The organism is Streptomyces sp. NPDC088707 (assembly GCF_044752725.1).
In the GTDB taxonomy this organism is placed as follows: domain Bacteria; phylum Actinomycetota; class Actinomycetes; order Streptomycetales; family Streptomycetaceae; genus Streptomyces.
Genome location: NZ_JBIVLV010000001.1, coordinates 1,203,174 through 1,317,726 on the forward strand (window position 1 = coordinate 1,203,174; position 114,553 = coordinate 1,317,726).

The window sequence follows — 114,553 nt, forward strand, 5'->3', positions numbered from 1 at the left end:
CGATCTGGAGCTCCGAGCAGCCGTCGAGCTTGGCCGCCTCGTACACCTCGGCGGGCAGCGAGCGCAGCGCGGTGTAGATGACGATCATGTTGAAGCCGGTGCCGCCCCAGATCGCGATGTTCGACATCGCCAGGTAGAGCGGTCCGCCGTCCATGAGGTCGGGCTGGGGCAGGCCGAGCTTGTCGAGGGCGAAGTGGAGGGGGCTGACGTCCGGGAGGTAGAGGAAGCCCCAGAGGACGGCGGCGATGACACCGGGGACGGCGTACGGCAGGAAGATCGCGAGCCGGGCGAAGGAGCGGGCGCGGACGCGCGGGGAGTCGAGCAGGAGCGCGAAGAAGAGGGCCAGGCCGAGCATCACGGGGACGACGAGGGCGCCGTAGCCGAGGACGCGCAGGGCGCTGGCGGCGAGTTCGGGGTCGGTGAGGGCCGAGGTGTAGTTCTCCAGGCCGGCCCAGACCTCGGACTTGGCGCCCTTGCCGAGGCCGAGGCCCTTGATCTCGACCTTGTGGAGGCTGAGCCAGAGGGCGTAGCCGATGGGGAGGGCGAAGAAGAGGGCGAAGAGGACGGCGGCGGGGAGAAGGAAGAAGTAGGGGGCGCTTCGCGCTCGCTTGGGGGTGGTGGCGGGCGACGGGAAGAAGTGCAGGGCGCTTCGCGCTCGCTTGCGGGTGGTGGTGGGCGACGGGTGGGCGTACGGGGCCGGCTTGACCCCGTACGACCGGCGCGCGCCCGTGGGGGGCTGCGTCACTTGGCGACCTCGAAGCCCTGCTTCTTCAGGTCCGTCACGGTGGCGGACTGGACGGCGGTCAGGGCGGTGTCGAAGCCGGACTTCGCCTTGGCGGCCTTGCCGAACTCGTCCTTGAAGGCGGTGTAGGCGACGTTCACGTTGGGGCCCCAGGCGGCCGGTGCGGTGGTCTTCGCTATCTCGGCGGCGCGGGTGTAGAAGTCGGGCTGGTTCGCGAAGTAGTCGGGGGCCTTGGCGAGGGCGCCGCTGGTCTGGGCGGCGGTGGCCGCCGGGTAGATGCCGCTCTCCTTGACGAGGGCGGCGAGGGCGACCGGGTCGGTGTTCAGCCAGGTGGCGAACTGCGCGGCGGCCTTCCTGTGCTTCGAGTCGGTGGTGACGGCGGTGGAGGAGCCGCCCCAGCTGCCGGTGGACGCGCCGCCCTCGGTCCACTGCGGGAGGGGGGCCATGGCCCACTTGCCCTTGGTGTCGGGGGCGGCGGTGGTCAGGGTGCCGGGGGCCCAGACGGCGGAGACCCAGGCGAGCTGCTCGCCGGTGTTCATGGCCTTGTTCCAGGAAGGGGTGTACATCGGCTGGTTGTCGATGGCGCCCTCGGCGACCAGGCCGCCCCAGAAGTCGGAGACCTTCCTGGTGGCGGCGTCGTCGATGCCGACCTTCCAGGTGTCGCCCTCGAAGGTCCACCACGTGGCGCCGGCCTGCTGGGCGAGTCCGGCGAAGAGGCCGGAGTCGTTGGCGGAGAAGGTGGTCAGCGACTGCTTCGGGGCCTTCTTCTTCAGGTCGCGCGCGGTGGCGGCGAACTCGTCCCAGGTGGTGGGGACGGAGAGGCCGTACTTCTTGAAGAGGTCCTGGCGGTAGAAGAACATGAGGGGCCCGGAGTCCTGCGGCAGGGCGTAGACGGCCTCGCCGCCGAAGGTGGTCTGCTGCCAGATTCCGGGAGCGAACTTGTCCTGGACGCCCGCGACTTCGGGGGCGATGTCGGCGAGGGCGTCGTTGGAGACGAGGGTCGGCAGGGCCTGGTACTCGGCCTGGACCAGGTCGGGGGCCTTGTGTGCCTTGGCGGCGGTGATGATCTTGGTGACGAGGTCGTCGCCGGAGGCCTGCTTCTGCACGGTCACCTGGATGTCGGGGTGTTCGGCGTTCCAGAGGGCCACGACCTTGTCCATACCGGGCGCCCAGGCCCAGTAGGTGAGCGAGACGGGACCGGAGCCGGCCGCCGCCTCGTCCCCGGGGTCGGAGGATCCACAGGCGGTGAGCGCCGTGGCGCCGAGCAGGACGGCGGTGGCGGTGGCGAGGCTGCGGCGCATCGTGTGGGGCATGGGGTGCTTCTCCCTGACCGAAAGGGCCTCTCCCTGGGGCGGGGAGGCCGACCATGCATCTGTGAGCGTTCACAGTAGAGAAACGTTCCAGACACTTGTCAATGGTTGTTCGTGTGCGGTTATGTTGCGTCGTCACATCGAGATCGAATGTGTGCACGTTCACAACGAACCAAAGCTTTCAGCGCCCGAGGCTTCAGGAGAGACCCATGCCGCAGACCACTCCCAAGGGCCTGCACCGGCTCGCGTTCGGCGGGGACTACAACCCCGAGCAGTGGCCGGAAAGCGTCTGGCACGAGGATGTCCGGCTCATGCGGGAGGCCGGCGTCACCATGGTGAGCGTGGGGATCTTCTCCTGGGCCCTCCTCGAACCGGAGCCGGGCCGGTACGACTTCGGCTGGCTCGACCGGCTCCTCGACCTGCTCCACGAGCACGGCGTCCGCGTCGACCTGGGCACACCGACCGTGGCACCGCCCGCCTGGTTCTACCGGGCGCACCCCGAGGCGCTGCCCGTCACCGCCGAGGGGATGCGCTACTCGTACGGCTCACGCGGGGCGATCTGCCACAGTTCCGCCGCCTACCGGACGGCCGCCGCGAGCATCACCACCGAGCTGGCCCGCCGCTACGGCGGCCACCCGGCGCTCGCGCTCTGGCACGTCCACAACGAGTACGGCGTCCCCGTCAGCGCCTGCTACTGCGACGGCTGCGCCGCGCGCTTCCGCCGCTGGCTCGACGACACGTACGGCTCCGTGGAGGCGGTGAACGAGGCCTGGGGCACCGCGTTCTGGGGGCAGCGCTACTCCTCGTACGAGGAGATCGACCCGCCCCGGGCCACCCCCACGGCCGGCAACCCCGCCCAACAGCTCGACTACCGTCGCTTCGCCGACGTCACCATCCGGGAGAACTTCCGGACGGAGCGGGACATCCTGCACGCCCTCGCGCCCGGTGTCCCCGTCACCACCAACTTCATGACCGCGCTCAGCCAGTGCGACTCCATCGACTACTGGGCCTGGGGCCGCGAGGTCGACCTCGTCACCAACGACCACTACCTGATCACCGACGGCCGCCGCACCCACGTCAACCTGGCCATGGCCGCCGACCTCACCCGTTCCGTCGCCGGCGGCGCACCCTGGCTGCTCCTGGAGCACTCCACGTCCGGCGTGAACTGGCAGCCCCGCAACCCGGCCAAGCGCCCCGGCGAGATGGCCCGCAACTCCCTGGCCCATGTGGCCCGCGGCTCCGAGGGCGCCCTGTTCTTCCAGTGGCGCCAGTCCCGGCGCGGCGCCGAGAAGTTCCACTCCGCGATGGTCCCGCACGGCGGAACCGACACCCGGATCTGGAGCGAGGTCGTCGCCCTCGGCGCCGGCCTGGAGGCCCTGGAGGAGGTACGCGGCAGCCGGACCGTCCCGGACGTCGCCATGCTCTGGGACTGGCACTCGTGGTGGGCGCAGAACCTGGAGTGGCGGCCGAGCGCCGCCCACGACGCCCGCGAGCGCGCCGACAGCTTCTACGAGACCCTCTACGACCGGCACCTCACCGTCGACTTCGCCCACCCCGAGGCCGACCTCTCCGCCCACCCGCTGGTCGTCGTCCCCGCGCTCTACCTCATGACCGAGGCCGCCGGGCGGAACCTCCGGGAGTACGTCGAGAACGGCGGCACGCTCGTGGTCTCGTACTTCTCCGGCATCGTCGACGAGCACGACGCCGTGCACCCCGGCGCCCACCCGGGCGCCCTGCGGGACGTCCTCGGCCTCACCGTGGACGAGTGGTCGCCGCTCCTTGACGACCAGCGGGTGACCGTCACCGGGCCGGACGGCACCACGCTCACCGGCGACGTGTGGACGGAGTTCGTCCGGCCCCGCGGCGCCGAGACCGTGTGGACGTACGCCGACGGGCCGGCCGCGGGCGGCCCCGCCGTGACCCGGCACAGGCTCGGACGGGGCACCGCCTGGTACGTATCCACCCGACTGGACGCGGCCTCGCTCGACTCGATCGTCGGCGCGGCCTGCGCGGACGCGGGGGTCGCGGCACGCGCCTCGCTGCCGCGTGACGTGGAGGTCGTGCGCCGCGCGGGCGACGGCGGGCAGTACCTGTTCGTCGTCAACCACTCCGCCGAGGACGCCGAGGTGCCGCTCGACGGCTCCGGGACCGAGCTGCTCGCCGGCGGCGCGGAGGGCACGCCGGCCGACGGGAAGGCCGACGGGAAGGTCGACGGGAAGGTCGACGGGAAGATCACCGTCCCGGCCGGCGCCGTGCGGGTCGTCCGCCTCGACGCCTGACCGCCCCTCCCCTCCCCCGGCCCGGCCGGGGCCCCGCATCTCCCCCGGGGCGGCAGCGCCCGCTGCGCCGTCCCCGGGTGGACCGCACCACCCGTAAGGAACCATCCGCACCACACTTCTCATCGGCCACCGTCGAAGGGACTCGACGATGCACCTCACCCCTGTCAGAAGCCGCATACGGCTGCGCGCCGCGGCCGTCGCCGCCGCGCTCGGCGCCCTGCTCCTCGCTCCGCTGCCCGCCGCACCGCGGGCCGAGGCCGCCGCCACCCTCACGAACGCCGGGTTCGAGAGCGACGCCACCGGAACCGCGACCCCGGCCGGCTGGTCGACCTACTCGGCCGCCGGCCAGAACGCCGCCTCGTTCACCGAGGCGGGGGGCCACGGCGGCGGTTACCGCCTGAGCCACTGGTCGGCGTCCGCGTACAAGGTCGAGACGTACCAGTACCTCTCCGGGCTCGCCGACGGCACGTACACGCTCAGCGCCTGGGTCCGCTCAGGCGGCGGCCAGAACTCCGCCCACCTCGCCCTGCGGAACTGCGGCTCGGCCGAGCAGCGCACCGACCTGCCGGTGACGACCTCCTGGATACGGATCGTCACGTCCGTCACCGTGACGGGCGGCGCCTGCACCATCAGCATCGACTCCGATGCCCATGCGGGCAATTGGCTGAACGTCGACGACCTGACGTTCACCTCCGGCACGACCGGCCTTCCGGTCAGGGGCGTCGACGTCTCCTCGCTCAGGAAGAGCGAGGATCTCGGCGGGACGTACAAGTCGAGTTCCGGCGCCACGGGTGACGCGGTCGGGCTCCTCAAGAACGCGGGTGCCAACTACGGCCGCCTCAAGGTGTGGGTGAACCCGGCCGACGGCTACAACGACAAGGCCCGTGTCCTCGCCACCGCGCGGCGGATCAAGGCCCAGGGCATGAAGCTGCTCGTGGACTTCCACTACTCCGACATCTGGGCCGACCCGGGCGCCCAGACGAAGCCCGCCGCCTGGCGGGGACACTCGTACACGCAGCTGAGGACGGACGTCCACAACCACACGTACGACGTCCTCAACGCCCTCAAGGCGCAGGGCACCACGGCCGACATGGTGCAGATCGGCAACGAGATCAACACCGGCATGCTGTGGCCCGAGGGCTCGACGAGCAACTGGTCACAGCTTGCCGGGCTGCTCGACTCCGGCATATCCGCGGCCAAGGCCGTCTCGCCGAGCACCCAGATCGCACTGCACCTCGCGAACGGCGGCGACAACGCCCTGTACCGCACGTGGTTCGACAACGCGACCGCGCAGGGCGTCCGTTACGACGTGATCGCGTTCTCCTTCTACGGCTACTGGCACGGCGCGCTGTCCTCGCTCCAGGCCAACCTCGACGACATCTCCGCCCGTTACGGCAAGAAGGTGATGGTCGCCGAGACCGCCTACCCGTTCCGGCTCGACAGCGAGGACGCCCACGAGAACATCATCGACCTGTCCTCGGAGCTGGTCCCCGGCTACCCGGCGAGCGCGGCCGGCCAGTCGGCCTGGCTGCGGGACGTCATGAACGTCGTCGAGGCGGTCCCGAACGGCCGCGGTCTCGGCGTCTTCTACTGGGAGCCGACCTGGACGGCCGTCACGGGCAACGGCTGGGACCCGGCCGATCCCTCGTCCGGCAACGGCTGGGAGAACCAGGCCCTCTTCGACTACGACGGCAGGCTGCTTCCGGCGGCGAGCCGACTGGGGGGTTGACGTCCCCCCGGAGGCGGCGGGTCGCGACCGGCGCGGCGCTCCCGCTCCCCCGAGGGCGGTGCCGCGACCGGCGCGGCGCTTCCCGCCCCCGGCGGCGGTCAGCGGTCGGCGTACGGAACGCTCGGCAGTCCCCTCGCACCCGGGCGGCAGACGAACAGCCGCCCCGCGTCCGATCGTCCCCGGCCACGAGTGGTCCGGCACGGTGGACGCGCTCGGCGCCGGGGTCGATCCCGCGCTCCTGGGCAGGCCGTGCGTGGCCGAGTGCTTCCGTGCCTGCGGCCACTGCGAGCGCTGCCGGTACGGGGAGACCATCCTCTGCACCGCCGGATACGCCGAGCCCGGCACGCCGAACTCGCCGTCGTGGACCCGCCGACGGACCGGGCGGCTCGGGCCTCGGACTTCGGCGCCGACCGCGCCCTCACCCCGGCCGAGGCGGACGGGCCGTCCGGCCGCCCGCCCGCGCTCACGGGCGCGGGCCGCGCTTCGACCTCGTCGTGGGGACCGTGGGCGCGCCGACCACCCCCGCCTCCTCCTGTCTGCTCGCCCGCCGGAGCGGCCGGGTCGTCCTGACCGGCATGTTCACGGCCGGGCCGCCGGGATCGACCCGGTCCCTCTGTCCGTCAGCCGGCTGAGATCCGCAGCGCCTTCGGCGCCTCCTCCGCGGCCTGGTCCGACGCCGTCCGCGCGTTCTCCTGGGGCTGCTCGACCCGGCCCCGCTGATCACCCACGCGTTCCCCCTCGACCGGTTCGGCCAGGCCCTGGCCCTGGTGGGCGGCGGCGTCCCGGACGCGGGCGAGGTCCTCCTGCGGACCTGAACCGGTGCGCTCAGACCGCCCAGACGCCGTCCCGCATCAGGTGGCGTCCGGCCAGTTCGGGCTCCTCCAGCCAGGCCTCCACGGCGGTGGGCCGGACCCGGAACCAGCCGTAGGCGGGCCCCGAGTTCCTCGGGTCCCAGCCGCACTTCGCGGCGAAGCCCTCGATCGCCTCCGTCGGCACGTCGTCGACGCCGAGGGTCGTCACGTCGCCGTCGATCAGGACGACGTCCCGGGTGTGCCCGAGCGCCAGCCTGGTCCGCCCGCCGACGGCGAGGTTGCGGCCGGTGGGATTCGTCAGCCGGGTGCACAGCCAGACGTCGGCGCCGTCCCAGTGGAAGGCCAGCGGCACGAGGTACGGCCGGGCGTCGGCGCTCGCCGAGGCCACCCAGATGTCCACCTCCTCCGCCAGGCGCGCGAGGACGTCCTTCTTGCGCTGGTCGGGGTCTCGTACCGTGGAATGCGTCGTCATGGCCCCGACCCTACGCCGTCGCGACCACGCCCCCTCCCAGGACACGGGCCGTGCAAGGGCGTTCGGCGCCCTCACCGCGTCGACGCCTCCCGGGGACGCCGACAGCGTCAGGCCGTCCGGTCTCTCGCCATCCGGCCCGCGCGACCGGACCCCCGCGCACAGAAAGCGCTTGCGCGAAGCATTGACGAAACACGAACGCCCCTTTAGCTTCATGCCCGTTGCACTTCGTACGTCATATATGAGACGCGATACACGAGATCTGAGAGTGCTCCATGGCCTTCGCCCCCAGCCCCATCCCCTCCCGCACCCAGTACGTGCTCGAAGCGATCAAGCACGACATCCTCACCGGCGGGCTCAGACCCGGCCAGGCGCTGGTCGAGGCCGAACTCGCCGCGCGTTTCGGGGTGTCGAAGACCCCGGTCCGTGAGGCGCTCAAGACCCTCGCGGGCAGCGGGCTCGTGGTGATGAACCAGTACAAGGGCGTCACGGTCCGGATGGTCGACGCCGACATGGCGCGCGCCGTCTACGACGTACGCCTGCTCCTGGAACCCGAGGCGGTCCGCCGCGCCGTGGCGTCCGGCGCCCCGCTCGACGAGGCGCGGGAGGCCCTGCGCCGGGCGGCCGGAGCCGAGGACCCGGCCGAACGGTCCCTGGCCAACCGGGCGTTCCACCGGGCGCTCTACCTGCCCTGCGGCAATCCGCTGCTCGGCCGGATGCTCGACGAGGTCCGCGACCAGGCCGCCCTGGTCTCCACCGTCGCCTGGGCGGCCGTCCCCTCCTGGGAGCGGGAGGCCGCCGAGCACGAGGAGATCCTGCGGCTCGCGGCCGCCGGCGACGTGGACGGGGTGGGCCGGGCGGTCCACGACCACATCGCGTCCTTCGTCGAGCGGGCCTTCCCCCGGCACCCCGAGGAGCAGCACCCCCAGAGGCACCGCCCCGAGAAGCGGTACCCCGCGAACCCGTCCCCCCTGAACGGCGAGTGAGCATGGAATTCGAGACGATGAGGGCCGCCCTCGCCGACGTCGTGGCCATCCCGGTCACCCCCTTCGCCGAGGACGGCTCCGTGGACACCGTCACCCACCGCGCGCTGCTGCGCCGGCTCCTGGACGGCGGGGTCCGCACCCTCACCCCCAACGGCAACACCGGCGAGTTCTACGCCCTCACGCCCGAGGAGCGCCGCTCCCTCACCGAGATCACCGTCGACGAGGCCGGCGACCGTGCCGCGATCCTCGTCGGCGTCGGCCACGACGTGCCGACCGCGGTCGAGGCGGCCCGGCACGCCCGCGCCACGGGCGCCCACATGGTGATGGTCCATCAACCGGTGCACCCGTACGTCTCCGAGAGCGGCTGGGTCGACTACCACCGGGCCATCGCCGAGGCCGTCCCCGAGCTCGGGATCGTCCCCTACATCCGCAATCCGCTGCTCGGTGGGGCCCGGCTCGCCGAGCTCGGCGCCGCCTGCCCCAACGTCGTGGGGGTGAAGTACGCGGTCCCCGACGCGGCCCGGTTCGCCGGCTTCGCCCGGGACGCGGGCCTCGACCGCTTCGTCTGGGTGGCGGGCCTGGCCGAGCCGTACGCCCCCGCCTACTTCGCGAGCGGCGCCACCGGCTTCACGTCCGGCCTGGTCAACGTCTCCCCCGCGCTCTCCCTGGAGATGCTGGACGCGCTGCGGTCCGGCGACTACCCGACCGCGATGAAGGTCTGGGAGCGGATCCGCCGCTTCGAGGAGCTGCGCGCGGCCAACGGCAGCGCCGACAACGTGACGGTGGTCAAGGAGGCCCTCGCCTCCCTCGGCCTCTGCCGCCGGTCGGTCCGCCCGCCGAGCCGTGAACTCCCCGGGAGCGAGCGGCCCGAGGTCGCCACGATCGCGGCCGGGTGGCCGATATGAGCGGCGCGGGGCCCGTCGACGCGGACCGGCGGCCCGGCGGCGAAGGCGGGTGGCCCGTCGACGCGGACCGGCGGCCCGGCGGCGAAGGCGGGTGGCCCACCGGAGGCGGTCGGCGCCCCGAGGAGCTGCGCAGTCACCAGTGGTACGGCACCGACGGCCTCCGCTCCTTCAGTCATCGCGCCCGCACCCGGCAGCTCGGCTACCTCCCCGAGGAGCACCTCGGGAAGCCGGTGATCGCCATCCTCAACACCTGGTCCGACATCAACCCCTGCCACGTGCACCTCCGCGACCGCGCGCAGGCGGTGAAGCGCGGGGTGTGGCAGGCCGGCGGCTTCCCGCTGGAGTTCCCGGTCTCCACCCTCTCGGAGACGTTCCAGAAGCCGACCCCGATGCTCTACCGCAACCTCCTCGCGCTGGAGACGGAGGAGCTGCTGCGCTCGTACCCGGTGGACGGGGCGGTGCTGATGGGCGGCTGCGACAAGACCACCCCGGCGCTCCTGATGGGCGCGGCCTCGGTCGACCTGCCGACGGTGTTCGTTCCGGCGGGGCCGATGCTGCCGGGGCACTGGCGGGGCGAGACCCTCGGCTCCGGTACGGACATGTGGAAGTACTGGGACGAGAAGCGGGCCGGTCGGATCGGCGACTGCGAGATGGCGGAGCTGGAGAGCGGCCTCGCCCGCTCCCCCGGGCACTGCATGACGATGGGGACGGCGTCCACCCTGACCGCCGCGGCGGAGACCCTCGGCGTGACCGTGCCGGGTGCCTCCTCGGTGCCGGCGGTCGACTCGGGGCACGACCGGATGGCGGCGGCCTCGGGGCTGCGGATCGTGGAGCTCGTACGGCAGGACCTGCGGCTGTCGCGGATCCTGACGCAGGAGGCGTACGAGGACGCGGTCGCCGCCGTCCTGGCGCTCGGCGGCTCGACCAACGCGGTGATCCATCTGATCGCGATGGCGGGGCGCTCGGGGGTGAAGCTGACGCTCGACGACTTCGACCGGATCGCGCGGACGGTGCCGGTGCTCGCGAACCTTCGGCCGGGCGGGCGGTTCCTGATGGAGGACTTCCACTTCGCGGGCGGGATGCCGGGCTTCCTGTCCCGGCTCACCGACGTCCTGCACCTGGACCGCCCCACGGTCTCGCACACCACGCTGCGGGAGCAGCTCGACGGCGCGCTCGTGCACGACGAGGAGGTGATCCGGGACCGTTCGAGGCCGCTGACCGCCGAGGGCGGGGTCGCGGTGCTGCGGGGCAACCTCTGCCCCGACGGGGCTGTGATCAAGCACATCGCGGCCGAGCCGCGGCTGCTCGGGCACACCGGTCCCGCGGTCGTCTTCGACGACTACCGGTCGATGCAGCGGACCATCGACGATCCGGCGCTGGGCATCACGCCCGAGCATGTGCTGGTGCTGCGGGGCGCGGGCCCGAAGGGCGGTCCGGGGATGCCGGAGTACGGCATGCTGCCCATCCCCCGGTACCTGCTCGAACAGGGGGTGCGGGACATGGTGCGGATCTCCGACGCCCGGATGAGTGGTACGAGTTACGGGGCGTGTGTGCTGCATGTGGCGCCCGAGTCCCATGTCGGCGGACCCCTGGCCCTTGTCCGTACGGGCGACACGATCACCCTGGACGTCGCCGCGCGCTCCCTCCACCTGCACGTCACGGACGAGGAGCTGGACGCCCGCCGGGCCGCCTGGGCCCCGCCGCCGGCCCGGTACGAGCGCGGCTACGGCGCGCTCTACATGGAGCAGATCTCCCAGGCCGACACCGGCTGCGACTTCGCCTTCCTGGCGCGTCCGGGCACCACCCCCGATCCGTACGCGGGCTGAGAACCCGCCTTCCAGCGGTGCCGGGGTCGCCGGCCCGTCCCACCGAACCGCCCGACCCCACCCCGTCCAGCAGCGCCATCAGCTCCGCCCGCTCCACCCTGTCCGAAATCTCGAACGTCGTTCGCGAAGCGCTTCACGCTTCACCGAGAACGGAGCCGCCGTCATGGCCTCAGCTGTGACCCCACCGCCCCGAGCCGTCACGGCACGGCGCCGCAGTCGCACGGGAGCGACGCCCCGCCGACTGCCGTACCTCCTGATCGCCCCCGCCGGCCTGCTGATGCTGGGCTTCATCGCCTACCCGGTGATCAGCGTCTTCTCCTACAGCCTCCAGCACTACAACCCCACCAAGCCCTGGCGAAACGGCTTCGCGGGTCTCGACAACTTCACCCGGATCTTCGCGGAGGACCCGCGGTTCTGGGGAACGCTGACCTTCAGCCTCAAGTGGGTCGTCGTCGAGGTGACGCTCCAGCTCCTCTTCGGACTCGCGCTCGCGCTCATCGTGAACCAGACCTTCGTGGGCCGCGCCCTGGGCCGGGCCCTGGTCTTCTCCCCCTGGGCCGTCTCGGGCGTACTCACCTCCGCGATCTGGGTGCTGCTCTACAACTCCCAGACCGGGATCAGTCGTTACCTCGCGGACCTGGGCCTCGGCACATACGGCACGTCCTGGCTCTCCGACACCTCGACCGTGTTCCCGGCCGCGATCGTCGCCGATCTCTGGCGCGGGGTGCCCTTCTTCGCCATCCTCATCCTGGCCGACCTGCAGTCCGTGCCGAAGGACCTGTACGAGGCGGCCGAGGTCGACGGGGCGGGCCGGGTACGGCAGTTCGTCCACATCACCCTGCCGCACATCCGGGACGCGATCGTCCTCTCCACGCTGCTGCGCGCGGTCTGGGAGTTCAACAACGTCGACCTGCTGTACACGCTGACCGGCGGCGGCCCCGCGGGCGAGACGACCACGCTGCCGCTGTACATCGCCCACACCAGCGTCGACGCCCACGACTTCGGATACGCCTCCGCCCTCACCACGGTGGCGTTCGTGATCCTTCTCTTCTGCTCGATGGTCTATCTGCGCCTGAGCAAGTTCGGAGGCGACGCCACATGACAACCGAGTCCATCCTGACCGCCGCTCCCTCCCCCGGAACCGCGCAGGTCCCGCCACCCCCCGACCGGACGCCGCCCGCCACCGCCCGCGCCAGGCACAGGGCGTGGGACGAGGTGCCCCGCTGGCAGATCTATCTGCCCCTCGGGATCTACCTCGTCTTCACCCTCGTCCCCTTCTACTGGATCCTGCTCTTCGCCGTGCGCCCGGCCGGCTCCACCTCGCTGCTGCCCTGGCCGATGACGACCGCGCACTTCGAGAAGGTCTGGAACGACCGCAGTTTCGGCGTCTTCTTCCAGAACAGCCTGTTCATCGGGGTCGCGGTGCTCATCAGCACCACCGTGGTCGCCCTCGCCGGCGGTTACGCGCTGGCCCGCTTCGACTTCAGGATCAAGAAGGGCTTCATGCTGGCCCTGCTCTGCTCGCAGTTCGTGCCGGGCGCCCTGCTCCTCGTCCCGCTGTTCCAGATCTTCGCCGAGCTGAAGATGATCAACTCCCTGGGCAGTGTGATCATCGCCGAGACCGTCTTCCAGCTCCCGCTGTCGATGATCCTGATCAGCGGCTTCATCAGGAACGTGCCGTACTCCCTGGAGGAGGCAGCCTGGGTGGACGGCTGCAACCGGTTCTCCGCCTTCCGGATCGTCGTCCTCCCGCTGCTCAGGCCCGGTCTGGTCGCCGTCGGCTCCTTCGCGTTCGTGCACGCCTGGAACCACTTCCTCTTCGCCCTGATGTTTCTCAGCAGCCAGGACAAGCAGACGATCCCGGTCGGCCTGAACACCCTCATGGGCGCCGACAGCGTCGACCTCGGAGCGCTCGCCGCGGGCGGCGTCATCGCCGCCGTACCCGTCGTCATCGTCTTCGCCTTCATCCAGAAGTGGCTGGTCACCGGGTTCAGCGCCGGGGCGGTGAAGGGATGAACGGCACCCCCGTGCACAGGGAGGACATGGACACCCCGCGCACACCCCTGCCGGTCGTCCTCGCCGGTGCCCGCGGCCACGGCCGCAGCCACCTCCTCAACATCCGCCGGCTCGAAGGACGCGGACTCGTCCGTCTCGCCGGGATCTGCGAGCTGCGCCCGCTCGACGCCGCCGAACTCGACGGCATCGGGGCCCCGGAGCAGTCCGCCGACCTGGAGGCGCTGCTCGCCTCCACCGGCGCCCGGATCGCCGTGCTCAGCACCCCCATCCAGACCCACACCGACATGGCGCTCACCGCCGCCCGGCACGGGGCGCACATCCTCCTGGAGAAGCCGCCTGCCCCGTCGTACGCGGAGTACCGCCGGATGGCCGACGGCGTCGAGGCGGCCGGGGTGGCCTGCCAGATCGGGTTCCAGTCGCTGGGGTCGCACGCCGTGCCCGCGATCCGCCGGATGGTCGCGGAGGGCGCGATCGGCGAACTCCTCGGCGTCGGCGCGGCCGGGGCCTGGGTCCGAGACGAGGCCTACTTCCGGCGCGCGCCCTGGGCGGGCCACCGCCGGCTCGGCGGGGCCGACGTCGTCGACGGAGCGCTCACCAACCCCCTCGCGCACGCCGTCGCCACGGCGCTCGCGCTGTCCGGCGCCACCCGCGCCGAGGACGTCGAGCACATCGAGACCGAGCTGCTGCGCGCCCATGCCATCGAGTCCGACGACACCTCCGCGGTACGGATCGTCACCTCGGCCGGCACCCGGATCACCGTCGCGGCGACGCTCTGCGCCGAACGGTCCTCGGAGCCGTACGTCGTCGTCCACGGCACCCGGGGCCGGATCACCTTCTGGTACCGGCAGGACCGGGTGCTCGTGCAGCGCGCCGGGCACGGACCGGTGGAGACCGAGTACGCCCGTACCGACCTCCTGGAGAACCTCGTCGCGCACCTCACCGACGGCGAGCAGCTGCGGGTGCCGCCTGCGGCGACCGGCGCGTTCATGCGGGTCGTCGAGGCGGTGCGGACGGCCCCCGACCCGCTGGCGATACCCACCGCGCACTGGCACACCGAGCCCGGCGAGAGCGGGCCGCGCCGGGTCGTCGACGGCGTCGACGCCCTGGTCGACGCCAGTGCCGACGGACTGAGGCTGTTCTCCGAACTCGGTGCCTCCTGGGCCCCGTCGCCCCGGGCGGTGGCCCGGTGATCCCCGAGTCCCCGACGGTCCTGCGCTGCGCGGGCCGGACCGTCGCCCGGTACACGACCCGGCCCGCGCCGGCCCCCGACCGCTCCCCGCGGCCGTACCTCCACCCGGTCACGACCCTCGCCGGCCGGCCCGTGACCGAGACGGCGCCCGAGGACCATCCGCACCACCTCGGCGCCGGCGTCGCCATACCCGACGTCGCCGGCCACAACTTCTGGGGCGGCCGCACCTTCGTCCGCGACCGCGGGCCGGTCGCTCTCGACAACCACGGGGTGCAGCGGCACGACGGGTTCAAGCTGTGCGACCCGGACGGCTTCGTGGCGGAGCTGACCTGGACGGCCGGGGGCGAGCGGCTGCTCCGCGAGCACCGGACGGTGGCGGCCACCGCGCTCACGGAGACGGCCTGGGCGCTCGACCTCGCCTTCTCGCTCACCAACGTGTCCGGGCGGGACCTGTCGCTCGGCAGCCCCGCGACGAACGGCCGGCCGGGCGCCGCGTACGGCGGCTTCTTCTGGCGCGCGCCGAAGGAGGCGGCGGCTCCCGTGGTGTTCGGTGCCGGGGTCGTGGGCGACGGTCCGGGCCCGGACGGCGAGGAGGCGGTGCACGGGGCCCGCGCGGACTGGGTGGCCCTCGCGGGCGAGGGCTGGACCCTGGTGTTCGCCGGGGCGACAGCCCGGACCCGTGAGGACCCGTGGTTCGTCCGGGCCGCCGAGTACCCGGGAGTCGGTTCCTCGCTCGCCCACGACGAACGGCTTCCGGTGGCCGCCGGAGAGACGTTCGTTCGGCGGGTGGTGACCCTCGTCGCCGACGGGCGCCTCGACCGGAACGGGGCCGCGGCCCTGGTACGCAAGGCGGTGACGTCGTGACGGGGGCCGGTGCCGTCCTTCCGACGGGGGCCGGTGCCGTCCTTCCGACCGGTGACCTCGGTGACGGCACGTACCGCAACCCCGTACTCGCCGCCGACTGGTCCGACCCCGACGTGGTCCGGGTCGGCGAGGACTACCACCTGACCGCGTCCAGCTTCGGCCGCGCCCCCGGGCTGCCGCTCCTGCACTCCCGGGACCTGGTCAACTGGACGCTCGTCGGACACGCCCTGGAGCGGCTCGAACCGGCCGCCGCGTTCACGGAACCCCGGCACGACCGCGGGGTCTGGGCGCCCTCGTTCCGCTACCACGACGGCCGCTTCTGGATCTTCTGGGGCGACCCCGACCACGGGATCCAGCAGGTCAACGCCCCTTCCGTACGCGGCCCGTGGACGACCCCGCACCTGGTGAAGGCGGGCCGGGGCCTGATCGACGCCTGCCCGCTGTGGGACGAGGAGTCGGGCGAGGCCTACCTCGTGCACGCCTGGGCCAAGTCCCGCGCCGGCTTCAACAACCGGCTCACCGGCCACCGGATGAGCCCGGACGGGACGAGGCTCCTCGACGCGGGCCGGGTTCTCGTGGACGCCGACCGGCTCCCCGGCTGGTTCACCCTGGAGGGCCCGAAGCTGTACCGGCACGACGGCTGGTTCTGGATCTTCGCCCCGGCCGGGGGCGTGGCCACCGGCTGGCAGGGCGCGTTCCGGTCGCGGTCGTTCTTCGGCCCGTACGAGGAGCGGATCGTCCTCGCGCAGGGCGACACCGACGTCAACGGCCCGCACCAGGGCGGCTGGGTGCGCACGGGGCCGGGCGAGGACTGGTTCCTGCACTTCCAGCAGTCGGGCGCGCACGGCCGGCTCGTCCATCTCCAGCCCATGCGCTGGGACCCGGACGGCTGGCCCGTGCTCGGCCACCAGGGCGCCCCGGTCCGGGTGCACCGCAAGCCGGCCCTGCCGGAACAGCCGCCGGCGCGGCCGGCCGTGGACGACACGTTTCCCGGCGGCCGGTTCGGCCGGCAGTGGCAGTGGACCGCCAACCCGGGCGAGGGCTGGGCCAGTCGGCACACGGGCGACGGGCTGCGGCTCGACTGTGTGCGGTCGCACCGGACGGCCGATCTCCGCGGCGTGCCACACGTCCTCACCCAGCGGCTGCCCGCCGGGGCCGTGGTCGTCGAGGTCGGGCTGCGGCTCGACTCGGTGGCGCCCGGAGCCCGCGCGGGTCTCGTCGTCCTGGGGGACGCGTACGCGTGGATCGGCCTGGAACGGGCGCCGGACGGCACGGCCCGGCTCGTCCACCGCTTCGCCCCGGCGAACGCGGACCGCGAACGCGACGCGGCCCGCTCCCGGCCGCTGACCGGGAACCGGGCCCTGCTCCGCGTCGAGGTCACGACGGACGCGCGCTGCCGGTTCTCGTACGACACCGGTCCAGGCGCCGATACAGGTCCCGGCGCCGGCGTCGATGCCGACCCATGGCCCGGTCCCGGCGTCGGCGTCGGCGTCGGCGTCGATGCCGGGTCCGCGCCGGGGCCCGCGCCCGGGGCCGGCCCCGACAGCGGTTCCGGTGGCGGTCCGGTCCGGCTCGGGCCGGAGTTCGCCGCCACGCCCTGGCGCTGGGTCGGCGCGCTGCTCGGCCTGTTCGCCGGGGCGCCGGAAGGCGCGGGACACGCCGGGACGGCCGTGTTCTCCGACTTCCGCGTCACCGCCGCCCGAACGGCACCACCCGGGGCCGCCCCACCGGCGCCCCGCCCCGAACTCCCCCACACCCCCTCCCCGTAGTCCCCGCAACACCCCGAGAGAAGAGAGCCGACGATGACCATCTTCCCCGGCGGACGGCGCAGAGCCGCCCTCGCCCTCGCCCTGACCGGCGTCCTCGCCCTGACCGCCACCGCCTGCGGTGACGACGGCAGCGGCGGGGGCGGCGACAAGGGAACCGAGGGATCGGGCAAGGGCAAGATCACCTTCTGGGACAACAACGGCGGTGTCCGCACCGACGTCTGGAAGGAGATCATCGCGGACTTCGAGAAGGCGAACCCCGACATCGACGTCGAGTACGTCGGGATCGCCTCCAAGGAGGTCCAGTCGAAGTACGACACCGCGATCCAGGGCGACGGACTGCCGGACGTCGGCGGCGTCGGCGCCGCGATGCTCGCCGGGATCGCCGCGCAGAACGCCCTGGAGCCCCTGGACGCGCGGATCGAGGGCAGCACGCTCAAGGGCAGGCTGAACGCCGGCATGGTCGCGAGCGTGAAGGCGGCGGGCGGACAGGGCAGACTGTTCACCGTCCCCACCTCCGCGAGCAACGGCGTGCTGTACTACCGCACCGATCTGTTCAGGGCGGCCGGCCTGCAGGAGCCCACCACCTGGTCGAAGTTCTACACGGCGGCCGAGAAGCTGACGGACATCGACAAGAACCGCTTCGGCTACACGATCCGCGGCGGCGCGGGCTCGATCGCCCAGGCGCTGGACGCCATGTACGGCCAGAGCGGCATCAAGAGCTTCTGGAACGGTGACAGGACCACCGTCAACGACCCGAAGAACGTGGCCGCGCTCGAGAGGTACGCAGGCCTGTTCAAGAAGACCACGCCGGCCGCCGACGTCAACAACGACTTCACCAAGATGGTCGCGCAGTGGGACAGCGGCCAGATCGGCATGCTCAACCACAACCTCGGCTCGTACCAGGACCATGTGAAGGCCCTCGGCACGGAGAGGTTCCGGGGCATCCCCAACCCGACCCTCGACGACGGCACCCGGGTGCAGGTCTCCAACCCGGTGGACGGCCTCGGCCTCTTCTCCTCCAGCAAGAACAAGGCCGCCGCCTGGAAGTTCATCGAGTTCGCCGCCTCGCACGCCTCCAACAGCAAGTGGAACAGGTCGGCCGGCGCCATCCCGGCCAACACGGAGGCCGCGCAGGACCCCTGGCTCCAGGAGGCGGAGCCGACGAAGCTCGGCGCCGAGGTCCTCTTCAGCGGCAAGGCCACGATCGTGGAGCTGCCCTACTACCTGCCGGACTGGAACACGATCTCCAAGGCCGAGAACGAGCCGGGCTTCCAGAAGGTCCTGCTCGGGACGTCCACCGCCAAGGAGTTCCTCGACCACCTGGCCGAGCAGCTGAACACGGCTCAGGCCGAGTGGAAGCAGCAGAACCCGTGAGCGTCGGCCGCCGCGCGGTGGTCTCGGCCGGGGCGGGCCTCGCGCTCGCCCTGGCCGGGGCTCCCCCGGCCCGTTCCCAAGGACACCGCCCTATGCGCACCCTCTTCATCGCCGGCGACTCCACCGCCGCCCAGAAGTACGCCGACGCCGCGCCCGAGACCGGCTGGGGCATGGCCCTCCCCTTCTTCCTGCACCGGGGGGTACGGGTCGCCAACCACGCCGTCGACGGGCGCAGCACCAAGAGCTTCCTCGACGAGGGACGGCTCGAGGCGATCCTGGCCGCGTTGTGCCCCGGCGACCTGCTCCTGATCCAGTTCGGCCACAACGACCAGAAGGTCGCCGACCCCACCCGCTACACCGAGCCGTGGACCGGCTACCAGGACAACCTGCGGGTCTTCGTCGAGGGCGCGCGGTCCCGGGGCGCCCTCCCGGTGTTCGCCACCTCCGTCGAGCGGCGCAGGTTCGACGTGGACGGCACCGCGCTGCGGACGCTCGGCGCGTATCCGGCGGCGATGCGGGAGACCGCACGCGAGTCGGACGTCCCCCTCCTCGACATCGAGGCGCTGTCGCTCGCCCTGTGGCAGCGGCTCGGCCCCGAGGCCACCACGACGTACTTCAACTGGACCGCGACCGAGCAGGACAACACCCACTTCAACCCGCCGGGGGCGATCGAGGTGGCCCGGCTGGTCATCGCCGAGCTGCTCCGCACCCATGCCCTCGCCCCGCGCGAGACGCGCCGCGTGGACGACCACGTTCCCGCCGGGCTCATCACCTGGCCCGAACCTGCCCCTGCCGTTTCCGAGTTCGAGGAGAGCCGATCGTGAACCGACGCATGCGACGCGGAGTGGTGGCCGCCACCGCCCTCACCCTGGCGGTGACCGCCCCCGTGGCCGGCGCCCAGGCCGCCCCGCGCCCCGGTGCCGACCCCGTCCGCGCCACGCTGCCGGCCGGTGACGGCTGGGCGTCCGAGGGGACCGGCACGACCGGCGGGGCGGCGGCCGTGGCCTCCCGGGTGCTCACCGTCACCACCTGGGAGGAGTTCCGGGCCGCGCTGGCCGTGCCCGGCACCGAGGCCCGGATCGTCAAGGTCGTGGGCACGCTGAACGCCACCGCCGCCGGCTGCGCCGCCTTCGAGGCCCCCGGCTACGACTTCGCCCGCTACCTCGCCGACTACGACCCCGCCGTCTGGGGGTACGAGAACGTGGTCAGCGGCCCCCAGGAGGATCTGCGGGCGGCGTCCGCGACCGCCCAGGGCAAGGCGATCAAGGTCGGCGTGCCCGCGAACACCACCATCGTCGGGGTCGGCAGGCACGCCGGGATCACCGGCGGCAGCCTCCAGGTGCAGGGCGTCGACAACGTCGTGATCCGCAACCTGACGATGGAGAGCCCGCTCGACTGCTTCCCGCAGTGGGACCCGACGGACGGCGCGACCGGGGCGTGGAACTCCGAGTACGACAGCCTCGTCGTGTACGGCTCCACCCATGTCTGGATCGACCACAACACGTTCACCGACGGGGCCCACCCGGACAGTTCGCTGCCCTCGTACTACGGCGAGGTCTACCAGCAGCACGACGGCGAGCTGGACATCGTGCGGGGCGCGGACCTCGTCACGGTCTCGTGGAACGTGTTCACCGACCACGACAAGACCCTGATGATCGGCAACAGCGACAGCGCGGGCGCCACCGACCGGGGCAGGCTGCGGGTCACCCTGCACCACAACCTCTTCAAGAACGTGGTCGAGCGGGCGCCGCGGGTCCGGTTCGGGCAGGTCGACGCGTACAACAACCATTTCGTGGTGCCGAGTTCGACGTACGCGTACAGCCTCGGCATCGGGCAGGAGTCCCAACTGTTCGCGGAGAGGAACGCGTTCACGCTCGCCGGGGACGTCCCGGCGGGCAAGATCCTCAAGAAGTGGAAGGACGCGCCCGTCACCACCGTGGGCAACTACGTGAACGGCAGGCCGGTCGACCTCCTCGCCGTCCACAACGCCCGGTTCCCGGAGGAGCTGCTGCGTGCCGACGCGGGCTGGACCCCCGCCCTGCGCACCCGGGTCGACCACCCGCGCGCCGTACCCGCCCTCGTCGACCACCAGGCGGGCGCCGGTCGCTCCTGCTGAGCCCACCCCCTTGTAGGAGGAGCCGCATGCCCTCACATCCCACCGAAGCGTCCCCGGGGCGCCGTTCACCGCACGGCTTCCGCCACGGGGCCCGGCGGGTAGGAGCAGGCGCAACGCACCTGGAGCCGGAACGCCCTGACCGTCGACGCCTGGGACCGTGACGACTTCGACTGGAGCGATCGCGCGACCTGGCGGTGGATGTGGCAGTCACGCCCCGGCCCCTCGTCCCGCACGGCCACCGGCTCCGTCATCCCAGGAACGACAGGCGGACCTGGCGGTCGGGGTTGTCCTTGTTGGTGTCCACCAGGCACACCGACTGCCAGGTGCCGAGCGCCAGTTCACCGTCGATCACCGGGAGTGTCGCGTGCGGGGCGACGAGGGCCGGCAGGACGTGGTCACGGCCGTGGCCCCGGCTTCCGTGGCGGTGCTGCCAGCGTTCGTCGGCGGGAAGCAGGTGGTGCAGGGCCGTCAGCAGGTCGTGGTCGCTGCCCGCGCCCGTCTCGATCAGCGCCACGCCCGCCGTCGCGTGCGGGGTGAAGACGTTGAGGAGGCCTCCCCGCCCCTCTGCCACCTCCGCCAGGAAGGCGGCGCACTCCCCGGTCAGGTCGTACACCGTCTCCGACCCTCCGGTGGTGACGTCCAGGACGCGTGTGGTGAAACCGTTGCTCATCCCCTCATCGTGACGGAGCGGGCGGTCATCTCCAACGTCCCACGCAGACGCCCCGGGGAGGTACGCCCGGGTGCTCCCGCGCGACGTCCGGCGTCAGCCGGGCTCCGGCGCCCGGAGGACCGGCAGCCGCGCGCAGCGGCGGCAGGCGCGGGCGGAGGTCGCCACGACGGCGTGGGAGGCGGCGGCGAGCGCGCCCGCGAAGGCGAGCAGCGGCCAGTTCGTCGCGAGCGCGGCGGCGGTGACGAGGGCGAGTGTCGTCACCGCCATGGCGGCTCCCGCGGTCGTGCCGGTCCAGGCGACCACGGCCGGCAGCCGGGCCGGCGGGGAGAGCCGGCGGGCGAGGGTTCCGGTGACGGCCAGCGCCGCGGCGGCGAGCAGGGTGGCGGCGATCGCGACTCCGGACAGGTGGGCGGCCAGGAGTCGTGAGGTGTGGAGAACCGGTCCCGCGGGTTCCTGGGCGGGGACGCCGGTGAGGTACCAGCAGGCGATCAGGAAGGGTGCGGTGAGCGCCACGACGCGGGCGGTGTGCCGGGCCTGGGCGAGGGTCAGCTCCCGCTGGCAGCTCGGTACGAGCTCGTCGACGGTGCCGAACTCGCGGACCGCCGCACGGATCGCCTCGTGCCGTGGGACGCCCCGCTCGATCCGGGCGTCCGCCGTGTCCTCGAGTCCGCCGCGGATCTCCTCGATCATCCGGTCCTTGGTCCGGGCGGGCCCGTCCAGGGCGGCGGTGAGGTCGGCGACGTACGCGGCGAGGGGGTCGCCGGCGGGATCGGTACCGGCGGGGGTGTCGGCGCTCTTGTCCGCGGCGGTCATGTGGCGAGCCCCCGCGGTGGGGTGGGGTTGAGGACCGAACCGATCGCCGCGGTGAACTCGTTCCACGCCGTGCGTTCGCCGGCGAGCGTCCGCCGGCCCTCGTCGGTCAGCTCGTAGCAGCGGCGGCGCCGCTCCCCTGAGGACTGCCAGCTGCTGCTCAGCAGGCCGGTGCGCTCCAGCCGGTTCAGGGCCGGATAGATGGTGCCCGTGCGCAGTTCGAGCGCGCCTCCGCTGCGCTGCTGCACCGCGGCGATGATCGCGTACCCGTGCAGCGGGCCCGGTTCGAGCACCGCGAGCAGCAGTCCGTCCAGGTGCCCTCGCACCGCATCCGCCTTCATAGGTAGGCAGCCTACACAAGAGGGCGCAGACAGTGTATGTATTGGTAGCCAACCTATTGGCAGCCAGAACATCCCGCTCTCGTCCGGAGGCATGCGCCGTGACCGAATTCCTGCTGTCCGTCCACGTCCTGGTGGCGATCGTCACGGTCGGATCGATCACCGTGGCCGCCTCGATGTTCCCGCGCACCGCGCTCCGGGCCTGCGGCGGCGAGGAGCCGGACGGCCGGTCCGAGGGGACGGGAACGGCCGTGCTCCTCCATCGGGTCTGCACCGGGTACGCGGTCGCCGGGGTCGTCGTGCCGGTGTTCGGCATCGCCACCGGGGCCCAGCTCGGTGTGCTGACCGACGCGTGGCTGATCGTCTCGCTGGTGCTCACCGTCGCCGCCGCGGCCCTGCTCGGCCTGGCCGTCCTGCCGGGCCAGCGGCGTCTGCTCGCCCTCGCCGAGGGCGCGGCCACGGAGGAGGCGGCGCGGCCCACCGCGTCCCGGCTGTCCATGACGACCGGGATGTTCAACGTCCTCTGGGCCGTGGTCGTCGTCCTGATGATCGTCCGTCCCGGCTCCACGACGGGCGCCTGAACCAGGCTGCCGCCGGGGTGGCCGCCCGGGCGGCCACCCGCTTCGGCCCGGTCGTCACCCCGACCCCGTCGTCACTGCGACCCCCGTCGTCACTCCGACCCCCGTCGTCACTCCGACCCCGTTGTCACTTCGGTCCGGTCGTCACTTCGGTCCGGTCGTCCCGAAGTCGCCACGCAGGGTCGACCGGCCGCCGTCGGCGCCCGTCAGGACGACGGCGTACGTGTCGGCCGAGGCGTCCCGGACCCCTTCGGCGTGGTTGTACTGTCCGGCGAAGACATGGGGCCCCGGCGGGACAGGCCGGCCCGGCTTGAGCGTCCAGCGGTAGACCAGATCCCGGCCCTCCTCGGTCACCGTCACCGTGAAGTCCTCGGCGGGACGCGTGCGCCAGTGGCCCGTGCTCACGACGCCGGGGGTGCGGACGATCCTCAGTTCGACGGTGAGGCCGCTGACGGGGGTGTCCGTCGTCAGGCGGAGATCGCTCTGCGCCCACCAGCGGTTGCTGCCGGGGTCGATCGCGGCGGTCGCCCGGGCGCTCGGACCGGGCCCGGGGAGCGTGGTGGCGGGCGGGGCGGGCCGGTCGTTCAGCGTGGTCGCCGCGAGACCGCCGAGGCCGACGACTCCCGCGACGGCCGCGGCGACGGCCACGACGGCCGTCCAGCGGCGACCGGCCCAGCGGGCGGCGGGCCGGGGCGGCCGGGCCGCGGGGGCGTGCGCGGGGGTGGTCATACCGCGTTCCACCCGGGCGAGCATGCGGGCGCGGTCCGGCCGGTGCGTGAGCGCCGCCTCCCGCAGCTCGCGGCGCAGCCGTGTCTCGTCCATCAGCGCCTCCCCGCGGCGAGTTCGGTGGCCGCCCGGGGACCGAGCAGCCGCTGGAGCTCGGCCATGCCCTTGGCGGTCTGGCTCTTGACCGTACCGACGGAGACGCCGAGCGCGAGAGCGGTGTCGCGTTCGGAGAGGTCGAAGGCGTGCCGGAGCACGACGCAGGCGCGCTTGCGGAACGGCAGGGCGCGCAGCGCCGTCCGCACGTCGACGACGGCGGGCACGTCCGGGTCCTCGGTGTGGTCGGGGCGGCGGTCCCAGAAGGCGGCGATCCGGCGCCGTTCCCGGACGGTGCCGCGGATACGGGTGCGGACGAGGTTGGCGACGACGCCGCGGGCGTAGGCGGCGGGGTGGTCGGCGGCGCGCACCCGGTCCCAGCGGTGCCAGAGCGCGAGCATGGCATCGGCGGCGAGGTCGTCGGCGGCGTCGGTCTCACCCGTCAACAGGTGTGCGAGGCGGGCGAGTTCGGCGTAGTGGCGCTCGAAGAACTCCCGGAACTCGGCCGCGCTGTCCGCCGCTTCAGCGTCCGCCGCGACCACGACGCTCCTCGGTGGGAACGGAGCCGGACGGGGCCGGGCCGCTGCTCGCTCGCGCGGTCAGCAGCGGCGGGATGAGCTCCGTGCCCCGGGGCGTCTCACCGGCGAGGCGCCGGACGAGCCGTTCGACGGCGAGGCGGCCCATCTCCTGAGCGGGCACGGAGACGGCGGTGAGCGGTACGGAGGCGTGGACGGCGACCTGGTCGGGGCAGACGGCGACCACGGAGACGTCCTCGGGCACGGCGCGGCCCTGGTGGCGCAGGAGTGCGAGCAGCGGCTCGACGGCGGCCTCGTTCTGGACGACGAGGGCCGTGGTGCCGGGGCGTTCCTCGAAGACGCGGGTGACGGCGGCGGCGACGGCCGCGTAGGTGCCGTCGACGGGCCGGTGGAGCAGGCCGACGCCATGGGTTCCGGCGGCGGCGCGCAGTCCGGCGAGGGTGCGGGCGGCGAAGCCCGTACCCCGCTCGTGGACGGCGGACGGCTCGCCGAGGACGGCGGACGGCTCGCCGAGGACGGCGGACGGCTCGCCGAGGACGGCGACGCGGGTGTGGCCGAGTCCGGCGAGGTGCTCGACGCAGCGTGCTCCGGCGGCCTCGAAGTCGAGGTCGACGCAGTCGAGTCCGGCGGTGTCGGCGGCTTCCGCGGATACGGTGGGGAGTCCGATGAGGACGGCGGGCCGCTCGGCCTCCCGGAGGCAGGGGAGCCGGGGGTCGTCGCGTCCGACGTCCATGACGATCATGGCGTCGGCGATGGCGCTGCCCTCGACACGGCGGACGGCCTCGGGGCCCTCCTCGCCGGTGAGCAGCAGGACGTCGTAGCCGTGGGAGCGGGCCGTGGTGGTGACGGCCATCGCGATCTCCGTCGTGACCGGCACGTGGAGGCCGGTGCGGAGCGGCATCATGAGGGCGAGGATGCCGGTGCGGCTGCTGGCGAGCGCGCGGGCGCCGGCGTGCGGCCGGTAGCCGAGGGTGTCGATGCTGTGCTGGATCCGCTCGCGGGTGGGGGCGGATATGGAGCGCTTGCCGCTGAGCACGTAGCTGACGGTGCTGGCCGACACCCCGGCGTGGCGGGCGACATCGGCGAGGGTGACCACGTGCGAGCTCCTCGGCTGTTCCCGGTGTTCCGGGCGAACGGCCCGTCGATGATTCGGAACCCGACCCTAAGCGGCCGCTCGCCGAGCTGTCCAGGCGGGCCGTGAAGACTCCAAGCGCCGGGCCGCCGGGCGGGGTTGTGCGGGGGCGTCGCGCGCGAGGGGACGGACGCCAGACGCCAGCGCTTTCCTACTGGGCCTGGGTGCTCCAGGGCACGGCGTACGGCGGGCCGGCGGGCGGTACGGCGACCCCCCGCCGGCGCGTACGGCGGCCTCGTCCGCACCGACGTCCGCCGTCCCTTCCCCGTCGACGCGCCGGTCCCCCGGCGCGGGGCCCGGGGCTCAGGTCATGTTGAAGTACGGCAGGGGGCCGGCCGGTTGGGCCGCGGTCACCCGGCGGATGACCGCGATCGCGAGGATCGCGCACAGGATGCCGAGGCTCTGGTCGACCGGGTCGCGGTAGCCGAACGGGTCGACGACCGGGGCGTGGAAGGCGACGGAGAGCGGGCCGTCGAGGAGCCAGACGAACCACCAGGCGTTGATCAGCCAGGCGTCGCGGGGCGGGCCGCCGGCCCGGTGGATGTCGAGGGTGATACGGCGCGGCAGCCACCACATGGCGAGCGGAATGGCCCAGGCGCCGATGGCGAAGCCCACCGGGTACCTGTGGCTGCCGGGGGCGAGGACCTCGGCGTTGCTGCGGACGCGGAAGAACCAGACGATGAACGCGATCCAGCACGACACCTGGAGGACGGCCGGGAACGGGACCATGTCCTCGGCGAGCCAGGGCGAGTCCTTGCCGCCGGTCGCCATGACGGAGACGTCGGCGAGGGCCTGGGCGGCGATCAGCGCCTGGCAGACGAGCGCCGGACCGATCGGGTTGCGGAATCTGAAGCGCGGGCCCCGCACGGCTGCCGGTCCGACCGGCACGTTGTAGGCGTCCATGGAATCCCCCCGGGATACGGTGACGCCGCCGCGGAGCGCCACGGCGGCGGTGATCACCGGCATCGTAGGTACGTCCCGACCAGGGCGTCCAAGGGTGGCGCCGTGCCGGGTCCCGGCTCCTCGACCGAGCGGACCACCGGAGCCGGGCAGCCGGCGACCGGCGTCCCTGGCGTGGGCGCCCCGCCTGACCATCGACTCGCACAGGTCCCCGAGCGGGCCGCCGACCGCGACGAGCCGTACTCGGCGCGGTGCGTGGGGAAGACCGGGCGGTCCCTTGTCGGGGTCCGCCCGGTCTCGTCGTCCGCGGAGCCGCTCCGTGCGGGGCGGCTGCTAGGTGAGCAGCTCCGCGTACGAGCCCATGGCCAGGGCGATGTCCGCCTGGGCCCAGAACCGGTGGTACGTGAAGACGGGCGCGGCGCCGCCCGCCAGATAGGCCTCGATCTTCGGCCAGGCCGGGTCGTCCTGGTAGAAGGTGCGGATCGAGGCGAAGGTGGAGGAGGCGTTCACCGGGTCGCCGTTGGGCATGGTGCCGGCCCAGCCGTCCGGTACGTACACGGGGTCGTCGAAGCGGTGGTAGTCGGCGCGGGTCTCGGGGACGGCGATGCCCAGCGGGTCCTGGTGGTGGTCCCACATGCCGTCGAGGAGGGCCTTGGCGACGCGCTTGGCCTCGGCGTGGCCGGACCTGGCCGCGTAGTAGGTGAGGGTCTTGGCGTAGGCGGCGGCCACGCCGACGTCGTCGGTGTAGTCGGCGACGGTGACGTGCAGGCCGGCGTTGGCGCCGGGGCTCGCCGCGTTCCAGGTGTCGGGCGCGCCGGACCACTGGAGGGTGGAGGGGATGCGGTAGGTGCCGTCCGGGTTGATCGTGGTCTTGGACAGGGCCCAGGAGACCCACTTGTCGAGGACGGACTTCGCCTGGGCGTCGCCGGTCTGCCGGTAGTACTCGGCGACCCGCTCCATGGACCAGGCCTGGAAGCCGAACCACTGGTTCGACGCGGGGTCGTGGTAGACGGGCTTCTCGTCGTAGAAGAGGCCGTGGAAGGTCGGGGTGCCGGCCGGCGGGGTGGCGTAGCGGCCCTGCCAGCTGTTGGTGGCGCCGCCCGCGATGGCGCCCTCGTCGGACTGGAGCCAGCGGTAGAACTCCAGCTGCCGGTCGAGGCTGGTCGCCCAGTCGGCCGCGCCCGTCGTCGACTTGGGCCTGAGCGGGGCGTACTCGCTGAGCGCGTAGGCGGCGAGCGGGTTCTGGTAGCCGCCGTGGGCGTGGCTGGAGCCGATGCGCCAGGACCATCCTGCGGAGGTGTCGGTGGCGCCGCCCCAGGCGTAGTACCAGGACATCAGGTAGTGCGCGCTGTCCTTGCCGGTGCCGGCGGGGCAGGTGGTGGGGCCGACGCAGTTCCCGGCCTTCTTGAAGTACTTGTCGAACATGGCGTACCGCAGGTAGTCGCCCATCTTGGCGGCCTTGCCGACGGTCGTGGAGACCTGGTCGCCCTTGCCCTGCTCCTTGGCCCAGAGGTCGGCCCAGTAGGCGGCCTGGACGGCGCGGGCGTCGGCGTCGGGGGCGTTGGTGAACTTCCACTGCTTGGCGTAGGAGGCGTCACCGGTGAAGAGGTCGAGGTAGCCGTTCCGCCCGCCGTAGCTGAAGTTGTCGCAGGTGGGGTGGGTGACGGTCTCCCAGACGGACTCCTGCGGGCCGCGCTGGAAGGTGTTGATGTAGGAGGGGCCGGTCGCCGTCGGACCGGCGGAGCACTTCCCCGGCTCGTTGCCGAAGCCGTAGACGTTGTCGACGTCCTGGATCCAGTGCATGCCGTAGATGTCGTCGGTGCCGTACGCGCTCTTGAGTTCCGCGGCGATCGGGTCGGAGCCCGAGGTCACTCCCGAGTCGAGCCGCGCCGGGTACTGGGAGGGCAGGTCCCACTCGGGGGCGTACGTGGCCGGTTTGGAGGGGTTGTACGTGGAGGTGGTGGGCGTGTCGGCATGGGTGGGGATCATGAACTTCTCCATGGTCGCCCAGGCGCCGTTGAACTTGGTCCAGTCGCCGGTGATCCTGCCGTACATGGCCTGGAGCCAGATGAGGTAGCTGTACGCCTCCGAGGTCGTCTCGTGCCCGTGGTCGGGGGCCTCGACGATCAGCGTCTCGACCGAGTGGTACGGGATGCCCTCGGGCGAGAAGTAGCCGTTGGCCGGGTCGGTGATCTTCCCGTGGAGGTCGAGGAAGCGGGCGTCGTACGGGGAGTTCGCGGCGAGCTGGGCGACGGTGACCTCGGCCTTGGCGTGGCCGGGTGCGGTCGCGGTGAAGACGGCGGATCCGGTGCCGGTGGCCGCGGCGGCGACGGTCACCTTCTGCGCGGTGTTCCAGTTCGCCGGGGTGAAGGTGAGCGAGGCCGGGGTCGCGGTGAGCTGGGTGTTGCCGGAGGTACGGGCGATGCTGACCGTGACGTCGGCGGTGGGGGCGGTGGAGAGCTTCAGGTCGAAGGTGCCGGTGCCGCCCTGGCGTACCCCGAGCCGGCTGGGGGCCGCGACGAGCGCGGGGCCGGCGACGACGGTGATGCCGACGGGCGCGGACTCGGCGGAGGCGCCGAGGCTGTCGTAGGCCTTGGCGTAGAGGGAGTGGGCGCCGGTGGCGAGCCCGGTCGCGCTGACGGCGAAGGGCGCCGTGGTGTCGGTGCCGAGGAGCGCGGTGTCGCTGTAGAACTCCACCTTGCTCACGGTGGCGCCGTCGGCCGCGGCGGCGGTGGCGGCGAGCGGCACCGCGTCGCCCGAGGTGTGGACGGCGCCCGGTGCGGGGCTGGTGAGGACGGCGACGGGCGGCTGATGGGCGCCCGTGCAGGGGGTGCCGTCGACCGCGAAGGAGGTGGGGGCGGTGTTGGTGCCGGTGTAGGTGAACTGGGCGCCGGTGGTGGTGGCGGCCCCGGGGGCGAGGGTGCCGTTCCAGGACGCGTTGGTCACCGTGACGTTCCTGCCGGCCTGGGACCAGACGCCGCTCCAGCCGTTGGTGAGCTTCTGGTCGCCGGCGTGGGCGTAGGTGAGGGTCCAGCCGTTGAGCGCGGTGGTGGAACGGTTGGTGAGGGTGAGCTCGGCGGTGAAGCCCGAACCCCAGTCGTTCGTCCTGTAGTCGACGCTGCACCGCACGTCGGCGGCCTGGGCGGTGGTGGCACCGACGGCCGTGAGACCGAGGGGGAGGGAGAGCGCGGCGACCAGCGCGGTCAGCTGCCGGCGTGGTCGCGTTCGTGGTCGGAGGCGTGGCATGCGGTGGTTCTCCTCGCGGCTCGGAAGGTCGGGGGAGCGAAGAGCGAAACGTGCATGGAGACAAGCTCTGAACCAGTGGGAGCGCTCCCACTGTGCAGTTGGGACGCATCGGCGTCAAGGTGCGTGAAGAGTCGAAGGCAATTGGCGAGGGAATTTACCCAACCCCTCTTTTCCTTGGCGGTAGTTGCCGCTACGGTCTGCCCGACCAGTGGGAGCGAATCCGTCCGGTCGGCACACCGTCAGGGGTGTGCCCTCGCTGCGAGGACTCGCTCATGCGACATCCCCCACGCCTGTCCGCGCTGCTCTCCGGAGTGGCGCTCACGACGGCGAGCACCGCGTTCGCCCTCATGGGTACGGCCTCAGGAGCCGCGGCCGCACCCGCCTGCACGGTGGAGTACTCGGTCGTCGGCCAATGGGCCGGCGGCTACCAGGGTGCCGTCACCGTCACCAACAACAGTGCCGCGCTGAGCGGCTGGAGCCTCGGCTTCGCCTTCCCGGCCGGCCAGGTCGTCAGCCAGGGATGGGGCGGCACATGGTCCCAGTCCGGGACCGGCGTCACCGTGGTGAACGAGAGTTGGAACGCCGCGCTCGCCACGGGCGCGAAGGTCACGGGCGGCTTCATCGCCTCGTGGTCGGGCGCCAACACGGCGCCCACCGCGTTCACGCTCAACGGCACACCGTGCTCCTCGGGCACGCCCCCGACGCCGACTCCCACACCCACACCCACCGATCCGACGACACCGCCCACGACTCCCCCGACCACGCCACCCACCACCCCGCCCCCCACTCCCCCGACCACGCCGACCCCGGTCACCGGCGCGCCCGAACTCGGCGTGTCCGGGAACAGGTTCATCGATCAGAACGGCGCGACCCGACGCCTGCTCGGCGTCAACCGCTCCGGCGGCGAGTTCATGTGCGTCCAGGGCCACGGCATCTGGGACGGTCCCGTCGACGACGCCTCCGTCAAGGCCATCGCCGACTGGAAGGCCGACACGGTCCGCATCCCACTCAACGAGGAGTGCTGGCTCGGCCTGGACAACATCAAACCCGAGTACCGGGGCACGCACTACATCGGCGCCGTGAAGGACCTGGTCACCAAGGTCATCGCGCACGGCATGACCCCGGTGGTCGAACTCCACTGGACGCACGGCCAGTACACGGGCAACTCCTCGGGCTGCGCCGACGTCCACGCCTCCTGTCAGAAGCCGATGCCCGGCGCCCGGTACACACCGGCGTTCTGGACCTCGGTGGCGAACACCTTCAAGAACGACAGGCGGGTCGTCTTCGACCTGTTCAACGAGCCCTATCCGGACCGGGCGACCTCCACCGCGACCCAGGCCTGGTCCTGCTGGCGCGACGGCGGCACCTGCCCCGGCATCGGCTACGAGGTCGCCGGGATGCAGGACCTGCTGGACGCGGTGCGGGCCACGGGGTCGAGGAACCTCGTCCTCGTCCCGGGCATCGCGTACTCCAACGACCTCAGCCAGTGGCTCGCGTACCGCCCCACGGACCCGGCGGGCAATCTGGCCGCCGCCTGGCACGTCTACAACTTCAACACCTGCGCGGACGAGACGTGCTGGAACACCAGCCTCGCCCCGGTGGCCGCCGAGGTTCCCCTCCTCGCGGGCGAGATCGGTGAGAACACCTGCGGACACGCGTTCATCGACCGCGTCATGAGGTGGTTCGACGACCGCGGCCTCTCGTACCTGGGCTGGACCTGGAACACCTGGAACTGCAACTCAGGTCCCTCGCTGATCAGTTCGTACGACGGCACGCCCACCGCATTCGGCATCGGACTGCGCGACCACCTGCGCGGTCTCACCTCCTGAGATCCCCTGAACACCCCCTGAAAGGAATCCCACCCGCATGAGCCGCACCAGCCGCACCGCCCTCCTCGCCGCCCTCGGCCTCATCACGGCCACCGGCGCCACCGCCACCGTCCTCGGCACCGCCACCGCCGGCGCCGCCACCCCCGGCTGCAAGGTCGACTACCAGATCACCAACCAGTGGAACACCGGATTCGGCACCAACGTGACCGTCACCAACACCGGTGACCCGGTGGCCTCCTGGACCCTCGAGTGGACCTACGCCGGCAACCAGCAGGTCACCCAGGGCTGGAACGCCACCCTCACCCAGTCCGGCGCCGCCGTCACCGCCAGGAGCCTCTCCTACAACGGGACCCTGACCACCGGCGGTTCGACCTCCTTCGGATTCAACGGCTCGTACAGCGGCACCAACGCCGTGCCCGCGACCTTCAAGCTCAACGGGGTCGTCTGCAACGGCGCCACCGAGCCGACGACACCCCCGACCACCCCGCCGACCACACCGCCGACGACCCCTCCGACCACACCGCCCGCCGGCACCAAGGCCGACAACCCGTACGCCGGCGCCAAGGTGTACGTGAACCCCGAATGGTCCGCGAAGGCGGCGGCCGAGCCGGGCGGCACCAAGATCTCCCAGCAGCCCACCGCTGTCTGGCTGGACCGGATCGCCGCCGTCAACGGCTCCGCCACCTCCATGGGTCTGCGCGCCCACCTCGACGAGGCCCTGCGGCAGAAGGGCTCCGGCGAGCTCGTCGTCCAGCTGGTCGTCTACAACCTGCCCGGCCGCGACTGCGCCGCACTCGCGTCCAACGGCGAGCTCGGCCCGACCGAGATCGGCCGCTACAAGACCGAGTACATCGACCCGATCGCCGCGATCCTCGCCGACTCGAAGTACGCGGGCCTGCGGATCGTCACCACGGTCGAGATCGACTCGCTGCCGAACCTGGTCACCAACGTCTCGGGACGCCCGACCGCCACGGCCAACTGCGACGTCATGAAGGCCAACGGCAACTACATCACCGGCGTCGGCTACGCGCTCAGGAAGCTGGGCGCGATCGGCAACGTCTACAACTACGTGGACGCCGGCCACCACGGCTGGCTGGGCTGGGACGACAACTTCGGAGCCTCCGCCGAACTCTTCAAGCAGGCCGCCACGGCCGAGGGCTCCACGGTCGCCAACGTCCACGGCTTCATCGTCAACACCGCCAACTACAGCGCCCTGAAGGAGGACCACTTCACGATCAACGACAGCGTGAACGGCGTCTCCGTGCGCCAGTCGAAGTGGGTCGACTGGAACCGGTACACCGACGAGCTGTCGTACGCCCAGGCGATGCGCACCAAGCTGGTCTCGCTCGGCTTCGACAGCAACCTCGGCATGCTGATCGACACCTCCCGCAACGGCTGGGGCGGCACCGCCCGGCCCACCGCGGCGGGCCCGACGACGACCGTCGACTCGTACGTCAACGGCGGCAAGTACGACCGGCGCATCCACCTCGGCAACTGGTGCAACCAGTCCGGTGCCGGCCTCGGCGAGCGGCCCCAGGCCGCGCCCGCCGCGGGCATCGACGCGTACGTCTGGGTCAAGCCCCCGGGCGAGTCCGACGGCGCCAGCAAGGAGATCCCGAACAACGAGGGCAAGGGCTTCGACCGGATGTGCGACCCGACGTACACGGGCAACGCCCGTAACGGGAACAGCATGTCGGGCGCGCTGCCGGACGCCCCGATCTCGGGCCAGTGGTTCTCGGCCCAGTTCCAGGAGCTCCTGAAGAACGCCCACCCGGCGCTGTAACACCCCGCACGGGCCCCGCGGCCGGCCGGACCTCCGGGCTCCCCGGCCGGCCGCGGGAGTGCCTTCGTACGCCCGGATCCCCACGCCCGTTCCCGGGAGTCAGCACGACTCCCGCACGATCAGCTCCGTCGGCAGCACCCGCCGGCGGGGCTCCTCCGGCGCCTCCGCGATCTCCTCGAGCAGCATCCGGGCCATCGTGCGGCCCATCACCTCGATGGGCTGCCGCACGCTCGTCAGCGGCGGGTCCATCAGCCGTGCCACCGGCGAGTCGTCGACGCCGACGAGGGCCACGTCCTCGGGGACCCGGCGGCCCGCCTCCCGCAGCGCGCCCCGTGCACCGGCCGCCATGACGTCGGAGGCGGCGAAGACAGCGTCCAGGTCCGGGCTGCGGTCGAGCAGCCGGCGCATCGCCCGCCGGCCGCCCTCCTCGGTGAAGTCGCCCGCCGCGACCAGCTCCTCGTCGGGCGCGAGTCCGGCCTCCGCGAGTCCCGCCCGGTAGCCGCCGAGCCGGGCGCGGGCCACGTACATGTCGAGCGGCCCGGTGACGGTCGCGATCCGGCTCCGCCCGCGGCCGACGAGGTGGGCGACGGCCGCCCGGCCGGCCCCGATGTTGTCGGAGTCGACGTACGCCACGGGCTCGGCCTCGGAACGGCGCCCGTTCATGACGACCGGCAGGCCCAGTTCCCTGATCCGGTCGGGCAGCGGGTCGTCGCCGTGGACGGAGGCGAGCAGGACGCCGTCGACGCGCTGGGCGGCCAGATACTGCTCGAAGCGCTGCCGCTCCTGCTCGCTGCGGACCAGGGTGAGCAGCAACTGCTTGTCGGCCTCCGCGAGTTCGGCGCTGACCCCGCGGATCAGGTCGAGGAAGTACGGCTCAGCGAAGAGCCGGGCCTCGACCTCGGGGATGACGAGCGCGATCGCGTCCGTACGGCTGCCGGCGAGCGCGCGGGCGGCCTGGTTGGGTACGTAGCCGAGTTCGGCGACGGCTCTGGCGACGGCCGTTCTGGTCCGCTCGCTCACCCGGGGGGAGCCGTTGATCACCCGGGAGACCGTGCCCCGGCCGACCCCGGCCCTGGCAGCGACCTGCTCCAGGGTGGGTCTGCCGCTCTGCCGTCCATTCACAACTCCCGAACTCCCCTCGTAGGACAACGCGCTGCTCACCACGGTCCCGGCTGGAAACCATCCCGGGATGGGAGCGCTCCCACCGTAGTCCACACCACTGCCCTCGCGCCACGAGTGTGTTCAGGAGATGACCGGACCGTCCACGCCCAGGCCCGCGAAACCCCCGGAAAACCTTCCGGTAACGAATCCGCGTTCATGTCTTGACACCCGTGCCCGCCAGAGAGCAACCTTCCGGCAACGACGTGGGAGCGCTCCCATCCGGGAAGCGCACAGCCTTGCATCAGGTCTGGCAGGCGCCGCCGAGCCGCGATCAGCCGGCCGGGCCTCTTGGCGCACAACGAGCACCACCTTGGGACGAGGAGAGTGGAATGCGCACTTCCAGCAGCAGACGCGGACGCCGTGCGGCGATCGCGGCGGTCGCCGTCGTCGTGACCGGCACGACCCTGCTCACCGGTTGCGGCAGCGACGACGACAACGGCGGCAAGGGCGGCGGAGGCGGTCAGAGCAACGAGAAGATCACGCTGCGGATCGGGACCTTCGGTTCCTTCGGCTACGACAACAAGACCGGCGCGAAGCTCTACGCCGAGTACGAGCGGCTCCACCCGAACATCAGGATCGAGGAGTCGAACGTCTCCGACGGCCAGAAGTACTGGGACACCCTGAAGCTGCGCCTCGCCCAGAACAGCGGCGTCGCCGACATCCAGGCCGTCGAGGTCGGCTACATCGCCGAGGCGACCGGCCCGGCGATGGCGAACAAGTGGGTCGACCTGAGCAAGGAGGGCGGCGCGAAGATCGACGCCTTCCTCGACTGGAAGGTCAAGCAGGCGACGACCGGCGACGGCAAGGTCATCGGCCTCGGCACCGACATCGGCCCCATGGCCATCTGCTACAACAAGGACCTCTTCGCCAAGGCCAAGCTGCCCACCGACCGCGACGCCGTCGGCAAGCTGTGGTCCGGCGACTGGGCCAAGTTCCTCGCGACCGGCGAGAAGTACAAGGCCGCCGCGCCCGCCGGCACCTCCTTCCACGACTCGGCGAGCGGTCTCTTCAACGCCGTCGTCTCCAGCGACCCGGTGCAGTACGCCAACACCAGCGGCGAACTCGACTGGGAGAACAGCCCCGGCGTGAAGAACGCCTGGGACACCGCGGTCAAGGCCGCCCAGGGCGGACTGACGGCCAAGCTGCGCCAGTTCGACGAGAAGGGCACCTGGAACGCCGCCTTCAAGAACTCGAAGTTCGCCACCGTCGCCTGCCCCAGCTGGATGACCGGCATCATCAAGGACCAGGCGGGCCCCGCCAACCAGGGCAAGTGGGACATCGCCGCGCCGCCGGTCGCCGGCAACTGGGGCGGCTCCTTCCTCGCCGTGCCCAAGGCGGGCAAGCACACCAAGGAGGCCGCCGAGCTGGCCGCCTGGCTGACCGCCCCGGCGCAGCACGCCAAGGTCTTCGCGGTCAACGGCAACATCCCCTCGTCCAAGGACACGCTCACCTCCTCGGCGGTCCAGGAGGCGAAGCTGCCGTACTTCGGTGACACGCCCGTCGGCAAGATCTTCTCCAGCGCGGCGTCCGGGATCACCCCCGCCGAGATCAGCCGCTACGACGGCCAGGTCAAGACCTTCCTCACCGACAACGGCATCCTCGACATCGAGCAGCGCGGCACCGACCCGGCCAAGGCCTGGGAGAACGTCAAGAAGCTGGTCGACGACAAGATCGACCAGTAGCGGGGACACCCGCCGGTCCGCCGCCCGCAAGCGGCGGACCGGCACCGTCCGCACCACCGCACGCATCGACCCTGGAAGGACGCCCCCGTGGCCACCTCCGTTCGGGCGAGGCCCGACGGCTCCCCGCCGCCCGCCGCACCGCCCTCCTCCCCCGGCCCGCGCGGCCGCCGCTTCCCCGGCGGCCTGCGCAGCACGCTCTACCGCTGGGACATCAAGGCGATCCCGTACGTCTTCGTCACCCCCTTCTTCCTCACCTTCGCCGCCTTCGGCCTCTTCCCGCTGATCTACACCGGCTGGCTCTCGCTCCACCGGGTCGAACTCGGCGGGGATCCGACGTGGAAGGGGCTTGAGAACTACACCGACCTGGCGACCAGCGAGTTCTTCTGGAACGCGCTCTTCAACACCTTCACCATCGGGGTGATCGCGACCGTCCCCCAGCTGCTCATGGCACTCGGCCTGGCGCATCTGCTCAACTACAAGCTCCGCGGCCGGGGCTTCTTCCGGGTCGCGATCCTCGCCCCGTACGCCACCTCGATCGCGGCGGCGACCCTGGTCTTCGCCCAGCTGTTCAACACCGACTACGGGATGATCAACGGCGTCCTGGGCTGGATCGGCATCGACCCGGTGAACTGGGAGTCGTCCAAGTGGCCGGCGCAGATCGCCATCTCGGTGATCGTCACCTGGCGCTGGACCGGCTACAACGCGCTGATCTACCTGGCCGCCATGCAGGCCGTGCCGCAGGACCTGTACGAGGCGGCCTCGCTCGACGGGGCCTCGCGCTGGCGCCAGTTCCTCAGCGTCACGATCCCGTCGATCCGGCCGACCATCCTCTTCACCATCGTCGTCTCCACCATCGGTGCCACCCAGCTGTTCGGCGAGCCGATGCTCTTCGGCGGCAGCGTCGGGATCAGCGGCGGCAGCGGCAACCAGTTCCAGACGCTGAGCCTGCTGATGTACGAGAAGGGCTGGGTGACCGGCGCACTGGGCCAGGCCTCGGCGATCGCGTGGGTCATGCTGCTGCTCCTGCTGCTCGTCGGCGGCGTCCAGGCGCTCGTCTCCCGCCACAACCGCACGAAGCTGGGGGGCTGACCTCATGGCGCACACTCTCGACAGGAGCCCGGCCGAGTCCGGAGTCCCGGCCGCCGCCCCGGCGGCGGCCCGCCCCGGCCGCCGCTTCGGGCAGACCGCCGGCCGACAGCACCACGCGGGACCGCTCACCTATGTCCTGCTCATCGCGGCCGCGTTCGTCTCGCTCTTCCCGCTGTACTGGAACGTGGTCGCCGCCTCGCACAGCGGCGAGCGGGTCGTGGAGGCTCCGGCTCCGCTGCTTCCCGGCAACCGCCTCCTGGACAACCTCAGCTTCGCCTGGAACCAGGTCGACATGGGCGAGGCGCTGGTCAACACCACGATCGTGGCGAGCCTGGTGGCGCTGTCCACCGTGCTGTTCTCCACGCTCGCCGGTTTCGCGTTCGCCAAGCTGCCGTTCCGGGGCCGGGGCATGCTGCTCTCCCTGGTGGTCGCCACCATGACGATTCCGCCGCAGCTCAGCGTCATCCCGCTGTACCAGATCATCACCGACCTCGGCTGGTTCGACCAGCTCCAGTCGGTCGTCCTGCCCTCGCTCGTCGCCGCGTTCGGCGTGTTCTTCATGCGCCAGTTCCTGGTGGAGGCACTGCCGATGGAGCTGGTGGAGGCGGCCCGGATGGACGGCGCGCACAGCCTCCGGATCATCTGGCACGTGGTCTTCCCGGTGGCGAGGCCCGCCATGGCCGTGCTCGGCATGCTGGTCTTCGTGCAGGCCTGGAACGACTTCTTCTGGCCCTTCATCGCGCTCACCCCGGACGGCAACCCCACCCTTCAGGTGGCACTCGCCGGGCTCGGCGCGGGCAACCACACCGTGGACCACGCCGTCGTACTGACCGGCGCCCTCATCTCCACCGTGCCGCTCCTCCTGGTCTTCGCCTTCCTGGGCAAGCACATCGTGGGCGGCATCACGGCCGGCGCCGTCAAGAGCTGACCGGCCGCCTGCCTTCCGTCCGCACGTCTCGAACGTACCGACCCCGTACCCGCGTTGGGAGCCCCCTCCTATGACCGCGTCCGAAACCCGGCCGCTCACCGCCACCCGCTCGTTCCCGTCCGACTTCCTCTGGGGCGCGGCCACCGCCGCGTACCAGATCGAGGGAGCGGCGGCCGAGGACGGCCGTACCCCGTCCATCTGGGACACCTTCTCGCACACCCCCGGCAAGGTCTTCGAGGGGCACACCGGTGACGTGGCCGTGGACCACTACCACCGGTTCCGCGAGGACGTCGGGATCATGTCCGAACTCGGCCTGAACGCCTACCGGTTCTCCGTCTCCTGGTCCCGGGTGCAGCCCACCGGGCGCGGGCCGGCCGTGCAGAAGGGCCTGGACTTCTACCGGGCGCTCGTCGACGAGCTGCTCGCCGCCGGGATCGAGCCGGCGCTCACGCTCTACCACTGGGACCTGCCGCAGGAGCTGGAGGACGCGGGCGGCTGGCCCGAGCGGTCCACCGCCGAGCGGTTCGCCGAGTACGCCGGGATCGTCGCCGACGCCCTCGGCGACCGGGTGAGCCGCTGGACCACCCTCAACGAGCCCTGGTGCAGCGCCTTCCTGGGGTACGGCTCCGGGGTGCACGCCCCGGGCCGCACGGATCCGGTGGCCTCGCTGCGGGCCGCCCACCATCTGAACCTCGGGCACGGTCTCGCGGTCCAGGCCCTGCGGTCCTCACTGCCCGCCGACCGGCAGATCTCGGTCTCGCTCAACCTGCACGAGGTGCGGCCGCTGACGGGTTCGGCCGAGGACCTGGACGCGGCCCGCCGGATCGACGCCGTCGGCAACCGGATCTGGCTGGGGCCGATGCTGGAGGGCGCCTACCCCGAGGACCTGATCCTCGACACGGCGCGGGTCACCGACTGGTCCTTCGTCAGGGACGGCGACACCGCGACCGCACGGCAGCCGCTGGACCTGCTGGCGATCAACTACTACACCCCGACGCTCGTCTCGCAGGTGCCGGAGGGTGCGGAGAAGCCACAGGACGACGGTCACGGCAACAGCGACCACTCGCCGTGGCCGGGCGCGGACTCGGTGGCCTTCCACCGGGCGCCGGGCGAGCCGACGGCGATGGGCTGGGCGGTCGACCCGAGCGCGCTGTACGACCTGCTGACCCGGGTGTCGGAGGCGTACCCCCGGCTCCCGCTGGTCATCAGCGAGAACGGGGCGGCGTACGAGGACGTGGTGTCCCCGGACGGTTCGGTGCACGACCCGGAGCGCGCCGCCTATGTGCACACGCACCTGGAGGCGGTGCACCGGGCGATCGAGGACGGTGTGGACGTCCGCGGCTACTTCCTCTGGTCGCTCCTCGACAACTTCGAGTGGGGCTACGGCTACGCGAAGCGGTTCGGCGCGGTGCGGGTGGACTACGACACCCTGGAGCGGACGCCGAAGTCCAGCGCCCGCTGGTACGCGAAGGTGGCGCGGACGGGTGAACTGGTGGCGCCCGACGGCGACTGATCGCGGCGGAGGCGAGGAGGGCCGTGCCGGTGATCCGGCACGGCCCTCCTCCGTGAGCTTCGGGACGGTGGGCGACGGTCAGATGTCGATCACGCGGTAGCCGATGACGTAGACGCCGCCGGAGCCCTCGACCGAGCGCCACTGGGTCTCGGCGCCGACCTCGCTGCCGGTGACGAGCGTGGCGCCGAGCTTGTCGTCGCCGCTGGTCGAGTCGTAGTCCCAGAGGGTCAGGGTGCGGGCCTGCTGCTTGCCGAGGATGAGGGCCGCGTTGCCGTTGCCGTCGGCCATCGACCGGACGTAACCGGTGCCCATGGTCTGGTACTTGACGCCGTTGCCGGGCCAGACCTTGACGGCGTTGCCGTTGGCGTCGGTGATCTTGAGGTACGCCTCGTCGTGGTCGCCCTCGCTGTTCTTCTGGCAGTGCAGCTCGACCAGTTCGATCCGGACGTAGTCGATCGGCTCGGCCTGGGCGGTGCCGGCGAACGCGGCGACGCTGCCGAGCCCGAGCAGGGCGGTGGCGGCCGTTCGGGCGATTCGGTTCTTGCGCATGTGGTCCCCCCACACGTCGGGTCACTGACGTGACGGTGATGTCGGCTCGCCGCGGTTCGGCGGCCGGTGTGCCGTTCCCCTCGGCACGACACCTACTGTGCCCGCCGCTCCCTCCCGGTTCTACGCGCGTTCCACTGGACGGAACGGCGCCGTTGGGAAGCCGTTCAGGGCACGAGTGCGGCCGTCGGCAAGGCCCGTCTCCGCGGTCCGCCCCGGGCGAGCGCGCGGTTGACGGCGGCCCCCGCCTCGGCGACGCCCCGGGCGAGCGTGTCGAGCGGCCGGCCGGCCGGCGCCAGCGCGGCGAGCGCCGCGACCGTGCGCCCGTCCGGGGTGCGGATCGGCAGGGCGGCACAGCACACCCCGTCCATCACGTCCTCCCGGTCGAGGACGGCGCCGCCGCGGAGCGGCCCCCGCAGGGCCTTTCCGGCGGCGGTGTCGAGGTGGAAGGCGATGCCCTCCCGTACGGGGTGGAACGGTTCGAGTTCCCCGGGGACCGAGCCGACGGTGATCGCCATGTCCTCGCGCAGCACGGTGAGGACCACGCTCGCGCCGGTGGCGGCCCGGAGCCGCTGGAGCGGCAGCCGGGCGGCGGGCAGCAGTCCCGGGTGCGGCTCCCAGGCCTGGCCGATCCGGTAGAGCTGGGGGCCGACCCGGTAGCGGTTGCCCTTCCGTTCGACCGCGCCGAGCGTGACCAGCTGGTCGAGCAGACGGTGGACGGTGCCTTTGGGCACCCCGCAGACGAGCGCCAGTTCCGTCACCCCGGCCTCTTCACCGCTCCGGCGCAGGGCGTCGAGCAGTGCGAAAGCCCCTTCGAGCACGCTCCGGCCCCGTACCGGGCCGGGCGTGCCGCCCCGCTCCCCCCGGAGCCCGGCTCTGTGCGGTTCGCATACCTCGTTGGTGTCCATGAGTCCCCCGACTCCGCGGGCCCGGCCGAGGTCCCCCGATGGCACGGCTCCGGGCATGTCTCCCACCATGCCGCAGACCGGTGAATTCCGGCGAAGGGCTCGCGTTGTCCGTCGTGTCGCGGCGCGGCCCGGGGCTGGGGCGACCGCCCCGGCCGTACGTGCTCGGCACGGCCGGCGGGGACGCCGCGGCTCCGCTACGGCTGGCCGTCGAGCCAGCTCAGCTTGTGCCCGTAGAGCACCCGCTGGCAGTAGTCCGTGCCGGCCGGGTCGCCGGTGGCACGGTTCGCCCCGCAGTCCGACGCCTGCCCCGGGCGGTGTTCGGAGAGGGACCACAGCCGGCCCGTGCCGCGCTCGACGTAGAGGTCCTCGGCGCCCCGGGCGGTCTTGACGGGCTGTCCGGACTGGACGAGCCGGCCGCCGTCCCAGGTGTAGCGCCAGAGGTTGCCGGGCTCGTCGGTGCCCTTCGACTCGTTCACGTAGAGGGTTCCCTCGTGCGCGGCCGCGCCCTGCGCACCGCCGTTGGCCAGGGGCAGGTAGTTCGACCAGCCTTCGGCGGTGACGTCGGCCGAGCGGCCCTCCAGGGCCGCGACCGGGTAGGAGGCGATGCGCCCGGTGGACGGGTAGCCGCTCTCGGGACGGCAGTACTCGCCCATGAGCAGCCGGTCCGGGGTGGTGCTGCGGTCCAGCGAGATGTAGGAGGCCTTCGGTGCTCCGGTGGAGACGCAGGCGTACGAGCCCTGCGGGTTGCTCTGCGTGGCCTTGAACTTCCAGGCGGCCACCTGGGGCATCACGTAGCGGTAGCCGAAGCTGTACCAGACGTTGTCGTGCCGGCCGACCTTGGTCTTGTCCTCGACGTTGGCGGTGGTCTTCACGCCGTCGGTGTCGGAGCCCATCGCGTCGTGCGTCTTGGGGTCGCCGTCCGGGTCGAGGTCCATGATGGTGCGCATGTCGAAGACGCGCAGGCCGTTGCGGGTGTCCGCGACGTAGAGGTAGTTGCCGTACCAGACGATCCCGCCGGCGTGGACGCCCTTCTGGATCGGGTACTCGGCGGCGTGCAGACCGTCGAAGGAGACGTGGTCGGCCGAGTTCACATAGGTCCAGCCCAGCAGGACGTGCCGGTACTTGACCTCGGGGCTGCCCGTGGCCGGGTTGGTCCGGCTCTGGACGAAGGTGATGCGGACGCCCTTCTGGTTGCAGGCGTCGTTCGCCTCCAGTTCGGCCGTGGTGCAGTCGCCGGCCGTCGGGAGCGGGTCGTTCTCGCGGCCCGGGTCCCAGCCGTCGTAGGAGGCGAAGAGCTGGATGTCGCCCGCCGAGCCCCACAGCTCGTCGGCCTTGGCGTCGGAGACGCCGGTCATGCCCTGGGGGACCCATTCCTGCGAGACGGAGTCGTCGTTCTGCAGGCAGTACTTGATGTCGGGGTCGGGGGCCGTGCCGAACGGGTCCCGGGAGCATCCCGGCTGGATGGTGCGGTTCGCGCCGGCCAGCAGGTTCTGGACGCCGGACTTGGGCAGCACCGCGTCGAGGCGGTTCACCCGGGTGGTGGTCTCGGCGTTCAGGGCGCCGGGCGACATCGTGAAGTCACCGGGTGAGGCCGCGCCGCCGGGCTCGGTCCAGGCGCGGGTGGTGAACGGCGAGGCGGTCGCCTCGGTCGTACGGGGCTCCTGGATCCAGCTCTGCGGGGCGGCGGGCGGAAGGTCCTCCGCCTGGGCCGGCGCGGCGAGGCCGGTGAACGCCAGCGAGGCCGTGGCGGCGGCCGTGAGCCACGTGCGACGTATGCGCCTTGTGGGCATGTGTGGTTGTCTCCGTTGCTGCTGTGTCAGTAAGTCGAACGGAGAGTTCCAGAACGCCCGAGCGAAACGCAAACGCGTCGGCTTCGCCGGCAAGGGTGCGGCGAGCGGGGCCCCGTGGGGGAGGATCGGGCCAAGTCGGCACCGACCGGGCGGCCTGACGGCCGATCGGTGAGGGCGGGGTGAAGGTCGGCGTCGGTTCCGGTGCGCACGCCCGACGGAGATCTCCGGAACTCCCGCAGGTCTCCCCGGCTCCGCCGCCTCCGCGGCACGACGCGAGCGCCGCTCCGTGCTGCGGCCCGATCAGCCCGTCCGCCCCTTAGGGTGGGCGGTCATGAGAGACCCTCACCCGCTCGCCTCCCGTCCCCGCGGGCGCCGCGCGAGCACCGGCCCGGTCGTCCTGGTCACCGCCGTCGCCGGTTTCGCGGCCGTGCTCGTCGCCGCCGCCCCGCCGTCACTGGCGGCGCTGCGCCCCGCAGGGCGCGACACCGTGGCGGCGAGCCCCTGGCTGCGCCCGGCGGGGACGCCGGTGACCGTGATCGCCCACCGGGGGGCCTCCTCGGCCGCCCCCGAGAACACCCTGATCGCCGGCGAGGTGGCCCGGCGGGGCGGGGCCGTCTGGATCGAGAACGACGTCCAGCCCAGCGAGGACGGCGTGCCGTACGTCCTCCACGACACGACCGTCGACCGGACGACGGACGGCACGGGGCCGATCCGCTCGCTGACCTCCGGCGAGCTGGACTCCCTCGACGCCGGTTCCTGGTTCGCCCCGGCGTTCGCCGGGGCGCATGTGCCCACGCTGGAGGCCCAGCTGGCGGACCTGCGGCTGCGGGGCGGGAGACTGCTGCTCGAGGTGAAGGGCCAGCACACCTACGACCAGGTGCGCCGGATCGTCGAGCTGGTGCGGGAACAGGGCATGAGCGACCGGGTCTTCGTCCAGAGTTTCGAGGTCACGCACCTGCGGTACGTCCACGAACTGGCTCCCGAACTGCCGTTGGGGCTGCTGCGGGACACCCTGGACGCCGACCCCGTCGCGCTCGCCGAGGACCTGCACCTCGCCTCGTACAACCCCTCGGACCGGGCCCTGTCCACCCGCCCGGAGGTCGTCGGCGACCTCCATGCGGCGGGGGTCGCCGTGAACGTCTGGACGGTCGACACCCCGGCCCGGTGGAAGGCCCTGGACGCGCTCGGGGTGGACGGGATCATCACCAACCGCCCGACGGAGCTGGGCGGTTGGTCGTCCGGACGGGTGTCCTGAGGCCTACGGCACGACCTTGATGTCGTCCACGAAGGCCCGGACCATGATCGCGTGGGTGAAGACCACGGTCCCGGGCTTGATCAGGCCGCCCTCGCCGCCGTCGCCTTTCACCTGCACGGTGCGCTCGCCCAGGAAGGTGAACGTCTTGCTGTCGAAGATCCACTCGGTGCGCTGCCCGCTGGTCTCGTCGAGCCGCGCGACGGCGACGCCCTTGCGGCCGGCGGCGTCGGTGGCGCTGTCCACCATGACGACACCGGGGATCTCCGCGGCGGCCCGGTAGAGGGCCGCCGTCAGCTTCGGGGTCGGCCAGCTCTCCACGAGCAGGTCCCCGATGGTGGTGAAGGCCTGCTGGTCCTTGCCGTTGCCCTGCCCCTCGGTCTCCTTGTAGATCTTCCGGAGCAGCGCGTCGGGGTCGGTGGGGAGGCTCGCGAGGTAGTCGTGGGACGGCGCGCCGAGGTGGGGCGTCGGCACGTTGCCCTGCTCGTCGCGGCCTTCCAGGGTGATGCCCTCGGGGCCGGTGTTGCCGGGCTCGATCAGCCAGCCCCTGAGGCCGTCGGGCGACCGCCAGGACTGCCGGGTGTGCAGGGGGTCGCTGACGAGGCTGCTCTTGTCGCCGACGGTCTTCACATGGGTGTTCGCGGAGCGTGTCTCGATGTAGATGTACTGGCCGGCGCGGGCGTCGGGGGCCTCGGCTCCGGCGGCGGCGAGCGAGATGCGGTCGAGGAGGCGGGGCGCGCCCTTGGCGTCGACGGCGCCGATGGTGGTGGTGAGCGCGGGGCCGGTGGCGCGGTCGAGGGGGGCCCGGGACTCGCCGGGGGTGAGGACGAGGACGCCGACGGCGAGCGCCCCGGCGAGTGCGGTCGCGGCGGGCAGCAGGATCGCCTTCCGCAGGAAGGGGTTGCGCGGAGTACGCGCGGCGGCGCGGTCGTCGTGGATCTGGCTCATCAGGCGCTCCTTGTGGAACTGGTGGCGGCCCTGAGGGAGGTCGTGCTCCTCGATCGCCGGGAGGCCTCCGGTCTCGTGCCGGTTCGCCGTACGGGTCTTGTCCGGGTCGGGGTTCATCGGATTCCTTCCTGCGCGGGCCGGACCGCGTTCACGCGATCACCTGTTGTCTGTCGGGTGCGGGAGGCGGGTTCCCGGTTCTCCGGTGCGAGTTCGCTTCTTTCCCGGGCGAGTTCCTCTTCGGCGCCGATACGGAGCTTGGCGCGGGCGCGGGAGAGGCGGGAGCGGACGGTGCCGACGGGCACGCGGAGGGCCCGGGCCACCTCGGTGTAGGCGAGGCCTTCCCAGAGGCAGAGGACGAGGACCTCCCGTTCGGGGCGGCGGAGGGTGCCGAGCGCCCGCAGGGTGGCGGCGATGCGGCGGCGGTCGTCGATCCGGCCCGCGACCTCGGAGGCGTGGTCGGGTACCGAGGCCTCGGCCTGTCCGGCGGCGGCGTACGCGTCGGCGGCGGCCCGGTAGCGGCGGTTGCCGCGGCAGTGGTTGCGGGAGACGTTGGTGGCGACGCCGAGCAGCCAGGGTCGGAGCGATCCCCCCTCCGGGTCCACCTTCCGCCGGAGCCGCCAGGCCTCCAGGAAGGTCGCCGCCATCACGTCCTCGGCGACCGACCAGTCGCCGGTGAGCCGGAAGGCGTGGTTGTAGACGCTCCGGGCGTAGGAGTCGAAGAGTTCGGCGAAGGCCGAGGGGTCTCCGTCCCGGACGCGTGCGCGCATGTCGTTGTTCACGTCTCTCGTCTGTCCGGCCCCCGGAGCGGGTTCCCGTGACCCGCGTCACAGTGGGTGGCGAGTTCCGTCAGGAGTCCGGGGTTGACGATGCGCAGGATGGTCGCGATGTGCTCGGGGTCGGCCGCCGCCCACAGGGTCTCCCGGGCGGCGCGGTACTTGGCGGCGAGCCGTGCCCGCTGTTCGGGCGGCAGGGCGGCGGCCCGGTCCGAGCGGCTGTTGTGGGCGTTGTCGGCGATCTTCACGAGGGTGGCGTCGGGGTCCTCGGTGATCCGGCGGATCTTCTCCTCGTACGCCGTGCCGGGGGTGTTGGTCACCGCCTCGACGACGGCGACGACGCGGTCCGGGATCCCGGCGGCCCGGAGCCCCTCCGCCGTCCACGGGGTGTCCTCGATGACGTCGTGGAGCAGCCCGGCCATGGCCAGGTGCGGGCCGAGCGGTGCCAGTCCCGCGGCGACCGCCCTGACGTGTTCGACGTACGGGACACCGGTCTTGTCGGTCTGTCCGGCGTGCGCGCGGCCGGCGAGCGCGTCCACCTCGGCGAGAGTCGTCATCGCCCCATCATCGCGGGGTGCTCCCGGCCGCCCCTCGCCTCCCCCGCGCCGGCTTCCCCGCGGCCGCTCTCCGCCGTGCAACACACTCTTCACACATCGGCGGGAATCCCCTTCGCGGGCCGGCCCGTTGGCGCTGGTATGACTCTCGGAGTAACGCTCGGCTCGACCTCCGTCCAGCGCACGATCGACAGCACGGTGCGGCTCGCGCGGGAGGCGCGCGACGCGGGCCTGCACTCGGCGTGGTTCGGCCAGACCTTCGCGTACGACTCGCCCTCCCTGGCCGCGATCGTCGGGCGCGAGGTGCCCGGTCTCCAGGTCGGGACCTCCGCCATCCCCGTCTTCGGCCGCCATCCGCTGCTCGTCTCCAGCCAGGCGCAGACCGCCCAGGCGGCCACCGGCGGCCGCTACCACCTGGGGCTCGCCCTCGGCACCCGACATCTGACCGAGACCGGTTTCGGCATCCCGTACCGGCGGCCCATCGGCCTGCTCAGGGAGTTCCTCACGGTGCTCCGTCCGCTGCTCGAAACGGGGAGTGCCGACTTCCACGGCGAACTGCTGACCGCGACGACGCCGTACTCGGCGGCGGTGCCGGGCGCCCGGCCGACCGTGCCGGTCCTGGTCGCCGCGATGGGTCCGCAGGCCCTGCGCGTCAGCGGTGAACTGGCCGACGGGATCCTGCCGTTCCTGGCGGGGCCGCGCGCGCTCGCCGAGCACATCGTCCCCGCCGTCACAGCCGCCGCGGCGGCGGCCGGCCGCCCCGCGCCCCGGATCGTGGCCCTCGTCCCGGGCGTGGTCACCGCGAACGCCGAGGTGGAGGCCGTACGGGAGAAGGCGGCCGAGGCGCTCGCGCTGTACGAGCGGATTCCGTCCTACCGGCGCGCGATCGAGGCGTCCGGCGCGGCCCGGGCTGCCGAGGTCGCGGTGATCGGCGACGAGGAGACGGTCGCCGCCGAGGTACGGCGCTATCGCGACGCGGGGGCGACCGAGGTGGTGTTCACGGCGACGGAGCTGAACGGGGAGGAGGACCGCGTCCGCACCTGGAAGCTGCTCGGCGAACTGTCACGCGGCTGAGTCTCAGGCCTTCTTCGCGCCGGCCGCCGCCGGTTCCCTCTCTCCCTCGCCCTCGGTGTCCAGGTGCGGCAGGATCCGGTCCAGCCAGCGCGGGGTCCACCAGGCGTGCTTGCCGAGAAGCGTCATCACCGCGGGTACCAGCAGCAGGCGCACCACGGTGGCGTCGATGAGGACGCTGGCCGCCAGGCCGAGGCCGAGCATCTTGACCACGATGTTGTCCGAGACGATGAAGGCCGCGAAGACGCTCACCATGATCAGCGCGGCACAGGTGATCACCCTGGCGGTGATCTCGAGGGCGTGGGCCACGCTGGCCTTCGGATCGCCGGTGCGCAGCCATGCCTCGCGTACACGGGACAGCAGGAAGATCTCGTAGTCCATGCTCAGTCCGAAGACGATGGCGAACATCATCATCGGCACATAGCTCTCGATGGGCACCTTGCCGGAGACCCCGAGCGCGGGCCCGCCCCAGCCCCACTGGAAGACGGCCACGACCACACCGTACGAGGCCGCGATGGAGAGCACGTTGAGGACGGCGGCCTTCACCGCGACGAGGAGTCCGCGGAAGACGATGAGGATGACGAGGAAGGCGAGCCCCACCACCACGGCGATGATCAGCGGGAGCCGGCTGGAGACGAGGTCGAGGAAGTCCACCTGGGATGCCGTCGTGCCGGTGACGTAGGTCTTCGCGTCGGTGCCGGCCGCGGCCTGCGGCAGTACGTCGTCGACGAGGTGGTTGGTCAGCTGGGTGGTCTTCTCGTCCTGCGGGGAGGCCACCGAGTAGGCGGAGCCGACCAGGACGTCCCCGTCGGGGGTGGCCTGGAGCGGGGTGATGTAGGCCGCGTCGGGGACTCCGGTCAGTGCCTGCTTGAGCTTGTCGGCGAGGTCCGCGCGGTCCGCCGAGGGCACGGCCGTCTGGTCGACGACCACGGTCAGCGGGCCGTTCGCGCCGGGCCCGAAGGCGGTGGAGATGAGGTCGTAGGCGCGCCGGTCCGTGAAGGACTTGGGGTCGGCGCCGTCGCCGATGTGGCCGAGCTGGATGAAGAGCAGCGGGAAGGCCAGGACGAGCAGCACCAGGACGCCGCCGGTCAGGAACCACCAGGGGCGCTTCTCCACCCGCTGCGCGTACCGGTGCCAGGTGCCGTGCGCGGGCGCTCCGGGCTCGGCGTCGGTCTCCGCCACGGGCTTGCGCACGTGGTAGCGGTCGATGCGCTTGCCGACGAGCCCGAGCATGGCCGGGACCAGGGTGAGCGCGGCCAGGACCGCGGTGACGACCGTGAAGGCGGCCGCCAGGCCGAGTTTGCCGATGAAGCTGACGCCGGAGACCCACAGGCCCGAGAGGGCGATGATGACCGTACAGCCGGAGACCAGGACGGCGCGGCCGCTGGTGGTGGTCGCGAGGCCGGCGGATTCGGCCGGATCGTGGCCGTTCATGAGGTTCTGGCGGTGACGGGTGATGAGGAAGAGCGCGTAGTCGATGCCGACGCCCAGGCCGATCATGGTGGCGAGGGTAGGCGAGACCGTGCCGAAGGTGAAGGCCGCCGCCATCAGGCCGAGGAGCGCGAGGCCGCAGATCGCCCCGAGGAGCGCGGTGATCAGCGGCAGGACCGCCCCGATGATGCTGCCGAAGCCGATGAGGAGGACCACGATGGCGACGGCGAAGCCGATCGCCTCGCTGGTGCGGTCGTCGGCCGCGGGCCGGGCGAGTTCGCCGAGGGGGCCGCCGTACTCGACGTCCACGCCCGCGTCGCGGAGCGGTTGGACGGCGGTGTCGACCCCGGGCAGGTAGTCGGTGCCGAGGGTGGAGGGCGGCACGCTGAAACGCACGGTGATGTAGGCGGTCTTGCCGTCGGTGGACAGCGGGCCGGTGTTGGGGACCCCGGCCGGCGGGGCGGGCGGGGTGGTGCCCGGCGGCGGGAGGGGGTTCTGGGCGCCGGTGACGTCGGGCAGTTTCTCCAGGGCGGCGACGGTCGAGTTGATGACGGACGCCTCGTCCGTGAGCGGCCCGGAGGACCTGTTCAGGACGATCTGCGACGTGTAGCCGGCGGCTGCCGGGTCGTGCGCCTGGAGGGCGTCGAGGCCCTCCGTCGACTGCACCCCGGGGAGGTCGAAGTCGTCGGAGTACTGTCCTCCGACCGCCCTGTCGGTGATCTGGAGTCCCACCATCGCCGCCAGCCACAGCGCGATGACGACGATGAAGTGGCGGGCGCACCAGTGTCCCAGTCGGTACAGCGCACCCCTGGGCGGTGTCGGCCGGGTGGCGGCCGGGCTTCCTTCGTTCATGGGCAAGGCCGTGTCCCGTAGGGAAGTCCCCGAGCGGTCCCCCGCACCGACCGTGCGCGGGTCTACCCGTCCATTGTTCGCCTGCCCCGCCCCTCCGGCATCTCGACCGGCGCGGACGGGTCGGGTCAGGTCATCAGGCTGTTCGGGTGGGAGGAGCGGCGGGCCGCGGCGAGCAGGGCGTGGATCCGGGGGCCGGCCTGGTCGATGTCGGTGACGGGGGTGGGGAAGGGCAGCCGGACGTCCTGGTGGCCGGCGGGGTGTTCGAGCCGCAGGGTGATGCCGTACCGGTCGAGCGCCACGGGGAGGGCGCGGACCATGTCCCGTGCGGGGCGGGGCCGGACGAGGCGTAGCAGGAGGGGGACGAGCTCGCTGTGACCGTCGACGAGATGGGTCAGCATGGACGCCTCGCAGGAGGCCATCGGGTCGATGTCCGTCGCGTGGAGCTCCTCCAGGGTGATGTAGCTCCGGCCCTCCTGGTCCTCCAGGAGTGCCTGGCCGAACTCCATGCAGATGCTCGCGGCCGACTCCGGTTCGTACGGGGCGGCGAGGAGTCCCGTGAGGGTGACGCGCGCCCGGAGCCGTTCCCGTACGGGGGTGGGGGCGATGTCGGTGAACTCCAGGCGCACGGGGATCCGCGCGCCCTGCCCGGCGTGGCTCTCCTCGGACGGGTCGTGGAGGTGGATGTGGCCCATGGGTCCGGTCCCGTCCATGAGGTGCACCTCCTGGTGGAGTCCGTCGGACACGACCGTCATGGAGTGCGCGGCGGCCAGGATCGATCGCACGCGCTCGGCGGGGGTGGGCCGCGTGACGCGGGTGGTGAAGGGACGCATCCGAGTTCTCCCGGGACAGGTGACGGAGACAGACCAGAGACTGCCGCTCAGGGCCGATACTTAGGTAAGCCTAAGCTAACCCATCCCGGCTTTGCTACGGAACGGCGAAATCCGGCACCGCGCGGGGCGGCTGACGCCTCGTGTGATGATCTCTCTTTCGTCTCGCGATCCACCGCACGCCCCAGGGGAGAGACCATGGGAACAACGGACGCCAACGGCGTCGATCTGTCCGGCGTCACCGGCAGACTCATTCAGACGGTCGACCTGGTGAAGGGCCCCGCACCCCAGGCGATCGCCACCGACACCGTCAACGGGCACGTCTTCGTCCTCCAGGTCGAGAGCTCCGCCACGGCCCCGCAGGGCAACCTGTACCTCAACCGCGTCAACCGCAGGACCGGCACGGTCACCGGCTCGATGCAGCTGAAGGGCTTCGGCCACGGGCTCTCCATGGGCGCCGAGCCGGTGGGCGCCGACACCTACCTCTGGACCGAGGTCGGCCCGCTGCAGCTCTCCGCCGACGGCGCCGCCTTCGGCAAGGCCGTCACCCGGTTCCGCTTCGTCGACGGCGGAGTGCTCGACGGGGCGCTGATAGCGCAGAACCAGAAGTTCACCCCGCCCGGCAGCACGTCGAGCACCGGCCCGTCGCTCGACCCGGTGAACAACCAGCTGTGCGTCATGTACCACAAGGACGGAAAGCGGCACTTCACCCGTTACGACCCCGCCGCGGCGGCGGCCGGTTCGTGGGTCCCGGTGGGCACCACCTTCGTCATGCCGGCCGGCGAGGACGTCACTCCCGACGTGCCGACTCCCTACCCGCTGCAGAAGACCCTCGTCTCCCAGGGGTACACGGCACTGGGAGACGTCCTCTACGCGTACCAGTGGGCGCCGTACGACAAGAAGAACTTCCCCGAGATACCCGACTCGTTCCCGGGGATCGCCTTCATCACCTCGTACTCGTGGACGACCGGCGAGCGCATCGACCGGCAGGTGGTCACCAACGCCGACGGACTCACCCGGCGCGAGCCCGAGGGCATCGCCGCCGAGGTCGACCCCGCGACCGGCGAGACCCGGCTGCTCTTCGGCTTCAGCAACACCGTCCCCGGCACCACCGGCTCCCGTGACGTCACGATCGGCTGGTACCCCACCAGGCCCGCGGTGGACGGGATCAGGGTGCTCTCCGACTGGGAGGACCTCGCGCTCGAAGCCGAGGTCACCCCCGGCGCCGAGCGCCCGCGCGGACGGCTGATCGCCCTCGCCGGCACCACCTACCTCCAGCTGCGCGGCACCGTCACCTGCTCCCCCGGCCTGACCGCGGACAGCAGGATCGGAACCCTGCCGCACCGGCTGCGCGCGACGCACCTGACGCGGCAGAACGTGCCCCGCAACAACAACACCGGCCGCTGTGTGTGCCGGATCGAGACGGACGTCACCGGCGCACTCCGCGTCTACGGCGCCACCAGCGACAACGCCATCACCTGGATCGACTTCGACGGCGTCTCCGTCGCCTGGCGATGAGCAGCCCCGCGGACAGCTCCGTGGACAGCTCCGTAAACAGCACCGTGGACAGCTCCGTATACAGCCCCGTGGGCAGCCCCGCGGACAGCACCGTCACCCCACCCGCGCACCCGACCCGATCCGGAGGATCGAGCATGACCCAGCCCACCACCAGCCGCCGCTCCCTGCTCACCGCCGCGCTCGCCGCCCCCGCCGTCGCGGTCGCCGGGCCGCTGCTCACGGCCACGCCGGCCGCCGCGGACCCCGTGGACGGCTGCCAGGTGGTCGTCGACTGGACGGCGATCACCGTGGACCCCGCCGTGGTGAACGAGCCCGGCGCGCCGGCCGAGGCCCGCGTGATCCGGCTCGCGGGGACGGAGTTCCTCCAGTTGCGCGGCACGGTCACCTGTGCGTTCACCGCCGACGGCCGTCTCGGCACGCTGCCCGCCACCATCCGCCCGCCCAAGCTGACCCGCGGCGTCTGCCCCCGCAACAACAGCCTGGGCATCAACGCGATCCGCATCGAGGCCAACACGGCAGGCGCCGTCAACGTCTACGGTCCCCAGGCGACCAACAAGGTGACCTGGATCCAGCTGGACAACTTCTCGTCCGTCATGCGCTGAGACCGTGCCCCGGCCGTCCGGCGACACGCCCGTCCGGCGACACGCCCGTCACGGCGTGTCGCCGGACCAGTCGAGGCGGCCCGGATCGCCGGGGCGCGGGTCGTACAGCGACCGGCCCCCGGCGCCGTACCGTCCCAGCTCCGTCTCCAGGGCCGCGCCGGCCGCCCGCTGCTCCGGCGTCCGCTCCGTGACGTCGAGCAGCAGTCCGTCGAGCGGGCCGCCGACCAGCTCGGCGTAGACGCGGCCGGGCCTCGGGCCCGGCCTGGGGTCGTCGTGGTCCTGGCCGTAGACCCGGCCTCTCAGCAGCTCCTCGTCCCTGTCCATACGAGAAGCGTCGCAGCCGCCACTGACAACGAGAAGAAGGTCACAGTCGTACGCCCTCCTGCTACTTTGTCGATCTCCCCTAGCATCCGAGCATGACGGTCCTGCCTGACGACGGGCTCACCCTGGCGTCCGAATTCCCCGACGCGCCACACGAACAGTGGCAACACCTTGTGGCAGGTGTCCTGCGCAAGTCCGGCAAAGAGGTGTCCGGCGACGCCGCCGAGGACGCCCTTTCCACACTCCTGGAGGACGGCCTCGACGTCCGTCCGCTCTACACGGCGGCCACGGCACGCGATACCGTGCCCGAGACCGGGCTCCCCGGCTTCGCGCCCTTCGTGCGCGGTGGCCGCGCCGAGGGCAACACCCTGGGCGGCTGGGACGTGCGCCAGCGGCACCTCGCCGCCGACAACGACCTGGTCCTCGCCGACCTGGAGAACGGCGTCACCTCGCTGTGGCTGGGCGCCGGCGGCACCGGCATCCCGGTCTCCTCGCTCCCCAAGGTCCTCGACGGCGTCTACCTCGACCTGGCGCCGATCGTCCTCGACGCGGGCGACGAGACCGCGGCGGCCGCCGAGCTCCTGCTCGGTCTCTACGCGGAGCGGGGCGTCGCCGACGACGCGGCCCGCGGCAACCTCGGCGCGGACCCGCTCGGCCACGAGGCCCGCACCGGCCGCCCGGCGTACGACCTCGCGTCCGTGACCGGACTCGCGCGCCGCTGCGCCGACCGGTACCCGGGGCTGCGCGCCCTGACCGTGGACGCCCTGCCGTACCACGAGGCCGGCGGCTCGGCCGCGCAGGAGCTCGGCTGCTCCCTCGCGACCGGCGTGGCCTATCTGCGGGGTCTGACCGGGGCCGGCCTGAGCGTCGCCGAGGCGTGCGCGCAGCTGGAGTTCCGGTACGCGGCGACCGCCGACCAGTTCCTGACCATCGCCAAGCTCCGCGCGGCGCGCCGGCTCTGGGCCCGGGTGGCCGAGGTCTGCGGCGCCCCGGACGCGGGCGCGCAGCGCCAGCACGCGGTGACCTCGACGGTGATGATGACGCGCCGCGACCCGTGGGTGAACATGCTGCGCACCACGGTGGCCACGCTCGCCGCCGGAGTGGGCGGCGCCGACAGCGTCACCGTGCTCCCCTTCGACGACGCCCTCGGTCTGCCGGACGCGTTCGCGCGCCGGATCGCCCGCAACACCTCCACCGTCCTCATCGAGGAGTCGCACCTCTCCCGGGTCGTCGACCCGGCGGGAGGCTCCTGGTACGTGGAGCGACTCACCGACGAACTCGCCCATGCTGCCTGGGAGTTCTTCCAGGTCATCGAGCGGGCGGGCGGCCAGGAGGCCGCTCTGCGGGCCGGCACGATCGGCGAGCGACTCGCCGAGACGTGGTCCGCCCGCAGCAGGAAGCTCGCCACCCGCCGCGAACCCATCACCGGCGTCAGCGAGTTCCCCCACCTCACCGAGAAGCCCGTCGAGCGGGCCCCCGCGCCCGCGCAGCCGTCCGGTGGCCTTCCCCGGGTCCGCCGCGACGAGGCCTACGAGGCGCTGCGCGCCCGCTCGGACGCGCACCTGTCGGAGACCGGAGCCCGGCCCCGGGTCTATCTGGCTGCGCTCGGCCCGGCGGCCGCGCACTCGGCCCGCCTCTCCTTCGCCGCGAACCTCTTCCAGGCGGGCGGCATCGAGCCGGTCACCGAGGGCACGTTCGAGGAGAGCGGCGCCCGCGAGGCCTGCCTCTGCTCCAGCGACGCGCTGTACGCGGAGCAGGCCGCGACCGTGGCGGCGGAACTGCGCGCCGCGGGCGCCGAGCACGTCCTCCTCGCCGGGCGCCCGGGGGACCACCCCGGTGTCGACTCGTACCTCTTCGCGGGCTGTGACGCCGTCGCCCTGCTCTCCACCGCCCTCGACCGCATGGGAGTGTCCTGATGTCCATCCCCGACTTCTCCGGGATCGAGCTCGGGGCGCCGACCGCCGACGGCGGTCCCGAGGCCTGGCGCGCTGCCGTCAAGAAGGCCACGGGCGGCGACGACCTGCTCTGGGAGACCCCGGAGGGCATCGGCGTCAAGCCGCTGTACACCGGGCAGGACCTGGAGGGCCTGGACTTCCTGGACACCCGCCCGGGCATGGCCCCGTACCTGCGCGGTCCGTACCCGACGATGTACGTCAACCAGCCCTGGACGATCCGGCAGTACGCGGGCTTCTCCACGGCCGAGGAGTCGAACGCCTTCTACCGGCGCAACCTCGCGGCCGGCCAGAAGGGTCTGTCGGTCGCCTTCGACCTGCCGACCCACCGCGGCTACGACAGCGACCACCCGCGCGTCACCGGTGACGTCGGCATGGCCGGCGTGGCCATCGACTCGATCTACGACATGCGCCAGCTGTTCGACGGCATCCCGCTGGACCGGATGACGGTGTCGATGACGATGAACGGCGCCGTGCTGCCGGTCCTCGCGCTGTACATCGTGGCGGCCGAGGAGCAGGGCGTACCGCCCGAGAAGCTGGCCGGGACCATCCAGAACGACATCCTCAAGGAGTTCATGGTCCGCAACACGTACATCTACCCGCCCGGGCCGTCGATGCGGATCATCTCCGACATCTTCGCCTACACCTCGCAGCGGATGCCGCGCTACAACTCCATCTCCATCTCCGGCTATCACATCCAGGAGGCGGGTGCGACGGCCGACCTGGAGCTGGCGTACACGCTCGCCGACGGTGTGGAGTACATCCGCGCGGGCCGCGAGGCCGGGCTCGACGTGGACGCGTTCGCACCGCGCCTGTCGTTCTTCTGGGCGATCGGCATGAACTTCTTCATGGAGATCGCGAAGCTGCGCGCCGCGCGGCTCCTGTGGGCCAAGCTGGTCCAGCAGTTCGACCCGCAGAACGCCAAGTCCCTCTCCCTGCGGACCCATTCGCAGACCTCGGGCTGGTCGCTCACCGCGCAGGACGTGTTCAACAACGTCACGCGCACCTGCGTCGAGGCGATGGCGGCCACCCAGGGCCACACCCAGTCGCTGCACACCAACGCCCTCGACGAGGCGCTCGCCCTGCCGACGGACTTCTCGGCCCGGATCGCCCGCAACACCCAGCTGCTGATCCAGCAGGAGTCGGGCACCTGCCGGACCATCGACCCGTGGGGCGGCAGCGCGTACGTCGAGAAGCTCACCTACGACCTCGCGCGGCGCGCCTGGAAGCACATCCAGGAGGTCGAGCAGGCCGGCGGCATGGCGAAGGCCATCGACGCGGGCATCCCCAAGCTGCGCGTGGAGGAGGCCGCGGCCCGTACCCAGGCCCGGATCGACTCCGGCCGGCAGCCGGTGATCGGCGTCAACAAGTACCGGGTCGCCACCGACGAGCAGATCGACGTCCGAGCGGTCGACAACTCCTCGGTGCGCGCCCAGCAGATCGCCAAGCTGAAGCGGCTGCGCGAGGAGCGCGACGAGCAGGCCTGCCAGGACGCGCTGGCCGCGCTCACCCGGGCCGCGGGCGGCGAGGGCAACCTCCTCGAACTCGCGGTGAACGCGGCCCGCGCGATGGCGACCGTCGGCGAGATCTCCGACGCCCTGGAGAAGGTCTACGGACGCCACGCCGGCCAGATCCGTACGATCTCCGGTGTGTACCGCAACGAAGCCGGCGCGTCCCCCTCCGTGGACCGCACCCGGGCCCTGGTGGACGCCTTCGGCGAGGCCGAGGGCCGTCGGCCGCGCATCCTGGTCGCCAAGATGGGCCAGGACGGCCACGACCGGGGCCAGAAGGTCATCGCCACCGCCTTCGCCGACCTGGGCTTCGACGTGGACGTCGGCCCGCTGTTCCAGACCCCGGCCGAGGTGGCCCGTCAGGCCGTCGAGGCGGACGTGCACATCGTCGGGGTCTCCTCGCTCGCCGCCGGACACCTCACGCTCGTACCGGCGCTGCGGGAGGAACTGGCGGCGGAGGGCCGCGAGGACATCATGATCGTGGTTGGCGGGGTGATTCCTCCGCAGGACGTGGCGACGCTCCTGGAGATGGGCGCGGCCGCCGTGTTCCCGCCGGGCACCGTGATCCCGGACGCGGCCCACGACCTGGTGACGCGTCTGGCGGCCGACCTCGGACACGAGCGGTGATCGATCTCGACACGTATGTCAAGGGCGTACGTGAGGGGAAGCGGGCGCTCGTCGCCCGCGCGATCACCCTCGTCGAGTCGACCCGCCCCCAGCACCGCGCACTCGCCCAGGAGCTCCTGACGGAACTCCTTCCGCACAGCGGGAAAGCCGTGCGGATCGGGATCAGCGGAGTACCAGGTGTCGGCAAGTCGACGTTCATCGACGCGTTCGGCACGATGCTCACCGGGCTCGGCCACCGGGTCGCGGTGCTCGCCGTCGATCCGTCGTCGACCCGTACCGGCGGCTCCATCCTCGGCGACAAGACGCGGATGGAGCGGCTGGCCGTCGACCCGGCGGCCTTCGTACGGCCCTCCCCCAGCGCCGGCACCCTCGGCGGGGTCGCCAAGGCGACCCGGGAGTCGATGGTCGTCATGGAGGCCGCGGGCTACGACGTGGTGCTGGTCGAGACCGTGGGCGTCGGCCAGTCCGAGACCGCCGTCGCCAACATGGTCGACTCCTTCCTGCTGCTCACCCTGGCCCGCACGGGCGACCAGCTCCAGGGCATCAAGAAGGGCGTCCTGGAACTCGCCGACGTGGTCACCGTCAACAAGGCGGACGGCCCGCACGAGCGGGACGCGCGCGCCGCTGCCCGTGAACTCGCCGGCGCCCTGCGGCTGATGCACGGCGCGGACTCCTTCTGGACGCCACCGGTGCTCAGTTGCAGCGCCCGGGAGTCCGCGGGCCTCGACGAGGTCTGGGGGCGGCTCGAACAGCACCGCGCCCGGCTGGACTCGACCGGCCGGCTCACGGCCAAGCGTCACGACCAGCAGGTCGACTGGACCTGGACCATGGTCCAGGACGAGCTCCTGCGCCGCCTCCACTCGGACCCGGCGGTCCAGTCCCTCGCGCCCGCCCTGGAGCAGCGGGTGCGCGCGGGCGAGCTGACGGCGACGCTGGCCGCCGAGCGGATCCTGGACGCGTTCGGGGACCGGAACGGCTGACGCGGCACCTTTCAGGGGGGCCTTCCTTTCGGGAGGGCCCCCTTTCGCACGCTCCCCCTCGTACCCGCCCCCCTGGGGCGGCGCCGGTGCCTCCTTCGGATGCCGTCCGCGGCGGGTCGTGCTGTGCTGGCTGGTAGGGGGCATCGCCGACGCGGTGGTGCGGGAAGGGCCGCCCCACCGCCACGAGGAGTGATCCACCATGGCGATCTTCGTCCACGCCGTGCTTCCGGATGTCACCACGGACCAGTACGACCAGCTCAACGCCAAGCTCCAGGAGACGCCCGACGTCTTCGACGGCTGCGTCTCCCACGCGTGCGTCGTCACGGACGACGGACTGGAGGTCTTCGACGTCTGGGAGTCGGAAGGGCACATGAACGCGTTCGTCGAGCGCATGATGCCGCTGGCGAGCGGCCTGGGCTGGCCTCCGGCGGACCAGGCGCCCCGGATTCTGCGGGTGCACAACCACTGGGTCCCCGGGGCGAACGGCTGACGGGCCCGCCGCCGCCGACGGCTGACGGGCCCCGCCGTCGCCCGCGGGTCACGTACGGGCCAGGAAGGCCGGCCGCAGGGAGGGGTCGACCGCGTCGTAGTACCGGTGGAAGACCGGGGTGGCGGAGCCGGAGACCGGGGGCACGATCCAGCTCCAGTCGGCGGGCGTCTCCCTCCCGTGGCGGCTCTCCTGGGCGATGTGCCGCAGGAACCTCTGGGACTCGGTGTGGTGGTCGGCCATCGTCACCCCGGCCTCCTGGAAGGAGTGCAGCACCGCCACGTTGAGCTCGACGAGCGCCCGGTCCCGCCACAGGGTGCGCTCGCTCGACCGGTCGTACCCGAGCCGGTCCGCGACCACCGGGAGGAGGTCGTACCGCTCGGTGTCGGCGAGGTTCCTTGCGCCTATCTCGGTGCCCATGTACCAGCCGTTGAACGGCGCCGCCGGGTACCGCACGCCGCCGATCTCCAGGGTCATGTCGCTGATCGCGGGCACGGCGTACCAGCGCAGGCCGAGGTCGGCGAACCACGGGTGGTCGGGGTGGCTCAGCGGCACCTCGCGGACGGCGTCGTCCGGCAGCTCGTACCACTCGGGCCGGGCGCCGGGATGCTCCCGCACCATCAACGGCAGTACCTGGAAGGGCTCCTGGTCGCGCTTCCAGCCCAGGTCGCGGGCCTGGGCGGTCAGGGACGCGCTGCGCGGGTCGCCGCGCCACGCTCCCTGCGGCGTGCGGTGTCCGGCGTAGCGCACCAGCTGGTCGTTGACGATCCGGGGGCCGGGGCGGCCCGGCCGGTCGGGGGCGAAGACGGTGATCACCGGCCGGATCCGGCCGCCGTTGCCGGCGAGCCTGAGGTGCTCGAAGGACGCGGCGGCGATGTCGTGGGCGGAGGTGAGGTGCCGCAGGTCGCGCACCACGAGGCTGCGCCAGTAGAGCCTGCCGATGCAGCGGGCCGCGTTGCGCCAGGCGACGCGTGCGCCGAAGGCGAGTTCGGCCGGGGAGTGCGTATAGGTGCCGGTGCGGTCGACCTCGGCCAGCACCTCACGTATCCGGCTCCGTGCGTCCTCTCCGGTACCCGGCTGCTCGTCGTGGAACTGGCGGATGAACCGCTCCGCCTCGCGCCGGTCCACGAGCCGCGGCAGCTCGCCGCGGGCCTCGTCGGCGGGGGCCGCGGGCGCGGGGTCCCCGGACGCGTAGGGGCAGGTGCCGGTGCTGGGGACAGACGTGCGGCGGCGGCTGCGACTGAAGATCAATGTGTTCCTCCCGGCCCCATGACTACCGTATGAACACACACAGCCGCGGAGAGTGCGTGAACATCCGGTCCGGGAAGGTCTGCGCTGGTACGCTTTCGCCGCTCATGCCCGAATGACCGGCTTGCGGCGGACCGCTCCGCCCCGCGTGCCCGGTGGCGCGCGGGGCGGAGCCGTGCTTGCGGCAGAGGCCTCAGATCACGCCCTGCGCGGTCATCGCCCGCGCCACTCGCAGGAATCCGGCCACGTTGGCGCCGAGGACATAGTCCTCGGCGTTGCCGCCGTACGCCTCCGCCGTGGCCCGGCACTCGGCGTGGAGGCCGCGCATGACCGCGGCGAGCCGGGTCTCGGTCTGCTCGAAGGTCCAGCTGTCGCGGGCCGCGTTCTGCTGCATCTCCAGGGCCGAGGTCGCCACGCCGCCGGCGTTGGCCGCCTTGCCGGGGCCGAACAGGACTCCGGCCTCCCGGAACACCTTCACCGCCTCGGGCGTGCAGGGCATGTTCGCGCCCTCGGCGACCGCGAGGACCCCGTGCTTGACCAGGGCCACGGCGTCGTCGAGGCCCAGCTCGTTCTGGGTCGCGCACGGCAGGGCGATGTCGCACGGGACGTCGTACACCGTGCCCCGGGCGGAGAAGCGCGCCGTCGGCTTCGCCTCCGCGTAGGCGGAGATCCGGGCCCGCCGCACCTCCTTGACGTCCTTGAGCAGGTCGAGGTCGATGCCGTCCTCGTCGACGAGGTACCCGGAGGAGTCGCTGCAGGCCACCACGCGGCCGCCCAGGGCGTGCACCTTCTCCGCCGCGTACACCGCCACGTTGCCCGAGCCGGAGACGACGACCCGTCGTCCGTCGAAGTCCTGGCCGCGGGTGGCGAGCATCTCCTCCGCGAAGTACACCGCGCCGTAGCCCGTGGCCTCGGTGCGGACGTGGGAGCCGCCCCAGCCCACGGGCTTGCCGGTGAGGACGCCGGACTCGTAGCGGTTGGTGATCCGCTTGTACTGGCCGAAGAGGAAACCGATCTCGCGCGCCCCGACACCGATGTCCCCGGCCGGCACGTCCGTGTGCTCACCGAGGTGACGGTAGAGCTCGGTCATGAACGACTGGCAGAAGCGCATGACCTCGGCGTCCGAGCGGCCCTTCGGGTCGAAGTCGGCGCCGCCCTTGCCGCCGCCGATCGCCATGCCCGTCAGCGCGTTCTTGAAGATCTGCTCGAAGCCGAGGAACTTCACGATGCCGAGGTTGACGCTCGGGTGGAACCGCAGCCCGCCCTTGTACGGGCCCAGGGCGCTGTTGAACTCCACCCGGAATCCCCGGTTCACCCGCACGGTGCCCTGGTCGTCCACCCACGGAACCCGGAAGAGCAACTGCCGCTCGGGCTCGCACAGTCGCTCCAGGATCGCGGTCTCGACGTACTCGGGGTGCCGCTCCAGGGCGGGAGCGAGGGAGTCGAGGACCTCGGCGGCCGCCTGGTGGAACTCCGCCTCCCCGGGGTTTCGTCGGCGGACCTCCGCGTAGACGGCTTCCATGTGTGCGCTGACGTTCATGGGTGTCTCTCGCCTTCTTCTTCCTCGAAAGTGCCGTTGCGTGCGGGCGACGTCACGCCATTGTCGCCCGGCCCTCACGCAGCGCCGCCACCGAGGCGGTCCCCGGTCCGGTCGACCGCCTAACGCCCCCCGGTGTCGACGTCGTTGTCGATCCATTCGGTCCAGCCCAGGGGATAGGCGTACGCGGGCCGGGCCAGGTTGCCGCTGGTACGGAAGGGACGGCCGCCGTCGTCGATGCGGAGCGTGCCGCGCTCCTCGCCGCTGGACCAGACGAGTTCCAGGTACCAGCTGACGTCGTGCGCCTGGGCGCGCGCGGCCACGTTGAAGATCACGGGGTCGGACTCGCTCGTCTTGTACGAGAACGTCCGCTGCCCGCCCACGGGGACGGCGGTGGGCCGGCCGGCGTCGAGGTCGACGGCGAAGGCCTTCGTCGACACCTCACCGCCGCAGCCCACGCCCATCACATAGTCGTTCCAGGCCACGGGCGCCTTCTTGGTCACGACCCGGACGTGGAGGGCCTCCAGGACGACCGTCCGCTTCCCGGTGCCCTGCACGGTCAGCCGGAGCAACTGGTCCCCGCCCGGGACCGCGTCGAGCGCCGCGATCCATCCCGGCGCGTCCTGCTCCGTGGGCGGCGGCGGAACCTGCTCCGGCTGGCGGTCGATCAGGTAGTGCTGGCTGCAGGGCCCTTCCCAGGTGTGGGGCGCGGTGACGACGCTCGGCGCCGACGCCGACCCCGTCGGCCTGCCCTCGGAGGGCCCGGGACGCCCGGGCGCTCCGGAGGACGCGGCCGCGTCGCCCGCCCGGCGGTCCTTGTCCGGCCCGTCCCCGCCCGTGAGGTTCATGACGAGCACGACCGCCACGGCGGCGCCGGCCACGGCGGTGCCGACGACCACGGCGGTACGCCGGAGGCGCCGGTGCCGCGGCGGGGACGGGTCCGCCGCCACGGAGGGCGGGGCGGCCACGTCCACCGACCCGGACTCCCGCTCCCGCTCCTGCTCTGGCTCTGGCCCTTGCTCTGGCTCTGGCTCTGCCCCCTGCTCCGTCGGCGAGACCTCGGAGAGCGGCTCGGGCGACGAGGCCCCGGGCAGCGGCTCCGGCGACGGCTCGGCCTTCCGCCCGCGCGACACGTCCGCCCGCACCCACAGCCGGTGCAGCTCGACGAGCTCGTCGGGGGTCGCCCGGCACAGTCGCGCGAGCCGCTCCACGGGCGCGTAATCCAGCGGTACGGCGTCCCCGTTGACGTAGCGGTGCAGGGTCGAGGCGCTCATGTGCAGACGCTTGCCCAGCGTGCCGTAGCTGAGCCCCGAACGCTCCTTGAGCTGCCCCAACAGCGCCGCGAACTCGTCCCCCGCCACCGTTCCACCCTCTTCCGGCGTTCGTTCCCGCGTCCCCGCACTGGGATATCACTGCAGGTCAGAGCCTTGAATTCATTCCAGCGTCCCGTACCACCCGGTAGGGGCGGCAACTGGAACGGATCTTGTCACACGCTGTGGTCGGCGAAGCAAGGCCGCCACGGGGAACCGGCGGCCGACGCCGTACAACGACCGAATCCCGACCCTGATCCGAGGGGGACTCCCATGTCCGGACGCACCACCCGTACCCGTCTTCTCGCCGCCACGACGCTCGCGGTCGCCGCGCTCTCCCTCACGGCATGCGGCAGCGGCGCCGCGAAGGACGAGGGCGCCGCCATCACGTCCGCCCTACCCACCGCCACGGCGACGCAGCCGGCCGAGACCCCGGCCACGCCCCCCACGGGCGGCACGACGACGAAGCCCCGGGGCGGTTCGTCCGGCGGAACGGCGGACTCCACGAGCGGTGCGACGGCCGGATCGACCGGCGGGTCGGAGAACTCCGGTTCCACTGGAGGATCGAAGAACAGCGGTACGACCACGGGCACCGCCTCCGGCGGGAAGTCGGGAGGCACCACCTCCGCCGGAACCAGCGGCTCCGGCGGCTCCGGCGGAGCGACCGCCTCGGCCTCCGGCGGCGACGGCTCGAACGGGCCCTCGCGGAACAAGCAGTGCGGCGCGGGCAACACCAGGACCACAGCCACCCCGGTCGCCCGCCCGCTCAACCACATGCTGCTCACCGTCACCAACACCGGCTCCGGCCTCTGCGACCTCCTCGGCTACCCGGTCGCCCGTTTCGGCGCGGCGCAGTCCGTTCCGCCGGTCATGGAGGAGACCCACCCGCAGGCGGTCGTGACCCTCGCTCCGGGTGAGTCCGGGTACGCGGGCGTGATCCTGTCCGCCGCCGACGGCAGCGGACAGCACGGCTACACGACGACGAGCCTCACGGTCGGCTTCACCGACGGCACGACCGCCAGGCCCAAGCTCGCCGGCAAGGGCGTGTACGTCGACAGCTCCCTGCGCGTGACGTACTGGCAGGGTTCCATGGACGACGCCCTCAACTGACCGTCCCCGCATCCGGCCCGGTCGTCCGCCTCGTCCGGCCGACCGGGCTGCCGTGCACCCGGGCGCGATTCCTCAGGGACGCAGTTGTCAGGGGCGCAGTTCTCAGGGGCGCGGGCGGGTGTTGAGTCGCGCGGCCTGGCGTGTCAGGTAGTCGCGTTCGGCGAGGTTGGGGGCCTCCCGGGCCGCGTCGGCGTAGAGCCGTGCCGCCGTCGCCAGGTCCCCGGCCCGCTCGTGGAGGTACGCCGCCGCCGCGGTGGCGCGCGGCAGGCGGTGGCCGTGACCGCGGGCGGACGAGCCCGGGGAGGGGCCGGTCAGCTCGGCGAGCGCCGCGAGCCCGGCACGTGGTCCGTCGGCCTCGCCGACGGCCACGGCGCGGTTGAGCCGGACGACGGGGCTGTCGGTGAACCGTGCGAGCTCGTCGTACCACTCCACGATCTGCACCCAGTCGGTCTCCTCCGCAGTGGGCGCGTCGGCGTGGAGCGCGGCGACGGCGGCCTGCGCCTGGTACTCGCCGAGCCGGTCGCGGGCGAGGGCCGTCTGCAGGATCCCGACGCCCTCGGCGATCAGCGCGGTGTCCCAGCGGCCCCGGTCCTGTTCGGCGAGCGGCACCAGACTGCCGTCGGGTGCGGTACGGCCGGCCCGCCGGGCGTGGTGGAGGAGCATGAGGGCGAGCAGCCCGGCCACCTCGGGGTGGTCGATGACGGCGGCGAGCTGCCGGGTGAGCCGGATGGCCTCGGCGGCGAGGTCGACGTCGCCGGAGTAGCCCTCGTTGAAGACCAGGTAGAGGACGCGCAGCACGGTGGCCACATCGCCCGGCCGGTCGAACCGCACTCCCGAGACGGTGCGCTTGGCGCGGCTGATGCGCTGCGCCATGGTCGCCTCGGGTACCAGATAGGCCTGGGCGATCTGGCGGGTCGTGAGCCCGCCGACGGCGCGCAGCGTGAGCGCGACCGCGGAGGACGGGGTCAGCGCGGGGTGGGCGCAGAGGAAGTAGAGCTGGAGCGTGTCGTCGACCGCCGTCGCGGTCCCGGGCGGCGGCTCCTCCTCGACGAGGTCCTCGCGCCGGCGCCGGGCGGTGTCCGCCCGGGTCGCGTCGAGGAACTTCCGCCAGGCGACGGTGACGAGCCAGCCCTTCGGGTCCCGCGGCGGGTCCTCCGGCCAGGCACGGACCGCCTCGACCAGGGCGTCCTGTACGGCGTCCTCGGCCGCCGCGAAGTCGGCTCCGCGGCGGACGAGGATGCCGAGCACGCCCGGCGTGAGGCGCCTGAGCAGGGCCTCGTCCACGGGTGGGCTCATCACTCCGTGATCGTGGGCGCCGCGGACAGGAACGGGCGCAGTTCGAGCCACTCGTGGATCGGCTTGCCGCCGGCGCCCGGCGCCGCGGAGAGTTCGCCGGCGAGTTCGACCGCCCGCTCGTAGGTGTCGACGTCGATCTCCATCCAGCCGGCGATGACGTCCTTCGTCTCGGCGAACGGGCCGTCGGTGACCGGCGGCCGCCCCTCGCCGTCGTACCGGACGAAGGTGCCCTCGGGGGAGAGCGCGTGGCCGTCGACGTACTCGCCGGTCTCCTTGAGGCGGTCCGCGAAGTCCTGCATGTACGTCACGTGCGCCGCGATCTCCTCCGGCGTCCACTGGTCCATGGGGACGTCGTTGACGGCGGCGGGAGCGCCTCGGTAGTGCTTCAGGAGCAGGTACTTGGCCATGGGGGTTCGTCTCCTCGGTGCCGGTGCGACCCATTGTGGTCACTTCCGCCCCGGGGACGGAGCCGGCCGCGGGTTCTCGACATCGGCGTCCGGATCGCTTTCGCCCCCTTGGCCGAGCCGGCGCCCCCTGGAGGTCCCCACGCTCTCGCGCCGTCCCCCGTCACCCGTCCGCCCCACGTCGTGCGGCCGCCCGGGTTCTGTGACCACCATCACTCTGTGGATACGCGGACCGTGTCAACCGGACGCCTGGCGCCAGGCGTATGCGGGGTGAAGCGAAAGATCCGGGAGTGAGTGTTGACCGTTGAGGAGTTCGAGGCGTTCTACGAGCAGGCGGTCGCGCGACTCACAGGGCAGCTGTACGTGATGCTGGGCGATCTGCACGAGGCTCAGGACGTCGTACAGGAGGCGTTCGTCAAGGGATGGAGCCGGCGACGGCAGCTCGATCGCGACGGACAGCCGGAGGCGTGGATCCGTACGGTCGCCTGGCGTCTGGCGGTGAGTCGTTGGCGATTCCGCAGGCGCACGTCGGACGCCTGGGACCGCGCGGGCGCTCCACCGCCCGTCGAGGGCCCCGGCCCGGAGTACGTGGTGCTCATCGACGCGCTGCGCGACCTGCCCGCCCAGCAGCGGCGGACGGTGACACTGCACTACCTGTGCGACCTGAGCGTCGAACAGATCGCCGGCGAGACGGGCCAGTCCGCCAGCACCGTCAAGACGCACCTGGTCCGTGGCCGGGTCGCCCTCGCCGATCGTCTGCAGCCCCGGCACGTTGAGGAGGACCCCGGTGCTTGACCCCCAGGACGCCCAGGACCCCCAGGACCCTCTTCGCGCGATGTTCCGGCAGGCCGCGGCCTCCGGGCAGGCCCGCGCCCGCGCCGTACCGGTCGCGCGCATCGCCGAACGCGCCAGGCGCGCGCACCGGCGTCGCGTCGCCGTGGCCGCGGGGGCCGCGTGCCTGATCCTCGCCGGCGGCGGGGTGACCGCGGCGGCTCTCCTGTCGGACACCCCGACCCCCGTCGTTCCGGCCGTCAGCCCCTCGGCCGACGCGCCGTCTCCCGCGGAGACCACCGGCCCGCCGGTGAACAGCTCCACGGCGCCGGGCTCTCCCACCCGGGAGGGACCCGCAGGCGATCCGTCGGCGACGACGACGGAGCCGTCGGGACGGGTGACGACGTCGCCCCCGCCGCCCTGAGCACGGCGCGGGCCGGACCACTGAAGGTGCCGGACCACTGAACGTGCCGGACCACTGAACGTGCCGGACCGCTGCACGCGTCGGACCACTGCACCGGCCGCTCCATCGGACCGGCCGGACCAACCGTTCCCTCGGAGGGCCGGACCACAGGCCCCCGCCCCTGACAACCCCGGGCGCGCCCCCGACAACCCCGGGCGCGCCCCTGACGCCCCCGGTCGGCGCCGGACCATCCGGCCCCGCCCGACCCGACCCCCGCCGCATGGCCCCCTCGCCCCGTGACGCGCCGCCGTCGCGTGCTCCGCCATGCCCTCCCACCACCACGAAAGTCGCCTATGTCTGTGATATCCCCGAGGTCGCGGGAAGAGACGACGCCGCTCCCGCCGCTCCTCCCCCTCCCCCGCACCGACCGCCGCCGGCGGCTGCCGCTGCCGCTCGGCGCCGAGGACCGGGACGTGCTGTGGCTGTATCTGCTCACCCGCGCGTCTCTGTGGATCACCGCCTACGGCGCGCGGTGGCTCTTCCCGGCCGACGCCGGCGCGCACGACGCGGGACCCGTCCTCGCACCCTTCGAACGCTGGGACTGGGGACACTTCCTGAACGTGGCGCGCGACGGGTACTTCCCGGCGGGAAGCGGCCCGTGGGACGCCGAGTGGGACAACCGCGAGGCGTTCTTCCCTGGCTTCCCCCTCGCCCTGCGGGCCGTCCACACCGTCGTACCGAGCTGGACGGCGGCGGGGCTGCTGATCTCGTTCGTCGCCGGCGGGATCGCGGTTCTGGCACTCGCGCGGATCGCACGCCTGTATCTGCCCGACGCGAACGCCGGTCGGCGGACGGCTCAGCTCCTGCTGCTCTCGCCGTGCGCTGTCTTCCTCGCCACCGGCTACAGCGAGTCGCTCTTCCTCGCCCTCGCCCTGCCGGCCTGGCTCGCCGCACACCGCCGCAACTGGCCCCTGGCAGCCACGCTCGCCGCGCTGGCGACGACCGTCCGCATCAGCGGTCTGTTCCTCGCGGCCGCCCTCGCCCTGCACTTCGTCCTGACGGCCCGTGCCCGGTCCGACTGGCGGCCGCTGCCGTGGCTCGCCCTGCCGGCGCTTCCCGCGGCCCTGTACGCCTGGTACCTGCACGCCCGCACCGGCGACTGGATGGCCTGGAAGCACGCCCAGGAGCGGGGGTGGTACCGCCACTTCCACGCGCCGTGGGACACCTGGAGCAACACCTGGGAGTCCGCGTTCGACCAGGTCCAGACGACCGGCTACGCCTTCGTGTTCCAGGCCGAACTCCTCGCCATGGTCGTCGGCCTCGCCCTGGTGGCCCTGCTGGTACGCCGCCGGCGCTGGCCCGAGGCCGTCTACGTGGGCCTCAGCCTGTGGGCCCTGGGGACGTCCTACTGGTACCAGTCGATTCCCCGGGCGACCCTGCTGTGGTGGCCCCTGTGGATCACGCTGGCCGCGTGGACACTTCGCTCACCACGCTTCAGGACCGCGTACGTCTGCCTCGCCGCACCGCTGTCGACGCTGTTCGCCCTGACCTATCTGACCGGGCGCTGGGCCGGCTGAGAAGCCGACGGGCTTGGGGGCGGCGAGGGGCAACCCCGTATCGCCGCACGGCGTCCTACCGACCGTGACCGACCTCTTCGCACCCGACTCCCCCTCCGAAGCCGACCACTTCGACGACGAGGAGACCGTACGACCGGGACCGTTCTGGCGCCACGCCCTGTGGGTGGTGGGCGTCATCGCGGCCGCGGTGGGGGCCGGTTGGCTCACCTCCCTGTTCCGGATCGGCTTCGAGGAGTACGGCCTCCCGCCAGCCGCGCCCGGCGCGCTGTGGCCGTACCTGGCCGCGTGGGCCGCGATCGGCCTCGCCGTGGCGGCCGTCCTGCGCGTCACCGCCGCGAAGGTCCCGGTCTACGCCCCGGGCCGGATCGCGGCCGGTCTGACGTACCTGGGCACCCGGCTCTCCCTGGGCTGGCGCCCGGATCCGCCGCTGGTCGGCGCGATGGCGGCGACCGCCCTGATCGCGGCAGCGGTCTGGTGCGCGATCGCACTCCGCCCGCACCGGGCGGAGGCGGAGACCGGGTCCAAGGTCTAGGCTGCCGCGTTTGGATCACGGGACTGATGGACCGGGTGTCGTGGCCTCACGTCCGCGGGTGACCGGGTGGTGCATGCAGGCTCTGTGCTGAGAGGAGGAGATCCGTGCCTGTCCGCCTGCCGATGGGGCCAGCCCGTCAAGGGGCGCCGACGTTACCTCGGGGGCATCCTGGGCTCACCGGCTCATTGCTGGACAGCCGACAGGAAGGGCCCAGTCGTGAGGGTGTCGTCTCAGGGCGTTACGGTCGTGGCTCTCCTGGCGGATCCGGACGCACCGACGGAGGTCGCGCACCGTTTGGTCCGGCCCCTCTGTGATCGGCTCGCCGAGAAGGCGGTTCAGGGGCAACGGTTCGATGTGCAGGTGGTCAGTGAGCCTTTCACCGCGGAGACCGAGGACCTGCCCACTTTGATGCGGCGGATCGCCGACCGCAGACGTGCGGAGAACTGGGACGTCGTCGTGGCCCTCACCGACCTTCCGCTGCATGTGCACGGGCGCAAACTCGCGGTGAATCTGAGTCACGAAGACGGCTCGGCTCTGCTGTCGCTTCCTTCCCTGGGTGGTTTGCGGCTGCAGAGGAGGGCCCGGCGAGCCGTGGAAGAAGCCGTGCTCAGTCTGTTGGCGGAGCCACAGGGCACGGGAGGCGAGGAGGCTGAGGGGCGTGCGCGAAGCAGGCCCCTGCAAGGGCCCTTTACCGGCCCGCTCACCCCCATTCACCCGGGCCAGGTCGGTGAGGAGGAAACCGCGGATCGTCGATACGTCCTCGGCGGACCGCGCGGTTACCTGCGCCTACTGGCCGGTATGGTCCGCGCCAACCGGCCGTGGCGGTTGGTACCGGGCCTGTCGAAAGCCCTGGCGGCCGCACTCGCCACCGCAGCCATCGCCACCGTGAACTCCACCGTCTGGAGCCTGGCCGCGTCCCTGAGCACGCCCCGCCTCGTGATCGCCATGATCGGGTCCGTCTCGCTCATGATCGGCTGGCTGATCGTGGACGCGAACCTGTGGCATCGGCCGACAGACGCCTCACCGGAGGAGAAGAAGAGGACGGCCCTCTACAACGCCTCAACGGTCCTGACCGTGGGTATCGGGGTGCTCGTCTGCTACGCCGGTTTGCTGGTCGTCAACCTGGTATGGGCGCTGTTCATCCTCAACGGCCCGGTGTTCGCCTCCGCGACGGGAAGCCCGCTGCATGCCGCGGAGTACTGGTCGTTGTCCTGGTTCGTCGCTTCGGTCGCCACCGTGGCCGGCGCGCTGGGATCAGGGCTGGAGAGCGACGAGGCGATCCGGGCAGCCGCCTACTCCAAGCGCGAACAGGAACGCCGCAGCATGCTGAAGGACGACCACGATGCCTAGCCGGTGGCCTGAGCCGGTGTCGCCCTTGGTCGTTTCCGGGTCCGCGGATTCCGCTGAGCGACTCGGCCCGCGCGCAGTCGTTTAGCGAGGTTTCCTACGGGTAAACGGCCTTTTATGCCGCGCCCGGGGCGCTTCTGGCGGCCCGGCCGGATTCCCATCGCGCACCTGTACCGGGTGTGCGGCCTCCAGAGGCGCGCCGAAGCCGCAGACTCCGTCGTGACATCGCGCGAGAGTCGGGCTGTGCGCTCCGCCTCCATCGCAGCCGTGCTGCGGTCATGCCGCAGCGCCGAAAGAAGCGATCATGAAAGCAGCGGTATATGAGAGCCCGCGTACGGTCACGGTGAAGGACGTGCCGGACGCGAAGATCGAGCACCCCTGCGACATCATCGTCAAGATCACTTCCACCAACATCTGCGGTTCGGACCTGCACATGTACGAGGGCCGCACCTCGTTCGAGTCCGGCCGCACCCTGGGCCACGAGAACCTGGGCCAGGTCGTCGAGGTCGGTCCGGCCGTAAGCAAGGTCCAGGTCGGCGAGTACGTGGTCCTGCCCTTCAACATCGCCTGCGGCTTCTGCAAGCAGTGCGAGCGGGGTCTGACGAACTACTGCCTGACCATGCAGCCGGAACCGGCCCTCGCGGGAGCCGCCTACGGATTCGCCGAGATGGGCCCCTACCAGGGCGGCCAGGCGGAGCTGCTGCGCGTGCCCTACGGCGACTTCAACGCGCTGCGTCTGGGCGAGGACGCCGCCGAGCGGCAGACCGACTACGTGATGCTCGCCGACATCTTCCCCACCGGCTATCACGCCACCGAGATGGCCCATGTCAAACCGGGTGACCAGACGATCGTGTTCGGGGCCGGTCCGGTCGGGCTGATGGCGACCTACTCCGCCCTCCTCAAGGGCGCCGGCCGTGTCTGGACGGCCGACCACCAGCCCGACCGGCTGCGCAAGGCGGAGGAGATAGGGGCCATCCCGATCAACACCGCCGAGCAGAACCCGGCGGAGGTCGTCAAGGAGGCCACCCTGGGTCTGGGCGCCGACAACGGCTGCGAGTGCGTCGGCTACCAGGCGCATGACTCCGAGGGGCACGAGGACGCCAGCCTCACGCTCAATGGCCTGATCGACTCGGTCAGGTTCACGGGCGACATCGGCGTGGTGGGCGTGTTCCTGCCCGAGGACCCCGGCGGCGCGGAGGCCCAGGGGGAGCTGGAGGCGCAGGGCAAGGTGCCGATCGACTTCGGCATGATGTGGTTCAAGGGCCAGCACATGGGCACCGGGCAGGCGCCGGTGAAGAGGTACAACCGGGCGTTGCGGGACCTGATCGCCGGCGGGAAGGCGAAGCCGAGCTTCGTCGTCTCACACGAACTGGGCCTGGACGAGGCCCCCACCGCCTACGAGCACTTCGACGCCCGCGACGAGGGCTGGACCAAGGTGGTCCTGCATCCCAACGGACACGGCGACGGCCACAAGCAGTAAGGGCTCCGGGGGCCGCCGTCGACCCACTGGTGGGCGACTCCGCAGCGGGCCGACCGCCTGAGAGCGGCGTCGTTCCCACCAGCCCCGGCCCCCGCCCCACCCCCCTGCACGGCCCCGGGTCTCAGCGGACCCCGCGGGTGCGGAACTGGACGCTGATACGGGGTCCGACGGCGCGGCTGGTCTTGGGAACGGCATGTTCCCAGGTGCGCTGGCAGGAGCCGCCCATCACGACGAGGTCGCCGTGGCCGAGCGGTAGGCGGAGGTGCGTGGGGCCGCCGGACCTCGGGCGGAAGGCGAGGTCACGGGGGTCGCCCAGGGACAGGATGGCGACCATCGTGTCGTGGTGGGCGGAACGGCCGGTGCGGTCGCCGTGCCAGGCGACGCTGTCGCGGCCGTCGCGGTAGAGACACAGACCGGCGGAGACGAAGGGTTCCCCGAGTTCGGGGGCGTAGTGGGCACCGAGCGTCTGGCGGGCCTCGACGAGAGCGGGGTGCGGGAGGGGCGCTCCTTCGCCGTAGTGGGCCAGGAGCCGGGGTACGGCGACGACGTTGTCGTACATCGGCCGTTCCTCGGCTCGCCAGGGCACCCGGCCGACGAGCTCCTCGAACAGCGCGTCGGCGCCGTGCAGCCAGCCGGGGAGGTGGTCGACCCAGGCGCCGCCGTCGAGCGGCGTCCGCCGGAGACCGTCCAGCGGGCCGAAGCGGATCTCGTCGCCCTGGTCGAACAGGGAACCCTGGAGTGCGGGCAGGGTGGGTCGTGCTGTGCTCACGGATCCACCATAACGCCAAATCGAACAAACAAGCGAGCTCGATCGACGGCGGACCGCCGGCGGGCCGACGACGAGGCGCCCGCCGCCGCCTCCCCGCGTTCATCGAGGTGGCGCAGACGTCTCGTCGCTCTCGTCAGTCACACCTCTCTCACCGCTTCCGCCACCCTGCTCCCTCACACCACTGGCGCAGCGGAGGCAGGAGGCGACCACCACCAGGGGCCAGGTGGACTGGACGCAGGTCACGAGACGCTCGGCGACACCGACGGAGCCCTGCCGGTTCAGCTCGACGAGGAACCAGACCGCACCGAGGGCCATCAGCGCGCTCGCGGCGACGGAGGGCGTCAGCCGCAGCCCCCACGGCACGCCGCCACGGCGCACGGCGGCCAGCACCGGCCACACCGCGAGCAGTGTGAAGCCGACCACGACGACCGCCCCGTGTCTCAGTGAACCCCCACTGCTCGGCGCGGGGACCAGCGCGACCCCCAAGGCCGCCACACCACCACCGGCGAGCGCCACCCGCCCGGCGGGAGCGGCAGGCCGCAGCCCCCAGGCCGTGACGAGATGGCAGACGCCCAGCGCGAGGAACGCCCCGGTCATGACCCAGGACCCCTCGGCCCCGTAGGCCGCGAGGACACTGATGGTCTGCGTGACGGGATCGTAGGCGGGCCCTTCGAGCAGCGCCGCGACGGTCCAGCCGCCGGCCAGCAGCAACGGGGCACACCCCGAGGACAACAGAGCCCATCTGGGCACGGATCGCATCGAACCACCGTAGGACGAGGCGTTCTTCCCTCACCGCACCACGGGGAACGCGTCAGCCGTGTTGCCCGTGCGGCGGTGTACGGCACACGCGCGAGCCCCCCCGGGGCGGTCACCCCGCGACTCGGCCGGCGGCCGCGGCCGAGTAGTCGTCGCCCGCGTCGTCGTAGTCGACCGTGCCCGAGGTCAGATGGCCGGCGAGTCCGAGGAGCAGGAAGAGCCAGACCAGTACCTGCGCGGCGGTGCTCAGCCTGAGCGGCCGGGTCGCGGAGTACGCGGGCTGCGCGGCGGCTTCGGCGGCGTCGCCCAGGAGCCCCTTGGGGTAGACGGGCGTCAGCATCATCACGTAGGCGGCGATGCGCATCCGGTACCGGACGACGGCCGCCGTGGCTCCGAAGACCGGTTCGGGGAGGCGGCCCAGGATGATGCCGATCAGCCAGAACACCCAGCTGATGGCGAACCAGCCGGACTGCGCGAGGCTGCTGACGATGGCCGCCGGGATCATCAGGATCAGCCGGAACAGGACGGCGAGCCGGTTGAGCGGGGTGGCGCGCAGTTCGATGCGGACCGGGTAGTCGGGGGCGTCGAAGGCGAACGGCGGGTAGCGGTCGACGAGAAGGGCGGCGCTCGCCGAGACCCGGGTCTGGTAGGCGAGGACCGAGCCGAGGAAGGACGCGATCGGGTCGGGCAGCCTGCCCAGGACCAGGGCGCTGAACCAACCCGCGATCGTGACGAAGAAGGCGACGAAGGACAGCAGGGCGACGACGATGAACTGAGGGATGAGCAGCAGCCAGCGCAGAAACACCGTCCACCGACGCTGCCGGCCCGGCGGGGGCACGTCCAGAACGGGCCGCCATTCGGTCCCGCCGACTCCGTCGATCCCGCCGGCACCGGTGCCGTGCGAGGGCCGGGGGTCCCAACCTGCTGCCATGACGGCCTCCGTATCTCCCGCGTCCCCCACTCCCCCGCTTCCCGGGTCACGTCGATGGTGCCCCGCCGGACAGGCCCTCGCACGGCCACGGGGGCCACCTGGAGCACCTGGACCGCAGGGGATGGCGGGATCACGGGATCACGCACCCTGCGTCACGGGCCGACGTGCACGTGGGCCGGAGCGGTCCGCGGGCCGGGGACGGGCTACGACCGGACGTCCGAGGTGTCGTGCCGCCGTCCCGTCAGCTTCTCGTACAGCCAGGGCCAGCGCGCCACCGCCACCAGGGCCCACACCAGGGCCGCCGGGAATCCGTGGCCGGCCAAGGCTCCCAGCACAACCGGTGCGACGACCACGGGCACGCCGGCCCCCAGGACCCAGGAGGCGCCCCGGCCCGAGACCGCTCCCGCCAGAAGGCCGACGGAGAGGAACACCGTGATGCTGCCGCACATGAGCCAGCGCATCCCGGACGGCAGCTGCCCGTCGGCGTGCACCACCGCCCCACCGAGGGAGGCGGCCAGCGCGGCGAGCGCCCCGGTCGACACGCAGTGCATCGGCAGCGCGAATCGCGGGGCGAGCACGCCGAAGCCGAGCAACGGCACCCCGCACGAACGGCGCACAGCGAGCGCCCACAGCGCGAGCAGCAGAACGAAGGAGCCCACCGCCAGCCCGGCGAGTCGGGAGGTCCACTCGACTTCCGAGGAGGCCTCCACCGTCAGCGCGACGCTCTCGCCGATCACGATGAGGGTGAACAGCCCCAGCCGCTCGTCGAGGTGCCGGGCGTCGATGCGGGCGGCCACCGGCTGCGGGCGGGTCGGCCGCTCGTGGCCGGCGGCGTGCTCCTCCCACTCCTGCCTGGCCCGGGCCAGGATCTGGTTGCGGGACCGGGCGAACGTGAGCCCCAGGTCGACGGCTAGGCCGGCCGCCCACAGCCAGTAGCGGGCCGGTGCGTCGGCCCATACGGACACGATCCACGGCACGACCCCCGCCGACAGCTGCGCGATCGGCCAGTCCGCGACGACCTCTCCCCGCCGCTGCCAGACCCGCGCGGCCAGGAGTCGCACGAGCACATACGCGAGGGCGAAGGCTCGGGCGTGGTCCGAGCGGATCTCGGGAACGGCCGCGGCCATGACAGCGAGCCCGAACATGCCGATCAGGACCGTTCGGGTGTGCACCTTGTCGGCGGCGACGTTGCCGTACGTCGTGAAGCACATCCACGCCGTCCAGAACGCCAGGTACAGCAGGCAGTAGAAGCCGAGGTCGTCCGCACCCGGAGTGCCGTGCAGCAGGTGCGCCAGCTGGGCGACACCCGCGACGGCGATGAGATCGAAGAACAACTCCAGCCACGAGGCATGGCGTTCGGCCTCGGCGGGCGGGGCGGCGGGCGGGGTGCCTGAGGAGGCGGTCTCGGAAGCCATACCTGAGTGATCGGCCGGACCGCGCCCGCACTCCAGCGCGCCGCGGGTGGGGGCATGCCGAATGGCCCGCACCCCTGCCGGGTGCTGCGGGCCATTCGACTGCTCACAGGCTTGCCGGGAAGGGGGAGACGGCAAGTCCGTGGGCACGGTGAGCGGTCCCATGCGCTCATCACCCGCCTGCCCCCGATCTCACCTTCCACACCACCCCGCGAGCGCGGCCGCCGAGAAGGCCGGCCGTCTCCCCCCCTCGCCCGGGTGGAGACGCCCAGAACCCCCTGGTCAGGAGGCCGACGCGAGCGCGAGCGTGTTCCGGGTCACACGGCCCGTCGCCGGTCAGGCAGGTGCGATCCGCGAGGTCCTGCGTGAGGCGGAACCCGACCGCGACCGGCCGCCCCCACGTCCACGTCGGCTGAGGCCCGCAGGGCGAAGCGGAGCTGTCAGCGCAGGTCGAGCCGCATCAGGACCCGGGGGTGGCCGGCGAGCACCGAAGTGGTGTCGGCGGCGTGGGTGAAGCCGGCGCGTTCGAAGTTCTTCCGGATCCCGGCGTACGCCATCGTCATGTCGACCTTGGCGTCGCCGCTGTCGATCGGGTACGCCTCGACCGCCGGAGCGCCGTGGGCGCGGGCGAACTCGACCGCACCGGCGATGCGGGCGTGCGAGATTCCCTTCCTCCGATGACCGGGGCGTACGCGGACGCACCACAACGACCAGACCGGCAGGTCGTCGACGTGCGGGATCTTGCGGCTGCGCGCGAAGGAGGTGTCCGAACGCGGTGCCACGGCCGCCCAGCCGACCGGTTCGTCACCGTCGTAGGCGAGCACCCCCGGAGGCGGTTCCGTCCGGCACAGCTCGGCGACGTACTCACCGCGGGCCGGCCCACGGAGCTCGTTGTTGAGCGTGGACGGGATCCGGTAGCTGAGGCACCAGCAGACGTTGGCCCCGGGTGACTTCGGACCGACCAGGGTACGGACATCCTCGAAGACCGAAGCCGGGCGCACCACGATGGTCATGGCCACCACGATGTCACGGGCAGGGCAGGCGCCGCCTGACGAAGCGCCGTTCGCCCCAAGCGCGCGACACGTCTGCGCCGGTGCGGCGCTGATGTCGGCGCGGGTGCCGATGCCGGTTCCGATGCCGGTTCCGATGCCGGTTCCGGTGCCGCCTTGGCGAACGGCCGGACGCCGGATGCGATGCCGCTCCATGGTGGCGGCTCGATCGTGGGACCACGGGAGGGGCGACGGATGACCGTCGACGGTTTCAAGCTACTCGCCGACGCACACGGCTACCTGCTCACCGCCGTGCGCGGCGTCCCCGCCGGAGCCTGGGGGAACGCGACACCGTGCTCGGAGTGGACGGTACGTCAGGTACTGAACCACGCACGCCTGGACCAGCAGGCGCTGGTCATGCAGATCACGGGTCTCCCGCCCGCGAGCGACCCGTTCGAGCCCAGCGAACGCGCTGGTAGCTGCCCTTGTAGCCGAGTGGCGCGATCTCCTCCCACAGCTTCCAGGCATGGGTGTGGCCCTCGTTCCAGCGGTCGTCCAGGTAAAGCTTGTCGTCGAGGACGGAGGGCCGGTTCTGCCACTGACCGGTGAACAGCTCTTCCGGTGTTGCGGTGTCGGCGAGCTGCTTGACGGTGCGATAGGTCATCCCGAGCTGCCGCTGCACCGACCGTCGGCTGTGCCCCGCCTTCAGCAGTGCGTGGACGGCGGCATGCCGGGACCGGGTCCGATCGGCGAATCGGTGCCCGCGCGGCCAAGGAGAACCGGACGAGTCCGCTGCCGGGACGGCCTCGGGTTCGGGAGCGGGTGCGGGAACCGTGGGGACCAGCGCGCGGAGGCAGCGACGGTGCTGGGCGACGCTCCGCTCGGCGGCCTCGCTCAGGTTGGGCCAGAGATGCCACCGGTCCGCGACCTGGACGGCCTGCGGTGCACCGGCGGTGGCGCCCTCGGCGAAGAACGGCGCCCGGTCCCGGCACACGACCTCGACGCCGGGCCGATCGGCGAGCCAGGCCGCCAGGCTCGATGCCGCCCGGTCGGGCAGCAGGTCGACAGGACGGCGGGTCTCCACGTCGACGAGAACGGTGCCGTAGTGGCGGCCCTTGCGGGTGGCGTACTCGTCAACGCCCACCACACGCGGGGCGGGCACTTCCGGCTCGGGAAGGGCGTCGACCAGGCGCAGGACGGTGCTCCGGGTGACGGGCTCAGCCGAGCGCCGGCACGGCCCGCCAGGGCGAGACCGACCGCAGCCAGCGTCGCGCGCAGCCGCTCGGTTCGCTGACCGTGCCGACGGGTCAGGCCGGGTATCTGCTCGACGAAGGTCCGGCGTGCGCAATCCGAGTTCCGGCAGGCGAACCGGCGGACCCTCAGAAGAACAACGCTTCGTCCGGCGCTGGGCACATCAGCGGGAAACCGCAGGTAGGAACCATGAACCCGGTTCGACAGACCCGGCACGCTGGGCAGGCGGCACCGTTCGCAGTGCATTCCGCGTCGACCCGCACTATCGCGCTGCTCACGTCCACCGACAGCACCGCGACGTCAGCGATCGACAAGAACAACAGCTCCTTCAACCGGGGCACGATCTCTTCCACGGACCCGAACTGTCAGCCCAGCTGCCTTGACCACGGCTGATTTTCGGACGACTGCACGCACTGCCCAGAGAAGCTCGGCCGTCACTCAGCGTGGCCCCGTCACAGAACCTGAGCCAGAACCCGAGAGATAGCGTCAGCGCATGGACCAGCGCGGCCTGGACCGCTGGCTCGGGTGTCAGGGGGACATGTTGGCGTCCCGGGGAGACGTCGCGGCCTGCCGTCTAACCTCTCGCCTTGGGGAGGGTGGGATCATGGAAAAGTCGATCTTGGTTGAGTCCATCAGGTACTCCGCTGTGTGCCAGGGGTGCGGTGCCGAGGCGGAGTGGTGCGGCGTTCAGGCGCTGGTGGGCGAGGTGCTGAGGTGGGATGTTGAGTCGACGTGTCCGGCCTGCGGGTTTGCCCTGGCTGTGTGGCGGTGACCTGTCAGAGGAACTGCGTGGCCGACTGCTCTCCGAGCACGGGCGGGCGAGGTTGCGGGTAGCCCCGCCGACGAGGAACGCCGCCATCATGCGGGTTCTGCGGGCGGAACTCGGCATCGGCCTGGACGGCGTCCGGGCCGTGCTGGAGCAGGTCTTGACCGGGCAGTACTCAGGGACCCTGCCCGAGATGGAGCTCCTGGCGCGGAAGCTGCGGGCATCAGGCATCGAAGCGGCCGCTTCACGGACGATGGATTGAGTGAACCTGCCGGGTGAACGACTGGGTTCGGCGAGGACGGCCCGCCGCCCGGAGGGCGGCGGGCCGTCGAGGTAGGTAGCGGCAGGGATCAGCCGGCCTTGGACGACTCCTCGGCGCGAGCTCGAGTGCTGGCGAGGCGGTAGGAGTCGGTGCCGGTTTCGATGATGGGGCAGCAGACCCTCTCCTTCGTCGAGGGCAAGGCGAACGGCGCTCTGCTCGGGCCGCCGGGGGTCGGCAAGACGCACATCGCCGTCGCCCTGGCGGTCGCGGCCTGCCGGGCCGGCTACTCGATCTACTTCACCAGCCTCGACGACATGGTCCGCAACCTCGAAGCCGCCGAGACCACCGGCCGTCTGACGAACAAGCTCGGAACCTACCTGCGGCCCGCCGTTCTCGTGATCGACGAGGTCGGCTACCAACCGCTCGAACGAGCGGAAGCGAACCTGGTCTTCCAGGTCATCTCCAAGCGCTACGAGAAGGGCTCGATCATCCTGACCTCGAACAAGACCTTCAGCGAATGGGGCCGAGTGTTCGGCGACGAGGTCCTGGCCACCGCGATGCTCGACCGGCTCCTCCACCACTGCGAAGTGATCTCCATCAACGGCCCCAGCTACCGGCTGAAGAACCGCCTCCAGGCCATCGAGCGAGAGAACGACGTGGCCTGACCAGCTACGATCAGGACCCCAGGTCCTGGCCCGGCGGGATGAAGGCGTCGGCGCCATCGGCATCCTCGACATGCCCCTGAGCATCAACCGTGATGGCCGTCGCACGCCCCTGCGACGTGATGAGCCAGGCCAGCACCTGTTCCGTCAGCGGCGTTCTACCCGGGCCCTCGTCCTTCCAGTGCACCCCGCCACCCTCCGCCAGGCACCGCGGCCACGACCCGGTCAGCTCGCTCCAGATGGGAGAAGTCCTCGTAGTCCGTCACCGCACGCAGGGCACCACGCTTGGGATCGACGACCAGGGCCGTCCCGGTCGCCTGGTCCCAGCCCTCCACACGCACCATGCGGCCGACCTCGGTGTCGGTGCCATTGAAGATCGCGGTCCAGCCAGTCTGATTGACATAGCGAAGAGACACCGCTCCATCATCTCGAACCACGACGCCCGCGCTTCACAGGTCTCCTTGCTCTGCACGTTCATCCGTACGCGGCTCTGCACATAGGCCAGGGCTTCGGCGTTATCGGCGGGCGCCCGTTTTGTGATCACGCGAGGCCGAGGAGTGCGAGGGGTCGGCGGGCGTCGCGTGCGTTGCGGCGGAGGCCGGCGGCGATGTTCTTGACGCCGCTCAGCCGGAGGACGCCGACGGCGAGGTTGCGCCAGGTCGCCATCACGCGGGGTGCGTTGCCGGTCCGCAGCTGGGAGGCGTCCTCGGCGAAGGTGGTGTCGCGGACGTGGTGGAGGGTCTCGATCTTCCAGTGATCACGGATCATTCTCGCGAGTTGGACGGGGGTGGCCTGCTCGGCGGGCAGGCTGGTGACGGCGTAGATGGTCGTGATGGTGGTCTTGCCGGACTTGCGATCGGTGCGGCGGCGCTTGATCTGGACGGCCTGGCGGGCGCCGGGGAAGAGCAAGTTGTTCACGGTGGCAACCTTGATCCGGCGGATTTCCGCGCGGCCGTGGCCGGTGCTCCGGGTGCGTCCCTGCAACGGGATGTCCTTCCAGGGAATGGACTTCAGCTGTTTGCGCAGCTTCTTCTGGTTGCCCTTGACGATCGCGATGTAATGAGCACCGCGGCCCAGGAGGTAGGCGGCGTGCTCGCGTTGCGTATGGAGCGCGTCGCTGGTGACCACGGTTGCGGCCAGGTCGGCGACGGTGTCGAGCAGCGGCTGGAAGCGGGTGACCTCATTGGTCTTCTCGCCGACGTCGAGTTGGGCCAGGACCAACCCGGTGGCATGCTCCACCGCGGCGAGCAGGTAGATCCTCCGCCCCTGGGCCTTCGCCGCGCCGCGCAGGGACTTGCCGTCCACGGACAGTCCGCGCAGCTCGGTGCTTTCGGGCTGGCGGTCGGCAAGCCATCCGCCAACCGCCCGGTCCAGGGCATCACCGTCGATGCGGGCGAGCAGCCGGCGGACCGTCGCCTCCGAGGGCACGAGCCTTCGGGGCAGTACTGGATCGGGGCGCACGCCGAGTCGCTCCAGCACGTGCGGCGGCGCGTCCGCAATCCACTCGCCGACCGCCAGCAGCGAGGTCGCGCCGGTCAGCACCGCGCACGCGGTCAGCGTGAGCACGATGGCCAGGGCATGGCGCGCGCCGCGCGGATCACGCGGATCTGGCACCTGAGCCAGCCGCTCCAGCAGGCCGAGTACCTCCCCCGGCCCGACGTCGGACTGCTCGCGAAGTCGGTCAAGGGCGGGCGGAATCAGGGATGATGCGTCGGCAGGCACGGTCTTCCAGGCAGATTACGGGGTGCAGAGCGCTCCATGATCACGGAAACCTTCCCTGCATCGCCCCCGCTCACATCAACGCCGCAGCCTCGCCTGCCACCCAGGTCTGCCAGACACGACGGGTGTTCGGCAGGTCGGGGCGGTCAAGGAGCCAGAGCACATACCCGGCATGGCACCGGGCCCACGGACTGTCCGAATCAGCTGCCCGATCGAGCCTGCCCCGAAGATCAGCGCTGTCGACAGCCCGGGCAACCCGCACGTATTCGCGGTCCTTGCAGCGATATGCCCGCTGAACGACGATCTCGACCAGGTCGGTGAGCTTCGCCTTGACCGCCTCCTCGTGGCGAGCACGGGCCACCTCCCGGATCAGGCTCTGCTTCGTGCCCCACGCCTTCGCATGCTGCGTCCACTCAAGCGGGTACTTCGCCTCCCACTCCAGGAAGAGCAACACATAGGGCAGCCCCGGCCACGCCGCCAGGTCCCTGCCTCCCACAAGACCACCCCACACCCCATCAGGCAGCGAACGCCTCTGGGCTTGCTGATGCCTCCGGCGCGCCTGCAGAAAGGCCGGCTCCCGGTACTGCTCGTCCGCTCCCAGGGGCCGCGTCAGCAGCCACATCTCGTTAGACCGGGCGAGCGCGTCCGTGACCTTCCTCTGGGCCTCCGCCAGATGGACGAGCGCTGCACCTCTCGCAGCGGGATCCTCCGCTATGAGTCCGAACGCCCAACCCAGTCGCTCAGCCCATGCACAAGCCTCATCCGCGTCTTGACCTGCATCTTCAGCCACACACGGGATCATCTCCTAGCGCAGTCGGCTCGCTCCACCCGACGGTGCGGGTGAGACGCAAGGTTTCCGAGGCGCAATGGAAGTGAGCAGGAACCATCCGCTCGCCCTCTCTTCATCTCAAATGATCATGAAATGGACGCCCGCCGGCTACGCCGAAGCCCTGGCACATAGGCGAGTACGCCGACAGCTGTCACCGCCGGACTGACCCTGCCCTGGAACTCAGGCGTGGTCGAAGGCCATGTCAACCGCATCAAGATGCTCAAGCGCCAGATGTTCGGCCGGGCCGGCTTTGCCCTGCTCCGCAAGCGAGTGCTCCTTGCGCCGTGAAAGGTGTCAGTGGCTGCTGAGATGCTGGCCGCGGCTCAACGAGCGGATACCAGGAGAGGTATACGGGCACGTGGGGAACAGGACCGTTCCAGAGCGATCTCGCCGACGACTTCAGAGACTGGCTCCACAGCCTGTCGCCGCAGGAGGCATTGACCGCCATTAGGGATGCATTCCAGCGAGTCGTCGATTCCGGCTCGGTTGTCGATGGCGAGGACGGAGCGGAGGCAGTTGCCGCCGCTGCCTACGTCACCAGCCAGAACCGGAGACTACTGCCCGAGATGCCGGAGTCGGTGCGTGCCTTGGCTCGTCTGGCGCTCCACCGGGTATTGGGGGACGGGTCCAAACTCGCTCAGGGATGGGTGGACAGCCGCACCGCTGCGGAGTGGCGTCAAGAAGTTCAGCTCATCCTTCGCACTTTCGATTAGCCGTGATCACTCACCGTATCGGCACCACAGAACTTGAGCCAGAACCACAACCCGTGACTAAAGGCACCCGGCCGGGACCCGCACCGCTTCACCAGCTTCTTTCGGCTTGTGGGGCACTGCTCTTGAGGAGACATCCTTGACAGGTAGTGCGTCGCTTCTGCGGCGAGGTGCTCTCGTAGCCAGTCGACCGGGAGCCGCTGGCTGAAGCCATGCATGGCGGCCTCCTGGGCCAGGTCCAGGAGCTGAGCGGTGTCGACGGCTCGGATGGTGCGGGGAAGGGTCGGGGTCATGTCGCGATGATGCCAAGAAGCCAGTGCGGCGCCGAGAGGTCAGCTGGGCCGGGATGCGATCTGCTGACGGGCAGGGCCCCAGACGTCCTCGAACTCCTCGAAGGTGAGTTGTTCGGGGTCGTGGCCTTCCCATTCCGAAACGGGCAGCTCGGCGGTGATCCCGAATCTGCTGTCGTAGTCACCGAGGCGGCCTGCGTCGCGGGCCCGCTGCCACTCGGCGAGGGAAGCTGCTGCGATCGGGATCAGCTCTGGCCCTTCGAGTTCGACCTGCCGGATCACCCAGCCTTCGGCGTCGACCTCGAAGTAGAACCAGGTGTCTTCCTCGTCCCAGTAGCAGCGCATCCATGTGGTCACCAGGCCATGATGCCGGACCAGATGCGCCGCCCTACTCCGCTCTATCTCATGACTGGGCGATGAATCCTGCGGATCGGTCGAGCTGGAATGGAGAACCGACCCGGGTTGGATCCCAGCCGTGATCCCGTGCCTCTCGTATGCTGGCAACAACGTGAGCTGGGCGAATGGGCCCCGTCTCGACGCCCACCCAGTTGCTGGGATGGGCCTGACCGCTGGTGAAGGTCAAGTTCGTGCCCGGCTGGCTGCCGGTGGCTGCTTCAACCGCATAGGTCAGCGGTGTCCAGCAGAGGCCCTGCATGCAGGAGGGCTTCCTGCGGATCCGCCAGCGGTACTCGATCCCGTCAATGGCTACGCGCCGGGAACCCTTCTTGTTCAGCGCCATCTTCGCCTCCTCCGCTGTGGGACTCTGCTGTGTCGCCGCGGTCGCGAAAAGCCGGTTGCACGCGAACGTACCGAGCGTTGCCGCCGACAAGCGCCTTCGGGACTACGGATGGGTTGATCAGCCCATAATTGGAGTCAGTGCCGAGCGACCCGGCGCATCGCACCCGCCCCGGGTGCGCTCACCGCGATCGGAGAGCATCGTGAAGAACAGCCCGTTGTGGCGAGTGGTTGACAACGAGAGTGGTAGCCAGTCCATCGTCAGCACGCCCTCCGAGGCAGTCGCGTTCGTCAACAGCCGGTTCGACACCGATGACGACGACGAGCCGTTCAGCATCACCGAGGTCGGTCCTCTCCTTCCGAAGCCGCTCGGGGTCATCACCGCATGGGCCGCCGAGAAGGACGGCGAGCGAACCGACGGGCGTACTGCCCCGATCACCATCAGGCCGGTTGTGATGGACAACGCCGGCGAGTGCGATGACGTGGTGCTCTGGCGCGACGTGTACGTCTCCTGGGACCACGACATGTACACCGTCGAGGAGCCGGACAGCTCCGAGTACAGCGAGGCTTACAGCGCTGCCGAGTTGAGCGCGATCCTCGACGAGTACGCCGACGACTACGAGTACGCGCCTGAAGGGCCCGACAGCCACAGGTGGCCGAAACCGGAAGAGTTGATCACCTACGGCGCCCAGGAGTGCGCCAAGCGGTTCGGGCACCTCGACGACGACGCCCTGCTGTGGCTCGCTGCCACCCGCATCACGCTCGCCGTGTGGCGCAACACACCCGTCGAGAACTGGCACGCCGGGAAGAGTCCGCTCCACGGCGGCACAATGATGCGGATCAACACGGCGACCACCCGACTCGTGCGCTCGATGCTGTCGTTCGAACATGTCGACTGGATCGGTCTCGGTCTCGCGATCGTCAACCCGTCTCGGGTTCTACCGACAGGGCAGTCCGTGCTCGAGCTCGGACTGGCCTGCCACAACCCTGACGACCCAGCGCACGAGGCTGATCCGCGCGAAGAACTCGCGGAGATGGCACAGGACGCGATCGCTTGGGGGCGAGCGTACTGCCTTCGCGAGAAGGAGTTCGGCCTGCGAACCCTGATCGAATTCTTCTGCGCGACCGACAGCGGCTGGTTCGGAACACCGAGTTGGGGGCGCATCGTCGATCGGTTCACTACGGCTGTCGACGACCGGGAGAATGCGCACTGGCGCATGCACCGAGACGAGCCTTGGTTCGACGAGTGGTTCACCAACCGCCCGGCCGACATTGCAGACACCACGGAACTTCGTCGGCTGCTCCATGCCGGGCCCGATCTGCTGTCCGAGGAAGCCGCCGAATGGTGCGTGGATGGTGCCATCGGCTACGTCTGCCGGGACGACCACGCGAACGGCTGCCTGCAGTGCGGCGTCCCGCTGGTAACGGAGTCCCCCAACGAGTGAACGTGGGCATCAGCGTAGAAAAGCAGCAACCCACTGACCGCTTCTCTCCCGCCTACTCGGCGGCCTCCCCCTGCTCGGCGAGCCTCACCCATACGAGTGAGCGACTTGACCTGCCAGTCTCAGATTCGTGTCACATATGCCATCGCTTGGCCATCGCTCGTGAGATTTAGCCACGAAATCTGAGACCCTAAAATCCTGTAGGGTCTCGCCGCCCGTGGCACAGGCCGGGCCGCTGACCAGCGACTTTCGATCTGTCTCACGGCGATGGCACACGGTTCAGTCGCACGAAACGTGGCACTTCCTCGACAGCTTCGCGCGGGTGCTGGCTCCTGACCTGCGCGTCTCACTGATGTGCTGTCATGTGCCAAGATCCAATGAGACTGTGCCACGGGATTTGAGACCCCACATCTCCCTTCAGGTCTGGGCCATGTCGACGAAGCGGGAGTAATGGCCCTGGAAGGCGACGGTGATGGTGGCGGTGGGCCCGTTCCGGTGCTTGGCGACGATGAAGTCGGCTTCGCCGGCGCGGGGTGATTCCTTCTCGTAGGCGTCCTCGCGGTGGAGGAGGATAACGAGGTCGGCGTTGTCTTCGAGAGATCCGGAGTCGCGGAGGTCGGTGAGCATCGGCTTCTTGTCCGTGCGCTGTTCGGACCCGCGGTTGGCTTTGGAGACAGCAACGATGGGAACTTCCAGTTCGGTAGCCAGCAGCTTCAGACACCGGGAGATCTCAGAGATCTCCTCGTAGCGGGAACCCAGCGGCCGGGTTCCGTAGGTCATCATCTGAAGGTTGTCGACGACGATGAGCTTGACCTGTCGTTGGCTGGCCAGACGTCGACATTGCGCCCTCAGGTCGGTGAATGTGGGCCATGCTTCGTCTTGGATGTACAAGGGTGCCTTGGCGACAAGCGGCATGCGGCGGGCCAGCCTGACCCAGTCGTCGTCGTTCATCGTGCCAGCCCTCATGTGGTGCAAGGGGACGCGGCACTCTGCTGAGAGAATGCGGGTGGCTAGCTCTTGGCGACCGGATTCATAGGTGAACAGGGCTGCGGGAATGCCGTGTCCGATCGCCGCCGACCGCATGAAGTCCAGGGCAAGGGTGGAGGTACCCATGGAGGGGCGGGCCGCGATGACGGTCAGGTGCCCGGGGCGCAGTCCGCTGGTGAGTGAATCGAGGTCCGTGAAGCCGGTCGGCACGCCGCTGGGGCCATCAGTGCTACCCGCTGCCTCCAGCTCGTCCAGTGCCCCTTCCAGGATGTCACCGATCGAGTGGGACGGTGCCAGTCCACGAGGACGACGGCTGGTAGCGGCCAGGATCTCCGCCTGGGCGATATCCGCGAGGCGGTCGACGTCATCGGGCCCGCTCTCGGAGGCCAGGCTTTCGACATGTGCCGCGGCCTCTTTGGTGCGCCGCAGCAGGGAGTGTGCTTGAAGGCGATCGGCGGCACGGCGCCAGCCTTCGCCGGTGCCCCGGGCGACCAACGACTTGAGGTAGTCGCCCCCTCCGGCCGCCTCGAGGGTGCCGGCGGATTCGAGAAGGGTGGCGACCCGCAGAGGGTCGGGGCTTTCACCGTCGCCGTAGATGCGGAGCACTGCCGCGTAGATCAGGGCATGGGCGGGGTGGTGGAAGTCGTGGACGTCCAGCATCACCGCGATCTCGGCAACGGCGTCCGTGGACAGCAGCAGTGCACGCAGCACGGTCTTCTCTTCGCCGGTGCTGCTCGACAGCTCCTGGCAACCGGTGTCGCTGCTCACGGTGATACCCCCCGCAAAAGTGCCGGCCAGCGTCGTCACGGCTGACGGTGAACACGTCGGATGCCGACTTTAGGGCTCGATCGACGGGCGAGGCGAGTTCAGAAGCGTTGCCCTGGCCCGGCGTAGTGCCGCTTGCTGCGTGTCGGCTGAGGGGACGGCCGTGCTGGAGGCGTCCGCCGCGGCGTGGGAGTCGGGGCGGGACGCGGAGAGCGTGCCCACCCCGATGGGACCGATGCCGGCCGACGTCGGCACCGCCGCCGCGGCGCTCGACGCCGGGCTCCACGCCTGGGACATCGCGAGGGCCACCGGGCAGGACCTGCCGCTGACCGAGGAGATGGCCGAGGCGCTGGAGGACATCGCGTCGAAGCTCGTCGACTTCGTGCGCGACTCGTTCGGGAAGTACGCGCCGCCGGTGTCCGTCCCGGAGGGGGCGAGCCGCGCGGAACGACTCCTCGCGTTCACGGGGCGCGACCCCCGCTGGTCCCACTGACGTCAACGCCGGGACGCCGGCGGCCGGTCGCGATCGCCGATCCCCAGCGACCCGCCGACCGGCGTGCCGCACGCGCGCGGCCTCGTCCGGCGGCCGGTGGAGCCGGGCGTCAGCGCGCCCCGGTGGCAGCCCGCGTGACGTACGCGTCGATGTGGGTCTGGGTGAGGGTGTTGCCGTGCGCGTCCGTCAGCTCCGCGCGCAGCGACACCGCCTGGCCGGGCCCCGGCGTCGTCACCGTGATCCGTCCGCCGGTCACCGCCGCCCGCGTCCACGTGGCGCCGCGGTCCGTCGACACGGACACGGTCAGCGACCGCACTCCCGACCGCCTGGCCGCGCCCTCCACCGTCACCGCCACCCGGCTCGTGGTGTGCGCCGGGGCGGTGCCGTCCAGCGCGAGGTCGGGGCGGAAGCGTACGGCGCTCAGCGGGAGGTCCGTGGCGGTGGCCGTCGCGGCGGAGGTGAACGTCCACGCCGCCGTGACGCTCCCGCGCGACCGCGTCGCGCTCGCCGTCAGCCGGTAGGCGGCCCGCCCGGCCGGCACCGTGAACGAGGCGTGCCCCGGCTTCTCGCCGCGGCGGGTGGCGACCAGCTTGCCGTCACGGTGCAACGTGACGGTCGAGGCGGTGAACAGGGGCGAGGACGGCGCGTGGCCGTCGCCGTCGGCGAGCAGCGGCACTGTCAGGTCCAGGGTGTCGCCGGTGCGCTGCGCGACGGGCCGGGCACCGGGCGAGGAGTCCACGGCCGGGCCGAAGACCGGGGTGTCGAAGGTGTGCACCGTGGTGGAGCCGGGCGTGAACGAGCGCCCGAGGACGAAGTAGTCGTTGGCGGGCCCCTCCGGTTCCGAGTGCGCGCCGTACACGAGGTCCCAGGTGCCGCGCTCGGGCGTGAGGAGGAACGTCCCGGTGCTCCCCGACGGCACAGCCAGCGCCAGCGCCGGGGAGGGGCCTGCCGACGGCGAGAAGTCGACGAGGCCCGTTCCCCCGCCGGACGCGGGCGCCCCCGCGCGCACCACCAGCGTGGCCAGGTCGCCGGGCGCCGGGTGCCGGACCAGACCGGTCAGCGCCCGCTCGCCCCGGAAGGCGTAGCCGAGGGCGCAGACGCCGCCCGGCCGGCTCCAGTACGAGTCCACCCAGGTCTCCACGGCCCCTCGCTCGGCGGCCGGCCCCAGGTGCGCGGTACGCAGGTCCAGCGACCTCGTCATCAGGTTCGCGAGCCCGGTGACCCCCTCGTACGTCACCTTGGCGAACGCCCCGGCCTGCTCGAACCCGGCGTCGGCGACCGGCGGCCGGATGTCCACGGGGCGCGCGACCCGCGCGTCGAGCACGAGGGTCATGTCCCGGTCGACGTCCAGCCGGGGCTGCACGAGCCAGTCGTTCCCCCAGTTCTCCTCCCCCACCGGCCTGGTGCCGATGGTGGAGTCGAGCATGTACCGCCCGGCGGGCACCTGGACGGTGACGGTGCCGGGCAACTCCTTCACCTGCCGGCCACTGCCGGCGTCGGGCCCGGACAGCGCGGTCAGCAGGGTGCGGTAGTCGGTGGTCGGCCGACCGTCGCGGCCCAGATGGACAAGGGTCAGCGTGTACGTGTCGGAGGCGCGGCGCGTCGGCCGCCCGGCGGGCGCGGCGTGGGCCGCGCCGACCGGAAGGCAGACCGCGGCGGCACCCGCGGCCGTGGCGACGCCGAGCCCCCGCAACAGTGACCGGCGCGTCGCCGTCGGGGCGGAGGCGGAGGCGGAGGAGACGGAGGGGACGGAGGGGACGGACGGGACGGAGGACGGTGAGTGCTTCGAGGAGACGTTCATGATCTGCACTGGTCCTCTCCGCCCCCGGGTTCCCGTGACCCGCACCACATCCCTCGCGCCACAGAGGAGCGGACCACCGCGAGCTCATCCGCAGCGCGCCGGCCGCGCACCGGGTACCGCACGTCCGTTGGCCGGGCGGCCCGCGTCAGCCGGCCCGGCGCCTGCCCCGCACGCGGCGCGGGTAAGGGAAGAGCCGCGGAGAGCGCTTCGCGGCCACGTCCTCGACCCAGCCGAAGGTCAGCACCAGCAGTCCGGTCAGCGGGATCGCCACCAGCAGCGGGAACCACGGGCTCATCAGCAGCCACTGCAAGTGCTCGTAGAAGAAGCCGACGGACCAGAGGGGGTCGATCAGCGGGATGGCGGCGACCAACGCGGCCTGGTGCCAGAGGTAGACGCTGACCGCGCGTGCGTTGAGCAGGCTGATCAGGCCGTTCCAGCGTTCCAGCGGTCGGGGCCACTGTTCCCAGGAGGGACTGACGTGGAGCAGGATCGCGACGAAGCCGAAGGACCACAGGGCCTGGGCGATCGGCCAGCTCTCGATGTCGGTGGGCACGGTCGGATCGACCGGTCGGGTCTGCAGGTACCACCAGCCGGCCATCATGACCAGCGGCGCCACGGACGGCACGACGTACTGCGGGATCTTCCTGAGCAGGCCCTCCTGATGGGCCATGCCGAGGATCCAGCAGGAGCCGAACATGGCGAAGTCGCTGAGGTTCTCCCAGACCCGGCCGTAGAGGAACTCCTGGTCCATGAAGAACGTGTTCATCACGATCGTCACCGCGAGCGGTACGGACAGCGTCACCACCGGCATCCGCCGCAGCGCCCACAGCATCAACGGGGAGAGCAGGACGTACCAGAGGTACGCGCGGAGGTACCAGAGCGGGACGACGACCTGCACCGCCCAGCCCTGCCCCACGAGATGGTCGAAACCGTTCAGCGATTCCGCGTACGGCGGAGTGCTCAGCGGCACGAGCCAGAACAGCAGCTTGCCCCACCACCAGTCGGGGTGCCCCTCGGCCTCGGGCCCCCAGCCGTCGACGATCTCGAGGGTGAGGACGACCGCGCCGAACAGCCACATCGGCGGCAGCAGCCGGCGCAGACGCCCCCGGATGACGCCCACGGCGGGACGGCTGAGCGAGCGTGCCATCAGCGACCCGGCCAGCGCGAACATCACGCCCATGGACGGGAAGACGACGGGCAGCCAGAACCAGCCGAAGTTGTGGTAGATCACCACACGGACCAGTGCCAGCGCGCGCAGCAGGTCGAGATAGCGGTCGCGGCCGCCCTTGCGCGGGGCCGGTGTCGACGGCTCAGGCTCCGGCTCCGGCGTCGGTTCCCGTCGCAGAACGGCGGGAACGCGCAGCCGGAGGGTGTCGTGGGTGCCCCCGAACTCGAAGGATGCGGTCATGGTCAGGCCTCCACCGGTGCGGCGACCTCGCCGGTGCGCCGGAGCTTCTGCCAGCGCAGCCGGCCACCGGTCAGCGCCGTGATCGTGGACTGCAACAGGACGATGTACATCAGCTGCCGGTAGACGAGTTGCTGGATCGGCAGGCTGATCAGGTGCAGGGTCTTCTCGCCGTCGAGCCGGAAGGCGTACCAGGACAGCGCGGCCTGGAGCAGGATGAAGCCGCCCCAGCTGGCGAGGGTGATCGGGGCGTCCGCGAACAGCACGCCGTACAGCAGGAACATGTCGACCAGCGGCGCGAGCAGCGGGGCGACCACGCCGAACAGCACGACGAGCGGCAGCCCCAGCCGTCCGAAGCGCCCGGCCGGGCCGCGGGCGGTCACGGCGCGGCGGTGCTTCCACATCGCCTGCATGGAGCCGTAGCTCCAGCGGTACCGCTGGGACCAGAGCTGCTGGAGGCTGGCGGGAGCCTCGGTCCAGGCACGGGCGCGCTCGGCGTAGACGATCCGCCAGCCGTCGCAGAGCACCGCCATGGTGATGTCGGTGTCCTCGGCGAGGGTGTCGTCGCTCATTCCGCCGACCCGCCGCAGGGCCTCCCTGCGGAAGGCGCCGACCGCACCGGGGATGGTCGGGATGACGTTGAGCATGTCGTACATCCGGCGGTCCAGGTTGTGGCCGAGGACGTACTCGATGTGCTGCCAGGCGCCGATCAGGCTGTCGCGGTTGCCGACCTTGGCGTTGCCGGCGACCGCGCCGATCCCCCGGTCGCCGAACGGCTGGACCAGCTCGCGCACGGTGGACGGCTCGAAGACGGTGTCGCCGTCCATCATCACGATGATGTCGAACGCGGCGGCGGCGATACCGGTGTTGAGCGCGCTGGACTTGCCCCCGTTGGCCTGGCGGATCAGCCGGACGAACGGCAGGTTCATCTCCTCGACGATGTCCGCGGTGCCGTCCGTCGAGCCGTCGTCGATGACGATCACCTCGATCGGGTAGTCGCTGGCGGCGAGGGAGTTCAGGGTGTTCGCGATGCACTCGCGCTCGTTGTAGGCCGGTACGAGGACGGTGACCGGCTCGGTGACGGGCGGTCCCCACGCGTTCCGCCGCCGGGAACGCCGGGCGTGGAGCGGTGCGAGGACGAGCATGAGCGCGAAGCGGCCGAAGTTGAGGAAGCCGACGACGGCCAGCAGGGCGACCAGCACCGGCAGGGTGAACACGGCGGCCTGGGTGGCCCAGATGTAGCCCTTGCCCGCCCACAGCTGGTAGCCGTGCACGGGCACGGTGGCGTCGGTGGCGCCGAGTGCCTCGGAGATGGTCGCGAAGCGGTATCCCTCGCCCTGCAGCTTGACGATGATCTGCTCGAGCGCGGCGAGGGTCTCGGCACGGTCGCCACCCGCGTCGTGCAGCAGGATCAGCTCGCCCGCGCCGGGCTTGCGCGGCATCGCCGCCTTGACGATCGCGTCGACGCCGGGGCGCTTCCAGTCGTGGGTGTCGCGGTCGATGAACGCGGTGAGGTAGCCGTGGGAACCCACGTACTTGATCACCGGGTAGTTCCAGTCGTCGAGCGCCGAGGCGTCGGAGGAGTACGGCGGGCGGAACAGCGCGCTGTGGACGCCCGCGACGCCGGCCAGTGCCAGCTGCGTCTGCGCCAGTTCCCAGCTGATCCGGGCTTCGGACTGGTAGACGAGATCGGGGTGGGTGAAGCTGTGCACGCCGATCTCGTGGCCGCCCGCGACGATCTGCCGGATCAGCTCCGGGTGGCGGGTGGTCATCGCGCCGGTCACGAAGAAGTCCGCGCGGATGTCGTGGGCCGCGAGCACGTCCAGGATCTTCGGGGTCCACTCCGGCGAGGGGCCGTCGTCGAAGCTCAGGACCGCGGTGCGGTCGGGAATCCGGTAGCTCACGGGGCGGTCGTTCCTGTCGCCGCGCGCGTCGATGATCGGGCCGCCCTTGAGCAGGTTCTCCGGCACGGTCGTCTTGTCGACCGAGGTCGCGACCCGGGTGTCGTGGAACGCCTCGTTGGTGGCCAGGCCGCGCAGGACGAGGAGCGCGAGCAGGCAGGCCAGCAGGGACAGCGGCATGAAGAAGCGCAGCGGCGGCGCAGCCAGTCGGCGCGGTCTCAGCAGGGACTGCCGACGACGCTGGTGGCGGGACAAGGGCGCTCCTGGAGATGGGTGGTGCGGACGATCAGGCACGTTCGGCCCGGTCCGCAGGTGTTGCTCCGGGCGGCACGATGGCCCGGTATGCCATGGAATGTCGCGAGGTTCGGCGTGCCGGCCGAACCTTTCGGGGGGTGTCGCAGACGTCGCCCGCTAGGGCCAGGAGGGCGACAGGGGCCCCTTGGTGGGAAGGTAGGACGGCTTCGGCGGTATCCCCATCGCCGGGGCGTCCGACTGCACGCCGATGAGGCTGCTGCCCATGGCCGCCGCCAGGATCGCGCCGACCACGGAGACCGGCCAGCCGAAGCGCCGCAGCAGACGACTGCGCAGACCCGACTGGTCGACGAACACCGGTGCTGGAGCGGGCTCCCAGTGATGTGATTCAGCCACGCTGGGCTGTGCCGAGTGAACCGACCCGCGCCGGGAAGGTGTGGCGACGTGGCGCATGAGTTGTGGCCTTTTTGTGCAGGATGGGGAGACCGCTGAAGCGTAGAGCGGACCGTAGCGCATGACCTGAATCGATTGGTGCGTGATGTGCGTATTTGGCAGGGTCCGATCGTGCGCCGTAACCGGATCGGTATGTCAACGAGCGTTTCCCGGCCCTTGGATGACCAGGTCGCGAACGCGAGGCGGGATGGCTCGAATCCTTCGCTAGGATGACCGCTCGATTCATGCGATCAGCGATCGCTCCGCATGACAACGGGCGTGTCCAGTCACCGCCTCTACGCCCCAAGGAGCCTGTGTGAGCCAGCCCCGCCGCACCTCTCGTCGCCGAGCGTGGACCGCGCTCACGCTGCCCGCCCTCCTGTGCGTACTCGCCGCGTGTTCCGCCGACCCCGCGACCGGTGGGGGCGCCGACGCCGCCGGGCCCGCGCGAGAAGCCTCACCGACGCCCACCGGACCGCCGGGAACCCTGTTCGACACCTTCAACTACACCGGCGCCGACGACGCTTCGCTCGCCGCGCACGGCTGGGAGATCCGTACCGGCGGGGGCGGCCCGGGGATCAAGGACACATGGAGCGCCGACGGCACCGCCTTCCTCGCCGACCCGACGGCCGAGGGGGGCAAGGTCCTGCGGCTGCGCTCCTCCACGGACGGCACCCGGCAGGGCACCACGCAGGCCGAGGTGCAGACCACGAGCCGCAACTTCTTCACGGGGACCTTCGCCGCCCGGATCCACCTCAGCGACAAGCCCACGAGCGGACGCGACGGCGACCACGTCGTCCAGACCTTCTTCCCGATCTCCCCCTCGGACTCCTCGGAGAACTACAGCGAACTCGACTTCGAGTACCTGCCGAACGGCGGCTGGGGCTCGGTGGGTCCGCAGCTCGACAACGTCAGCTGGTACAAGGCCGACCCGCCGGACCGGGTCCACAACACCCTCAAGCGGCGCCTCGGGGGCTGGCACACCATGATCATCACCGCCATGGACGGAAAGGTCACCTACTCCCTGGACGGCAAGGAGGTCTTCACCAGCTCCGGCAAGTACGTCCCGCGCGAGCAGATGGACATCCACTTCAGCAACTGGCTGATCGACCTCCCCTTCACCGGCGGCCCGCGCAGCTGGGACATGAAGGTCGACTGGGTCTACCACAAGGCCGACGAGGCGGTCTCCGCGGCGGACGTCCAGAAGACGGTGGACGGCTTCCACAGCACCGGCGCCGACTACGTCAACACCGTGCCGAAGCCCTGACCCCACCCGTTGCCCCCTGACCCGCGGCGGTGGGAACCTTGTGTCAGGGCCCTGCTGCGTACCGTGAACGCCAGGAGCCCTGGCCGCGCGGAGGTGCTACAACTGGGTTGTGAGCCCGTCTCGTCTCTCGTGCCCGGCGTGCCGGTGCGGTCGAACCTAGGCAGAAGATTCGGAAGCGTCGCCGGACAGGTCTTCGTCCTTCAGGTGGCGATCGTGGTGCTGCTCGCCGCCGGGGCCCTGCTGGCCCTGGTGCTGCAGTCGCGGTACGACATCGACCGCGAAGCGCGCAACCGGTCGGTTTCCGTGGCGCAGACCTTCGCGAACTCCCTGGGCCTGCAGGAGGCGCTGAGGTCGCCGGACCCGGCCGCGATCCTGCAGCCCCTCGCCGAGGAGACGCGCAAGGACGCAGGCGTGGACTTCATCGTGGTGATGGACACGAACGGCATCCGCTACAGCCACCCCCAGCCCGACCGCGTCGGCGAGCGGTTCGTCGGCACGATCGAGCCCTCACTCGCCGGCCAGGTGTACACCGAGAGCGTGGACGGGCCGCTCGGCAAGGAGATCCAGGCGATCGTCCCGGTCACCTCGCCCGAGGGTGAGGTGGTCGGCCTGGTCTCGGCAGGTCTGACGGTCGAGAGCGTGACCGGCATCGCCGACCGTCAGCTCCCGGTCATCCTCGTGGCCCTCGCCATCGCTCTGGCTCTGGCCACCGTCGGCACGGCGCTGATCAGCCGAAGACTGCGCCGCCAGACCCACGGGCTCGGCACGCAGGAGATGACCCGCATGTACGAGCACCACGACGCGGTGCTCCACTCCGTCCGCGAAGGGGTGCTGATCACGGACGGCGACGGACGACTACTCCTGGCGAACGACGAGGCCGGACGGCTCCTCGGCCTGCCGGGCGACGCCGAAGGACGCCCCGTCGACGAGGTCGGCATGGATCGCCGCATGGCGGAACTGCTGCTGTCCGGCCGGGTGGCCACCGACGAGGTGCTGGAGGCCGGGGACCGGCTGCTCGTGGTCAATCAGCGGCCCACGCGCCCGCACGGCTCGGCGGTCACCATCCGCGACTCCACCGAGATGCGGCTCCTGAGCAGCCGGGCGGAGACGGCCCGGAGGCGGCTCAAGCTGCTGTACGACGCCGGGGGTGACATCGGGACCACCCTCGACGTGGTGCGCACCGCGGAGGAGTTGGCCGACGTCGCCGTTCCCCAGTTCGCGGACTTCGTCACGGTCGACCTGGCCGACCCGGTGCTGAAGGGCGACGAGCCCGGCCCAGGCGCCGACATGCGGCGCACGGCGGTCAGCGGCATCCGCCCCGATCACCCGCTGTATCCGCTCGGCAGCCTGATCGAGTTCCTGCCGTCCACGCCGCAGGCCCGCGGATACGGCACGGGCACACCCGAACTCGTGCCCGATCTCCATGACGCGCCGGGCTGGCACGCGCAGGACGCGCCGCGGGCATCGGCGATCGTCGGCTACGGGATCCACTCGCTCATCGCGGCTCCGCTGAAGGCGCGGGGCGTCGTGCTCGGAGTGGTCAACTTCTGGCGGTCGCAGAAGCCGGAACCGTTCGACGAGGACGACCTGTCCCTGGCCGAGGAACTGGTCGGCCGCGCCGCGGTCACCATGGACAACGCCCGCCGCTACACCCGCGAACACAAGCTCGCCGTGACGCTCCAGCGCAGCCTCCTGCCCCAGGATCTGCCCGAGCAGAGCGCGGTGGACGTCGCGCACTTCTACCAGCCCGCCCAGTCCGGAGTCGGCGGGGACTGGTTCGACGTGATCCCGCTGTCGGGCAGCCGCGTCGGGCTCGTCGTCGGAGACGTCGTCGGGCACGGTCTGCACGCCGCGGCCACCATGGGGCGGCTGCGCACCGCCGTGCACAACTTCTCCTCCATGGACCTGCCGCCCGACGAACTCCTCGCCCGTCTCGACAACCTCGTCCAGCGCATGGACCAGGAAGGCGACAGCGCTGCCCCGGACGGCGGCGTCCTGGGCGCGACCTGCCTGTACGCCGTCTACGACCCGGTCTCCCAGAACTGCACCATGGCGCGGGCGGGACACATGCCACCGCTCGTGGTCGCCCCGGACGGCACGACGACGATCTCGGAACTGCCGGCCGGCCCCCCGCTGGGACTGGGAGGCATGCCGTTCGAGACCTTGGAACTGCACCTGGCGGAAGGCAGCCAGCTCGTCCTGTACACCGACGGGTTGGTCGAGGAGAGGAACCGGGACATCTCGGAGGGCGTGGAAAGGCTGCGCACGGCGCTGAGCCACCCCGGCCGAGACCCGCAAGCCAGCCGCCGCGCCGTACTCGACGCCCTGCTGCCCAGCCGGCCGGCCGACGACATCGCGCTGCTCGTCGCCCGGACACGGATTCTGGGCCCCGGCCGGGTCGCCGAGTGGGACGTCCCGCTCGACCCGAGCGAGGTCGGCACCGTGCGCGGCCTCGCGGCCGAGCAGCTCGATGAGTGGGGCCTGCAGGAGCTCGTCTTCACCACAGAACTGATCCTCAGCGAGCTCCTCACCAACGCCATCCGGTACGCCGCCGCGCCGGTTCGCGTGCGTCTGCTGCACGATCGCACTCTGACCTGCGAGGTGTGGGACGGCAGCAGCACCGCCCCGCATCTGCGGTACGCCGCCACCACGGACGAGGGAGGCCGCGGGCTGTTCCTGGTGGCCCAGCTCAGCGAGCACTGGGGCACCCGGTACACACCGGAAGGCAAGGTCATCTGGGCCGAACAGGTCCTGCCCGCCGCGGGCAGTGCCCTCCCCTAGACGCCCGGTCGAGTGCGCTGGCCCGGCTGGTCCCGGCTGGTCCCCGGCAACGACCGAGGGGCCGTTTCAGATTGCTCTGAAACGGCCCCTCGATCTACGACTCTCTCGAGTCGGGACGACAGGATTTGAACCTGCGACCCCTTGACCCCCAGTCAAGTGCGCTACCAAGCTGCGCCACGTCCCGATGCGCGTCCTCGTGGGGTTTCCCCCGCGTCGGCGTGCAGGGAAAACATTACCTCACTCCCGAGGGTGGGTTGACGCACGGGCTGTCACCGCGCCGCAGGTGGTGGCCAGGGACGTTGCCTCGGCGAGGGTGGTGGCCGAGCCCGTCGCGTTGGCGAGGTCCGGGCGGGCCCGGGACTCCTCGTAGCGGGAGGGGGACTCCGCCAGACGTGCGACGGCGCGGGTGAGGAGGCGGCGGGACTCCGCCGGGCCGGCGAGGGCCAGGCAGCGGGGGGCTTCGCCGCGGGCGGCGGGGGGTGCCGAGACGTTCCGCGCGGGCATGGGCCTCGGTGGCGACGCGGGCCGGCCGGCGCGCGTCGGCAGCGACGCGCAACCGAGGTCGTACAGGACGGTGGCGCACATCTCGGGACCCGGCGGCTCGGCGAGGACCCGGTCCAGGCCGCGGCGGGAGCTACGACGGCCAGGTGCTCGACGGCGGCGGCCCGCGGGCGGGCTCCGCGACGAGGCCCCCGACCGCGCGGGCGGCCGCGGCGAGTTCCGGGCCGCGTTCGAGGAGGGGGCTCCCTCGCACCGGGTCCGCTCCGGGCTCCGCACGCAGGGCACCCGAACTCTAAAGCGCTTCCAACGACCGTGCGGACAAGGGCTGTTCGGAATCCGACGGCACCGGTGACCACTCCCCGCGAGAGCTGCTGCCGTGACCGGCCCGCGCGACCCACGCGGCCCGGTGTGCGGTGGACCGTCGCCCCTGGCGGTCCCGACCGCCCCGGGGGCGACAATGGACAGGTGGACCGGACAGCGAGTGACCGTGGCAGGGATCGCGACGAGGAGGGGCGGGCTCGTAGCGCGCGTCCCCGCGACGGGCTCGGCCGGCCGCTGCCGTACGGCACCGAGGGTGTGCCCCGGCAGCCCGAGGGTGTCGTCCGCACTCCCAAGGAGACCCTGCGGGAGGCGCAGCGGCTGCTGGACGCCGGAATGCCCTTCCACGCGCACGAGGTCTTCGAGGACGCCTGGAAGTCCGGCCCCGCCCCGGAGCGCGACCTGTGGCAGGGCCTCGCTCAGCTCGCCGTGGGCCTCACGCACGCCGCCCGCGGCAACACGGCGGGCGGGGCGCGGCTGCTGCGCCGCGGCGCCGGCCGCCTGGCGGGCGGGCCGGGGAGCGTGGCGGCCGCGGCGTACGGCATCGACTCCGTCGGACTCGTCGCGTGGGCGCGGGGGTTGGCCGACCGCGCCGCCGGAGACGGAGAGGCCGACGGAGCGGATGCGGCCGGAGTCACCCGCCCGGCTGCCGCCGACCCCGCGGACCCCGTCGACCCCGTCGACCGCGTCGCCCCCGGCACCGTCGTCGTCGACGCAGCCTCCGAGGCGCCCCGGCTGCGGCGGCCGGATCTGACCTGAGGGTTACGCCTCCGCCCCCGGGTCGAGTTCCCGCAGCAGGACCGATGTGTGGCTCATCGCGGGGTCCTTGGCCGCCGTGAGGAGGGTGATCGTCTCCTCCGCCGCGATGCTTCTCAGGCGGGCGAGGGCCGCCGCCGCGTCGGGGGCCGCGAGTTCGGCCTCGTAGCGCCTGCGGAACTCCTCGTACTCGCCCTCGGTTCCGTGGTACCAGCGGCGGAGTTCCGTCGACGGCGTGAGGGCTTTCGGCCATTCGTCGATGCGGGCGTCGGTCTTGGCGAGTCCGCGCGGCCAGAGCCGGTCGACGAGGACCCGTACGCCGTCGTCCGGCGAGGGGGTCTCGTAGATCCGGCGGACGCGGACAGGGTGGGCAGGCCGGCCGGACCGGCCGGCGGGCTCTCCGGGCTGTGTGGGCTCTGCGGGCATGGTTCCAGCCTGACAAACCGGCCCGCGACTCACCCCTCGACGCGCAGCGCCGGAAGGAGGACGGCGTCGACGAAGGTCCGCATGGTCGAGACGTCCGCGAAGCGGTCCTCGAAGAGCCGCTCGATGCGGAGCATGCCCAGGAAGCAGGGGGCGACGAAGCCGATCGCGGGGTTGTCGGCGTCGACCTCGCCCCGCTCGACCGCGCGCGCCACGACCGCGTCGATGGCCGCGACCTCGGGGGCGATGACGGTCTCGCGCAGCGCGGCGCGCAGATCGGGGTGCTGGATGAAGGCCTGGGCGACGGCCTCCATGAGTTCGGCGTCGCGCTCGCGGTGGGAGGCGGCGATCCGGCCCGCCTCGCGCAGGTCGCCCGCGAGGGTGCCGGTGTCGATGCCGGTGAAGACGGTGCACCGGCGCTGGGCGAGCGCGGCGGTGACGAGCTGCGGCTTCGTGCCCCACTGCCGGTAGAGGGTGGCCTTGCCGCACTTGGTGCGGGCCGCGACGCCCTCCATGGTCACCGAGTCGTATCCGCCCTCGCGCAGGAGGCAGAGCACGGCGTCGTACAGCTCCGTCTCGCGCTCCGGCGTGATCTTGCTGCGGCGGGCGGCCGCGGTGGCGGCCTCCGTGGACGCCGACCCCGGCGCCGACGCCGATGCGGAAGCCGCTGTGGAAGCTGACGCGGACGTGGACGTGGACATCGATCCCTCCCGGACACCTCTGTCTCTGCACATACGAGAGTAGGGGGTGCACAATCGAGACGCAAACGTATCGAGACGCTTGCGTCTCGATGAAATCGGATCTAGGCTCACTCCGTTTGTTGGCGATTTGACTGATTAGAGGGCCGCGCGATGGCTGCCGGGATACGCGGGATACGAGGACCACGTCCTGCCGGATCGGGGCTGACGCCTACCCCCGCCCCCTCCGGGCTCGACGAGCGCGGGAGCGGCGAGGGGGACGGCGACGAGTCCGCCAGACCACCCCTGTTCCGCGAGCTCGCGCTCGTCACCGCGCTCTTCCTCGTCTACAAGTTCGGCCGGCTCTTCGCCAACGGCCACGAGTCCCGCGCCTTCCGGAACGCCGACCGCGTCTGGGACGCCGAGCGCGCGATCCACCTGCCCGGCGAGGGAACGATCCAGCAGCTGCTCCTGCACGGCGAACCGCTGATCCGGGCCGCGAACACGTACTACGCGGCCGTGCACTTCCCGGCCACACTCGCCTTCCTCGTCTGGCTGTACCTGCGCCGCCCGGCCCACTACGTATGGTCGCGCCGCGTCCTCGCCCTCCTCACCGGGGCGGCGCTCGCCCTGCACCTCCTGATGCCGCTCGCGCCGCCACGGATGCTCGCCGCGAGCGGGCTCGTCGACACCGCGCGGGTCTACGGCCCCTCGGTGTACGGGGCGACGCCGGAGACCGACTCGATGGCCAACCAGTTCGCGGCCATGCCCTCGCTGCACTTCGGCTGGGCCCTGATGGTCGCGATCGGGCTGATCGCCGCCACCCGGTCCCGCCTGCGGGTCCTGTGGCTGCTGCATCCGCTGTTCACCCTGCTCGTCATCGTCGGCACCGCCAACCACTACTGGTTCGACGCGCTCGCCGCCGCCGTGCTGCTCGGACTCGCCCTGCTCGCCGTCCGCGCCCCCGGCCGCAGGACGGCGCCCCCATCCGTACCGCGTCAGGTCGGTACGACCCCTCTCCCGGTCGGAGCACTCCGATGAACCCCGCCACCGGCACCGTCGTCGCGGTGCTCCTCTCGCTCGTCTCCGCCGCCGGGTACGCGCTCGCCGCCGTCGCCCAGTCGCGGCTCGCCGCCGCCTCCCCCGCCCAGGACGGACGCGGCGCACTGCGCGCCCTGCTCGCCCGCGGGCAGTGGTGGTCGGCGGTCGGACTCAACGCCGCCGGAGCCCTCGCCCATGTGGCGGCCCTGCACTACGGGCCGCTGACGCTGGTCCAGCCGCTCGGCGCCCTGACGCTGGTGGCGGCGCTGCCGCTCGGCGCGTACGCGGCACGGCGCCGGGTGACCCGCACCGAGTGGCGCGGGGCCCTGTGGACCCTGGCCGGCCTCGTCGGGCTGGTCGCGGTGACCGGCCCCACCGAGCCCGGCGAGGCGCTCAGCCTGCGGGAGTCGCTGGTCGTCGCAGCGGCGACGGCGCTCCTGATCGTCGCGCTCGCCTCCGGCCGGCACCCGACGAAGGGGCACGCGCCTCGCGGGCTGGGGCACGCCACGGCCTCCGGGATCGCCTCGGGCGTGGCCTCCGCGCTCACCCAGACGCTGACGGCCGCTTTCGCGCTCGAACTCCCGGGCGGCAAGCCCGCCTGGTGGCAGACCGCGCTCCTCGCGGTGCTGATCTCGGGCTTCGCGACGGGCGGCCTCCTGCTCTCCCAGGCCGCCTACCGGGGCGGCCTCGCGGCACCGCTCGCCGTGGTCAACCTCTCCAACCCGGCCGCCGCCGCGATCATCGGCGTGGCACTGCTCGGCGAGACGTTCCGCGCGGGCGCGTGGGGCTGGCTGGTCGCGGCCGGCGCGTCGCTGGTCGCGGCGCGGGGCGTGGTGCTGCTGACGAAGGGGGGCTCCCCGGACGCGACTCCGGCCGCACGCCCCGAGGCCGCGCCGGCGCCCGAGGCGGTGGCATTGTCCGAGGCGGTGGGGGTGTCCGAGGCGGTGGCGGTGTCGGCGCCCGACACCGTGACAGCGCCTGGGGCCGTGGCGTCGACGGTGCCCGACACGGTGACAGCGCCCAAGGCCGTGGCGTCGACGGAACCTCTCACGTCGCCCCAGCCCGCGGCCCCCTCCGAGCCGGGAAGCGCGGGCTCCCCGCGTACGCGTACCGCTGCCCGGCGGACCGTCCTCCGGTCGGTGCCCACACCCCGCTCGACGACCGACGACCGCTCCGTCCACCGCTCGACCCGACCCGATCCGGCCCCGACCGAGCCCGGCCCGAGCCCGTTCGACCTGCCCGTTCCGGCCGCTCCGGACGCGGAGCCGGCCCACGCGTCGGCGGCCGGCTGAGGCCCCTCGCGCGGCGCCGGGACACCTCTCCAGCCAGCGGACGACCGTGAATTCGTCATCTTGACGACAAGCCGGAACCCCCCTATCGTCAGCATGACGACAAGGGGGTTTCTTCATGGCCGACATCACCCGGCGGGCCGGCTGGCGCCATCTGCGCTCCGCGCCCACCGCGCACATCCGCCACCAGCGCCGCGGCAAGCTCGTGCACGACGGCGAGGGACTGAGCTTCTGGTTCCGCCCGCGCACCGCGGCCCTCTCCGAGGTACCGGTCAACGACCGCGAACTGGCCATGGCCTTCCACGCCAGGACGGCCGACTTCCAGGACGTCAGCGTCCAGTCCACCGTCACGTACCGGATCGGCGACCCGGCGGCCGCCGCCACCCGGCTCGACTTCTCCATCGACCCCGACACGGGCGCGTGGCGCGGCACCCCGCTGGAGCAGATCGCCACCCTCCTCACCGAGACCGCCCAGCAGCACGCCCTCGACGTCCTCGCCCGCACCGCACTCGCCGAGGCGCTCGTCGACGGCGTGGCGGCGGTACGGGACCGCGTCACGGCCGGACTCGCGGCCGAGCCCCGCCTGCCGTCCACCGGCATCGAGGTCGTCGCCGTCCGGGTGGTCGCGATCCGCCCCGAACCCGAGGTCGAGCGCGCCCTGCGCACCCCCGCCCGCGAGCAGATCCAGCAGGAGGCCGACCGGGCCACGTACGAGCGGCGCGCGGTCGCCGTCGAACGCGAGCGCGCCATCGCGGAGAACGAGCTGGCGAGCAAGATCGAGCTCGCCCGCCAGGAGGAGCGGCTCGTCGAGCAGCGCGGCACCAACGCCCGCCGCGAGGCCGAGGAGAACGCCGCGGCCGACGCCGTACGGGCCGAGGCCGAGGCCGTACGGAAAGTCCGCCTCGCGCGGGCCGAGGCCGAGGCGGCCCGCGAGGTCGGGCAGGCGCGCGCCGGAGCGCAGTCCTCGTGGCTGCGGGCGCACGCCGAGGTGGAACCCGCCACGCTGCACGCCCTCGCCGTGTCCCGCGCCGCCGAGAACCTTCCCCGGATCGAGCATCTGACGCTCTCGCCCGATGTCCTGACGGGACTCCTCGCCAAGCTCGGCGAGGGCGGGGCCCGGCCGTGAGCCTCGCGCCGCGCGCGGTGCTCGTGCACCGGACCACGGAGTACGAGGAGCTGCTCGCCCGGCACGGCACGCACGGCCAGGCCGCGTTCTTCCTCTCCGCGCGCGGCCGCTCGGTCGACGCCGTACGCGAGCGGCACGAGCGCACCCGCCGTGCGCTGGCCGAGGTGGCGGCAGCGGTGCCCCTGACCTGGCGGCAGACCAGGGTGGAGCGCGCCGATCTGGACCGGTTCCTGTTCGGGCCCGAGGACGTGGTCGTGGTGGTGGGGCAGGACGGCCTGGTCGCCAACGCGGCGAAGTACCTCACCGGGCAGCCCGTCATCGGGATCGACGCCGACCCGGGACGCAACCCGGGGGTCCTGGTCCGCCACCGGGCGGACCGGGCACGGCGCCTCCTGCCGTACGCGGCGGGGGCCGGGGCGGCGGTCGAAGAGCTGACGATGGTGGAGGCCGTCACCGACGACGCGCAGCGGCTGCTCGCGCTGAACGAGATCTACGTCGGGCCGCGCAGCCATCAGACCGCCCGGTACACCCTGGATCTCGACGCGACGGGCCTCCCGCCCGAGGCCCAGGCCTCGTCGGGGGTGCTCGTCGGTACGGGCACGGGGGCGACGGGCTGGCTGCGGTCGCTGTGGGAGCAGCGTTCCAGCGCGCTCGCGCTGCCCGCCCCGGCGGATGCCCGGCTCGCCTGGTTCGTCCGCGAGGCGTGGCCGTCTCCGACGACCGGAACGAGCCGGGTCGAGGGCCTCCTCGACCCGGGGCAGGGGCTGCGCCTCACGGTCGAGTCGGACCGGCTGGTGGCGTTCGGCGACGGCGTCGAGTCGGACGCGCTGCAGCTGACATGGGGTCAGACGGTGCGCCTCACGGTCGCGGAACCGCGTCTCCGCCTCGTCCACTGACGGCGGGATCCGGGCCGACGACGGAGCCCGGCCCGCCGACGACTCGCCACCGAGCCCTGAGCCCCTGAGCCCCTGAGCCCCTGAGCCACCGGACCACCGCCAAGCCACTACCGCGCCACCACCGCGCCACCACCGAGCCGCGGCCGGAATCGATCGGCCGTCGGCGGGGGCGGTCGCGCGGGGCGCTATGCTCGGCGCGCTTTGCCCGGTTTCCATAGGGGTTCTGTCCGAGTTTCCGCCGAGTTTCTGCGGTTTCCCCCGTCCCCCCGGGTCGATCGAGTACGCGCCCGCTCCCGGCTGTTGAAGGGTTCCCCATGACCTCCGCCTCCTCCGGCTCGCTGTCCGTCTCGCCCGCCACCGAGCGGGACTGGGCGCTCGTGCGCGCCTGGGCGGCCGAGGAGGGGTGGAACCCGGGGCTCTCGGACACCGTCCCGTTCTTCGCGCAGGATCCCCGGGGGTTCTTCCTCGGCCGGGTCGGCGGTGAGCCCGTATCCGCCATTTCGGTCGTCACCTACGACGACGCGTACGCGTTCCTGGGCTTCTATCTCGTACGCCCCGGACTCCGCGGACTCGGTCACGGTCTGGCCACCTGGCGGGCCGCGCTCGCGCACGCGGGCGACCGGTCCGTCGGGCTCGACGGGGTGCCGGCGCAGCAGGACAACTACCGGCGCTCCGGCTTCGCGACGGCCTACCGCACGGCGCGCTACGTGGGCGAGGTCCCTGCCCCCGACTCCCCGGTGACCGGTGTGGTGCCCGCCGGATCGGTCGATCCAGCCGCGCTCGCCGCGTACGACAACTCCTGCCATCACGCCGACCGGCCGCGGTTCCTGGCCGCCTGGCTGGCCACGCCCGGCCATCGCGCGCTGGTGCGGATCGTCGACGGACGTCCGGCCGGGTACGGGGTGGTCCGGCCCGCGCAGGACGAGGCGCGGGTGGGGCCGCTGTTCGCGGACACCCCGGCCGACGCGGCCGCCCTGCTCGACGCGCTCGCCGCCGAGGCACGGGAGTTCGGCTCGGCACGGATCGCGGTGGACATGCCGGAGTCGAATCCGGCGGCGGCGCGACTGGCCGAGGAGCGGGGTCTGGAGCCGACGTTCGAGACGGCCCGGATGTACACGGGCCCGGTCCGCCCGGTGGCACGCGAGCGTGTGTACGGGGTGACGACGCTCGAACTCGGCTGAGACCGCGCCTTCCAGGCCTCCTCGCCGCCGACCACGCCATGGCCCGTCCCTGACCCCGGCCTGACCCGGCCCTCGCCGGACCCGCCGGCCGGCGGCGGCTCCCGACCGGCCGTCGTGGGGCACGTCCTGCTGGGGGGGTACCGTAGGGCGCCCGCCGAGAGGTGTGTACCTTTCCCGTTGAGCAGGTACGTACCAGCTCGCCGCAACGGGCCTGTTCAGGCCCCCGACCGGGCGTACTCCGCGCGCTCGGTGCGCGTACGACGTGGCACCGGCTCCCGTGCCCGCACCCCCGGTCGCACCTCCCCTCACCGGACCCCCGCCGCCCCGTGAGGGGTGACAAGGGTTTTCCCCGTATCGGGTTCACCCCCCCGTTCCCTACTGTCCTCCGCACCGGCAGATATCATCCCCCGACCGCACCCTGACAGGTGCATGCGAAGGGTGGCATCCGCCGGGGACGGCCTTGACCCGGGCCGTCGCGCCGGTGGCGGCGCACGGGCCCCCCAGCCCAGGGAATGCCGGATCGCGACCCCACTTCGCCCCAGCGTCCCGCGCCGCCGCCACTGCTTCGCAGCTACGTCGTACTCGAAAGGGCCACACCTTGAACGGTTCCAGGCGGAGAGTCATATCCGTGGTCGCGAGCGCCGCGATCCTCGGCGCCGCTGCCACGACCGGGGCGATCGCCGCCGCCCCGGGCGCTGCCACCCCGAAGCCCGCACCGGCTTCGCAGACGATGCGGGCGCTCCCCAGCGCCCCGGTCGAGAAGGTCATCGTCACCTACAAGAGCAAGGCCGCCGAGGCCGGCTCGAACACCGCCGCGAAGAGCGACACGGCCGAGAAGGCCGCGAAGACGGGCGAGAAGCTCTCCTTCGAGCGTCGTCTCGCCGGCGGCGGCGCCCTGGTCGACCTGGGCGACAGCGCCACCAAGCAGGACGTGACGGAGGTCATGGCCGCGTTCCGCGCCGACCCGTCCGTCGCGTCGGTCGAGCCCGACATCCGCGCCTACGCGATGGCGGTCACGCCGAACGACACCGACTACGCCAAGCAGTGGGACCTGTTCGAGCCCACCGGCGGCATGAACGTTCCTGCGGCCTGGGACAAGACGACCGGATCCGGCGTCACCGTCGCCGTCATCGACACCGGCTACGCGGCCCACTCGGACCTGGCGACCAACGTGGTCTCCGGCTACGACTTCATCTCGACCTCCGCCGACGCCCGCGACGGCAACGGCCGCGACGCGGACGCGAAGGACGAGGGCGACTGGAACGCCACCGACAACGAGTGCGGCACCGGCTCCAAGGCCTCGAACTCCTCCTGGCACGGTACCCACGTGGCCGGCACCATCGGCGCCGTCACGAACAACACCAAGGGCATCGCGGGCATCGCGTACAACGCGAAGGTCCAGCCCGTGCGGGTGCTCGGCAAGTGCGGCGGCTCGTCCGCCGACATCGCCGACGCCATCACGTGGGCCTCCGGCGGCACCGTGCCGGGCGTCCCGGCCAACGCCACCCCTGCGAAGGTCATCAACCTGAGCCTGGGCGGCGCGAGCGCGACCTGCCCGAGCGTCTACCAGACCGCGATCAACGGCGCCGTCTCGCGCGGTACCACCGTCGTCGTCGCCGCGGGCAACAGCAACGCCAACGCCTCCGGATTCACCCCCGCGAACTGCGCGAACGTCATCAACGTGGCGTCCACCAGCCGTGAGGGCAACCGGTCGTACTACTCCAACTTCGGTGCCATCGTGGACGTGGCCGCGCCCGGCGGCGAGACCCGTCGCTCGACCGACACGCCCGGCACCGTCACCACCCCCGAGAACGGCATCTACTCCACGCTGAACTCGGGCGCGACCACCCAGTCGGCCGAGAACTTCAAGCCCTACCAGGGCACGTCGATGGCGGCGCCGCACATCGCCGGTCTCGCCGCCCTGCTGAAGTCGGCCAAGAGCACCCTCACCCCGGCCGAGATCGAGTCCGCGATCAAGTCCAACGCCCGCCCGCTGCCCGGCACCTGCACCGGCGGCTGCGGCACCGGCATCGCCGACACGGCGAAGACGGTCGACGCCGTCACCACCACCCCGCCGGCCGGCACCGTCTTCACCAACGCGACCGATGTAACGATCGCGGACAACGCCACCGTGTCGTCCTCGATCGCCGTCACCGGCCGCACCGGCAACGCTCCCGCCGCCCTCAAGGTCGGCGTGGACATCAAGCACACCTGGCGCGGGGACCTGGTCATCGACCTGGTCGCCCCCGACGGCACGGTGCGCAACCTCAAGGCGTCCTCCTCCTCGGACAGCGCCGACAACGTCCTGACCACGTACACGGTCGACGCGTCGAGCGAGGTCGCCAACGGCACCTGGAAGCTTCAGGTCCGCGATGTGGCCACGGGTGACACCGGCTACATCAACTCGTGGAGCCTGACCTTCTAAGGCACCACAGCTCCACCACTGAACCACCCCCCACATCAGCATCATTGCTGGTCAGCGACGCGCTCGTGGTCTACACCACGGGCGCGTCCTGGCGTTTCGGGGTGCCGTCCCGCCGGGGCCCCCTGTCCGTATGCCGGACACAGGGCCTGGACTCCACCGGTGGGCTCCGTATTCTCTGCCCACGGGGCTCGTGGGCCGGGGGCCCGAGCGCGCCGGAGGTGATGGACAGTGACGACAGCTCCGTACCTCGCCCTGCGCCCCACGGGTCCGGGCGGACCCCCGGCGCCGGTGGGCCGCGAGGAACTCCTCGCCCGCCTCGAACGCGCCCTCCACACCCGGGGCCGCGCCCTGCTCACCGGGCCCGCCGGGGTCGGCAAGACCGAGCTCGCGCTCGCCGAGGCGACCCGCGCCGAGGCACGCGGCGAGACCGTGCTGTGGCTGGCGACCCTGCCGTCCGACCGTGAGATACCCGGGGCCTCGGCCGCCGCGCTCGTGGCCTCGGTGGCGGCGACCGTGCACCGTCCGGAACCCGGCGGCGGCCGGCGCCGTGAACCCCGCCCGACCGACAAGGCACCCGCCCGGCCCGAGGCCTCCGCGGTCTTCGACGAGCTGCCAGGACCCCAGCGCACCGCCGTCGCCATGCTCTGCCGCGAGGCGCCGCTCGACGCCGGCGGCTGGGACCCCATCGCGCTGCGGCTCGGCATCGCCCAGATCCTCCGCACCCTGACCCGCCGGGGCCCCGTGCTCCTCGTCGTCGACGGCGTCCAGCACGTCGACGCGGACAGCGCGGACCTGCTCCGCTTCGCCCTCCACCTCGCGCCGCCCGCGCTGCGGGTGGTGGCCGTCGAGACACCGGAGCCGTACGGCGAGGCGGGCGAGCCCTACCGCGCGCCCCACCGCCCCGACGATCCGCACGCCGCCCACCTCTGGGTGCCGTCCGAGGCGGACGTGCTGCTCGTGCCGCCGCTGCACGCCGACGAGATTGCCGAACTCCTCATCCACCACCGGCTGCCCTCCCGGATGGCCGGCCGCATCCACCGCGCCAGCGGCGGCAATCCGCGGCTCGCGCTCGCCGTGGGCCGCTCGCTGGCCGACGCGCGGACCCCCGTGCACCACGCCGAGGCGCTGACCCTCTCCGGGCGCGCCCGCGACCTCGCCCGCCAGCTGCTCGGCGCCGCGCCCCTCGCCGTACGGGAGACGCTGCTGCTCGCGGCCCTGGCGCTGCGCCCCTCGTCCACGCTGGTGCGGCGGGCGGGGCGGCCCAACGCGGAGGCGGACCTCGCGGCGGCCGAGCGGGCCGGGCTCGTGTCGCTCGCCGAGGACGGCTCGGTGACCTTCACGGCGGGGCTGCTGCCCTCCACCCTGGTGCACGACGCCTGTTGGGCCGAGCGGAGCGCCGGGCACGCGGCCCTCGCGGAGGTCGTGGACGACCCCGTGGAGGCGGTACGGCACCGGGCACTGGCCACCGACAGCCCGGACGAGGACCTCGCGGCCGAGGTCGCGAACGCCGCCGATCTGGCCCGGCGGCGCGGGAACAGCGCGCTCGCGGCCGAACTCGCCCTGCTGGCAGCCGAGTCGACGCCCGGGCGGCACGGGACGCGGCGCATCGCGCGGCTCGTCGACGCCGCCGAGGAGGCCGCCCGCGCGGCCCGCGCCGACCTCGCCATGCGGGCGGCCACCGATCTGCTCGCCCGCGACGCGGTGCCCGCCGACCGGGTCAGAGCGCGGCTCGCCGTCCTCGACACCGCCGGGCAGGGACTGACCGGGCTCGACGAGATGTACGTGCACGCCATGGAGGACTCGGAGGGCGACACCGCCCTGCGGGCCGCCGTACAGCTCCGGCTCGCCGTCAAGTACGTGCTCGCGGACGGCGATCCGCAGCGCTCGCGGACGGCGGCCGTCGAATCGGCCGCGCTCGCCGCCTCCATGGGCGATCCGCGTACGGCGGCGCAGGCGCTGACCGTGCAGGCGCGGATGGAGCGGGCCCTCGGCGAGCCGGACGCGGAGGCGGTGCTCGCGCAGGCCCGGGCCCTGGAGTTGGCCGAGCGGCCCCTCGGAATCCGTAACGCCGCACAGATCCTGACGATCCGTCACGCTCTGTTCGACGACCGTCTGACGGACGCCCGCGACGAACTGAACGCGCTGCTGCCCCTCGTCCAGCGGCGCGGTTCCGTGGAGGACACGATCGAGCTGTTCTCCACGCTGGCCGCCGTCGAGTCCCGCAGGGGCGCCTGCGCGGCCGCGCTCGCGCACGCCGGGCAGTCCCTCGCGCTCACCCTGGAGGCGGGCCTCTCACCCGGCCCCGCCTGGTACACGCTGGCGCTCGCGGAGACGGCCGGCGGCAGCTTCGCGCGTGCGGCGAGCTACGCCCGGCGCAGCGTCCAGGCCTCGGAGGAGGAGGGCGACCGGGTGTTCCTCTCCCGCAGCCGGTACGCGCTCGGCCGGGTCCAGCTCATCAACGGGGACGTCGCCGCCGCACTGGAGACCCTGCGGCGTGTCCAGGCCGACGAGCGCGCCCAGTCGACCGTGGACCCGTCGATGCTGCGCTGGCACGAGGAGCTGGCCGAGGCGCTGCTCGCCCACGACGCGGGCGACGAGGCCCTGGCGCTCCTCGACGAGGTGCGGCCGGTGGCGGCCCGGCTCGGCAGGTCCACGGTCCTGCTCGGCTGCGACCGGGCGTACGCCCTGTGGCTCGCGGCGGAGGGCCGTACGGACGAGGCGGCGCAGCTGCTCACCCGCACGGCCGAGGCCTTCGGCCGGGCAGGGCTGCCGCTGGAGCGGGGGCGGGCGCTGATCGCCCTGGCCCGGGTGGAGCGCCGCAGACGGCGCCGGTCGGCGGCGCAGAGCGCGCTGCAGACGGCGGCCTCGGTGTTCGAGCGGGCCGGAGCGGCGCCGTGGCTGGCTCTGGCGTGCGAGTCCCCGGCGGGCGCCGTGGGCGAGACGCCCGGGGGCGGCTCCGGGGGTGAGGAGGCGCTGCCCGCGCTCTCCTCGCTGACGGAGGCCGAGCTGCGGCTGGCCCGTCTGGTGGGGCAGGGCGCCAGCAACCAGGAGGCGGCGGCGAAGCTGTATCTGAGTGTGAAGACGGTCGAGGCACGGCTGACCCGGATCTACCAGAAGCTCGACGTCCGGTCGCGGGCGCAGCTCGCGACGGCGCTCAGACCGTGAACGGCCGCTGATCCACGAACTCCTGGTCCGGGGTGCCGGTGAGGTGGAGGTTCGGGCTCTGGGTCGGGGGCAGTCTGCGCTGGATCGCCCGGTGGAAGTCTCGGTAGCCGCCGCGGAAGGCGCCGTCGTCCCACACCTGGAGCAGCGCCTCGGTGAAGGCGCCGTTGACGTCGCCGTCGGAGGCTTCCTGGTTGTCCTGGCAGGCAGAGACGAGGAGGGCGTCGGGGCCCGCTCCGTCCCGGGGGCCGGACTCGGCGAGAGAGCGCCGGAGCTCGGCGTAGAAACCCCGGTCGCGGTCGTGGAGCTGCCGCTGTCGGGGTTCGGGCATGAAGCGGGCGGCGGCGTCGGCCTGAGGTCCGCCGGGGATCTCGATGCTGCTGCCGCTGTGGCAGCAGTCGAAGAACGAGACGATCCGCACGTCGTCGTCGAAGGCGCTGAAGGCGCGCCGGACCTCGTCGTCCAGGAACTGCCGGTCGTAGAGGACGAGGGTCTCGTCGAGCGCGTCCGGCTCGTCGTCGGAGCCGGTCGGGCCGTCGTCGGGCAGCTGGCCGCCGTGGCCCGAGTAGCTGAAGAGCATGATGTCGCCGGGGCCGAGCCGGGCGGCGGCCTCGCCGAGCACGGCGGTGACGTTGGCGACGGTCCCTTCGGGGGTGAGCAGGACCGTGCTCTCGAATCCGGCGGCACGGGCGAGCCGTGCCATGTCGTGGGCGTCGTTCTCGCAGGCGACCAGGGTGCCTTCCCAGCCCTCGTAGCGGGCTGGGTCGACGCTGTTGAGTCCGACGTGAAGGGCGAGTCCGGTGGCCATGGGGTGCCTCCTGGCGGAAGAGGAGGAAGGCGGGAGAGCGGAGAGGAACCGGGGCGTCTGATCGAGTGGCCTGTGGTCCGGCGCCGAGCGCGCCCCTCTCCACGCGGTACCTACATCGTATGAACGCTTCCGATCCCCCGCCCCCTCCGGGCCCGGACGGCGCCCGTCGCGCGGCGCTCGCCGACCGCACCGGCTACGACGAGGCCTTCCTCGGGCCGGTGGTCGCGCTGCCGCTGCCGGTCCGGCAGTCCGTCGGGACGGTGATCCTGCCGTACACCCACTTCACCGTGGTGTTCCGGCCCGACCGGCGTCTCGCGGCCTCGACGGCCGTGTGCATCGAGGGGCGGGAGCTGCTGGAGGACGTTCCCCGCGAAGACGTCTGGCGGTTCGACCCGCGGCTGCCGGAGGAACAGCAGGCGGGCGACGACGTCTACCGCAACAACAGCCTCGACCGTGGCCATCTGGTGCGCCGGCTCGACCCGGTCTGGGGGCCGTCGGCGCTGGCCGTCCGCGCCAACGCGGACACCTTCCACTTCACCAACGCCGCTCCCCAGGCGGATGTCTTCAACCAGGGCAGGCAGCTCTGGCAGGGTCTGGAGAACCACCTGCTCGACCACGCCGCCGCCCACGACCGGAGGCTGACCGTCCTCACGGGCCCGGTGCTCCACGACTCCGACCCGCCGTACCGCGGGATCCAGGTGCCGATGCGTTTCTGGAAGGTGGCCGCGTTCCTCCAGGACGGGGCGCTCTCGGCGGCCGCGTACGTGCTCGACCAGAGCCCCGACCTGAGCCGGGACGCGGAGCGGGCGCTCGCGGGGGCGACGACCGGCGCGCCGCCGCCGCTCGGCCCGTTCCGTACGTACCAGGTGCCCGTCTCGGACGTCGCGGAGATCACCGAGCTGGAGTTCGGGCCGCTGCCCGACGTGGACGTGATGCCGGCGACGCGGGCGCCCGAGGAGCGGTGGCGGCGGCTGGAGTCGTACGAGGACATCGTGCTGCACCCCTGAGCCGCGGGCGCGCCCGGCACCCGGTCCGCGCTCTCCCCTCCCCCTCGCCCCGGCCCTCCCCCACAGCGATTGCGACCCCTTCGGGCCGGTGAAACGATGGAAGCACGGGCCGTCCGGCCCGATCAGTCACGTCCCGGCGCCGGAGCGACCGGCGCTGCGCCAAGAGCGCCGGGCAGGTGCGGAATGCCGCTCACCGAGACCGAGTGGGGACTCGTCGCCAGCTGGGTGCGGGATCACCTCCTCGACTCCCCCGACCCACGCGAGAAGCTGTTGCGCTCCGGCCTCCCGGCCGACTTCGTCGACGACCTGCCGCTCACCCCGCAGGCCGACCGGAACGCCCATCTGGTGGTCTCCGCCGCCCGCCAGGACATCGCCCACCAACGCCGGCTGCTCACCGTCCTCACCGGCCTCGAGGCGCTGGCGGCCATCGACGCCCCGCACGCCTACGAGCAGGGCGCCGAGGCCCGGAACCTGCTCACCCGGCTGCGGGAGGACGAGAGCCTGCGGCGCTCGCCGCGCGACCCCTTCCACAGCCACCTCCTGAAGCACGGAACGGCGGTGTTCCTCGACCGGTCCGAGCTGCGCGAGAAGCTGCGGGGCTTCCTGGCCGACCCGGAGCAGACGGTGCTGATCGTCGACGGCCCCCCGGACAGCGGCCGCTCCTACACGTACGAGTTCATCCGTCATCTCGGCCAGCACGAGGACTTCCGTCCGGTACGGGTGACCCTGTCCCGCACGTCGACGGCGGCAGGGCTGATGGAGCGGCTGGCGGCGTTCGTCGCGGGGCCGGAGGCCGAGGGATTCCCGTTGAACCCCACACGGTTGAACGATCCACTGCCGTGCTTCGAGGACGCGGCGCACCGGATCGTCGCCCGCGCCAGCGCCGCCGAGGGCCGCCTCTGGCTGGTCCTCGACGACTGCGACCGGCTCGACCCGCACTCGGACGTGTGGGACGCCATCGGCGTCCTGGCGCGGGCCATCTACGAGCACACCCCGGTGCGCACCGACAGCGTGCCCCGTCTGGTGCTGCTCGGCTACGCCACGACGATGCGCCAACTCCCCTACGAGATACGCAAGAACGAGTGCCGGGACACCACCCGCCTCGCCGACGAGGGCGATCTCCGCGCCTTCTTCGAGGAGTTCTTCGCCGACACGGCCTCCCCGGGGCAGGAGGACACCGTCCAGGCGCTGACGGAGACGGCCGTGGCCGAGGTGCTGCGGGCCGTGGAAGCCCCTTCGAACGGCGACAGTTACATGCGCCGGCTGTGCACGGCGGTGGAGGACGTCGTACGACTCCACCGGACGCTGCCCCCGACGACACCACGGTCCGACGGAGCCGCCCACCTCCTGCGCGACGCCCTGCGCGCGAGCCTCGCCGCTCCCGCGGCCGCCCTGCCCGATCCCCGCCGCTCCTACCGCGAAGCCGCCTGCCTGCTGCAGGAGTTCGACCCGGCCCTGCTCCGCCTCCCCGGCGAGGAGCGGTCCACCGGAAGGGCCGTCCTGGAGCTCGTCGACGACTGCACCGCGCTGCCCTCCCCCGGGGCCACGGTCTGGACGCTGAAGCCCGAGGTCCGCGAGGCGGCCCTCGCGGACCTCGCGGGCCCCGCAGCCGCGCTGGACGCCCTGCGGACCAACATCGGCCTGCGCCCCGAGGGTCCAGGACCCGAGCGCACCGCCCTCGCCCTCCTGACCGGCGCCGGGACGGTCCTGCCGCCCGCGGACCCGGACCCCCCGGCCCAGGCGCAGGCCCCCGGCGACGACGTCGAGGAGCTGTCCCACACCCTTCAGGCCGTGCTCTGGCTGAGCCGGGTGCCCGGGGTGACCGGGCTGCCCCCCGTCGACGAGGTCCAGCACCGGCTCGAGACGGGCCGGCTGCTCCAGCCGATGCGCCGGCTGATCCGGGGCACCTTCCACGGGCGCAGCGCCGAACTCGACGCGCTGCGGGCCTACATCGCGCTGCCCGAGGAGCCG

The 114,553-nt window shown here is 72.0% G+C and carries 97 protein-coding genes, 1 tRNA gene and 5 pseudogenes (2 of these 103 only partly in view); 54 read left to right on the plus strand and 49 right to left on the minus strand.

Annotation, left to right across the window (positions count from 1 at the left end):
• Positions 1-643 carry the 5' portion of a carbohydrate ABC transporter permease gene (locus tag ACIP84_RS05355; RefSeq protein WP_401795680.1) on the minus strand. The gene continues 290 nt to the left of window position 1, outside the view, so only the first 643 of its 933 coding nucleotides appear in the window; it begins with the start codon at positions 641-643; its stop codon lies beyond the left edge, outside the window.
• 98 nt (positions 644-741) lie between these two features.
• Entirely contained in the window at positions 742-2,055 is a 1,314-nt protein-coding gene (locus ACIP84_RS05360; protein WP_401794728.1) for an ABC transporter substrate-binding protein, read from the minus strand.
• A gap of 206 nt (positions 2,056-2,261) precedes the next feature.
• Here ACIP84_RS05360 and ACIP84_RS05365 point away from each other — a divergent pair, with 206 nt between their 5' ends.
• The 3 genes and pseudogenes from ACIP84_RS05365 to ACIP84_RS05375 form a co-directional block, all read left to right on the plus strand.
• The gene (locus ACIP84_RS05365; protein ID WP_401794731.1) at positions 2,262-4,331 is read left to right on the plus strand and encodes a beta-galactosidase; all 2,070 of its coding nucleotides are present in this window, start codon (positions 2,262-2,264) and stop codon (positions 4,329-4,331) included.
• 148 nt (positions 4,332-4,479) lie between these two features.
• Entirely contained in the window at positions 4,480-6,060 is a 1,581-nt protein-coding gene (locus tag ACIP84_RS05370; RefSeq protein WP_401794733.1) for an arabinogalactan endo-beta-1,4-galactanase, read from the plus strand.
• A gap of 202 nt (positions 6,061-6,262) precedes the next feature.
• A pseudogene (locus tag ACIP84_RS05375) lies at positions 6,263-6,328 on the plus strand (hypothetical protein); the annotation flags it as partial.
• Between the two features lie 557 nt (positions 6,329-6,885).
• Here ACIP84_RS05375 and ACIP84_RS05380 read toward each other — a convergent pair.
• On the minus strand, positions 6,886-7,344 hold the full coding sequence (locus ACIP84_RS05380; protein ID WP_401794736.1) for a pyridoxamine 5'-phosphate oxidase family protein: 459 nt from the start codon (positions 7,342-7,344) through the stop codon (positions 6,886-6,888).
• A gap of 272 nt (positions 7,345-7,616) precedes the next feature.
• Here ACIP84_RS05380 and ACIP84_RS05385 point away from each other — a divergent pair, with 272 nt between their 5' ends.
• From ACIP84_RS05385 to ACIP84_RS05435, 11 genes are all read left to right on the plus strand, one after another.
• Entirely contained in the window at positions 7,617-8,327 is a 711-nt protein-coding gene (locus ACIP84_RS05385) for a GntR family transcriptional regulator (protein WP_401794739.1), read from the plus strand.
• A gap of 2 nt (positions 8,328-8,329) precedes the next feature.
• Entirely contained in the window at positions 8,330-9,232 is a 903-nt protein-coding gene (locus ACIP84_RS05390) for a dihydrodipicolinate synthase family protein (protein ID WP_401794742.1), read from the plus strand.
• The gene (araD, locus tag ACIP84_RS05395) at positions 9,229-11,058 is read left to right on the plus strand and encodes an L-arabinonate dehydratase (RefSeq protein ID WP_401794745.1); all 1,830 of its coding nucleotides are present in this window, start codon (positions 9,229-9,231) and stop codon (positions 11,056-11,058) included. The genes ACIP84_RS05390 and araD overlap by 4 nt, the downstream gene beginning before the upstream one ends.
• Before the next feature lie 163 nt (positions 11,059-11,221).
• Entirely contained in the window at positions 11,222-12,160 is a 939-nt protein-coding gene (locus ACIP84_RS05400) for a carbohydrate ABC transporter permease (RefSeq protein ID WP_401794747.1), read from the plus strand.
• Positions 12,157-13,074: a carbohydrate ABC transporter permease gene (locus ACIP84_RS05405; RefSeq protein WP_401794750.1), complete on the plus strand. Its 918-nt coding sequence runs from the start codon at positions 12,157-12,159 to the stop codon at positions 13,072-13,074. Before ACIP84_RS05400 ends, ACIP84_RS05405 begins: the two co-directional genes overlap by 4 nt.
• Complete coding sequence (locus ACIP84_RS05410; RefSeq protein ID WP_401794753.1) at positions 13,071-14,264, plus strand: Gfo/Idh/MocA family protein; 1,194 nt, start codon at positions 13,071-13,073, stop codon at positions 14,262-14,264. The genes ACIP84_RS05405 and ACIP84_RS05410 overlap by 4 nt, the downstream gene beginning before the upstream one ends.
• The gene (locus tag ACIP84_RS05415) at positions 14,261-15,127 is read left to right on the plus strand and encodes a PmoA family protein (RefSeq protein WP_401794755.1); all 867 of its coding nucleotides are present in this window, start codon (positions 14,261-14,263) and stop codon (positions 15,125-15,127) included. The genes ACIP84_RS05410 and ACIP84_RS05415 overlap by 4 nt, the downstream gene beginning before the upstream one ends.
• A complete protein-coding gene (locus ACIP84_RS05420) occupies positions 15,124-16,896 on the plus strand; it encodes a family 43 glycosylhydrolase (protein WP_401794758.1) in 1,773 nt (590 codons plus the stop codon). Before ACIP84_RS05415 ends, ACIP84_RS05420 begins: the two co-directional genes overlap by 4 nt.
• Positions 16,897-16,929: 33 nt before the next feature.
• Positions 16,930-18,270 carry an ABC transporter substrate-binding protein gene (locus ACIP84_RS05425; protein ID WP_401794761.1) on the plus strand — a complete coding sequence of 447 codons (1,341 nt, stop codon included), beginning with the start codon at positions 16,930-16,932 and terminating at the stop codon, positions 18,268-18,270.
• Complete coding sequence (locus tag ACIP84_RS05430) at positions 18,267-19,094, plus strand: rhamnogalacturonan acetylesterase (RefSeq protein ID WP_401794764.1); 828 nt, start codon at positions 18,267-18,269, stop codon at positions 19,092-19,094. The genes ACIP84_RS05425 and ACIP84_RS05430 overlap by 4 nt, the downstream gene beginning before the upstream one ends.
• An 8-nt stretch (positions 19,095-19,102) precedes the next feature.
• Positions 19,103-20,386, plus strand: a complete 1,284-nt coding sequence (locus ACIP84_RS05435) for a polysaccharide lyase family 1 protein (RefSeq protein ID WP_401795683.1) — start codon at positions 19,103-19,105, stop codon at positions 20,384-20,386.
• Between the two features lie 247 nt (positions 20,387-20,633).
• Here the strand turns inward: ACIP84_RS05435 and ACIP84_RS05440 are convergent, their stop codons facing one another.
• The 3 genes from ACIP84_RS05440 to ACIP84_RS05450 all read right to left on the minus strand — a co-directional run bounded on the left by ACIP84_RS05440 (position 20,634) and on the right by ACIP84_RS05450 (position 22,207).
• Positions 20,634-21,056 carry a secondary thiamine-phosphate synthase enzyme YjbQ gene (locus ACIP84_RS05440; RefSeq protein ID WP_401794767.1) on the minus strand — a complete coding sequence of 141 codons (423 nt, stop codon included), beginning with the start codon at positions 21,054-21,056 and terminating at the stop codon, positions 20,634-20,636.
• Positions 21,057-21,149: 93 nt separating this feature from the next.
• Positions 21,150-21,869, minus strand: coding sequence for a permease prefix domain 1-containing protein (locus ACIP84_RS05445; protein ID WP_401794770.1), 720 nt, complete (start codon positions 21,867-21,869; stop codon positions 21,150-21,152).
• Positions 21,866-22,207: a PadR family transcriptional regulator gene (locus ACIP84_RS05450; protein WP_355965576.1), complete on the minus strand. Its 342-nt coding sequence runs from the start codon at positions 22,205-22,207 to the stop codon at positions 21,866-21,868. The genes ACIP84_RS05445 and ACIP84_RS05450 overlap by 4 nt, the downstream gene beginning before the upstream one ends.
• A 98-nt stretch (positions 22,208-22,305) precedes the next feature.
• Between ACIP84_RS05450 and ACIP84_RS05455 the strand changes: the two genes are divergently transcribed.
• Positions 22,306-22,785 carry a DUF2269 family protein gene (locus tag ACIP84_RS05455; RefSeq protein WP_401794773.1) on the plus strand — a complete coding sequence of 160 codons (480 nt, stop codon included), beginning with the start codon at positions 22,306-22,308 and terminating at the stop codon, positions 22,783-22,785.
• A 141-nt stretch (positions 22,786-22,926) separates the two neighbouring features.
• Here the strand turns inward: ACIP84_RS05455 and ACIP84_RS05460 are convergent, their stop codons facing one another.
• The 6 genes and pseudogenes from ACIP84_RS05460 to ACIP84_RS05485 all read right to left on the minus strand — a co-directional run bounded on the left by ACIP84_RS05460 (position 22,927) and on the right by ACIP84_RS05485 (position 29,415).
• A complete protein-coding gene (locus ACIP84_RS05460) occupies positions 22,927-23,604 on the minus strand; it encodes a hypothetical protein (protein ID WP_401794776.1) in 678 nt (225 codons plus the stop codon).
• Entirely contained in the window at positions 23,604-24,143 is a 540-nt protein-coding gene (locus ACIP84_RS05465) for a SigE family RNA polymerase sigma factor (RefSeq protein ID WP_401794778.1), read from the minus strand. The genes ACIP84_RS05460 and ACIP84_RS05465 overlap by 1 nt, the downstream gene beginning before the upstream one ends.
• Positions 24,124-25,233 carry a LacI family DNA-binding transcriptional regulator gene (locus ACIP84_RS05470; protein ID WP_401794781.1) on the minus strand — a complete coding sequence of 370 codons (1,110 nt, stop codon included), beginning with the start codon at positions 25,231-25,233 and terminating at the stop codon, positions 24,124-24,126. The genes ACIP84_RS05465 and ACIP84_RS05470 overlap by 20 nt, the downstream gene beginning before the upstream one ends.
• 339 nt (positions 25,234-25,572) lie before the next feature.
• The gene (locus tag ACIP84_RS05475) at positions 25,573-26,235 is read right to left on the minus strand and encodes a DUF4328 domain-containing protein (protein WP_401794784.1); all 663 of its coding nucleotides are present in this window, start codon (positions 26,233-26,235) and stop codon (positions 25,573-25,575) included.
• A 75-nt stretch (positions 26,236-26,310) separates the two neighbouring features.
• Positions 26,311-26,394, minus strand: a pseudogene (locus ACIP84_RS05480) (phosphatidate cytidylyltransferase); the annotation flags it as partial.
• A gap of 108 nt (positions 26,395-26,502) precedes the next feature.
• Complete coding sequence (locus ACIP84_RS05485) at positions 26,503-29,415, minus strand: glycoside hydrolase family 48 protein (protein ID WP_401794787.1); 2,913 nt, start codon at positions 29,413-29,415, stop codon at positions 26,503-26,505.
• Between the two features lie 272 nt (positions 29,416-29,687).
• Here ACIP84_RS05485 and ACIP84_RS05490 point away from each other — a divergent pair, with 272 nt between their 5' ends.
• Both ACIP84_RS05490 and ACIP84_RS05495 read left to right on the plus strand, forming a co-directional pair.
• Entirely contained in the window at positions 29,688-31,244 is a 1,557-nt protein-coding gene (locus tag ACIP84_RS05490) for a cellulase family glycosylhydrolase (RefSeq protein WP_401794790.1), read from the plus strand.
• 37 nt (positions 31,245-31,281) lie between these two features.
• Positions 31,282-33,027 (plus strand): glycoside hydrolase family 6 protein, encoded by a 1,746-nt coding sequence (locus ACIP84_RS05495; protein ID WP_401794793.1) that lies wholly within the window; start codon positions 31,282-31,284, stop codon positions 33,025-33,027.
• Positions 33,028-33,126: 99 nt separating this feature from the next.
• Here the strand turns inward: ACIP84_RS05495 and ACIP84_RS05500 are convergent, their stop codons facing one another.
• On the minus strand, positions 33,127-34,149 hold the full coding sequence (locus ACIP84_RS05500; protein WP_401794796.1) for a LacI family DNA-binding transcriptional regulator: 1,023 nt from the start codon (positions 34,147-34,149) through the stop codon (positions 33,127-33,129).
• Positions 34,150-34,517: 368 nt separating this feature from the next.
• On the opposite strand from ACIP84_RS05500, the gene ACIP84_RS05505 reads away from it, so the two are divergent.
• The 4 genes from ACIP84_RS05505 (at position 34,518) to ACIP84_RS05520 (ending at position 39,400) form a co-directional block, all read left to right on the plus strand.
• A complete protein-coding gene (locus tag ACIP84_RS05505; RefSeq protein WP_355961222.1) occupies positions 34,518-35,870 on the plus strand; it encodes an ABC transporter substrate-binding protein in 1,353 nt (450 codons plus the stop codon).
• A gap of 87 nt (positions 35,871-35,957) precedes the next feature.
• Positions 35,958-36,959, plus strand: a complete 1,002-nt coding sequence (locus ACIP84_RS05510) for a carbohydrate ABC transporter permease (RefSeq protein ID WP_401794800.1) — start codon at positions 35,958-35,960, stop codon at positions 36,957-36,959.
• Between the two features lie 4 nt (positions 36,960-36,963).
• A complete protein-coding gene (locus tag ACIP84_RS05515; protein WP_401794803.1) occupies positions 36,964-37,887 on the plus strand; it encodes a carbohydrate ABC transporter permease in 924 nt (307 codons plus the stop codon).
• A gap of 70 nt (positions 37,888-37,957) precedes the next feature.
• Complete coding sequence (locus ACIP84_RS05520; RefSeq protein WP_401794806.1) at positions 37,958-39,400, plus strand: GH1 family beta-glucosidase; 1,443 nt, start codon at positions 37,958-37,960, stop codon at positions 39,398-39,400.
• Between the two features lie 78 nt (positions 39,401-39,478).
• Here ACIP84_RS05520 and ACIP84_RS05525 read toward each other — a convergent pair whose 3' ends face one another.
• The 3 genes from ACIP84_RS05525 to ACIP84_RS05535 form a co-directional block, all read right to left on the minus strand.
• Complete coding sequence (locus ACIP84_RS05525; protein ID WP_254047275.1) at positions 39,479-39,949, minus strand: hypothetical protein; 471 nt, start codon at positions 39,947-39,949, stop codon at positions 39,479-39,481.
• Between the two features lie 164 nt (positions 39,950-40,113).
• Positions 40,114-40,854 carry an IclR family transcriptional regulator gene (locus tag ACIP84_RS05530; RefSeq protein ID WP_401794810.1) on the minus strand — a complete coding sequence of 247 codons (741 nt, stop codon included), beginning with the start codon at positions 40,852-40,854 and terminating at the stop codon, positions 40,114-40,116.
• A gap of 194 nt (positions 40,855-41,048) precedes the next feature.
• A complete protein-coding gene (locus ACIP84_RS05535; protein WP_401794813.1) occupies positions 41,049-42,644 on the minus strand; it encodes a hypothetical protein in 1,596 nt (531 codons plus the stop codon).
• 331 nt (positions 42,645-42,975) lie between these two features.
• Between ACIP84_RS05535 and ACIP84_RS05540 the strand changes: the two genes are divergently transcribed.
• A complete protein-coding gene (locus ACIP84_RS05540) occupies positions 42,976-43,899 on the plus strand; it encodes a glycerophosphodiester phosphodiesterase (RefSeq protein WP_401794816.1) in 924 nt (307 codons plus the stop codon).
• 3 nt (positions 43,900-43,902) lie between these two features.
• On the opposite strand, the gene ACIP84_RS05545 is transcribed toward ACIP84_RS05540, so the two are convergent.
• Genes ACIP84_RS05545 through ACIP84_RS05555 form a run of 3 tightly spaced genes read right to left on the minus strand, consistent with a single transcriptional unit; the run spans position 43,903 to position 46,174 of the window.
• Positions 43,903-44,961 (minus strand): CU044_5270 family protein, encoded by a 1,059-nt coding sequence (locus ACIP84_RS05545; protein ID WP_401794819.1) that lies wholly within the window; start codon positions 44,959-44,961, stop codon positions 43,903-43,905.
• Positions 44,958-45,611: an RNA polymerase sigma factor gene (locus ACIP84_RS05550; RefSeq protein ID WP_401794822.1), complete on the minus strand. Its 654-nt coding sequence runs from the start codon at positions 45,609-45,611 to the stop codon at positions 44,958-44,960. Before ACIP84_RS05550 ends, ACIP84_RS05545 begins: the two co-directional genes overlap by 4 nt.
• Positions 45,612-45,619: 8 nt before the next feature.
• A complete protein-coding gene (locus ACIP84_RS05555) occupies positions 45,620-46,174 on the minus strand; it encodes an HD domain-containing protein (RefSeq protein ID WP_355961243.1) in 555 nt (184 codons plus the stop codon).
• A 138-nt stretch (positions 46,175-46,312) separates the two neighbouring features.
• Between ACIP84_RS05555 and ACIP84_RS05560 the strand changes: the two genes are divergently transcribed.
• Positions 46,313-47,245: a TIGR03564 family F420-dependent LLM class oxidoreductase gene (locus ACIP84_RS05560; RefSeq protein WP_401794825.1), complete on the plus strand. Its 933-nt coding sequence runs from the start codon at positions 46,313-46,315 to the stop codon at positions 47,243-47,245.
• A gap of 3 nt (positions 47,246-47,248) precedes the next feature.
• On the opposite strand, the gene ACIP84_RS05565 is transcribed toward ACIP84_RS05560, so the two are convergent.
• Positions 47,249-49,525 (minus strand): MMPL family transporter, encoded by a 2,277-nt coding sequence (locus ACIP84_RS05565; protein ID WP_401794828.1) that lies wholly within the window; start codon positions 49,523-49,525, stop codon positions 47,249-47,251.
• A gap of 125 nt (positions 49,526-49,650) precedes the next feature.
• On the minus strand, positions 49,651-50,355 hold the full coding sequence (locus ACIP84_RS05570; protein ID WP_401794830.1) for a DUF2470 domain-containing protein: 705 nt from the start codon (positions 50,353-50,355) through the stop codon (positions 49,651-49,653).
• A gap of 195 nt (positions 50,356-50,550) precedes the next feature.
• Here ACIP84_RS05570 and ACIP84_RS05575 point away from each other — a divergent pair, with 195 nt between their 5' ends.
• Together ACIP84_RS05575 and ACIP84_RS05580 are read left to right on the plus strand one after the other, a co-directional pair.
• Positions 50,551-51,870 carry a hypothetical protein gene (locus ACIP84_RS05575; RefSeq protein ID WP_401794833.1) on the plus strand — a complete coding sequence of 440 codons (1,320 nt, stop codon included), beginning with the start codon at positions 50,551-50,553 and terminating at the stop codon, positions 51,868-51,870.
• Positions 51,871-52,004: 134 nt separating this feature from the next.
• On the plus strand, positions 52,005-52,472 hold the full coding sequence (locus tag ACIP84_RS05580) for a hypothetical protein (RefSeq protein WP_266971278.1): 468 nt from the start codon (positions 52,005-52,007) through the stop codon (positions 52,470-52,472).
• Positions 52,473-52,520: 48 nt separating this feature from the next.
• Here the strand turns inward: ACIP84_RS05580 and ACIP84_RS05585 are convergent, their stop codons facing one another.
• Positions 52,521-52,796 (minus strand): hypothetical protein, encoded by a 276-nt coding sequence (locus ACIP84_RS05585; protein WP_401794836.1) that lies wholly within the window; start codon positions 52,794-52,796, stop codon positions 52,521-52,523.
• A 92-nt stretch (positions 52,797-52,888) separates the two neighbouring features.
• Here ACIP84_RS05585 and ACIP84_RS05590 point away from each other — a divergent pair, with 92 nt between their 5' ends.
• From ACIP84_RS05590 to ACIP84_RS05605, 4 genes are all read left to right on the plus strand, one after another.
• The gene (locus tag ACIP84_RS05590; protein WP_401794839.1) at positions 52,889-54,709 is read left to right on the plus strand and encodes a methylmalonyl-CoA mutase family protein; all 1,821 of its coding nucleotides are present in this window, start codon (positions 52,889-52,891) and stop codon (positions 54,707-54,709) included.
• Entirely contained in the window at positions 54,709-56,883 is a 2,175-nt protein-coding gene (scpA, locus tag ACIP84_RS05595) for a methylmalonyl-CoA mutase (RefSeq protein WP_355961260.1), read from the plus strand. The genes ACIP84_RS05590 and scpA overlap by 1 nt, the downstream gene beginning before the upstream one ends.
• Positions 56,880-57,863, plus strand: coding sequence for a methylmalonyl Co-A mutase-associated GTPase MeaB (gene meaB / locus ACIP84_RS05600; RefSeq protein WP_401794843.1), 984 nt, complete (start codon positions 56,880-56,882; stop codon positions 57,861-57,863). The genes scpA and meaB overlap by 4 nt, the downstream gene beginning before the upstream one ends.
• 199 nt (positions 57,864-58,062) lie before the next feature.
• Positions 58,063-58,353: a hypothetical protein gene (locus tag ACIP84_RS05605; RefSeq protein WP_401794846.1), complete on the plus strand. Its 291-nt coding sequence runs from the start codon at positions 58,063-58,065 to the stop codon at positions 58,351-58,353.
• A gap of 48 nt (positions 58,354-58,401) precedes the next feature.
• Here ACIP84_RS05605 and ACIP84_RS05610 read toward each other — a convergent pair whose 3' ends face one another.
• From ACIP84_RS05610 to ACIP84_RS05620, 3 genes are all read right to left on the minus strand, one after another.
• Positions 58,402-59,601, minus strand: coding sequence for a nitric oxide synthase oxygenase (locus tag ACIP84_RS05610; RefSeq protein ID WP_401794849.1), 1,200 nt, complete (start codon positions 59,599-59,601; stop codon positions 58,402-58,404).
• A 190-nt stretch (positions 59,602-59,791) separates the two neighbouring features.
• Positions 59,792-61,138 carry an NADP-specific glutamate dehydrogenase gene (gene gdhA / locus ACIP84_RS05615; protein ID WP_355961267.1) on the minus strand — a complete coding sequence of 449 codons (1,347 nt, stop codon included), beginning with the start codon at positions 61,136-61,138 and terminating at the stop codon, positions 59,792-59,794.
• Positions 61,139-61,257: 119 nt separating this feature from the next.
• Positions 61,258-62,496, minus strand: a complete 1,239-nt coding sequence (locus ACIP84_RS05620) for a helix-turn-helix domain-containing protein (protein WP_401794852.1) — start codon at positions 62,494-62,496, stop codon at positions 61,258-61,260.
• A 222-nt stretch (positions 62,497-62,718) separates the two neighbouring features.
• On the opposite strand from ACIP84_RS05620, the gene ACIP84_RS05625 reads away from it, so the two are divergent.
• Positions 62,719-63,555, plus strand: a complete 837-nt coding sequence (locus ACIP84_RS05625; RefSeq protein ID WP_401794855.1) for a DUF4232 domain-containing protein — start codon at positions 62,719-62,721, stop codon at positions 63,553-63,555.
• A gap of 102 nt (positions 63,556-63,657) precedes the next feature.
• Here the strand turns inward: ACIP84_RS05625 and ACIP84_RS05630 are convergent, their stop codons facing one another.
• Both ACIP84_RS05630 and ACIP84_RS05635 read right to left on the minus strand, forming a co-directional pair.
• Positions 63,658-64,851, minus strand: coding sequence for an RNA polymerase sigma factor (locus ACIP84_RS05630; protein WP_401794858.1), 1,194 nt, complete (start codon positions 64,849-64,851; stop codon positions 63,658-63,660).
• Positions 64,851-65,258: a YciI family protein gene (locus tag ACIP84_RS05635; RefSeq protein WP_355961274.1), complete on the minus strand. Its 408-nt coding sequence runs from the start codon at positions 65,256-65,258 to the stop codon at positions 64,851-64,853. The genes ACIP84_RS05630 and ACIP84_RS05635 overlap by 1 nt, the downstream gene beginning before the upstream one ends.
• Positions 65,259-65,552: 294 nt before the next feature.
• On the opposite strand from ACIP84_RS05635, the gene ACIP84_RS05640 reads away from it, so the two are divergent.
• The 6 genes from ACIP84_RS05640 to ACIP84_RS05665 all read left to right on the plus strand — a co-directional run bounded on the left by ACIP84_RS05640 (position 65,553) and on the right by ACIP84_RS05665 (position 71,365).
• Positions 65,553-66,050 (plus strand): SigE family RNA polymerase sigma factor, encoded by a 498-nt coding sequence (locus tag ACIP84_RS05640; RefSeq protein ID WP_401794862.1) that lies wholly within the window; start codon positions 65,553-65,555, stop codon positions 66,048-66,050.
• Positions 66,043-66,450, plus strand: coding sequence for a hypothetical protein (locus tag ACIP84_RS05645; RefSeq protein ID WP_355961277.1), 408 nt, complete (start codon positions 66,043-66,045; stop codon positions 66,448-66,450). Before ACIP84_RS05640 ends, ACIP84_RS05645 begins: the two co-directional genes overlap by 8 nt.
• 332 nt (positions 66,451-66,782) lie before the next feature.
• A complete protein-coding gene (locus ACIP84_RS05650; RefSeq protein ID WP_401794865.1) occupies positions 66,783-68,006 on the plus strand; it encodes a mannosyltransferase family protein in 1,224 nt (407 codons plus the stop codon).
• Positions 68,007-68,070: 64 nt separating this feature from the next.
• Positions 68,071-68,538 (plus strand): hypothetical protein, encoded by a 468-nt coding sequence (locus tag ACIP84_RS05655; RefSeq protein WP_401794868.1) that lies wholly within the window; start codon positions 68,071-68,073, stop codon positions 68,536-68,538.
• Positions 68,539-68,784: 246 nt separating this feature from the next.
• Complete coding sequence (locus ACIP84_RS05660) at positions 68,785-69,888, plus strand: hypothetical protein (RefSeq protein ID WP_401794871.1); 1,104 nt, start codon at positions 68,785-68,787, stop codon at positions 69,886-69,888.
• A 301-nt stretch (positions 69,889-70,189) separates the two neighbouring features.
• Positions 70,190-71,365 carry a glutathione-independent formaldehyde dehydrogenase gene (locus ACIP84_RS05665; RefSeq protein WP_401794874.1) on the plus strand — a complete coding sequence of 392 codons (1,176 nt, stop codon included), beginning with the start codon at positions 70,190-70,192 and terminating at the stop codon, positions 71,363-71,365.
• Positions 71,366-71,486: 121 nt separating this feature from the next.
• Here the strand turns inward: ACIP84_RS05665 and ACIP84_RS05670 are convergent, their stop codons facing one another.
• The 5 genes from ACIP84_RS05670 to ACIP84_RS05690 form a co-directional block, all read right to left on the minus strand.
• A complete protein-coding gene (locus ACIP84_RS05670) occupies positions 71,487-72,134 on the minus strand; it encodes an alpha-ketoglutarate-dependent dioxygenase AlkB (protein WP_401794876.1) in 648 nt (215 codons plus the stop codon).
• 99 nt (positions 72,135-72,233) lie between these two features.
• On the minus strand, positions 72,234-72,893 hold the full coding sequence (locus ACIP84_RS05675; protein ID WP_401794879.1) for a DUF998 domain-containing protein: 660 nt from the start codon (positions 72,891-72,893) through the stop codon (positions 72,234-72,236).
• A 109-nt stretch (positions 72,894-73,002) separates the two neighbouring features.
• The gene (locus ACIP84_RS05680; RefSeq protein WP_401794882.1) at positions 73,003-73,821 is read right to left on the minus strand and encodes a DUF4389 domain-containing protein; all 819 of its coding nucleotides are present in this window, start codon (positions 73,819-73,821) and stop codon (positions 73,003-73,005) included.
• A gap of 203 nt (positions 73,822-74,024) precedes the next feature.
• Positions 74,025-75,236, minus strand: a complete 1,212-nt coding sequence (locus ACIP84_RS05685; protein ID WP_401794885.1) for a low temperature requirement protein A — start codon at positions 75,234-75,236, stop codon at positions 74,025-74,027.
• Between the two features lie 437 nt (positions 75,237-75,673).
• Positions 75,674-76,246 (minus strand): GNAT family N-acetyltransferase, encoded by a 573-nt coding sequence (locus ACIP84_RS05690; RefSeq protein WP_401794888.1) that lies wholly within the window; start codon positions 76,244-76,246, stop codon positions 75,674-75,676.
• Positions 76,247-76,477: 231 nt separating this feature from the next.
• On the opposite strand from ACIP84_RS05690, the pseudogene ACIP84_RS05695 reads away from it, so the two are divergent.
• Positions 76,478-76,594, plus strand: a pseudogene (locus ACIP84_RS05695) (TIGR03086 family protein); the annotation flags it as partial.
• A gap of 52 nt (positions 76,595-76,646) precedes the next feature.
• Here ACIP84_RS05695 and ACIP84_RS05700 read toward each other — a convergent pair.
• Both ACIP84_RS05700 and ACIP84_RS05705 read right to left on the minus strand, forming a co-directional pair.
• Positions 76,647-77,369, minus strand: coding sequence for a transposase (locus ACIP84_RS05700; RefSeq protein ID WP_401794891.1), 723 nt, complete (start codon positions 77,367-77,369; stop codon positions 76,647-76,649).
• A gap of 232 nt (positions 77,370-77,601) precedes the next feature.
• Positions 77,602-77,826: a hypothetical protein gene (locus ACIP84_RS05705; RefSeq protein WP_401794894.1), complete on the minus strand. Its 225-nt coding sequence runs from the start codon at positions 77,824-77,826 to the stop codon at positions 77,602-77,604.
• 507 nt (positions 77,827-78,333) lie between these two features.
• Here ACIP84_RS05705 and ACIP84_RS05710 point away from each other — a divergent pair.
• Positions 78,334-78,501 carry a hypothetical protein gene (locus ACIP84_RS05710; protein ID WP_401794897.1) on the plus strand — a complete coding sequence of 56 codons (168 nt, stop codon included), beginning with the start codon at positions 78,334-78,336 and terminating at the stop codon, positions 78,499-78,501.
• A gap of 176 nt (positions 78,502-78,677) precedes the next feature.
• A pseudogene (gene istB / locus ACIP84_RS05715) lies at positions 78,678-79,166 on the plus strand (IS21-like element helper ATPase IstB); the annotation flags it as partial.
• 10 nt (positions 79,167-79,176) lie between these two features.
• Here istB and ACIP84_RS05720 read toward each other — a convergent pair.
• The 3 genes from ACIP84_RS05720 to ACIP84_RS05730 all read right to left on the minus strand — a co-directional run bounded on the left by ACIP84_RS05720 (position 79,177) and on the right by ACIP84_RS05730 (position 81,672).
• On the minus strand, positions 79,177-79,350 hold the full coding sequence (locus tag ACIP84_RS05720) for a hypothetical protein (RefSeq protein WP_401794899.1): 174 nt from the start codon (positions 79,348-79,350) through the stop codon (positions 79,177-79,179).
• A gap of 353 nt (positions 79,351-79,703) precedes the next feature.
• Positions 79,704-80,885, minus strand: a complete 1,182-nt coding sequence (locus ACIP84_RS05725; RefSeq protein ID WP_401794902.1) for an ISAs1 family transposase — start codon at positions 80,883-80,885, stop codon at positions 79,704-79,706.
• A 70-nt stretch (positions 80,886-80,955) separates the two neighbouring features.
• Positions 80,956-81,672 (minus strand): hypothetical protein, encoded by a 717-nt coding sequence (locus tag ACIP84_RS05730; protein ID WP_401794905.1) that lies wholly within the window; start codon positions 81,670-81,672, stop codon positions 80,956-80,958.
• A gap of 404 nt (positions 81,673-82,076) precedes the next feature.
• Here ACIP84_RS05730 and ACIP84_RS05735 point away from each other — a divergent pair.
• Positions 82,077-82,424 (plus strand): annotated as a pseudogene (locus tag ACIP84_RS05735) (DUF4259 domain-containing protein); the annotation flags it as partial.
• Positions 82,425-82,753: 329 nt separating this feature from the next.
• On the opposite strand, the gene ACIP84_RS05740 reads toward ACIP84_RS05735, so the two are convergent.
• Together ACIP84_RS05740 and ACIP84_RS05745 are read right to left on the minus strand one after the other, a co-directional pair.
• Positions 82,754-83,056 carry a hypothetical protein gene (locus ACIP84_RS05740; protein ID WP_037645701.1) on the minus strand — a complete coding sequence of 101 codons (303 nt, stop codon included), beginning with the start codon at positions 83,054-83,056 and terminating at the stop codon, positions 82,754-82,756.
• 58 nt (positions 83,057-83,114) lie between these two features.
• Positions 83,115-83,450, minus strand: coding sequence for a hypothetical protein (locus ACIP84_RS05745; protein ID WP_401794907.1), 336 nt, complete (start codon positions 83,448-83,450; stop codon positions 83,115-83,117).
• Between the two features lie 199 nt (positions 83,451-83,649).
• On the opposite strand from ACIP84_RS05745, the gene ACIP84_RS05750 reads away from it, so the two are divergent.
• Positions 83,650-84,891: a hypothetical protein gene (locus ACIP84_RS05750; protein WP_401794909.1), complete on the plus strand. Its 1,242-nt coding sequence runs from the start codon at positions 83,650-83,652 to the stop codon at positions 84,889-84,891.
• Between the two features lie 414 nt (positions 84,892-85,305).
• On the opposite strand, the gene ACIP84_RS05755 is transcribed toward ACIP84_RS05750, so the two are convergent.
• Entirely contained in the window at positions 85,306-86,682 is a 1,377-nt protein-coding gene (locus ACIP84_RS05755) for a replicative DNA helicase (RefSeq protein ID WP_401794911.1), read from the minus strand.
• 121 nt (positions 86,683-86,803) lie between these two features.
• Between ACIP84_RS05755 and ACIP84_RS05760 the strand changes: the two genes are divergently transcribed.
• Positions 86,804-87,133, plus strand: coding sequence for a hypothetical protein (locus ACIP84_RS05760; RefSeq protein ID WP_401794913.1), 330 nt, complete (start codon positions 86,804-86,806; stop codon positions 87,131-87,133).
• 109 nt (positions 87,134-87,242) lie between these two features.
• Here the strand turns inward: ACIP84_RS05760 and ACIP84_RS05765 are convergent, their stop codons facing one another.
• From ACIP84_RS05765 to ACIP84_RS05780, 4 genes are all read right to left on the minus strand, one after another.
• Entirely contained in the window at positions 87,243-88,934 is a 1,692-nt protein-coding gene (locus ACIP84_RS05765; RefSeq protein ID WP_401794915.1) for a serine protease, read from the minus strand.
• Between the two features lie 145 nt (positions 88,935-89,079).
• Positions 89,080-90,342, minus strand: a complete 1,263-nt coding sequence (locus ACIP84_RS05770; protein ID WP_355961307.1) for an acyltransferase — start codon at positions 90,340-90,342, stop codon at positions 89,080-89,082.
• 2 nt (positions 90,343-90,344) lie between these two features.
• Positions 90,345-92,495, minus strand: coding sequence for a bifunctional polysaccharide deacetylase/glycosyltransferase family 2 protein (locus tag ACIP84_RS05775; RefSeq protein WP_401794918.1), 2,151 nt, complete (start codon positions 92,493-92,495; stop codon positions 90,345-90,347).
• Positions 92,496-92,651: 156 nt separating this feature from the next.
• The gene (locus ACIP84_RS05780; RefSeq protein WP_355961309.1) at positions 92,652-92,888 is read right to left on the minus strand and encodes a hypothetical protein; all 237 of its coding nucleotides are present in this window, start codon (positions 92,886-92,888) and stop codon (positions 92,652-92,654) included.
• Positions 92,889-93,240: 352 nt separating this feature from the next.
• Between ACIP84_RS05780 and ACIP84_RS05785 the strand changes: the two genes are divergently transcribed.
• Positions 93,241-94,191: a glycoside hydrolase family 16 protein gene (locus tag ACIP84_RS05785; RefSeq protein ID WP_401794921.1), complete on the plus strand. Its 951-nt coding sequence runs from the start codon at positions 93,241-93,243 to the stop codon at positions 94,189-94,191.
• 204 nt (positions 94,192-94,395) lie between these two features.
• Complete coding sequence (locus ACIP84_RS05790) at positions 94,396-96,972, plus strand: SpoIIE family protein phosphatase (protein WP_401794924.1); 2,577 nt, start codon at positions 94,396-94,398, stop codon at positions 96,970-96,972.
• Positions 96,973-97,082: 110 nt separating this feature from the next.
• Here ACIP84_RS05790 and ACIP84_RS05795 read toward each other — a convergent pair.
• Positions 97,083-97,156, minus strand: a tRNA-Pro gene (locus ACIP84_RS05795).
• A gap of 53 nt (positions 97,157-97,209) precedes the next feature.
• On the minus strand, positions 97,210-97,476 hold the full coding sequence (locus ACIP84_RS05800) for a hypothetical protein (protein WP_401794927.1): 267 nt from the start codon (positions 97,474-97,476) through the stop codon (positions 97,210-97,212).
• 462 nt (positions 97,477-97,938) lie between these two features.
• On the opposite strand from ACIP84_RS05800, the gene ACIP84_RS05805 reads away from it, so the two are divergent.
• Complete coding sequence (locus ACIP84_RS05805; protein ID WP_401794930.1) at positions 97,939-98,550, plus strand: DUF309 domain-containing protein; 612 nt, start codon at positions 97,939-97,941, stop codon at positions 98,548-98,550.
• 3 nt (positions 98,551-98,553) lie between these two features.
• On the opposite strand, the gene ACIP84_RS05810 is transcribed toward ACIP84_RS05805, so the two are convergent.
• Both ACIP84_RS05810 and ACIP84_RS05815 read right to left on the minus strand, forming a co-directional pair.
• A complete protein-coding gene (locus tag ACIP84_RS05810) occupies positions 98,554-98,973 on the minus strand; it encodes a DUF488 domain-containing protein (RefSeq protein ID WP_401794933.1) in 420 nt (139 codons plus the stop codon).
• A 29-nt stretch (positions 98,974-99,002) separates the two neighbouring features.
• Entirely contained in the window at positions 99,003-99,671 is a 669-nt protein-coding gene (locus ACIP84_RS05815) for a TetR/AcrR family transcriptional regulator (protein ID WP_401794936.1), read from the minus strand.
• A gap of 201 nt (positions 99,672-99,872) precedes the next feature.
• On the opposite strand from ACIP84_RS05815, the gene ACIP84_RS05820 reads away from it, so the two are divergent.
• The 7 genes from ACIP84_RS05820 (at position 99,873) to ACIP84_RS05850 (ending at position 110,770) form a co-directional block, all read left to right on the plus strand.
• Complete coding sequence (locus ACIP84_RS05820) at positions 99,873-100,688, plus strand: phosphatase PAP2 family protein (protein WP_401795686.1); 816 nt, start codon at positions 99,873-99,875, stop codon at positions 100,686-100,688.
• A complete protein-coding gene (locus tag ACIP84_RS05825) occupies positions 100,685-101,980 on the plus strand; it encodes a DMT family transporter (protein WP_401794939.1) in 1,296 nt (431 codons plus the stop codon). Before ACIP84_RS05820 ends, ACIP84_RS05825 begins: the two co-directional genes overlap by 4 nt.
• A gap of 115 nt (positions 101,981-102,095) precedes the next feature.
• The gene (locus ACIP84_RS05830) at positions 102,096-103,103 is read left to right on the plus strand and encodes an SPFH domain-containing protein (protein WP_030313893.1); all 1,008 of its coding nucleotides are present in this window, start codon (positions 102,096-102,098) and stop codon (positions 103,101-103,103) included.
• Positions 103,100-103,999 (plus strand): hypothetical protein, encoded by a 900-nt coding sequence (locus ACIP84_RS05835; protein WP_401794942.1) that lies wholly within the window; start codon positions 103,100-103,102, stop codon positions 103,997-103,999. Before ACIP84_RS05830 ends, ACIP84_RS05835 begins: the two co-directional genes overlap by 4 nt.
• A 314-nt stretch (positions 104,000-104,313) precedes the next feature.
• Complete coding sequence (locus ACIP84_RS05840; RefSeq protein ID WP_355961329.1) at positions 104,314-105,180, plus strand: GNAT family N-acetyltransferase; 867 nt, start codon at positions 104,314-104,316, stop codon at positions 105,178-105,180.
• Positions 105,181-105,910: 730 nt separating this feature from the next.
• Entirely contained in the window at positions 105,911-107,605 is a 1,695-nt protein-coding gene (locus ACIP84_RS05845) for a S8 family serine peptidase (RefSeq protein ID WP_401795689.1), read from the plus strand.
• A gap of 228 nt (positions 107,606-107,833) precedes the next feature.
• Positions 107,834-110,770, plus strand: a complete 2,937-nt coding sequence (locus ACIP84_RS05850; RefSeq protein WP_401794946.1) for an AAA family ATPase — start codon at positions 107,834-107,836, stop codon at positions 110,768-110,770.
• On the opposite strand, the gene ACIP84_RS05855 is transcribed toward ACIP84_RS05850, so the two are convergent.
• Positions 110,760-111,575, minus strand: a complete 816-nt coding sequence (locus ACIP84_RS05855; protein WP_355961334.1) for a caspase family protein — start codon at positions 111,573-111,575, stop codon at positions 110,760-110,762. The two genes, ACIP84_RS05850 and ACIP84_RS05855, sit on opposite strands and share 11 nt — an antisense overlap.
• Positions 111,576-111,694: 119 nt before the next feature.
• Between ACIP84_RS05855 and ACIP84_RS05860 the strand changes: the two genes are divergently transcribed.
• Positions 111,695-112,582: a DNA/RNA non-specific endonuclease gene (locus tag ACIP84_RS05860; protein WP_401794949.1), complete on the plus strand. Its 888-nt coding sequence runs from the start codon at positions 111,695-111,697 to the stop codon at positions 112,580-112,582.
• Between the two features lie 183 nt (positions 112,583-112,765).
• Positions 112,766-114,553 carry the beginning of a trypsin-like peptidase domain-containing protein gene (locus ACIP84_RS05865; protein WP_401794952.1) on the plus strand. Its footprint extends 3,627 nt past the window's final position, so 1,788 of the gene's 5,415 nt are visible here — the first part of the coding sequence; it begins with the start codon at positions 112,766-112,768; the stop codon falls past the right edge of the window.

What these genes read in the sequence shown, in the direction of transcription:
- ACIP84_RS05360 (WP_401794728.1), bottom strand. Translation starts at nt 2,055, where the DNA reads ATGCCCCACACGATGCGCCGCAGCCTCGCCACCGCCACCGCCGTCCTG.
- ACIP84_RS05365 (WP_401794731.1), top strand. Translation starts at nt 2,262, where the DNA reads ATGCCGCAGACCACTCCCAAGGGCCTGCACCGGCTCGCGTTCGGCGGG.
- ACIP84_RS05370 (WP_401794733.1), top strand. Translation starts at nt 4,480, where the DNA reads ATGCACCTCACCCCTGTCAGAAGCCGCATACGGCTGCGCGCCGCGGCC.
- ACIP84_RS05380 (WP_401794736.1), bottom strand. Translation starts at nt 7,344, where the DNA reads ATGACGACGCATTCCACGGTACGAGACCCCGACCAGCGCAAGAAGGAC.
- ACIP84_RS05385 (WP_401794739.1), top strand. Translation starts at nt 7,617, where the DNA reads ATGGCCTTCGCCCCCAGCCCCATCCCCTCCCGCACCCAGTACGTGCTC.
- ACIP84_RS05390 (WP_401794742.1), top strand. Translation starts at nt 8,330, where the DNA reads ATGGAATTCGAGACGATGAGGGCCGCCCTCGCCGACGTCGTGGCCATC.
- araD (WP_401794745.1), top strand. Translation starts at nt 9,229, where the DNA reads ATGAGCGGCGCGGGGCCCGTCGACGCGGACCGGCGGCCCGGCGGCGAA.
- ACIP84_RS05400 (WP_401794747.1), top strand. Translation starts at nt 11,222, where the DNA reads ATGGCCTCAGCTGTGACCCCACCGCCCCGAGCCGTCACGGCACGGCGC.
- ACIP84_RS05405 (WP_401794750.1), top strand. Translation starts at nt 12,157, where the DNA reads ATGACAACCGAGTCCATCCTGACCGCCGCTCCCTCCCCCGGAACCGCG.
- ACIP84_RS05410 (WP_401794753.1), top strand. Translation starts at nt 13,071, where the DNA reads ATGAACGGCACCCCCGTGCACAGGGAGGACATGGACACCCCGCGCACA.
- ACIP84_RS05425 (WP_401794761.1), top strand. Translation starts at nt 16,930, where the DNA reads ATGACCATCTTCCCCGGCGGACGGCGCAGAGCCGCCCTCGCCCTCGCC.
- ACIP84_RS05435 (WP_401795683.1), top strand. Translation starts at nt 19,103, where the DNA reads ATGCGACGCGGAGTGGTGGCCGCCACCGCCCTCACCCTGGCGGTGACC.
- ACIP84_RS05440 (WP_401794767.1), bottom strand. Translation starts at nt 21,056, where the DNA reads ATGAGCAACGGTTTCACCACACGCGTCCTGGACGTCACCACCGGAGGG.
- ACIP84_RS05445 (WP_401794770.1), bottom strand. Translation starts at nt 21,869, where the DNA reads ATGACCGCCGCGGACAAGAGCGCCGACACCCCCGCCGGTACCGATCCC.
- ACIP84_RS05450 (WP_355965576.1), bottom strand. Translation starts at nt 22,207, where the DNA reads ATGAAGGCGGATGCGGTGCGAGGGCACCTGGACGGACTGCTGCTCGCG.
- ACIP84_RS05460 (WP_401794776.1), bottom strand. Translation starts at nt 23,604, where the DNA reads ATGGACGAGACACGGCTGCGCCGCGAGCTGCGGGAGGCGGCGCTCACG.
- ACIP84_RS05475 (WP_401794784.1), bottom strand. Translation starts at nt 26,235, where the DNA reads ATGCCGGTGATCACCGCCGCCGTGGCGCTCCGCGGCGGCGTCACCGTA.
- ACIP84_RS05485 (WP_401794787.1), bottom strand. Translation starts at nt 29,415, where the DNA reads ATGCCACGCCTCCGACCACGAACGCGACCACGCCGGCAGCTGACCGCG.
- ACIP84_RS05490 (WP_401794790.1), top strand. Translation starts at nt 29,688, where the DNA reads ATGCGACATCCCCCACGCCTGTCCGCGCTGCTCTCCGGAGTGGCGCTC.
- ACIP84_RS05495 (WP_401794793.1), top strand. Translation starts at nt 31,282, where the DNA reads ATGAGCCGCACCAGCCGCACCGCCCTCCTCGCCGCCCTCGGCCTCATC.
- ACIP84_RS05505 (WP_355961222.1), top strand. Translation starts at nt 34,518, where the DNA reads ATGCGCACTTCCAGCAGCAGACGCGGACGCCGTGCGGCGATCGCGGCG.
- ACIP84_RS05515 (WP_401794803.1), top strand. Translation starts at nt 36,964, where the DNA reads ATGGCGCACACTCTCGACAGGAGCCCGGCCGAGTCCGGAGTCCCGGCC.
- ACIP84_RS05520 (WP_401794806.1), top strand. Translation starts at nt 37,958, where the DNA reads ATGACCGCGTCCGAAACCCGGCCGCTCACCGCCACCCGCTCGTTCCCG.
- ACIP84_RS05525 (WP_254047275.1), bottom strand. Translation starts at nt 39,949, where the DNA reads ATGCGCAAGAACCGAATCGCCCGAACGGCCGCCACCGCCCTGCTCGGG.
- ACIP84_RS05530 (WP_401794810.1), bottom strand. Translation starts at nt 40,854, where the DNA reads ATGGACACCAACGAGGTATGCGAACCGCACAGAGCCGGGCTCCGGGGG.
- ACIP84_RS05535 (WP_401794813.1), bottom strand. Translation starts at nt 42,644, where the DNA reads ATGCCCACAAGGCGCATACGTCGCACGTGGCTCACGGCCGCCGCCACG.
- ACIP84_RS05540 (WP_401794816.1), top strand. Translation starts at nt 42,976, where the DNA reads ATGAGAGACCCTCACCCGCTCGCCTCCCGTCCCCGCGGGCGCCGCGCG.
- ACIP84_RS05545 (WP_401794819.1), bottom strand. Translation starts at nt 44,961, where the DNA reads ATGAACCCCGACCCGGACAAGACCCGTACGGCGAACCGGCACGAGACC.
- ACIP84_RS05550 (WP_401794822.1), bottom strand. Translation starts at nt 45,611, where the DNA reads ATGCGCGCACGCGTCCGGGACGGAGACCCCTCGGCCTTCGCCGAACTC.
- ACIP84_RS05555 (WP_355961243.1), bottom strand. Translation starts at nt 46,174, where the DNA reads ATGACGACTCTCGCCGAGGTGGACGCGCTCGCCGGCCGCGCGCACGCC.
- ACIP84_RS05560 (WP_401794825.1), top strand. Translation starts at nt 46,313, where the DNA reads ATGACTCTCGGAGTAACGCTCGGCTCGACCTCCGTCCAGCGCACGATC.
- ACIP84_RS05565 (WP_401794828.1), bottom strand. Translation starts at nt 49,525, where the DNA reads ATGAACGAAGGAAGCCCGGCCGCCACCCGGCCGACACCGCCCAGGGGT.
- ACIP84_RS05570 (WP_401794830.1), bottom strand. Translation starts at nt 50,355, where the DNA reads ATGCGTCCCTTCACCACCCGCGTCACGCGGCCCACCCCCGCCGAGCGC.
- ACIP84_RS05575 (WP_401794833.1), top strand. Translation starts at nt 50,551, where the DNA reads ATGGGAACAACGGACGCCAACGGCGTCGATCTGTCCGGCGTCACCGGC.
- ACIP84_RS05580 (WP_266971278.1), top strand. Translation starts at nt 52,005, where the DNA reads ATGACCCAGCCCACCACCAGCCGCCGCTCCCTGCTCACCGCCGCGCTC.
- ACIP84_RS05585 (WP_401794836.1), bottom strand. Translation starts at nt 52,796, where the DNA reads ATGGACAGGGACGAGGAGCTGCTGAGAGGCCGGGTCTACGGCCAGGAC.
- ACIP84_RS05590 (WP_401794839.1), top strand. Translation starts at nt 52,889, where the DNA reads ATGACGGTCCTGCCTGACGACGGGCTCACCCTGGCGTCCGAATTCCCC.
- scpA (WP_355961260.1), top strand. Translation starts at nt 54,709, where the DNA reads ATGTCCATCCCCGACTTCTCCGGGATCGAGCTCGGGGCGCCGACCGCC.
- ACIP84_RS05605 (WP_401794846.1), top strand. Translation starts at nt 58,063, where the DNA reads ATGGCGATCTTCGTCCACGCCGTGCTTCCGGATGTCACCACGGACCAG.
- gdhA (WP_355961267.1), bottom strand. Translation starts at nt 61,138, where the DNA reads ATGAACGTCAGCGCACACATGGAAGCCGTCTACGCGGAGGTCCGCCGA.
- ACIP84_RS05625 (WP_401794855.1), top strand. Translation starts at nt 62,719, where the DNA reads ATGTCCGGACGCACCACCCGTACCCGTCTTCTCGCCGCCACGACGCTC.
- ACIP84_RS05630 (WP_401794858.1), bottom strand. Translation starts at nt 64,851, where the DNA reads ATGAGCCCACCCGTGGACGAGGCCCTGCTCAGGCGCCTCACGCCGGGC.
- ACIP84_RS05635 (WP_355961274.1), bottom strand. Translation starts at nt 65,258, where the DNA reads ATGGCCAAGTACCTGCTCCTGAAGCACTACCGAGGCGCTCCCGCCGCC.
- ACIP84_RS05650 (WP_401794865.1), top strand. Translation starts at nt 66,783, where the DNA reads ATGTCTGTGATATCCCCGAGGTCGCGGGAAGAGACGACGCCGCTCCCG.
- ACIP84_RS05665 (WP_401794874.1), top strand. Translation starts at nt 70,190, where the DNA reads ATGAAAGCAGCGGTATATGAGAGCCCGCGTACGGTCACGGTGAAGGAC.
- ACIP84_RS05675 (WP_401794879.1), bottom strand. Translation starts at nt 72,893, where the DNA reads ATGCGATCCGTGCCCAGATGGGCTCTGTTGTCCTCGGGGTGTGCCCCG.
- ACIP84_RS05680 (WP_401794882.1), bottom strand. Translation starts at nt 73,821, where the DNA reads ATGGCAGCAGGTTGGGACCCCCGGCCCTCGCACGGCACCGGTGCCGGC.
- ACIP84_RS05685 (WP_401794885.1), bottom strand. Translation starts at nt 75,236, where the DNA reads ATGGCTTCCGAGACCGCCTCCTCAGGCACCCCGCCCGCCGCCCCGCCC.
- ACIP84_RS05690 (WP_401794888.1), bottom strand. Translation starts at nt 76,246, where the DNA reads ATGACCATCGTGGTGCGCCCGGCTTCGGTCTTCGAGGATGTCCGTACC.
- ACIP84_RS05710 (WP_401794897.1), top strand. Translation starts at nt 78,334, where the DNA reads ATGCGGGTTCTGCGGGCGGAACTCGGCATCGGCCTGGACGGCGTCCGG.
- ACIP84_RS05740 (WP_037645701.1), bottom strand. Translation starts at nt 83,056, where the DNA reads ATGCGCTGCTACTGGGACGAGGAAGACACCTGGTTCTACTTCGAGGTC.
- ACIP84_RS05745 (WP_401794907.1), bottom strand. Translation starts at nt 83,450, where the DNA reads ATGGCGCTGAACAAGAAGGGTTCCCGGCGCGTAGCCATTGACGGGATC.
- ACIP84_RS05765 (WP_401794915.1), bottom strand. Translation starts at nt 88,934, where the DNA reads ATGAACGTCTCCTCGAAGCACTCACCGTCCTCCGTCCCGTCCGTCCCC.
- ACIP84_RS05770 (WP_355961307.1), bottom strand. Translation starts at nt 90,342, where the DNA reads ATGACCGCATCCTTCGAGTTCGGGGGCACCCACGACACCCTCCGGCTG.
- ACIP84_RS05800 (WP_401794927.1), bottom strand. Translation starts at nt 97,476, where the DNA reads ATGCCCGCGCGGAACGTCTCGGCACCCCCCGCCGCCCGCGGCGAAGCC.
- ACIP84_RS05810 (WP_401794933.1), bottom strand. Translation starts at nt 98,973, where the DNA reads ATGCCCGCAGAGCCCACACAGCCCGGAGAGCCCGCCGGCCGGTCCGGC.
- ACIP84_RS05815 (WP_401794936.1), bottom strand. Translation starts at nt 99,671, where the DNA reads ATGTCCACGTCCACGTCCGCGTCAGCTTCCACAGCGGCTTCCGCATCG.
- ACIP84_RS05825 (WP_401794939.1), top strand. Translation starts at nt 100,685, where the DNA reads ATGAACCCCGCCACCGGCACCGTCGTCGCGGTGCTCCTCTCGCTCGTC.
- ACIP84_RS05830 (WP_030313893.1), top strand. Translation starts at nt 102,096, where the DNA reads ATGGCCGACATCACCCGGCGGGCCGGCTGGCGCCATCTGCGCTCCGCG.
- ACIP84_RS05840 (WP_355961329.1), top strand. Translation starts at nt 104,314, where the DNA reads ATGACCTCCGCCTCCTCCGGCTCGCTGTCCGTCTCGCCCGCCACCGAG.
- ACIP84_RS05845 (WP_401795689.1), top strand. Translation starts at nt 105,911, where the DNA reads ATGCGGGCGCTCCCCAGCGCCCCGGTCGAGAAGGTCATCGTCACCTAC.
- ACIP84_RS05855 (WP_355961334.1), bottom strand. Translation starts at nt 111,575, where the DNA reads ATGGCCACCGGACTCGCCCTTCACGTCGGACTCAACAGCGTCGACCCA.
- ACIP84_RS05860 (WP_401794949.1), top strand. Translation starts at nt 111,695, where the DNA reads ATGAACGCTTCCGATCCCCCGCCCCCTCCGGGCCCGGACGGCGCCCGT.